The following is an 86,607-nucleotide window of genomic DNA, read 5'->3' as shown; positions in this document are numbered from 1 at the left end:
CAGTTGGTGATTTTGAACTTTTGCTTTGCCACGGAACGGTCTGCGCTGTCGGGAAGATGCGTGATCTGATCCTTCAACTCAGCAAAAGTTCGATTTATTCAACAAAGCCCCTAACCCGGTAATGACAAACGCTTTGCAAATAATAAAAGCGCTGATAATAAACCATACCATCGGGCTGCCAAATCCAGCGAATAGTGGACCGGGGTCGAGTACCAGAGAGGCGAATCCCAGAATAATCAGCATAATCACCGCGTCGGTAAACGGGCGTAAAACCAAGCCACAGAGCATGGCCAGATAAATGCCAACCATATGCCATGTCGGGGCGGCAACGCCTTCCGGATGCGGTATTATCCAAAATAAAACAGGGAAAAAGATAATCGGCAAGAGTTTTAAATAAAGCATTTTTGTTACCTTTGCTTTAAGGCCACGGCAGATAAACCACCGTGGCTTATATTATTTAATCGAATTAACGATACGTGTCGTCGATAAATTCGACGCCCGTTGCATCCAGCGATTTTTTAACCCATTGACGATTGGCGGTACCGTGTTTGGCGGCGTCCACTTTGCTGGCATCGAATTTGGCGTACTCTTTCGCTTTATCCAGCACCGTTTCTGCATCGCTCAGTGGGATGACAATGACGCCATCCGCATCGCCGACAATTAAATCGCCTGGGCAGACAGCGACGCCGCCCACGGCAATGGGGGTATTCACTTCCCCGGGTCCCATTTTGAAAGGGCCTGCCGGATTCGAGCCTGTGGCATAGAGCGGAAAATCAAGCACCGATAGGGCGTCGATATCGCGAATCGGCCCGTCCAGCACGATACCGGCAATTTTCTTCATGTGATGGGCATACGCCACCATGATTTCGCCCATCAATGCCCGCGAGCGATCCCCTTCGTTGGAGACCACGATGACGTCATTTTCTCCCGCCATATCCAGGGCGGCATGGAGCATCAAATTGTCGCCGGCGCGAGCTTTTACCGTAATGGCGAAGCCGGCCATAATCGGTTTTTGGGGTGAGGAAATACGCTTGATGCCGTTGCCTAATACCGCGATACGGTTCATGGTGTCAGCAATATTTGCCGCCGGCAGGTGCTCATATTCTTTCAGCAGGGCAATATTTCCCACCGGACGTTTTAAAAATATACGGTTACCAATAGTCATCTCTTGCTCCTTAAAAACCTGGGACCGGCCAGGACGGTTTTTTACCCGATAACACTTCGTCAATGCCGATGGCGGAATGAAGAGACGCCCTGTCGGTTGCTTCGATAGTGGCGGCACCGATATGGGGGCCGATGACGATATTGCTCAGCGCGAAAATAGGATCGTTGGCATCGAAGGGTTCTTTCTTCAAAACATCAACACCGGCGCCGGCGATAATTTGCTGGCTTAAGGCGTGATAAAGTGCGCGCTCATCGACGAGTTTGCCGCGGGCGGTATTAATGAAATAGGCGCTGGGCTTCATCATCGAGAACTGTTTTTCGCCGACGAAGTCGGTGGTTTCCGCTGTTGTTGGGCAGTGCAGCGAAACGAAATCACTCTCTTTGAAAATTCGGTCGAAATCGTCAGTCAGTTCGACACCCTCGGGGATCTGCTGCTGCGTTTTATAGGGATCATAGGCAATGACTTTCATATTAAAGCCGTGCAATGCTTTTAACGCGACGCGCGAGCCGATATTTCCTACGCCAATTAAACCCAGGGTTTTACCATCAAGTTCAACTTTCGGGGTGCGCAGTTTTGCCCAGTAATAATCTTCAAGCATTTTTTCTTCGACCAGCTTGAAATTACGTGAGCAGTGCAGCATATAAAATATGGTCAGTTCCGCAACTGACATGCTGTTGGCTATCGGGGCATTTAATACCACAACGCCATGACGTTTGGCGGACTCCAAATCTACGGTATCGTAACCTGCGCCATGGCGGGCCACCACTTTGAGCTTTTTAGCCGCTTCAAAAACGCGGTCGGACATTTTTGACAGGCGCACGATGATACCGTCGCAGTCGCCGATATCGCGGATGATATCTTCCTCTTCCATCCCGGAACCATTAATTAGCTGATAACCCCGGCTTTCCAGATACTCTCTCCCTTCGGCCATGATCTCTTGCGGGAGTAGAATTTTATACGTCATGTCAATTTCTCCAGTGTTGTTTACGTGGAGATAAATGCATGCCCTATGCCACAACTTATTTATAGTGTGATAATTTTTATAATATATTGAAATTAAAATGATTTTTATTTTGTTAATTAATGGTGAATTGTTTTTATGTTGATGAGTATCACAAATTTATATTAGGGGTTATCGTCGGTTTTTTTCATTATGAAATGGCTGGATTGCAAAATTAAATAACGGTGTTATGCATTTCACATTGTTGCTCGACAGGGCATTGGCAGCCAGTGAATGACATTTTGTTTGCGGTTAACTAAAACGATGGCGGAATGAATAAATAAAAAGGGGGTATTGACTATGAATAATGCCCAGATTGAAATGTTCAGTGTTATGGTACAAACGGGGAATATTCATCATACAGCACAACGTTTTGGTATCGATGCCGCGTCCATTACCACCAGTATTTGTGCGCTGGAAAACGAGATTGGTTTTAATCTCATCGTGCGAGGGAAAAATATCAGGAAGGTAATATTAACGGAAAAGGGAAAGGCTTTTTACAAACTCACGCCAGAGATCCTTTGTATCCTGAATGCTATCGCCACGATTCGTTGCGCCCAGAACCTGGTTGAATAAGCCCGGCGCTAATCGGCCGGGCTGTTACGTGATGTTAGTTCAACCCAAGAAAATACTGGGCGATTTTGAAATAGATAATCAGTCCGGTGCCATCAATCAGCGTGGCGATAAACGGCGCGGAAACCACCGCCGGGTCGATGCCGATCCGTTTAAGCACCATCGGAATGACCGACGAGACAACTGCGCTCCACAGGGTAATGCATACCAGTGTCAGGCTGACGATCAGCGTGATTTCCATGCCAATCCCCATCATCCAGGCGCGCAGGCAGCCCGCCAGCCCCAGCGTTAAGGCAATCAGAAACGAGGTCGACACCTCTTTGCGGATCACCCGCCCCATATCGCGCAGCCGTACTTCTCCCAGCGCCATCGAGCGCACCAGCGTCGAGGTGATCTGCGTTCCGCTGTTGCCGCCGGTGCCGATGAGTAACGGAATAAAGAAGGCCAGCGCAATGGCCGACTCCAGCGCCTCTTCGAAATGCTGCAGCACGCTGCTGGTATAGGCTTCGGCCACGAACAGCAGCAGCAGCCACACCGAGCGTTTCTTCCACAGCGTCCAGGGGCTGATCTCGAGGTACGGTTTTTCCAGCGGCAGCGTCGCCCCCTGCAGCTGAGCGTCCTCGGTGACGTCATCCTCCAGCAGATGGGCGATCTCCTTTTCCATCAGGCAGCCGACCAGCTCGCCTTTATCGACGACGGGAACCAGCTCGAGGCCGCGCTCGTTGAGCTCGGCAATGACCTGCGGGCGTTCATCGTCAGGTTTGACGCGGAACAGGCAGCTGTCCATCAGGTAGCGGATAGACTGCCCGACATCCCCTTCCTGCAGTAGCTTTTTGACCGACAGGCTGCCGCGCAGCTTTTTACCGGCGACAACAAACACCTGGCCGGGAATATCATCGCTGGTGAGCTGCGAGATAAAGTGCTCCCGCGCCTCATGGACGCTGAGATGTTCCTGTAGCGTAATAAAGTCGGTACGCATGTACTGGGCGATGGCATCGCCGTTGAAGCCAGAGGTCGCCTGATGGGCGGCGCAGAGTTGAATGGAAGACATGATTAAAATCCCTATAAAAAATCACTCATAGGGGCGAACAAGACAGGGTTAGCGCAGGCAGATCCCTACGTCCTGGTTTTAGCACTGCATAACGTATCTGAACGGTCATGACCGCCAGAAGTTACCTTGGCAACACCTTGATTCGATGGAAGCCTGTATTTCCCTGAGTGGTCTCTCTCGATACCAACAGGGCGGTAACTTGTATTTATGCAGGAGCCTCGCCATAACGAGATCGTTAAATGAAGCGCCATTATTGGCGAAGCGGGATAATTCACAAAGCGTATAATTTATGTGGTTTATCAACTGTTGATAAACCACATAAGAATTTTCAAATAGTTAATCATCCGCTAAACACTGCAAATGCCCATGGCGCACGCCGCGCTGGGTAATCACGTCGTCGGCAAAATGCTGTATCTCGACCATGTCTCCCTTCAGCACCGCAATCTCCAGGCAGTCGTCATGACTGATATGCACATGCAGCGTGGCGACGGAGAGATCGTGATGATGATGCTGGGTGGCCACCAGCCGGCTCGCCAGTTCGCGTTTTTCATGCTCGTAGACATATGACAGGACGGCATAACCGCGCCGCGGCTCCGACGGCGCGGGATCCTGGTTGAGGGCGTCTCGCAGAATATCGCGTACCGCCTCCGAACGATTGTGGTAGCCGCGGCGGGCGCTGAGCGCATCGAGAGCGGCCAGCAGGTCATCATCAAGGGTCAGGGTTACGCGCTGCATGGCATGGCCTCGTTAAGCAGAGTGGCAGGAAAAGGTGGCAGCACCGCCTGCTGGAGCGCCTGTCCGGCAGGGGAGCGCAGGCGCAGCGGTAGACTGACCGTTGCGGTTTCGACGATGCGTCCGTGCTCCATCACCAGCACCCGCTGGCAAAAGCGCTCCACCAGCCGCAGGTCGTGAGTGATGAACAGGCAGGCGGTGCCAAACTGGGCCTGCAGACGCTTCAGCAGGGCGATAATCTCCGCCTGCAGCAGCAGATCGAGATTCGAGACCGCTTCATCCAGAATCAACAGCTGCGGCCGTACCGCGAGGGCGCGAGCCAGGCAGACGCGCTGCAGCTGTCCGCCGCTGAGCTGCGCCGGGCGTTTATCGAGCAGCGTCGTGGAAAGGTCGACCGCCTGCAGCATCTCTTCCACCTGACGCGCGCGTTCCTCGCGCGACAAGCGCAACAGATGGCGCAGCGGCTCGCTGACGATCTCGCGCACCGTTTTGCGCGGATTCACCGCGCTGAAGGCGTCCTGAAACACCAGCTGAATATCGCGGCGGAAGGTGCCGACGGCCTCGCCCTTCAGGGCGGTCAGCGGTGTGCCGCGCCAGACAATATCGCCGTGCTGCGGCGTTTCCAGGCCCACCAGCATCCGCGCCAGGGTGCTCTTGCCGCAGCCGCTGCGCCCGAGCAGGGCCACCGTTTCGCCGGGGGCGATGGCGAGTTGGATCTCGTGCAGGACCCTGCCGTGGTGCGGGTAATTGTGGCTCACCCCGGTGACGCTGAGTAAATTCATGCTGTTTTCTCCAGTCCGTACAGCGCCAGATGCGCCGCCAACAGGCGTTGGCTCAGCGGGTGCTGTGGGGCGCTGAACAGCGTATTTACATCGCACTGTTCAACGAGGCGACCGTTCTCCATGACCGCTACGTAATCCGCCAGCCGCGCCACAACGCCCATGTCATGGGTCACCAGCAGCAGCCCCAGACCGCGGCTGGAGACGATATCCGCCAGGAGATCGAGGATCTGCGCCTGGGCGATGGCATCGAGGTCGGTGGTCGGTTCGTCGGCGATGATAAAGGGCGCGCGGCTGAGCAGGGCGAGGGCGACCATCATCCGTTGCAGCATGCCGCCGCTCATCTCAAAGGGGTAGCGTTTCAGCAGCGCCCGCGGATTATCCAGACCCACCTCTTCCATTGCCGCCAGCAGGGCGGCGTCACTTGCTTCGCGGCCCGCCGCCCGGCAGGTTTCCCGGGCGTGGGCGGCCATGGTATGCAGCGGATTAAAGGCGCTGCGTGGGTTCTGCATGATAGTGGCGATAGTCGCGCCGCGCAGCTGTTCGCCGTGCACCGGCATGCCGTCAAGCAACACCCGGCCGGCGGTCTGGTTGACGCCGGGCGGCAGCAGGCCCAGCGCGGCGGCGCAGGTGAGCGATTTCCCGCTGCCGCTGCTGCCGAGCAGCGCCAGTACCTGGCCGCGGCGCAGGGTAAGCGAGACGTCGCTGACCAGCGGGCGGTCGGCGGCAAGGGCGATCTGTTGCAGTTGGATCTTCTGCGGCATCAGTGGCTATGCTCCGCGATCAGGTGAGGATCGAGGCGATCGCGCAGCGCGTCGCCCAGCAGGTTAAAGGCCATCACGCTGATGAACAGCGCCAGCCCCGGCCAGACCATCTGCAGCGGCTGGGTCCAGATATACTGCCGGGCGTCGTTGATCATCACCCCCCATTCCGCCGTCGGCGCGCTGACGCCGAGGCCAAGGAACGACATGCCGGCCACGTGAAGCATCATATGGCCGATATCCAGTGAGGCGAGCACCAGCAGCGAGGGGATCACCGCCCCTGCCAGATGGTCGCTGAACAGCCGCCACTGGCTGGCGCCGCTCAGGCGGGCGGCGAGGATAAATTCGCGCTGGCGCAGGGAGACCACCAGATTACGCACCATTCTGGCGTACCAGGCCCAGTGCGACAGCGCAATGGCGAGGATCACGTTGGTCAGCCCGGTACCCAACACCCCCACCATAAAGAACGACAGGATCGAGGTCGGAAAGGTCATAAACAGTTCGGCGAGGCGCATCAGGCCGCGGTCGGCGCGGCCGCCCAGCAGCCCGGCGCTGCCGCCAACCGCCAGACCGATCAGCAGCACCAGCAGCAGGCAGGCCATTACCGCCCCCAGCGAGACGCGGGTGGCGGCCAGCAGGCGCGAGAAAATATCCCGTCCAAGATGATCGGTTCCCAGCCAGTGCGCCCCCCCTGGCGGCAGCAGCCGCTGCTGCAGGTTAATCGCCGCCGGATCCCAGGGCAGCCACCAGCCGCTGCCGAGGGCGATGACCGCCAGCAGCGCGATAACCAGCAGGGCCAGTTTCACCGGCCAGCGGAAGTTTCGCAGCCATCTCATACGCTCACCTCCTCATGGCGGCGCAGGCGCGGGTCGAGCGCCGCGTTAAGCACATCCACCGCCAGGTTAGCCAGTACGAACACCGTGACCATCATCAGGGTAAAGCACTGAATCACTGGATAATCGCGATTGAAGATCGCGGAAACCGCGTAGCGGCCAACCCCCGGCCAGGCAAAGATATTTTCGATAATCATCGTGCCGCCGATCAGCTCACCAATGTGCATGCCCATGGCGGTCACCACCGGCAGGGTGGCGTTGCGCAGGATATGCCGCCGCTCCACCTGGCGCGTGCTCAACCCGCGCAGCCGCGCCCATACCACGTGACGCTGGCCGGAGACCTCCAGCATGCTGGCGCGCAGCAGCCGGGCGTTAATCGCCAGCGACATAAAGGCGATGGAGACGGCGGGCAATATCAGGTGCTGCCAGTCGCCGTATCCCATCGCCGGGAGCCACTGCAGATGCACGGAAAAGAGCATCACCAGCAGAAAGGCTAGCCAGAAGTTCGGCATCGACACGCCGAGGAAGGCAATCAGCCGTACAGCAAAATCCGGCAGGCGATCGCGATGGCGCGCCGCCCAGATCCCCAGCGGCAGCGAGGTGACGAGGATCAGCGCCAGCGCCGCGCCGGTGAGCAGCAGGGTGGCTGGCATGAAGTGCAGCAGGTCGTCCAGCACCGGCCGCCGGGTGGCATAGGAGAGGCCGAAGTCCAGGTGCAGCGCCCGCCACAGCCAGTGCAGATACTGCATCGCCAGCGGCTGGTTGAGACCCAGCAGTTCGCGGGTCGAGGCGACCATCTCTTCCGTGGGCGGCAAGTTCGACAGGCGCAGATAATCCAGCGCCGGGTCGCCGGTGCCGAGCCGCAGCAGCAGAAAGATGATGGCGGAGGCGGCGAGCAACAGCGGGATCAGCAGCAGCAGGCGGCGTAAAATATAGCGTAGCATTATGGCGTTACCGGTTTAATCTGGTCGAACGGGATCTCGGTGGTCACCGGCGCGAACGGGATCTCGCCGACCTCCTGGCGCGCAACCGACATCAGCGAGACATAGCTGATGGGTAGGTACACCGCGTCCTGATGCAGACGGGTCAGCACATCGTGGTACAGCCGTTTCCGCTGCGCCTCGTCGCTGGTGGTCAGCACCTCGCTAATCTCTTTATCAATCAGCGCTTTGTCGGGCAGGCCGCGCTGGGCCTGATAATCGGCATGCGAGGGCACGCGCATCGAGCTTAAAAAGGCATGCGGATCGTAGGGGGCGCCCCAGGTGCGATTGAAGATCATGCCGAACCGGCCTTCGCGCTGGCGCGCATAGATGCTGCTCTCCTCCTCGCCCACCAGGGTGACGCGGACGCCGACCTCCCGCAGATTGGCCTGAATAATTTCGGCCATCGATTTAGCCAGCGCGTCGGTGCCGATAAACGCCAGCTCAATCGCCAGCGCTTGCCCGGCTTTTTGTCGCCAGGGCTGGCCTTCCGGCTGCTGCCAGCCGGCCTGCGCCAGCAGGGCGCGGGCTTTTGCCGGATCGTAACGGCGCGGCGTCAGATCCTGCGGGGCGTAGGGGACCGAGGGCGCAAACAGGGTATCGGCAACCTGCTGGGTGCCGTAGAGCACGCTATCGACGAGGGTCTGCTTGTCGACGGCGTAGTTGAGCGCCTCGCGAACCGCCTGCTCGCGGGTCGGGCCCTGGCTGGCGTTCAGCGCCAGCATCACCGTCTCCGTCGGGGCGGAGAGTCGAGCCACGTAGCCGGGGTGATGACGAAAGCGTTCGAAGGTATCCAGCGGTAGCAGCCCTTCGTCGCCGTAGAGCATGTCGATTTCCCCGGTTTCGAACGCCACCGCGCGGCTGGTGGCGTCAGGGATCACTTTGATGGTGATTTGCTGTAGCGCGGGTTTATTACCCCAGTACTGTTCGTTGCGTACCAGCACGTCGCGCTGATTGAGCTGCGAGCTCGCCAGTCGCCACGGCCCGGTGCCGATCGGGGCTTTGATGCCGTTGGCGGTGCCGCCATCGATAAACTGCGAGGGGGCGATAAAGCGGAACGGGCGGGGCAGGGCCAGCTCTTGTAGCAAGGGGGCGTAGGCGCTTTTCAGGGTGATCTGCAGCTCGCTGGCGCTGAGCGCCCGCACGTCGGTTATCTGATTGGCAAGCTCAAGCCAGGCGTGGCGTTGACGGTTGGCGAGCACCGCCTGGAAATTCGCCGCTGCGGCCTGGGCGTTAAAGGGTTCGCCGTTGGAGAAGGTCACATCCTCGCGCAGGGTGAACCACCAGGTTTTACCATCGGCGGAGTGACGCCAGCGGGTCGCCAGCCAGGGCTGCACGCTGCCGTCAGCCTGATACTTCACCAGCGGCTCATAGACCATGCTTTGGGCAAACATCTGGTTGGGGGTATAAAGATGCGGATTCAGCGGGCCGACGTTCACCGGCCAGGCGGTGGTGAGCGAGTGCTGCGCGGCCTGAGCCAGCAGAGGGACGCAGGCGATCAGCGCCAGCAGAGTGAGGCGGAAAATAGACAAGACGGCAATCTCAACGACAGGAAAGTATGACGATTTTAGTGATTCATCATACTTTCGGAGTAACCTGGATCAATATTGCGCCGAAAAGTATAAGTAATCCGTATGATTATGCGCAGGGGCAGGCGCCGCTTTACCCCTCAGGGCGCCCGGAACAACCCCAGCAGCGTGGCCACCTGTTCGTCGATCGGCGCCAGATCCCGCTTGACGATCAGATGCAGCGGCGTCGCGCGGCGCGCGCCATGGCTGAGGGGCAGCCGCTTCAGCACGCCCTGATCGAGATGGGAACGAATGCGCTCTTCCGGCAGCCAGCCGAAGCCGACCTGATACATCACCGCATCAATGGCGGCGTCAATGGTGGAGAAAGTCCAGGCGTCACGCGTCGCCTGGCCATCGCCGGTCTGGTCGGCAATGCGCACCAGCGGCCATGGCGCCAGCGCGCTATCCTCCAGCGGACCGTCGAGGGCGGCGAGAGGATGGTCGCGGTGGGCGACGGCGATAAAATCAATATTCATCAGCCACTCTCCGCGGCCGGTAATATCCTGGCGGCGGGTCAGAACCATGACATCGGCTTCCGTTCGCGCCGCACCCTCGTCATCCATATTTTCCAGCACTTCGGTGAGTCTGACCTGCGTCTGCGGATAACGCTGCTGAAACTGGCGCAAAATGGCGAACAACCGCTGGCGCGGGAAAATGCTGTCGACCACCAGATCCAGACGGGTGCGCGCCCCGTTGCGCAGAGTGGCGGCATGCGTCTCAACGTAGGCGAAGGCCTGTAGCAGCGGTTTGACCTGATTCAGCAGCAGTTCGCCGGCCGGGGTCAGCACCGCCCGCCGCCCGGACGGCGCCAGCAGCGCTACCCCTAAACGCTCCTGCAGCAGCGCGAGGTTATAGCTCACCGAAGACTGGCTGCGATTGGTCTCCTCCGCCGCTCTGGCAAAGCTCCCCAATTCCACTACCTTTTCGAGTAACGCCCACTGCTCCAGGGTTGTCTTGTGCATAATCAATCTAAAATTTGGATGTATTTAATCCAAACATAGCGTTATTCATTCAATTTTTAAAGACGTATGCTGTCCTCAACAACACAGAGGAGAATAAATGATGAGCACTTTCGACAAACATGACCTCAGCGGCTTTATCGGTAAACATCTGGTCTACACCTACGACAACGGCTGGAACTACGAAATTTACGTCAAAAACGGCCACACCCTCGACTACCGTATTCACAGCGGCATCGTCGGCAATCGCTGGGTGAAAGATCAGGAAGCGTACATCGTGCGGGTGGGGGAAAGTATCTACAAAATCTCATGGACCGAACCGACCGGTACCGACGTCAGCCTGATCGTCAACCTGGGCGATAAACTGTTCCACGGCACCATTTTCTTCCCGCGCTGGATCATGAATAACCCGGAAAAAACCGTCTGCTTCCAGAACGATCACATTCCTCTGATGAATTCGTACCGCGATGCCGGCCCGGCCTACCCGACGGAAGTGATTGACGAGTTTGCTACTATCACCTTCATTCGCGACTGTGGCGCGGATAATGACGAGGTTATTAATTGCCCGGCAAGTGAATTGCCAGCTGATTTTCCTGCAAATTTGTAATTAAGCAGAAATAACTTTGTGATCTGCGCTAACTTTTTGTCATCAAGCGTGACAAAGACAGCGTCATTAATTGTTATCTGGTTTAACCCCCGTTTACTTTCCGCGATAGCGTTCCTGTTTGCTTTTCCAGACAGGAACGCTTTTTTGTCAAAATTCTGCCATAAATAAAACCTATCATTCTGTTTCTTAATGATTTATTTGGCTATGCTGAGAAAAGATTAATTTCTTAATATTATCCTAAGCAAGGTCAACTACATTAATAGTGGTCGAAATACCCTGAAATGGAATGCCGCGCTGAACTCACTTCATTTTAATTTCGTTTAAGTCCGCAGGCGCAGGATATTTTATTCTAACGACCCAGGTTTGTGCGTGGGTCATCTACAGAACAGGATGATGATGAGCGATTTTTTGCCTTTTTCGCGCCCGTCGATGGGCGACGCAGAGCTGGCAGCCCTGCGTGAAGTTTTAACGTCGGGCTGGATCACCACCGGACCGAAGAATCAGGCACTTGAAGCGGCATTTTGCCAGCTGACCGGCAACCGCCACGCGATTGCCGTCAGTTCAGCGACCGGCGGGATGCATGTGACCCTGATGGCGCTGGGTATTGGCCCTGGCGATGAAGTCATTACGCCGTCCCAGACCTGGGTCTCCACTCTCAATATGATCTGCCTGCTGGGCGCCACGCCGGTGATGATCGATGTCGATAACGACAATCTGATGATCACCCCTGAGGCGGTGGCAGCGGCGATCACCTCGCGTACCAAAGCGATTATTCCTGTGCACTACGCGGGGGCGCCAGCCGATATCGACGCCATTCGCGCGGTGGGCGAGCGCCATGGCATTCCGGTGATCGAAGACGCCGCCCATGCGGCGGGGACCCACTATAAGGGCCGCCACGTAGGCTGGCAGGGGACCGCGATTTTCTCGTTCCACGCGATCAAAAACATGACCTGCGCTGAAGGCGGCCTGATTGTCACCGACGACGACGAGCTGGCCTCCCGCATCCGCAGCCTGAAATTCCATGGTCTTGGCGTGGACGCCTATGACCGCCAGACCCATGGCCGCGCGCCGCAGGCGGAGGTGATCGCTCCGGGCTTTAAATACAATCTTGCCGACATCAACGCCGCGCTGGCGCTGGTCCAGCTGGAAAAACTGCCTCATGCCAACCAGCGGCGGGCGGAAATTGCCCAGCGCTATCTGCGCGAGCTGGCGGACACGCCGTTTATGCCGCTGAGCGTCCCGGCCTGGGATCACCAGCACGCCTGGCATCTGTTTATCATCCGCGTCGATGAGGCTGCCTGCGGCATCAGCCGCGACGCGCTGATGGAAAAGCTAAAGGCGATGGGCATCGGCACTGGCCTGCACTTCCGTGCGGCCCATACGCAAAAATATTACCGCGAGCGCTTCCCGGAGGTATCCCTGCCGAATACCGAATGGAACAGCGCCCGCATCTGTTCTCTCCCGTTGTTCCCGGACATGACCGATGACGATGTTACTCGCGTCATTTCCGCACTGCGCCAGCTGTCAGGACGTTGATATGCTTACTTACCCTCCCGTGAAGAAGGTCTCGGTGGTTATTCCGGTTTATAACGAACAGGATAGCCTGCCGGAGCTGCTTCGTCGTACGGATACCGCCTGCGCCACGCTGGGGCGGCAATATGAAATTCTGCTGATTGACGATGGCAGCAGCGACGATTCCGCGCGCATGCTCACCGAAGCCGCCGAGGCGGAAGGCAGTCATGTCGTCGCCGTGCTGTTAAACCGTAACTACGGCCAGCACTCGGCGATCATGGCCGGTTTCAGCCATGTAACCGGCGATTTAATCATTACGCTCGACGCCGACCTGCAAAACCCGCCGGAAGAGATCCCGCGGCTGGTGGCGAAGGCGGATGAAGGCTACGACGTGGTGGGCACCGTCCGCCAGAACCGTCAGGACAGCATCTTCCGCAAAACCGCGTCGAAGATGATCAACCGCCTGATCCAGCGCACCACCGGCAAAGCGATGGGCGACTACGGCTGCATGCTGCGCGCTTACCGCCGCCATATCATCGACGCCATGCTCAACTGCCACGAACGCAGCACCTTTATCCCGATTCTGGCGAATACCTTCGCCCGTCGCGCGGTGGAGATCCCGGTGATGCATGCCGAACGTGAATTCGGCGACTCCAAATACAGCTTTATGCGCCTGATCAACCTGATGTATGACCTGGTGACCTGTCTGACCACCACGCCGCTGCGTCTGCTCAGTATTTTCGGCAGCGTGATTGCCCTGCTGGGCTTCGCCTTTGGCCTGATGCTGGTGGTGCTGCGTCTGGCCTTTGGCCCGCAGTGGGCGGCGGAAGGGGTATTTATGCTCTTTGCCGTGCTGTTTATGTTCATCGGCGCCCAGTTTGTCGGGATGGGCCTGCTCGGGGAGTATATCGGCCGCATCTATAACGACGTGCGCGCGCGTCCCCGCTACTTTATTCAACGTGTTGTTCGCCAGCCGGAAACGGCATCTAAAGAGGAAGATCGTTCATGAAAGCCGTAGTCTTCGCTTATCACGATATGGGTTGCACCGGTATCCAGGCTCTGCTGGACGCTGGATATGATATCGCTGCTATTTTCACCCACCCGGATAACCCTGGCGAAAACCATTTCTTTGGCTCCGTGGCGCGCCTTGCCGCCGAGCAGGGCATTCCAGTGTGGGCGCCGGAAGACGTGAACCATCCGCTGTGGATTGAGCGTATCCGCGAGATGAAGCCGGACGTGCTGTTCTCCTTCTACTACCGCAACCTGCTGGGCGATGAGATCCTCAGTCTTGCGCCGAGAGGGGCGTTTAATCTACACGGTTCGCTGCTGCCGAAATATCGCGGCCGCGCGCCGCTGAACTGGGTACTGGTCAATGGCGAAAGCGAAACCGGCGTGACGCTGCACCGGATGGTGAACCGCGCGGATGCCGGCGATATCGTCGCTCAGCAAACCGTGGCGATTGGCCCGGATGACGCCGCCCTGACGCTGCACCGCAAGCTGTGCGCTGCCGCCACTGAGCTGCTGAGCCAGGCGTTGCCGGCGATCCTCGCCGGAACCACCGATGAACGTCCGCAGGATCACAGCCAGGCGACCTATGTGGGACGGCGCACCCCGGAAGATGGCCGCCTCGACTGGGAGCAGCCGGCGCAGACGCTGCACAATCTGGTGCGCGCGGTCTCCGATCCGTGGCCGGGGGCCTTCGGCTACGCTGGCGCGAACAAATTTATTGTCTGGAAATCCCGTGTACGCAGTGATCTACCTGCAGCCAAACCGGGCACCGTTATCTCCGTTGCACCGCTGATCGTGGCGTGCCAGGAAGGGGCGCTGGAGATTGTCACCGGCCAGACCGAACGCGGCGTGTACATGCAGGGCGCCCAGCTGGCGCAGGCGCTGGGCCTGGTGTCCGGGGCGGTGATCAGCAGCAAACCGGTGGTGGCGGTTAAGCGTCGTACCCGGGTGCTGATCCTCGGCGTCAATGGCTTTATCGGTAACCATCTGACCGAACGCCTGCTGCAGGACGACAACTATGAGATTTACGGCCTGGATATCGGCTCCGACGCCATCAGCCGTTTCCTCGACTGCCCGCGTTTTCACTTCGTGGAAGGCGATATCAGCATTCACTCCGAGTGGATCGAATATCACATTAAGAAATGCGACGTGGTGCTGCCGCTGGTAGCTATCGCCACCCCTATCGAGTACACCCGCAACCCGCTGCGCGTGTTCGAGCTGGATTTCGAAGAGAACCTGAAGATCATCCGCGATTGCGTGAAATACAATAAGCGCATCATCTTCCCGTCGACCTCTGAAGTGTACGGCATGTGCACCGACAAAAACTTCGACGAAGATACTTCCAACCTGGTGGTCGGGCCGATCAACAAACAGCGCTGGATCTACTCGGTCTCCAAGCAGCTGCTGGACCGCGTGATCTGGGCCTACGGCGATAAGAATGGCCTGAAGTTCACCCTGTTCCGTCCGTTCAACTGGATGGGGCCGCGTCTGGATAACCTCAACGCCGCGCGTATCGGCAGCTCCCGCGCCATCACCCAGCTGATCCTCAACCTGGTGGAAGGCTCGCCGATCAAGCTCATCGAAGGCGGTAAGCAGAAGCGCTGCTTTACTGACATCAGCGACGGTATCGAAGCGCTGTTCCGCATCATCGAGAACAAAGACGGCCGCTGCGACGGGCAGATCATCAACATCGGTAACCCGGATAACGAAGCGAGCATCAAAGAGCTGGCGGAGATGCTGCTGGCCTGCTTCGAACGCCATCCGCTGCGCGATCGCTTCCCGCCGTTTGCCGGCTTCCGCGAAGTGGAAAGCAGCGACTACTACGGCAAGGGCTATCAGGACGTTGAGCATCGCAAACCGAGCATCCGCAACGCCAAACGCTGCCTGAACTGGGAGCCGAAGGTGGAGATGGAAGAGACCGTTGAGCATACGCTGGACTTCTTCCTGCGCACGGTAGAACTGGTGGACGCTAAACATCCATGAAACAGGTCGGCTTACGCATAGATGTCGATACTTTTCGCGGGACGCGGGACGGTGTTCCGCGGCTGCTGGACCTGCTAGGCCAGCACGGGATTCAGGCAAGCTTCTTCTTCAGCGTCGGGCCGGACAATATGGGGCGTCACCTGTGGCGCCTGGTAAAACCGAAGTTTCTGTGGAAGATGCTGCGTTCCAGAGCGGCTTCGCTGTACGGCTGGGATATTCTGCTGGCCGGCACCGCGTGGCCGGGACGCCGCATCGGCGCGGGGAACGAGGCGGTGATCCGTGCGACCGCCGAGTCTCATGAAGTGGGCCTGCACGCCTGGGACCACTACAGCTGGCAGGCGTGGAGCGGCGTCTGGCCGCAGGAACGGCTGACGCTGGAGGTCGAGCGTGGCCTGCTGGAGCTCGAGCGCATCATCGGCCGCCCGGTCACCTGTTCGGCCGTTGCCGGCTGGCGCGCCGATCAGCGGGTGGTGAAAGCCAAAGAATCCTTCGATTTTCTCTACAACAGCGACTGTCGCGGCACGCGGCCGTTTCTGCCCCAGCTCGGCAGCGGCGTCTCTGGTACGGTGCAGATCCCGGTCACGTTGCCGACCTGGGACGAGGCGGTGGGCACGGCGGTGGATATCGCCGGCTTTAACCGCTATCTCCTCGACTGCATCCATCGCGACCCTGGCGTGCCGGTCTATACCATTCACGCCGAAGTGGAAGGTATTGCCTATGCCGATCAGTTCGATGAACTGCTGACCATGGCGGCGGAAGAAGAAATTCAGTTTTGCCCACTGAGCCAGCTGCTGCCCGCTGACTTTAGCGAGCTGCCGTCCGGCAAAGTGGTTCGGGGTGAACTGGCTGGCCGGGAAGGCTGGCTCGGACGTGAACAATTACTGACTTCGGGTGTTTGATGAAAAGCATTCGCTATGGCGTCTCTCTGATTGCGCTGTTTGCGCTGTATTACCTGCTGCCGCTCAATTTCCGTTTGCTCTGGCAACCCGATGAAACACGCTATGCGGAGATCAGCCGTGAAATGCTGGCCACCGGCGACTGGGTGGTGCCGCATTTTCTCGGGCTGCGCTACTTCGAAAAGCCGATTGCCGGTTACTGGATCAACAGTGTCGGCCAGTGGCTGTTTGGCCATAATAACTTCGGCGTACGCTTCGGGTCGGTCTTCGCCATCACCATGACCGCCGTGCTGGTGGCCTGGCTGGCGTGGCGCATCTTTCGCGATAAGCGGGTAGCCGTCCTGTCGCCAGTGATTTTTCTCACCGCGATGCTGGTGTATGCGATTGGTACCTATGCGGTGCTGGACCCGATGATCACCCTGTGGCTGGCGTTGGCGATGTGCAGCTTCTGGGGCGCGACGCAGGCGCAGAGCCGCGGCGGCAAAATACTGGGTTACGTGCTGTTGGGCGTCGCCTGCGGTATGGGGGTGATGACCAAAGGTTTCCTTGCGCTGGCGGTGCCGGTGGTGGGCGTTCTGCCATGGGTGATCGCCCGTAAACGCTGGCGTGAAGTGCTGACCTACGGTTGGCTGGCGGTGGTCGTCTGTACGCTGGTGGTGCTGCCCTGGGGGCTGGCTATCGCCCAGCGCGAGCCGGACTTCTGGCGCTACTTCTTCTGGGTCGAGCATATTCAGCGTTTCGCCGAAAAAGACGCCCAGCACAAAGCGCCGTTCTGGTACTACATCCCGTTCCTGATTGCCGGCAGCCTGCCGTGGCTGGCCCTGCTGCCAGGGGCGCTGAAGCGCGGCTGGCGTGAGCGCGATGAGGCCCGCGGCGCGCTGTATCTGCTCGGTTGGGTGGTGATGCCGCTCCTGTTCTTCAGCATCGCCAAAGGCAAACTGCCGACCTATATCCTGCCGTGCTTTGCGCCGCTGTCGATCCTGATGGCGCGCTACGCGCTGGAGGCGGCGAAGACCGGCGCGAAAGCGTTACGGGTCAACGGGATGATCAACCTGGGCGTCGGCCTGCTGGGGCTGATCGCCGTGCTGGTGGTCTCGCCCTGGGGCGTGATGCATAAGCCGGTGTGGACCAAGATTGAGCTGTATAAATGTCTGCTGGCGGCCATCGCCTTCGCCGTCTGGGCGCTGATGGGCTGGCTGGCGATGAAAGACGCTGGCCGCCGTTGGAGCCTGGCGGCGCTTTGCCCGCTTGGCCTGGCGCTGCTGGTGGGCTTCGCCATTCCGGACCGGGTTATCGACAGCAAACAGCCGCAGTTCCTCGTGGATATCGTCAGCGAATCCCTGCAGCCCAGCCGTTACGTCCTGACGAACAACGTCGGGATCGCCGGCGGCCTGGCCTGGGAGCTGAAGCGAAGCGATATTATTATGTTCGACAAACAGGGTGAGCTGAAGTACGGTCTCGACTGGCCTGACGCTCAGGGAAGCTTTGTCAGCCAGGCCGGGTTTGCCGACTGGTTGGCCACGCACCGTCAGCAGGGGCCGGTCTCGCTGGTGCTGTTGATGGATAAAGGAGAGAGTATGGTCGACTTACCGTTACCGAAACCCGATAACGCCTACGAGCTGGGTCGGGTGGTCTTCCTTCAGTACCTGCCGCAATGAGCGTCTGGATCTGTCTGGTTTTCGCCAGCCTGCTGAGCTGCGCCGGACAGCTGTGCCAGAAACAGGCGACCCGCCCGTCCCGTCGCGGACGGCGGAGTCGCCATATACTCTTCTGGCTGGGGATGGCGCTGCTATGCCTCGGCTGCGGCATGCTGCTGTGGCTGAGCGTCCTGCAGTCTATTCCGGTGAGCATCGCCTATCCGATGCTGAGCCTGAACTTCGTCTGGGTCACCCTCGCGGGCTGGGGCATCTGGCATGAGCCGGTCGCTCGCCGCCACTGGTTTGGCGTCGGGTTGATCGTCGTGGGCATTGTCATTCTGGGGACCAGCGTTTGATGGGCTTTCTCTGGGCATTATTCAGCGTCGGCCTTGTCAGCGCCGCGCAGCTGCTGCTGCGCAGCGCCATGGTGGCCTTGCCGCCGCTGACCGATATTCTGGCCTTTCTCCAGCATCTGCTGCATTTCGAGCCTGGTACCTTCGGCCTGTTTTTCGGCCTGCTGGGCTACCTGTTGTCAATGGTCTGCTGGTACTTTGCCCTCCACCGTCTACCGTTATCAAAAGCGTATGCACTGTTGAGCCTGAGCTATATCCTGGTGTGGGCTGCCGCCATCTGGCTGCCCGGCTGGCATGAGCCGTTCTACTGGCAATCGCTGCTGGGCGTGGCGATTATCGTCGCCGGCGTATTGACCATCTTCTGGCCGGTGAAACGCCGCTAGCCGGGGAGCCGGCTTTTGGGACGCCCCGGGCCGAGCAGGATCGCCAGCTTGCTGCCCCCGACGGTGGTCTCCATCCAGATTTTACAGACGCTGGTTAACGGCACCGAGAGCAGCATTCCCACCGGCCCCAGCAGCCAGCCCCAGACCAGCAGCGACAGGAACACCACCAGGGTCGACATCCCCAGCCGGTGGCCCATCATGCGCGGCTCCACCATGTTGCCCAGCACCATATGCACCACCAGAAACAGCGCCCCGACCAGCAGGCACTCATAGATGCCGCTGAACAGCAGCGCCTGCAGCATGGGTGGGATGGCGGAGATGGCGGAGCCGATATTCGGCACATAGTTCAGCAGGAACGCCAGCACCCCCCACATCAGCGCGAACTGCACCCCCATTGCCAGCAGCCCCAGCCAGACAATCAGCCCGGTCCACAGGCTGATCAGCGTTTTCAGCGCCAGATAGTGGGTAACGCCTTTCAGCGCCCGGTGCAGCCCGGCGATATGCAGACGAGGGTTATTGAGGGCAAAACGCAGTTTGTAGGGCAGGTGGCGAACCTCAAACAGCATAAAGATCACCGTCATCACCAGCAGCACAATGCTGGCCATCGCCCCGGAAAGCTGGGTCATCAGCGTCGTGGCCCAGGTCATCAGCCGTTCTGAATCCATACGTCGCAGCATGCGCTCCGGATTGATATGCAGGTTGAGAAAGGGGAGATACTCCTGGAGCTGGACGATCTTACGCGTCAGGGCGCGGTTGAAATCGGGCAGCATGGCGACAAAGTCATTGAGCGACGCCGCCAGCACGCCAAGCAGCGCGGTCAGCATGACCAGCATTGCCGTCACCACCAGCGTAATGGCGAACGGGCGCCGCACCCCGCGGCGAATGCACCAGGTGACCAGCGGGTTGAGGACGATAGCGAAAAACAGCGCCAGCAGCAGCTGCACCAGAATATCGGCGGCGGCGTGGATCCCTGCGAGGATAATCACCAGCGCCGCCAGCTTAAGTAAAATATGGAGCCCGGCTTTATCAGCCTGCGGAGGGGACATAGGTATTCCTTTTGTGAGTCGCGCCTGATAAGTGTAGCGGTTCGCTGGCTGCCAATATTCCGAAAGGCGAGCGGCTTTTCCGCCGCCAGCGTGGTAATAGTGAAAGCTGGTTGTCGAAATCTGGTGGAACCTGATGCCCGAACCCGTCGCCGAACCGGCGCTCAACGGACTGCGCCTCAATCTGCGGATTGTCTCCGTCGTCATTTTTAACTTTGCCAGCTATCTCACCATCGGCTTGCCGCTGGCGGTGCTTCCCGGCTATGTGCATGATGTAATGGGCTTTAGCGCTTTCTGGGCCGGCCTGGTGATTAGTCTGCAATATTTCGCCACGCTGCTCAGCCGCCCGCACGCCGGGCGCTATGCTGACCTGCTGGGGCCCAAAAAGATCGTTGTCTTCGGCCTCTGCGGCTGCTTTTTAAGCGGCCTGAGCTACCTGCTTGCCGCCTGGAGCAGCGGCTGGCCGCTGGTTAGCCTGCTGCTGCTATGCCTGGGGCGGGTCATTCTCGGCATCGGCCAGAGCTTTGCCGGCACCGGCTCGACGCTGTGGGGCGTCGGCGTTGTTGGGTCGCTGCATATCGGGCGGGTGATCTCGTGGAACGGCATTGTGACCTACGGGGCGATGGCGATGGGCGCCCCGCTCGGCGTGCTGTGCTATTCGTACATTGGCCTCAGCGGCCTGGCCGGGGTCATTATGGCGGTTGCGCTGGCGGCTATCCTCTGCGCGCTGCCCCGCGCAGCGGTGAAGGCGGCGAAAGACAAAGCGATGTCGTTTCGCGCGGTGTTCGGGCGGGTGTGGCCCTACGGCATGGCGCTGGCCCTGGCCTCCGCCGGTTTCGGGGTTATCGCCACCTTTATCACGCTGTTTTATGAGGCCAAAGGCTGGGACGGGGCGGCCTTCGCCCTGACGCTGTTCAGCTGCGCGTTCGTTGGCGCGCGGCTGCTGTTTCCTAACGCCATTAACCGCTTCGGCGGGCTGAACGTGGCGATGCTCTGCTTTAGCGTGGAGATCATCGGCCTGCTGCTGGTCGGCTTTGCTGATACGCCGTTGCTGGCGAAAATCGGCACCTTGCTTACCGGGGCCGGGTTCTCGCTGGTCTTTCCGGCGCTGGGCGTGGTGGCGGTGAAAGCGGTGCCGCAGCACAACCAAGGGTCGGCGCTGGCCACCTATACCGTGTTTATGGATTTGTCGTTAGGCGTCACCGGGCCGCTGGCCGGCTTGCTGATGGCGTGGACCGGGATCCCGGTGATATATCTGGCGGCGGCAGGTCTGGTGATGGCGGCGCTGCTGCTGGGCTGGCGGTTAAAAAAACGGCCCCCGGTCAGCGAACCGGAGGCCGTCGCACCAGGCCAGTAATTACTGGATGGTGAGGGTGCTGATGATGCTTTCCGCTTCGGTCTGCGCCTGCTGCTGGTTGTCCGCCGGCAGGGTGACCTGCAGGGTCAGCAGTTTGTCATCCACTTTGCCGAGCAGTACGGAAGACCACGCGGTCTGCCCCTTGGCGGAGATGATGCTGTCCAGCTGCTGCAGGGTATGACCTTTGATCTCCAGCGACTTATTGCTCACCACCTGCAGCTGCGGGTCGCGGCTACGCTGCTGATCTTCCAGGCGTTTCGCCAGCACCGCCAGGTCTTCATTGGTGCTGTCGCCGACGATGACGATGACTGCTTTCTGGCCGGTGGCGTCAGAATAGACGTGCATGTTGTTCGCCTGAGTACCCAGTTTGCCGCTCTGGTCGGCCATGCCCGCAGGCAGGGTGAAGCTCAGTTTGCCATCCAGCAGGCTGATCGCCTGGCCGCTGGTGTTGCTCTCCGCTGCTGCCCCAACGGTTGGCGCTTTTGAATCGCTGTTATCGCAGGCGGCAAGCCCCATCACCAGCAGGCCAATACCGACATATTTAACCAAATTGCGCATTGACATCTTCCTTTCGATAAACGGCCACTAATGGCTCATCCGGCTATCTTAACACATCAGTCCGCGAGTACCTTTAACTCGGCTGCAATGCCGACAAATCAGATTTATCCGCCAGCCTTTTCAACAGCATATTTAACAGCACGCCGTACATCGGCAGGAAGAAAATGATGCTGATAAGCACTTTAAAGCTGTAGTCGACGAGGGCGATTTCCCCCCAGTGAGCGGCCATAAACGGATCCGGGCTGCGCCAGAAGGCGATGAAGAAGAACGCTACGGTATCGCTGATGTTGCCGAACAGCGTCGAGGCGGTGGGGGCCAGCCACCAGTGACGACTCTGCCGCAGGCGGTTGAAGACGTGGACGTCAAGGATCTGCCCCAGCGCATAGGCCATAAAGCTGGCGATGGCGATGCGCGCGACGAAGAGATTAAAGGTGCCCAGCGCGGCGAAGCCCTGCCACTCGCCCATGTAAAACAGGGCGGAGATGGCGTAGGAGATGACCAGCGCCGGGACCATCACCGCAAAAATAATGCGTCGCGCCAGCGGTGCGCTAAAAATTCGCACCGTCAGATCGGTGGCGAGGAAGATAAACGGAAAACTGAACGCGCCCCAGGTGGTATGGAAACCAAAGATGGAGATCGGCAGCTGAACCAGATAGTTGCTGGAGGTAATCACCAGCAGATGAAATAGCGAAAGCCAGACGAGCGCTTTTTTGCGCTGTACGGTAGTAAACGGATTCATATTGTGACCTTTTTATGCCCGTCATGCTTCAGGTAAATGAGCAATCGGCAGCGGAACGTTGGGGTGAGGGAACCCAATTAAAAACGGCTGCATGATACTGCGTTGCCGGCGTAATGCAATGGTTGTTTTTCGCGCAAACGTTAACCTGGCTTGCGTACTGGCGAGCAGGGGGTAAACTAGGGCCGTTTTGTTGACGTGAGACTAAAATGAGCGAACTTTTCTCCACTCCTGACCACACTCTGGATGCCCTGGGACTCCGCTGCCCGGAGCCGGTCATGATGGTGCGTAAAACCGTGCGGACGATGCCGGTGGGCGAGACGCTGCTGATTATTGCTGACGATCCGGCCACCACCCGCGATATCCCGGGATTCTGCCGCTTTATGGAGCATGAGCTGGTGGCCCAGGAAACCGAAGCCCTGCCGTACCGCTACCTGATCCGCAAAAGCCACTGAGCCTCTCCCGGATGGCGGCGGGTAGCGCCTTATCCGGGCTACCCGACGGTCCGGAACCGTAGCCCTGCTAAGCGTAGCGCGAGCAGGGAATACCCCGGATGGCGGCGCGTAGCGCCTTATCCGGGCTACCCGACGGTCTGGAACCGTAGCCCTGCTAAGCGTAGCGCGAGCAGGGAAACCGGTATCTATGCTACAACTTCTTACGCAATAACCGCAGCGCGTTAGCCGTTACCAGCACGGTGGCGCCGGTATCCGCCAGCACCGCCAGCCACAGACCGGTCAGGCCGAGCAGGGTGGTGACAAGGAAAATCCCCTTCAGCCCTAAGGCAATCGCGATGTTCTGGCGGATATTGGCGTGAGTCGCCCGCGCCAGGGAAATCATCTGCGCCAGGCCGGTCAGACGGTTGTGGGTCAGCGCGGCGTCGGCAGTCTCCAGCGCCACGTCGGTACCGCTGCCCATGGCGATGCCGATGGTCGCCGCTTTCATCGCCGGGGCGTCGTTGATACCGTCCCCGACCATCGCCAGCGGCGCATCGGCATTCAACGCCATCACCGCTTCGACTTTGTCCGCCGGCAGCAGGCCGGCGCGGAATTCCAGCCCCAGTTCGCTGGCGATGGCCGCCGCGGCGCGCGGGTTATCCCCGGTGAGGATCACCCCCTGCACCCCCAACTGGTGTAAGGCATCCACTGCCTGACGTGCGTCGTCGCGCAGGGTGTCGCGCAGCGCCAGGATGCCGAGAAGCGTCTCGCCGCGCATGACCAGCACCACCGTTTGCCCGGCGCTCTCCAGCTGCTGGATCTGCGCCTCATACTCTGCCGGGGCGGCTTTGCTGGCCGCGCAGATTAAAATCCGGCTGCCGTTGACCTCGGCTTCGATACCGGAACCTGCCAGCGCCCGCTGGCCGCTGGCCAGCGGAATGCTCAGCTGGCGCCGCTGCGCTTCTCGGACGATGGCCTGCGCCAACGGATGGCTGGAGCCTTGCTCCACCGCCGCCGCCAGCGCCAGCAGCGCGTTGTCGTCATTCTCAGCCGTGGCGATGACCGAGGTCACCTGCGGCTGCCCGACGGTCAGGGTGCCGGTTTTATCGAACGCCACCTGGCGCACCTGGCCCAGCTGTTCCAGCGCCGCGCCGCCTTTGATCAGCGCCCCGCGTCGGGCGGCGACCGCCAGGCCGGAGGTGATGGCCGCCGGGGTGGAGATGACCAGCGCGCACGGGCAGCCGATCAACAGCAGCGTTAAGCCTTTATAGATCCATGGCAGCCAGGCGCTGGCGAAGAACAGCGGCGGGACAATGGCCACCAACAGGGCCACCACCATAATGGCCGGAGTGTAGATCCGGCTGAAGCGGTCGATAAAACGCTCGATCGGCGCCCGACGTTCCTCCGCCTCTTCAATCAGCTTCAGGATGCGGTCGATGGCGCTGTCGCCCGGTTCGGAGATCACGGTCAGCTGCACCAGGCGGTCGACGCTGGTGGCGCCCGCCGCTACCCGTTCTCCGGCCTGGCGCTCCACCGGCACCGACTCGCCGGTCAGGGCGCTTTCATCAAAGCTGGCAAACGGCGACAGCAGTTGTCCATCCGCCGGCAGACGCCCGCCGGCAGCCACTTCAATCACATCTCCGGGACGCAGGTCACGCTGGGCGACGGTTTCCCGCACGCCGTTGCGCAGACGGATGGCGGTGTCGGGCTTCAGCGCCATCAGCGCGCTCACGCCCTGCCGCGCGCGGCTGGCGGCCCAGCCTTCGAGACGCTCGCCGATCAGGAACAGTAGCAGGACCATCGCCGCCTCTGCGGTGGCGCCGATAAACAGCGCTCCGATGGCGGCGACGCTCATCAGCGTTTCAATGGCGAACCAGCTCCCGCTTTTGATCAGGCGCATCGCCTGGCGGGCAACCGGCCACAGGCCGACCAGGGTGGTGGCAACAAAGGCTAACTGACCGGCAGGGTGGTTGGCCTGCTCCAGCCCCCAGCTCAGGGCCATCATAATGACCAGCGTCAGCAACGGTAAATTGTCGCGCAGCCGCGAGCCCTGCGTTTTCTCTGACGCGGGGGCATCGGCATCGCGCAGCGTATAGCCTGCCTGACGTACCGCCTGCTCAACCTGGGCGCGAACGTCGCCTTCAGCGTTAACCAATAATTTTTCCGTGGCGAACAGCACCTGAACCTGACTGACGCCGGGCACCTGACGAACCGCCGTTTCCACCTTGCGGGCGCAGGCGGCGCAGTCCATGCCGGCAACCTGCCAGCTGTAGCGGGCGTCGCTAAGCGCTTCGGCAGCTGGTGCGCTCTCTACGGCGCAGGCGTGGTCTGTGCAGCAGCTCTCCGCCGGGGCGGGCGCTGGCCGCATGGTGAATGACGAGAATTGTGGGACTTTTTTATCCTGCGCGTCTGGAGTCGACATGGCACCCTCCGGTAAATGATAATTTTCTCATTAGCCGTAGGATACACTCTGGAGTCGACTCCAGAGTCAAGGACTAAATTACAGGTACAGCGCGCGCACGATGAGGAAGTGGCCGGCAAAGTAAAACGCGGCGGCAATGGCGTTATCGGCGCGGAAACGGCGACGATAGTGACTTACCAGCCACACGGCATTGCTCAGCAGCAGCAGAGCGGCGCCGGCGAAACCGGACAGCGCGGTGTCGGTAGGGCGGGCAAACCATAGCTCACCGGCCAGCCAGACCATCACCAGCGTCATGCCGATAAAGGTCAGCACCGGCATTTTCATTTCTTCCAGGCGGCTCCAGATCACCGCCATCAGCAGGGCGCCGAATACCAGCAGCACCAGCGGCAGCGGCCAGAAGAACGACAGCGTCAGCTGGCTGGCAAACCAGATGGTATACAGCAGATGCGACAGGAAGAAGGCGCCCACCGCGTACATCACCCGCTGACGCGGCAGCAGGGTGAGGGCGTCGCCGAGCAGCGAGGCGCACAGGCCAGCCAGCACCAGGTAGCTGATGGCATTGAACATCGGCGCCTGCCAGGCCAGCAACAGCAACAGAATCAGGGTGACAGGTTTAAATACCCAGCGTCGCCAGGCCGGCCCGCGATAGGATGCATCGACATAAAGCCATGCGGAGAAACAGACAGCAATAAATGACCAAAGCATAGTAAGTCCCTGTATCTGTTATCATAAAGAAAGTTACGGATGCGTGAAGCTACCACTCAGTGTAGTGGTTTGGCGCAGCAGATGACAATGTTATTCCAGTCGCAGTATGCTGATTCCTGATATTTTTTATGGGTAACCTTAATGAGTAAAATGCCGCTCTTTTTTGTTCTGGTCGTCGCGGTGATTGTGGTGGCGGCTTCGTTTCGCTATGTGCAGCAGCGCCGCGAAAAACTGGCGAACGACGCCGCGCCGGTGTTGCAAAAGCGGGTGATCGTCAGCAATAAGCGGGAAAAAGTGATTAACGATCGGCGTTCGCGCCAGCAGACGGTGACGCCTGCGGGCAGCGAGATGCGCTATGAAGCGAGCTTTCGCCCTGAGAGCGGCGGGCTGGAGGTGGTGTTTCGCCTTGACGCGCCGCAGTATCATGCGCTGAGCGTCGGCGATCGCGGGATGTTGAGTTATAAGGGCACAGCGTTCGTGGCGTTTACGCCCGATCCCTGAGCCCTTGTCAGGACTATTTCTTCAGCGTCGCCTTCAGTTTTTTCTGCCAGGCGACGAGCTCAAACACGCCGAAGATAAAAATGCGGATTTGCTCAAAGCGGCCCAGCGGCGGGGCATCTTTCGGCTGCGTCGCCTTGAGCAGCGTCAGCTGCAGACCATGCATCAGGATCATAAAAATCAGCGCGACGTTGACGAAGATATTCAGCGGCTTCGGGAAGGGCTGAAACAGATTCAATAACAGAAAGGCCCAGACGCACAGCATCAGCAGGCGGCCTAAATTAATCAGCATGGTTCTCTCCTTGGGCCTCACGTTGGTAAAGACGGTACGCGACCTGTCCGGCCACTTTTTCACGATACAGATGCCAGTTTGCCGGTACCGGCGGTAAACCGTTTTCGACTTCGCTTTCGACGTACACCAGGGCCTCATCGGCCAGCCAGCCCTGCGTTTCCAGCAGGCGCAGCGTCTCCTCCAGCAGCCCCTGACGGAACGGTGGGTCGACGAATACGATCTCATGCGGCGTGCCCGGTTGGCTCAGGAAGCTGAGGGTGTTGGTCGCGATCACCTTGCCGCGATCCGCTTTCAGGGTGGCCAGGTTTTTTTGCAACTGCTGAGCGACGCCGCGCTCCATCTCCAGTAGCGTAGTGCTGGCCGCATAGCGGGACAGCGCCTCAAGCCCCAGCGCGCCGCTGCCGGCAAAGCAGTCGAGGCAGTGCGCGTCAACGATGGACGGCGCCAGCCAGTTAAAAAGGGTTTCGCGAACCCGGTCGGTGGTCGGCCGCAGGCCCGGGCTCTCCGGCACCGGTAATTTACGGCCGCGCCATTGCCCGCCGATGATGCGGATCTGACCGCTGCCCGCGTGGTTTGGTTTTTTCATCTCTCTGCTCAAGTCTCAACTTCCGGCCTGCTATTCTAGCGATCGACGGCGGTTGACGAAACCTTAATCCGGGGGCGGTGCTGCGAGTTAAGTTAAGTGATAGACTATCCAACTAATTTCATCATTTTTTCAGCTTCTGATGAAGCTGCGCCATGAATAAACAGCGAGGAGTGTGGTCGCAAATGGCAAAAGAGAAAAAACGTGGCTTCTTTTCCTGGCTGGGCTTTGGACAGAAAGAACAGGCACAGGAAACCGAGACTGAACAAAAAGTAGAAGAACAACAAGCGGTTGCCGATGAGACGCCGGCGGCGGAAACCCCTGCCGAGCCGAGCGCGCCGAAAGCGGACCCGGAGGCGTTTGCCGAAGAGGTCGTCGACGTCACCGAGACGGTGGTCGAAAACGAAAAGGCCCACCTTGCGGAGCCTGCCAGCGCGCAGGAAGAAGAGTGGGTGGAAGCGCCTGCTCTGACCGAAGAAGCGCCTGTTGTTGAACCGGATCCCGCAGTCAGCGAACCGCCTGAACAGCCTGCGGTGGTTGAGTCGCTGGCGGAAGAGGTTATCGCCGAACCGGTGGCGGCGGAGGTCGTGGCTGAGCAGCCTGTAGAGGATGCTGTTGCCCAGCCGCAGGAGACGGAAGCGCCGGAAGAGGACGCGCCGTTAAGCGATGAAGAGCTGGAAGCGCAGGCGCTGGCGGCCGAGGCGGCAGAAGAGGCGGCGGTGGTGGTGCCGGCGCCAGAAGACGAGGCGCCGGTGGAAGAACTGGCCCAGGAGCAGGAAAAACCGACGAAAGAAGGCTTTTTTGCCCGCCTAAAACGTAGTCTTCTGAAAACAAAAGAAAATCTCGGTTCCGGATTTATCAGCCTGTTCCGCGGTAAGAAGATCGACGACGATCTGTTTGAAGAGCTGGAAGAGCAGCTGCTGATCGCTGATGTCGGGGTGGAGACCACCCGCAAGATCATTACTAACCTCACTGAGGGTGCCAGCCGTAAGCAGCTGCGCGATGCGGAGGCGCTGTACGGCCTGCTGAAAGAAGAGATGGGTGAGATTCTCGCCAAAGTGGATGCGCCGCTGAACGTTGAAGGCAAAACGCCATTTGTTATTCTGATGGTCGGCGTGAACGGGGTGGGGAAAACCACCACCATCGGCAAGCTGGCGCGTCAGTTTGAGCAGCAGGGCAAATCGGTGATGCTGGCGGCGGGGGATACCTTCCGTGCGGCGGCGGTAGAACAGTTGCAGGTCTGGGGGCAGCGTAACAATATCCCGGTGATCGCCCAGCACACCGGCGCCGATTCCGCTTCGGTGATTTTCGACGCCATTCAGGCGGCGAAGGCGCGCCATGTTGATGTGCTGATTGCCGATACCGCCGGGCGTCTGCAGAATAAATCGCACCTGATGGAAGAGCTGAAGAAGATCGTCCGGGTGATGAAAAAGCTGGACGTCGACGCGCCGCATGAGGTGATGTTAACCATCGACGCCAGCACCGGGCAGAATGCCATTAGCCAGGCCAAACTGTTCCATGAGGCGGTAGGTTTGACCGGGATCACCCTAACCAAGCTGGATGGCACCGCCAAAGGCGGCGTGATCTTCTCGGTGGCCGACCAGTTCGGCATTCCGATTCGCTATATTGGCGTCGGCGAGCGTATTGAGGATCTGCGTCCGTTTAATGCGGGCGACTTTATTGAGGCACTTTTTGCCCGAGAGGATTAAGAATGATTCGCTTTGAACAAGTCAGCAAAGCCTATCTCGGTGGGAGACAAGCGCTGCAGGGGGTGAACTTCCACCTGCAGCCGGGCGAGATGGCGTTTCTGACCGGCCACTCCGGCGCAGGGAAAAGTACCCTGCTGAAGCTTATCTGTGGTATCGAACGGCCCAGCGCCGGCAAAATCTTCTTCAGCGGTCATGAAATCAGCCGCCTGAAGAGCCGTGAGGTGCCGTTCCTGCGCCGTCAGATCGGCATGATTTTCCAGGACCACCATTTGCTGATGGATCGCACCGTGTATGACAACGTGGCGATCCCGCTGATTATCGCCGGCGCCAGCGGCGATGACATTCGTCGCCGGGTCTCGGCGGCGCTGGATAAGGTCGGGCTGCTGGACAAAGCGAAGAACTTTCCGATTCAGCTCTCCGGCGGCGAGCAGCAGCGCGTGGGGATCGCTCGCGCGGTGGTCAACAAGCCGGCGGTGCTGCTGGCGGATGAACCGACCGGTAACCTCGACGAGGCGCTCTCGGAGGGGATTTTACGTCTGTTTGAAGAGTTTAACCGCGTCGGGGTGACGGTACTGATGGCCACGCACGATCTGGGGCTTATCTCCAGCCGTCCGTACCGCGTGCTGACGCTCAGCGACGGCCATCTGCATGGAGGCATTCGGGGTGAATAAGCGCGACGCAATGAACCAAATCCGCCAGTTCGGCAGCAAGTTCGATCGCCTGCGCAACGCGGCGGGCGGCGGCGGCGGCGGGCGCAATGCGCCAAAACGGCCGAAAGCGGCGCCTAACCCGGCCTCGCGTAAGAGCAACGTGTTCAACGAGCAGGTGCGCTACGCCTGGCACGGCGCGCTCCAGGATTTAAAAAGCACACCGCTGGCCACCTTCCTGACGGTGATGGTTATCGCCATCTCGTTGACCCTGCCAAGCGTCTGCTACATGGTCTACAAAAACGTCAGCAGCGCGGCGTCACAGTACTATCCCTCGCCGCAGATCACCGTGTATCTGGAAAAAACGCTGGATGACGACGCCGCGGCGCGGGTGGTAGGTCAGCTGCAGGCGGAGCAGGGCGTCGACAAGGTGAACTATTTGTCACGTGACGAGGCATTGGGTGAATTCCGTAACTGGTCCGGCTTTGGCGGCGCCCTGGATATGCTGGAAGAGAACCCGCTGCCGGCGGTCGCCATCGTGGTGCCGAAGCTGGATTTCCAGAGCACGGAAGCGCTGAACACCCTGCGCGATCGGGTATCGCGGATCCAGGGGGTCGATGAGGTGCGGATGGACGACAGCTGGTTTGCCCGCCTCTCCTCGCTCACCGGGCTGGTGGGCCGCGTGTCGGCGATGATTGGCGTGCTGATGGTGGCGGCGGTGTTCCTGGTGATCGGCAACAGCGTGCGCCTGAGCATCTTCGCCCGCCGCGATACCATTAACGTGCAGAAACTGATCGGCGCTACCGACGGCTTTATCCTGCGTCCGTTCCTCTACGGCGGGGCGATGCTGGGCTTCTCCGGCGCGTTTTTATCGCTGATCCTGTCGGAGATTCTGGTGATGCGTCTCTCGTCGGCAGTGACCGAAGTGGCGAAGGTGTTCGGCACCCAGTTTGAGCTAAGCGGCTTAGGCTTTGACGAGTGTCTGCTGATGCTGATCGTCTGCTCGATGATCGGCTGGGTAGCCGCCTGGCTGGCGACAGTGCAACATTTACGTCACTTTACTCCCGATTAAAAAAAGCGTGATATAATCTTTCCCTGCTGCAATGAGTTCCTGTTCGCAGGGAAAGATACCGCAAGCTTGTTCTCCTTTTCCTGCCCTCACTTTTTCATCGTGGTGTCACATTTTGTGCGTAATTTATTCACACCGTTGCATGGAACTTGTGGATAAAATCACTGTCTGATACTAATGTGAGTGATATTCTCGTTGCTCATGAATGCTGGCATGCTTGTTGCCTGATGGGGACAAGACCACGTCAGAAGATATCAATTGAGAGGATTTGAATGACCAAAGAAATGCAAACTTTAGCTTTAGCCCCCGTTGGTAACCTGGAATCGTATATCCGGGCCGCTAACACTTGGCCGATGCTGTCGGCTGATGAAGAGCGGGAGCTTGCTGAAAAGCTGCATTACCAGGGCGATCTGGAAGCAGCGAAAAAGCTGATTCTGTCTCACCTGCGCTTTGTTGTTCACATTGCTCGTAACTACTCGGGCTATGGCCTGCCGCAGGCGGATCTGATCCAGGAAGGCAATATCGGCCTGATGAAAGCCGTGCGTCGCTTCAACCCGGAAGTGGGTGTGCGCCTGGTCTCCTTCGCCGTGCACTGGATTAAAGCCGAAATTCACGAATACGTGCTGCGCAACTGGCGTATCGTGAAGGTCGCTACCACCAAAGCACAGCGTAAGCTGTTCTTTAACCTGCGTAAAACCAAACAGCGTTTGGGTTGGTTCAACCAGGATGAAGTGGAAATGGTGGCCCGTGAGCTGGGCGTGTCGAGCAAAGACGTCCGCGAGATGGAATCCCGTATGGCGGCCCAGGACATGACCTTCGACATGTCGTCCGACGATGAGTCCGACAGCCAGCCGATGGCGCCGGTCCTGTATCTGCAGGACAAAACGTCAAACTTTGCCGACGGCATCGAAGACGATAACTGGGAAGAGCAGGCGGCGAATAAGCTGACTGACGCGATGCAGGGCCTGGACGAGCGTAGCCAGGATATCATCCGCGCCCGCTGGCTGGACGAAGACAACAAGTCCACGCTGCAGGAGCTGGCTGACCGCTACGGCGTCTCCGCAGAGCGCGTGCGTCAGCTGGAAAAGAACGCCATGAAAAAACTGCGTGCGGCGATCGAAGCCTGATACGCCACCCCTGCCTGACGCCAGGCAACCCGATAACGCCCCGCCTCAGGTTGGGGCGTTTTGTTTTTCTGCGCCATCCATGGGCCGCAGCACCTCTGGACAGTGCGTCCGCAGGCAGCCGATCAGCACGCTAAATGCCGGCGCCATCTGCTCCTCGGGCTGGCTGGCAAATCCCATCAATAATCCTTTCTTACGCGCCGCCGTCAGGTAGTAGCGCGAGAGCGGCCGCACCAGAATGTGGCGTGCATTGGCCTCGCGGGCGATCGCCACATCGTCAGCCTCTTCCGGTAAATTGAGGATCAAATGCAGCCCGGCATTATCGCTGAAGTCCGACAGGGCGTCGGGCATACAGTGCCGCTGAATCAGCTCGGTTAAAAAGGCGCGGCGACGGCTGTAGAGCAGGCGCATGCGGCGGATATGGGCCGAGTAGTGACCAGCGGTAATAAACTCCGCCAGCGCCATCTGGATCAGCGAATGGCCGCCGCGGTAAAGCTCGGCGTGGGCGTGCTTCAGATCGCTGACCAGCGGACGGGGGATCACCACATAGCCCAGACGCAGGCCGGGATAGAGCGTTTTACTGAAGGTGCCGATATAGACCACCGGCGCGTCGGCCACCAGCCCCTGCAGGGCGGGGATGGGCTGGCCGGAAAAGCGAAACTCGCTGTCATAATCATCTTCGACGATCCAGCTCCCCTGCTGGCGGGCGAGCGCCAGCAGCCGCTGACGACGTTCAAGGCTCATCACTGCGCCCAGCGGATACTGGTGAGAGGGGGTGACAAAGATGAGCCGCGGCGCATCGTCAACCGTTTCCGGCGGACACAGGCCGTTGGCATCGACGGTCAGGGGCTCCGCCCGGACGTCGTTCATCGCCAGCAGGTGGCGAATGCCCCAGTAGGAAGGCTCCTCCACCCACGCCAGATCGCCGCTGTCGCACAGCATGCGGGTGACCAGATCGATAGCCTGGTGGATCCCCTCGGTGATAAGAATTTGATCTGCCTGACAGTGGACGCCGCGCGATACCCGCAGATAATCCACCAGCGCCTGCTGCAGCTCCGGGGTACCGCCGTTGCAGCTGTAGCTGAGCCGCTCGGGCTTTGGCCGACGGCTGATGCGCGCCTGGATCTTGCTGAACAGCGGATGGGGAAAGGCGTTAACGTCCGGTACGCCGGGAATAAACGCTCCCCACTGGCGTGGGCTGGCGCTGACCTGGCCGAGCAGGTGCTGGCCGCGGCGTGAAAGGTGCGCCGTCGAAGTCGCGATACTGCTGTTTTCCCGCTTCCCCTTAGCGGTCAATGAACTTTCAGGCGCGGTTTGGGCAACGAATGTTCCGCTTCCCCGACGGGAAACCACATATCCTTCCGCCAGTAATTGTTCATAAGTTGTTAATATGGTGTTTCTTGATACGCCGAGTTCTCCCGCCAGGTCCCGCGACGGCGGCAGGCGGCTTTGCGGCGCCAGCGAACCGTCAAGGATCGCGCGGCGAAGCGCGTTGTATAAGCGTTTGTGCAGAAGAGGGTCGCGCTCTTCCTGCAGACGGACCAGCACCAGGTCACCCACCAGCGAACGCAATTGGATCCCTCAGATATTCAAAATTGGTACTCGATTATAGGGCCAACTCCTGTGTAAATAAACGACATCGTTTCTAATTTGTTGCGATAACGTGACATACACGACAGGAGATTCGCAGGTGAAAAGCTCAGAACTGAATCAACGTCGCCAGCAGGCGACGCCGCGCGGCGTAGGCGTAATGTGTAACTACTTTGTCGAGAAGGCGGAGAACGCCACGCTGTGGGATATCGAAGGCAATGAGGTGATCGATTTCGCCGCCGGTATCGCCGTGTTAAATACTGGTCACCGTCATCCGAAGGTGGTTGCCGCGGTCGCTGACCAGCTGCAGGCGTTCACCCACACCGCCTATCAGATTGTGCCGTACGAAAGCTATGTCACGCTGGCGGAACGTATCAACGATCTGGCGCCGATTGACGGGCCGGCAAAAACGGCCTTCTTCACCACCGGCGCGGAAGCGGTCGAGAACGCGGTGAAAATTGCCCGCGCTTACACCGGCCGTCCGGGGCTGATTACTTTCGGCGGCGGCTTCCACGGCCGTACCTTTATGACCATGGCCCTCACCGGTAAGGTCGCACCCTACAAAATCGGCTTCGGGCCGTTCCCGGGCTCGGTGTATCACGGTGTCTACCCGAATGCGGCGCATGGCGTGACCACAGCGGATGCGCTGAAAAGCCTGGAGCGCATTTTCAAAGCGGATATTGCGCCGGATCAGGTCGCGGCCATCATCCTCGAGCCGATCCAGGGGGAAGGCGGCTTTAACGTCGCGCCGGCCGATTTCATGCAGGCGCTGCGCGACCTGTGCGATACCCATGGCATTCTGCTGATCGCCGATGAAGTGCAGACCGGTTTCGCTCGTACCGGCAAGCTGTTCGCCATGCAGCATTATGATGTGAAACCGGATCTGATGACGATGGCGAAAAGCCTCGCCGGCGGTTTCCCGCTGTCGGGCGTCGTTGGTCGCGCCGAGGTAATGGATGCCCCAGCGCCAGGCGGACTGGGCGGGACCTATGCCGGTAACCCGCTGGCGGTGGCCGCGGCGCACGCGGTGCTGGATGTGATTGCCGAAGAGCAGCTGTGCCAGCGCGCTGAGCAGCTGGGTAGCCATCTGCAGGAAGTGCTCAACCAGGCGCGCGCCACCTGTCCGGCGATTGTCGATGTCCGCGGCCGGGGGTCGATGGTGGCAGTGGAGTTTAACGATCCGCAAACTGGCGAGCCGTCGCCGGAGTTCACCCGCCAGGTGCAACAGAAAGCGCAGGAGAACGGCCTGCTGCTGCTGAGCTGTGGCGTCTACGGCAACGTGATCCGCTTCCTCTATCCGCTGACGATTCCGGATGCCCAGTTCTCGAAAGCGCTGGATATTCTGGCGCGCGTACTGAAGAGCTAACGTCTCCCCGGCGGGCTGCGGCGGCAGGGAAGCCGAACAGAAACAGGACGCCGCAGCCGGCTGTTTATGCTCAGCGTGAGTGGTTTATCACCCTGATATCACCTTTTTTCCGGCGGTGAAAACCGCCGGAGTAAAACGGAAAGTATTATGTCTGAAAACTCCACCTTTTCTCCCGTCCTCACCGGCCGGGAACGTACGGCTGTCCCTGCAAAATCTCTGAGCTTCGTCGAAGGGGTATCGATGATTGTCGGTACCAATATTGGCGCGGGTGTCCTCTCTATCGCCTATGCGTCAAGCAAAGCGGGCTTTTTACCACTGCTGTTCTGGCTGGTGCTGGTGGGTAGTCTGACCACGGTGACCATGCTCTATGTCGCGGAATCCACGCTCCGCACGCGTAAACATCTGCAGCTCAGCGGATTATCAAAGCGCTACGTCGGCGGCTTCGGCGCGCTAATGATGTTCCTCTCCGTCTGCGTCAACAGCGTCGGGGCATTGACGGCTTATATGACCGGCAGCGGCAAGCTGCTGCACTCGCTGTTTGGCATCTCGCCGGCGCTGGGCAGCGTGCTGTTTTTCGTCCCGGCGGCAGGGGTGCTCTATCTGGGGCTGAAGGCGATCGGCCGCGGCGAGAAATTTATCAGCATCGGCATGGTGGTGATGATCTCGGTGCTGGTGATTGCCACGCTGCTGAAAGAGACCACCCGCGTGGGCTATCTGCTCGACGGCAACTGGCTGTATATGGTTCCGGTCTTCAACGTCGTGGCGTTCTGCTTCTCGGCACAGTATATCGTCCCGGAAATGGCGCGGGGCTTCGCCGACAAACCGGAAAAATTGCCTAAAGCCATTATGGTCGGCATGGCGCTGACCTTTACCCTGCTGGCGCTGGTGCCGCTGTCGGTGATCTCGCTTAACGGCCTGGAGAATATTTCGGATGTGGCCACCATCTCCTGGGGCAGGGCGCTTGGCGAATGGGCCTTCTTCTCCGCCAACCTGTTTGCGCTGTGCGCGATGTTGACCTCCTACTGGGGACTGGGCGGCAGCTTCCTGACCAATATCTTCGATCAGTTCCGCCTGGGGAATGACGAACAGCCCGCCCGTCGCCTGATGGTGCTGCTGGTGGTGGCGATCCCGCCGTTCGCGCTGGCCTACAGCGGCATGGTCTCCTTCGTCAACGCGCTCTATTTTGCCGGGGTGTTCAGCGGCGTTATTTTATCGATTATGCCGATCCTGATGCTCAAGGGCGCCCGCCAGCGTGGCGACCTGACGCCGGGCTGGACCTGTCCGGCCTGGATGACCCATCCGCTTATCCAATGCTTCATTGTGTTGTTGTATCTTTGCAGCGCCGTCTACGCGATAGCGTCCGCGGTAGGCTACCTGCCCGCTGGCTGGTAATTAGGGCCTGTTTTGCACCGCGTCCGGTTCATGCTGGCGCGGTTTTTTTATTTGTCACTTATCTGTTATATAGCCCGCAATTTAGTCGTTTCAAATTCCTCAGAATGACGGTATGTTTAGCATAGTGTGCTGCAAAAGCGCGAGCAGCCCCCGGTAGATTAGCTATCATATGCTTTTCCTATCGATATAAACAAAATAATGCGCTAACAAACAACATCACAACAAATGCAAAAACCATAATAATGGGGAGCCTCAGGATGAATATGAAGGGTAAAGCGTTACTGGCAGGATGTATTGCCTTAGTTATGAGCAGCGCGGCGCTGGCGGAAGATATCAAAATCGCGGTAGTCGGGGCGATGTCCGGCCCGGTGGCCCAGTACGGCGATCAGGAATTTACCGGCGCCGAGCAGGCGGTAGCGGATATCAATGCTAAGGGCGGCATTAAGGGCAATAAGCTGCAGATCGTAAAATATGATGACGCTTGCGACCCGAAACAGGCGGTAGCGGTCGCCAACAAAGTGGTCAACGACGGGATCAAATACGTTATCGGCCACCTGTGTTCCTCTTCCACTCAGCCGGCGTCTGATATCTATGAAGACGAAGGCATTCTGATGATCACCCCGGCAGCGACCGCGCCGGAGCTGACCGCGCGCGGCTATAAGCTGATCCTGCGCACCACCGGACTGGACTCCGACCAGGGACCAACCGCGGCGAAATACATTCTCGACAAAGTGAAGCCGCAGCGTATCGCAGTGGTGCATGACAAACAGCAGTACGGCGAAGGTTTGGCCCGTGCGGTGCAGGATGGCCTGAAAAAAGGCGGGGCGAACGTGGTCTTCTTCGACGGGATCACCGCCGGTGAGAAAGACTTCTCCACGCTGGTGGCGCGCCTGAAGAAAGAGAATATCGACTTCGTCTACTATGGCGGCTATCACCCGGAAATGGGCCAGATCCTGCGTCAGGCCCGCGCTGCCGGTCTGAAAACCCAGTTTATGGGCCCGGAAGGCGTAGCGAACGTCTCCCTGTCTAACATTGCCGGCGAGTCGGCGGAAGGTTTGCTGGTGACCAAGCCGAAGAACTACGACCAGGTGCCGGCGAACAAACCGATTGTGGATGCGATCAAGGCGAAAAAACAGGATCCGAGCGGCGCCTTCGTCTGGACCACCTACGCGGCGCTGCAGTCGCTGCAGGCGGGCCTGAATCAGTCTGACGATCCGGCGGAAATCGCTAAATACCTGAAAGGCGCGACCGTGGACACCGTGATGGGCCCGCTGTCATGGGATCAGAAAGGCGACCTGAAAGGATTCGAGTTCGGTGTCTTTACCTGGCATGCGAATGGTACGGCGACCGACGCCAAATAATTTAACCGGCGCCTTTCATGCTGCAAATGCGTTGTCTGCGACCCTCAACCCCGGTCACTTACTGATGTAAGCTCCCGGGGATTTCGGGTGTTGACGCCTTTTTGCCACGCGAAATGCTGGGTTAAATGGGCGGGGGCGCCTTTCACGCTGCAAATGCATTGTCTGCGACCCTCAACCCTGGTCACTTACTGATGTAAGCTCCCGGGGATTTCGGGTCTTGACGCCTTTTTGCCACGCGAAATGCTGGGTTAAATGGGCGGGGCGCCTTTCACGCTGCAAATGCGTTGTCTGACCCCGGTTGCGCTGCGCTTACCGGGGCTACAGCTTAATGCTTTTCCCAACCGGTGTGCTGGGCGCTAAAGCCGAGCGCCTGCATAAAGGCCGCCATCACGCCGCGGTCTTCCACCCCACGGTCGGCGACGCGCCAGCTATTGATCGTCGGGTTATCCCGTAATGTCTCTTCCACTAAATATTGCCCGACGCCGCGGCGGCGGGTCACTTCACGCACGCACAGATCGCTGAGCTCACCTTCAACGCCGCGCAGGGTAACGCGCACGGCGCCCAGCAGGCGCTCGTTAAAGCGGGCGGCGTAGAGACGATGGTTTTCATCAAGGGTCAGCGTCGACAGATCCTGCGACGGCCAGATTTTTCCCAGATCAATGCGATCCTGATCGCTGAAGTGCTGTAAACGGATAATGGTCAGTTTCATGGGCGGCAAGTCCAGTGCAAAACAGAGGCGCCAGTGTACCCAAAATTGCTGTCTGGCGGAGCGCTGTTTTTTGCGCATACATCAGGGGATTCGTTTTCCTGGCGTTGTTGGGGTAGCGCAATCCGTCATGGATCGAAAAATAAGCAGAATTTTAACCTAATGTGCAGCGTTTTATTCCGCCTTATGTGTCGTTATTTTATGCTGCCGCATGGACTTTTTTTTGTTTATCTTCAGCAAAATACAGAATATTATCTTTGCTTAATCGACTGAAAAATAGAGATTTTAATCTGTTTTTTAGTGAAAAGCTGCGCTAAACCATTAAACTCAATGGTAAAAATGGCGTTGTTTAATAAAAGCACAGAATGCTTTTTAACCATAAAAATACAAAACATTTACACCACATCACGAACGGGGTTCTGCAGCATGAAAAGGAACGCGAAAACCATCGTCGCGGGCATTGTCGCATTAGCGATGTCGCACGCGGCGATGGCCAAGGATATTAAGGTCGCCGTGGTCGGCGCGATGTCGGGTCCGGTGGCCCAGTGGGGCGACATGGAGTTCAATGGCGCGCGTCAGGCGATTAAAGACATCAACGCCAGCGGCGGCATTAAGGGCGACAAGCTGGTGGCCGTCGAATACGACGACGCCTGCGATCCGAAGCAAGCGGTCGCGGTAGCCAACAAAATCGTCAACGACGGTATTCAGTACGTTATCGGCCACCTGTGCTCCTCTTCCACCCAGCCGGCTTCCGATATCTATGAGGATGAAGGCATCCTGATGATCTCCCCGGGAGCGACCAACCCGGAGCTGACCCAGCGCGGATACCAGTACATCATGCGTACCGCCGGCCTCGACTCCTCGCAGGGGCCGACCGCGGCGAAATATATCGTCGAGAAAGTGAAACCGCAGCGTATCGCTATCATTCATGACAAGCAGCAGTACGGCGAAGGGCTGGCGCGTTCGGTGCAGGACAACCTGAAGAAAGCCGGGGCCAACATCGTCTTCTTTGACGGCATCACCGCGGGTGAAAAAGATTTTTCCGCCCTGCTGGCGCGCCTGAAGAAAGAGAACATCGACTTCGTCTACTACGGCGGTTACTACCCGGAAATGGGGCAGATGCTGCGCCAGGCGCGCTCCGTCGGGCTGAAAACCGTGTTTATGGGGCCGGAAGGGGTCGGCAACGCCTCGCTGTCCAATATCGCGGGCGCCGCGGCGGAAGGGATGCTGGTGACAATGCCAAAACGCTACGATCAGGACCCTGCCAACAGCGCCATCGTCAACGCGCTGAAAGCGGAGAAGAAAGATCCGAGCGGGCCGTATGTCTGGATCACTTACGCCGCGGTTCAGTCGCTGGCGCAGGCGATGGACAGAACCGGCAGCCAGCAGCCGCTGGATTTAATCAAAGATTTGAAAGCGCACGGGGCGAAAACCGTGATTGGGCCGCTGACCTGGGATGAAAAAGGCGATCTGAAGGGATTTGAGTTTGGTGTCTTCCAGTGGCACGCCGACGGCTCTTCGAGCGCGGCGAAATAAGCGCTGAAGATGAGTTATCCCTCCGCCCGCGAACCGCGGGCGGTTTGAAAAAGGTTACCTTATGTCCGAGCAGTTTCTCTATTTTCTGCAGCAGATGTTTAACGGCGTCACGCTGGGCAGTACCTATGCGCTGATCGCCATCGGCTATACGATGGTGTACGGCATTATCGGCATGATCAACTTCGCCCACGGCGAGGTCTATATGATTGGCAGCTATGTCTCCTTCATGATCATCGCCGCGCTGATGATGATGGGCATCGACACCAGCTGGCTGCTGGTCGCCGCCGGCTTCGTGGGCGCCATTGTGATTGCCAGCGCCTACGGCTGGAGCATTGAGCGCGTAGCCTATCGGCCGGTGCGTAACTCCAAACGTCTTATTGCGCTGATCTCCGCTATCGGGATGTCTATCTTCCTGCAGAACTACGTCAGCCTGACCCAGGGCTCCCGCGACGTGGCGCTGCCGAGCTTGTTTAACGGCCAGTGGGTTGTCGGCCACAGCGACAGCTTCTCCGCGACGATCACCACCATGCAGCTGGTGATCTGGGTGGTGACTTTTATCGCCATGTTGACCCTGACGCTGTTCATTCGCTACTCGCGGATGGGACGCGCCTGCCGCGCCTGTGCCGAAGACCTGAAAATGGCCAGCCTGCTCGGGATTAATACCGACCGCGTTATCGCCCTGACCTTTGTCATAGGCGCAGCGATGGCGGCGGTGGCCGGCGTGCTGCTGGGGCAGTTCTACGGCGTGATTAACCCCTACATCGGCTTTATGGCCGGGATGAAGGCCTTCACCGCCGCCGTGCTCGGCGGTATCGGCAGTATTCCGGGCGCGATGATCGGCGGCCTGATCCTGGGTATTGCCGAAGCGCTCTCTTCTGCCTATCTCAGCACTGAATATAAGGACGTGGTTTCCTTCGCGCTGCTGATTCTGGTGCTGTTAGTAATGCCGACCGGCATTCTGGGCCGCCCGGAGGTTGAAAAAGTATGAAACCGATGCAAATTGCAATGGCGCTGCTCTCTGCTGCGATGTTCTTCATTCTGGCGGGCGTCTTTATGGGCGTGCAGCTGGAGCTGAACGGCACCAAACTGGTGGTGGATACCGCCGCCGATATTCGCTGGCAGTGGATCTTCATCGGCACCGCGGTGGTCTTTTTCTTCCAGCTGCTGCGGCCGCTGTTCCAGAAAGCGGTTAAGAACGTCTCCGGGCCGAAGTTTATTATGCCGGCGATTGACGGCTCAACGGTGAAGCAGAAGCTGTTCCTGATCGCCCTGCTGGTCATTGCCGTGGCCTGGCCGTTTATGGTGTCGCGCGGCACGGTGGATATCGCCACCCTGACGATGATCTATATCATCCTCGGTCTCGGGCTGAACGTGGTGGTCGGGCTTTCCGGCCTGCTGGTGCTGGGCTACGGCGGGTTCTACGCCATCGGCGCCTACACTTTCGCGCTGCTGAACCACTATTACGGTCTCGGTTTCTGGACCTGTCTGCCGCTGGCCGGCCTGGTCTCCGCGGCGGCTGGCTTCCTGCTCGGCTTCCCGGTACTGCGTCTGCGCGGCGACTACCTGGCGATTGTGACCTTAGGCTTTGGCGAGATCGTGCGTATTCTGCTGCTCAACAATACCGAAATCACCGGCGGGCCGAACGGCATCAGCCAGATCCCGAAACCGACCTTCTTTGGCCTCGAGTTTAGCCGTAGCGCCCGCGAAGGCGGCTGGGATACCTTCAGCAACTTCTTCGGCGTCAAATACGATCCCTCCGACCGGGTGATTTTCCTCTACCTGGTGGCGCTGCTGCTGGTGGTGCTGAGCCTGTTCGTTATCAACCGCCTGCTGCGGATGCCGCTGGGGCGGGCGTGGGAAGCGCTGCGTGAAGATGAAATCGCCTGTCGTTCGCTGGGCCTGAGCCCGACGCGCATTAAGCTGACCGCCTTTACCATCAGCGCCGCGTTTGCCGGATTTGCCGGGACGCTGTTCGCCGCGCGCCAGGGTTTCGTCAGTCCGGAATCCTTTACCTTCGCCGAGTCCGCCTTCGTACTGGCGATCGTCGTGCTGGGCGGGATGGGCTCGCAGTTCGCGGTGATCCTGGCGGCTATTCTGCTGGTGGTGTCGCGTGAGCTGATGCGTGACTTTAACGAATACAGCATGTTAATGCTCGGCGGCCTGATGGTGCTGATGATGATCTGGCGTCCGCAGGGGCTTCTGCCAATGACGCGCGTGCAGTTGAAGCTGAAAAACGGTCAGGCGAAAGGAGAGCAGGCATGAGTCAGCCATTATTATCCGTCAGCGGCCTGATGATGCGTTTCGGCGGTCTGCTGGCCGTCAACAATGTGTCGCTGGAGCTCAGAGAGCGCGAGATCGTCTCGCTGATCGGCCCCAACGGCGCCGGGAAGACCACGGTCTTTAACTGCCTGACCGGTTTCTACAAGCCTACCGGCGGCACCATTCTGCTGCGCGACCAGCATCTGGAAGGGCTGCCGGGCCAGCAGATTGCCCGGATGGGCGTGGTGCGGACCTTCCAGCACGTGCGTCTGTTCCGCGAAATGACGGTGATTGAAAACCTGCTGGTGGCGCAACATCAGCAGCTGAAAACCGGACTCTTCTCCGGTCTGCTGAAAACGCCGGCCTTCCGTCGGGCGCAGAGCGAAGCGCTGGACCGCGCGGCCACCTGGCTGGAGCGTATCGGCCTGCTGGAGCACGCTAACCGCCAGGCCAGCAACCTGGCCTATGGCGACCAGCGCCGGCTGGAGATTGCCCGCTGCATGGTGACCCAGCCGGAAATTCTGATGCTCGATGAACCCGCGGCGGGGCTGAACCCGAAAGAGACCAAAGAGCTGGACGAGCTTATCGCCGAGCTGCGTAACCATCACAACACCACCATCCTGCTTATCGAACACGATATGAAGCTGGTGATGGGCATTTCCGATCGCATCTACGTCGTGAACCAGGGGACACCGCTGGCCAACGGGACGCCGGAAGAGATTCGTAATAACCCGGACGTGATCCGCGCATACCTTGGTGAGGCATAAGATGGAAAACGCGATGTTAACTTTTGACAACGTCAGCGCCCACTACGGCAAGATTCAGGCGCTGCACAACGTCAGCCTGCATATCAAACAGGGCGAGATTGTGACGCTTATCGGCGCCAACGGCGCGGGGAAAACCACCCTGCTCGGCACGCTGTGCGGCGATCCGCGCGCCTCCAGCGGGCGCATTGTCTTTGACGGTAAGGATATTACCGACTGGCAGACGGCGAAGATCATGCGCGAGGCGGTGGCGATCGTCCCGGAAGGGCGGCGCGTCTTTTCGCGTATGACGGTGGAAGAGAACCTGGCGATGGGCGGTTTCTTTGCCGACCGCGATCAGTTCCAGACCCGCATCAAATGGGTGTATGAGCTGTTTCCGCGTCTGCACGAGCGCCGTATCCAGCGCGCCGGCACCATGTCCGGCGGCGAACAGCAGATGCTGGCGATCGGTCGCGCTCTGATGAGCCAGCCGCGTCTGCTGCTGCTGGATGAACCGTCATTAGGGCTGGCGCCGATCATTATTCAGCAGATCTTCGATACCATTGAGCAACTGCGCGAGCAGGGGATGACTATCTTCCTCGTCGAGCAGAACGCCAACCAGGCGCTGAAGCTGGCCGACCGCGGCTACGTGCTGGAGAACGGTCACGTGGTGCTGGAGGATACCGGCGACGCGCTGCTGGCCAACGAGGCGGTGCGCAGCGCCTATCTCGGCGGTTAATTCATCGCAACCCGGCGTCGTTCAGTTCGCCGGTTTGTAGCCCGGGCGAGGCGCTTGCGCCGACCCCGGGAGCCGATCGCACAACTATTATCCGTGTCTCAGCTCCCACTTTACTTCCCCCGTCCTTTCATCGGCTTGTCATCTCTCTGACCCGTTACTATCTTTTTTTTGTAATAAAAAAGTTATTTTTCTGTAATTCGAACATGTCATGTTACCCCGCGAGCATAAAACGCGTGAAATCGCGCATCCGGCACAACAAGAGAGATAACCGATGATATCGTTACGACATACAGCTTTAGGACTGGCGCTGAGCCTGGCTTTTGCCGGTCAGGCCCTGGCGGTTACCACCATCCCGTTCTGGCACTCAATGGAAGGCGAACTGGGTAAAGAAGTGGATTCTCTGGCGCAACGCTTTAACGCGGCCAATCCTGATTACAAAATCGTTCCGGTATACAAGGGCAACTATGAACAGAGCCTGAGCGCCGGTATCGCCGCCTTCCGTACCGGCAACGCGCCGGCGATCCTGCAGGTGTATGAAGTGGGCACCGCCACCATGATGGCGTCGAAAGCCATTAAGCCGGTCTACCAGGTGTTTAGCGAGGCGGGCATCAAGTTTGATGAATCGCAGTTTGTGCCGACGGTCGCCGGGTATTACACCGATTCGAAAACCGGCCATCTGCTCTCCCAGCCGTTTAACAGCTCCACCCCGGTGCTGTACTACAATAAAGACGCCTTCAAAAAAGCCGGTTTAGATCCAGAGCAGCCGCCGAAGACCTGGCAGGATCTGGCGGCCTACACCGCGAAGCTGAAAGCTGCCGGGATGAAGTGCGGCTATGCCAGCGGCTGGCAGGGCTGGATCCAGATCGAGAACTTCAGCGCCTGGCATGGTCTGCCGGTGGCGACGAAAAATAATGGCTTTGACGGCACCGACGCGGTTCTTGAGTTCAATAAGCCGGAGCAGGTGAAGCATATCGCGCTGCTCGAAGAGATGAACAAGAAGGGCGATTTCAGCTACTTCGGGCGTAAAGACGAGTCCACTGAAAAGTTCTATAACGGCGATTGTGCCATTACCACTGCCTCGTCCGGCTCGCTGGCCGATATCCGCCAGTACGCCAAATTTAACTACGGCGTCGGCATGATGCCTTACGATGCCGATGTGAAAGGCGCGCCGCAGAACGCTATCATTGGCGGGGCCAGCCTGTGGGTGATGCAGGGCAAAGACAAAGAGACCTACACCGGCGTGGCGAAGTTCCTCGACTTCCTGACCAAACCGGAAAACGCCGCCGAGTGGCACCAGAAAACCGGCTATCTGCCGATCACCACCGCGGCCTACGATCTGACCCGTCAGCAGGGCTTCTATGATAAGAACCCGGGCGCCGATATCGCCACCCGCCAGATGCTGAACAAGCCGCCGTTGCCGTTCACCAAAGGCCTGCGCCTGGGCAACATGCCGCAAATCCGCACCATCGTCGATGAAGAGCTGGAGAGCGTGTGGACCGGCAAGAAAACCCCGCAACAGGCGCTGGATTCCGCCGTTCAGCGTGGGAATCAGCTGCTGCGCCGCTTCGAACAAGCGACCAAATCGTAATCTGTAACTTGCCCGGTGGCGCTGCGCTTACCGGGCCTACGATGTGCCCTATGTAGGCCGGGTAAGGCGTAGCCGCCACCCGGCATTGTTCAGGAACCCAATCTCCATGTCATCATCCCGTCCGGTATTCCGCTCGCGCTGGCTGCCCTACGTGCTGGTCGCGCCGCAGCTGATTATCACGCTGATTTTCTTTATCTGGCCCGCGGGCGAAGCGCTGTGGTATTCGCTACAGAGCGTCGATCCCTTTGGCCTTTCCAGCCAGTTCGTCGGCCTGGATAACTTCGTTGCGCTGTTCCATGACCCGTACTATCTGGACTCATTTTGGACCACCATAAAATTCAGCGCCCTGGTGACCGTCAGCGGCCTGCTCATTTCGCTGTTTTTCGCCGCGCTGGTCGACTATGTGGTGCGCGGCAGCCGCTTTTATCAAACGCTGATGCTGCTGCCGTACGCCGTGGCCCCCGCCGTCGCGGCGGTGCTGTGGATCTTCCTCTTTAACCCCGGGCGCGGGCTGATCACTCACTTCCTTGGCGAGCTGGGCTACGACTGGAACCACGCGCAGAACAGCGGCCAGGCGATGTTCCTGGTGGTCTTTGCCTCGGTATGGAAGCAGATAAGTTACAACTTCCTGTTTTTCTTCGCCGCGCTGCAGTCGATCCCGCGTTCGCTGGTTGAGGCCGCTGCCATCGACGGCGCCGGACCAATCCGCCGCTTCTTCAAGCTGGCGCTGCCGCTGATTGCGCCGGTAAGTTTCTTCCTGCTGGTGGTCAACCTGGTTTACGCCTTCTTCGACACCTTCCCGGTGATCGATGCTGCCACCGCCGGCGGCCCGGTGCAGGCGACCACCACTTTGATTTACAAAATCTATCGCGAAGGTTTCGCCGGGCTCGATCTTTCCGCTTCCGCCGCGCAGTCGGTGGTGCTGATGTTCCTCGTCATTATCCTGACGGTGGTGCAGTTCCGTTACGTTGAAAGTAAGGTGCGTTACCAATGATTGAGAACCGTCGCGGGCTGACGATTTTCAGCCACACCATGCTGATTTTGGGCATCGCCGTCATTTTATTCCCGCTGTATGTCGCCTTCGTGGCGGCGACGCTGGATAACCAATCGGTGTTCGAAACGCCGATGACGCTGATCCCCGGCGGACATCTGCTGGAGAACATGAAGACCATCTGGGTGAACGGCGTCGGCGTCAACAGCGCGCCGTTCTGGCTGATGATGCTCAACAGCTTCATCATGGCGTTCGCCATTACGGTGGGCAAAATCGTGGTGTCGATGCTTTCGGCGTTCGCCATCGTCTGGTTCCGCTTTCCGCTGCGTAACCTGTTCTTCTGGCTGATCTTTATCACCCTCATGCTGCCGGTCGAGGTGCGTATTTTCCCGACGGTGGAAGTGATCGCCAATCTCAACATGCTCGACAGCTACGCCGGGCTTACGCTGCCGCTAATGGCCTCGGCCACCGCCACCTTCCTGTTCCGCCAGTTCTTTATGACCCTGCCGGACGAGCTGATTGAAGCGGCGCGTATCGATGGCGCTTCGCCGATGCGCTTTTTTCGCGACATCGTGCTGCCGCTGTCGAAAACCAATCTCGCGGCGCTGTTCGTCATCACCTTTATCTACGGCTGGAACCAGTATCTGTGGCCGTTGCTGATTATTCAGGATGTGAATCTTGGCACCGCCGTCGCCGGCATCAAAGGCATGATCGCCACCGGCGAAGGCACTACCCAGTGGAATCAGGTGATGGCGGCGATGCTGCTGACCCTGATCCCGCCGGTTGTCATCGTTTTAGCCATGCAGCGCGCGTTTGTGCGTGGCCTGGTCGATAGTGAGAAATAAAATGGCTGGTTTAAAACTACAGGCAGTAAGCAAAAGCTGGGATGGCAAAACCCAGGTAATTCAACCGCTGACGCTGGACGTGGCGGACGGGGAGTTTATCGTCATGGTCGGCCCGTCGGGCTGCGGGAAATCTACGCTGCTGCGGATGGTCGCCGGACTGGAGCGGGTGACCAGCGGCGATATCTGGATCGACCGCAAGCGGGTGACCGAGATGGAGCCGAAGGATCGCGGTATCGCCATGGTGTTCCAGAACTATGCCCTTTATCCGCATATGAGCGTGGAAGAGAACATGGCGTGGGGGCTGAAGATCCGCGGCATGGGTAAGGGATTGATCGCCGAACGGGTGCAGGAGGCGGCGCGTATTCTTGAGCTGGACGGCCTGCTCAAGCGCCGCCCGCGCGAGCTCTCCGGCGGCCAGCGCCAGCGCGTGGCGATGGGCCGCGCCATCGTGCGCGACCCGGCGGTATTCCTCTTCGACGAACCGTTGTCAAACCTCGACGCCAAGCTGCGCGTGCAGATGCGTCTTGAGCTGCAGCAGCTGCATCGCCGCCTGAAAACCACCTCGCTGTACGTTACCCATGACCAGGTGGAGGCGATGACCCTCGCCCAGCGGGTGATGGTGATGAACAAAGGCGTTGCCGAGCAGATCGGCACCCCGGTCGAAGTATATGAGAAACCGGCCAGCCGCTTTGTGGCGAGCTTTATCGGCAGCCCGGCCATGAACCTGCTGGAAGGGCGCATCAGCGATGACGGCGGTCGCTTTGAGCTGGCGGGCGGCATGCAGCTGCCGACGAATCATGAGCATCGGCGCCACGCCGGGCGTAAAATGACGCTCGGTATCCGCCCGGAGCATTTTATCTTAAGCTCGCAGGCGCAAGGCGGCATTCCGCTGCTGATGGACACCCTGGAAATTTTAGGTGCCGATAACCTCGCCCACGGGCGCTGGGGCGAACAGAAGCTGGTGGTCAGACTGCCGCACCAGCAGCGTCCGGCGGCAGGCAGCACGCTATGGCTGCATCTGCCTTTGGAACATCTGCACCTCTTTGATGGTGAAACAGGACAACGCGCATGAGTAACTGGCCTTATCCCCGTATCGTCGCCCATCGCGGCGGCGGTAAACTGGCGCCGGAGAACACCCTGGCGGCTATCGATGTTGGCGCCCGCTACGGGCATACGATGATTGAATTTGACGCCAAGCTGTCAAAGGACGGGCAGATCTTTCTGCTGCATGACGATAATCTCGAACGCACCAGCAACGGCTGGGGCGTGGCGGGGGAGCTGCCATGGGACGATCTGCTGAAGGTCGATGCTGGCAGCTGGTTCAGCCGTGAATTTAAGGGCGAGCCGCTGCCGCTGCTCTCCCAGGTGGCGGAGCGCTGCCGCCGTCACGGCATGATGGCGAATATCGAAATTAAACCGACCACTGGCCTTGGGCCGCAGACCGGCAACGTGGTGGCCCTGGCGGCACGGGAGCTGTGGGCGGGAATGACCGCGCCGCTGCTGTCGTCGTTTGAAATCGATGCCCTGGAGGCGGCGCAGGAAGCCGCTCCCGAGCTGCCGCGCGGGCTGCTGCTGGATGAGTGGCGCGATGACTGGCGGGAGTTGACCACCCGGCTGGGCTGCGTGTCCATTCACCTCAACCACAAGCTGCTGGACGCCGGGCGGGTGGCAAGCCTGAAACAGGCCGGCCTGCATATCCTGGTGTATACCGTTAACAAACCCCAGCGCGCCGCCGAGCTGCTGCGCTGGGGCGTAGACTGCATCTGCACCGATGCCATTGACGTCATCGGGCCGGATTTCCAGCCTTAATATCCACTGCGCGGCGGCTGGCCTTTACGGGTTGGTCTGCCGCAGCATCCCTCCATTATTGTTCGGCAGCACCTGCTGCGGCGGATTGATATTCCCGCCCTGTGCGGCACGCTGCTGATTGGTCTGCAGCTGGTTTTGCAGATGCTGCTGCTGGGAGCGAGTCTGATTGTTCAGATTCTGCTTCAGCATGCTCTGCTGCTGCTGTTGCTGCACCTTCATCTCATTTTGCATGCGCTGCTGGCTGGGGACCACGTAACCCGGCTGATTGGGGTTGTTATCAATATTGATTGGCTGGGCTAAAACGCCGAGCGGCATCAGCGCCGCCAGAAATAACATCGCTTTCATGGTTTTCTCCTCCCGTGCGTGGGATCACTTAAGTGTACCTCGAATCCGCCATAACAATGATTTTTTAGGAGTTATCAACCAGGCTTAAGCGGGGAATGAAACCTACCTATCAGGAGTAAGACAATGATAAAAACAACAATCTGGCGTCAGGTGGTCATCGCTGCGTTGCTGGCGGGCGGGAGTTTTACCGTAGCCGCCAGTCCGCCACCGCCGCCGCCGGTCTCTTATGGCGTAGAGGAGGATGTGTTCCACCCGGTTCGCGCCCGACAGGGGATGGTGGCCTCGGTGGATGTCCTGGCCACCCGCGTCGGTGTGGACATTCTGCGCCAGGGCGGCAACGCCGTCGATGCGGCGGTGGCGGTCGGCTACGCGCTGGCGGTCACCCATCCGCAGGCCGGGAATATCGGCGGCGGCGGTTTTATGCTGCTGCGTACGAAAGACGGCAAGACCACGGCCATCGATTTTCGCGAAATGGCGCCGGAGCAGGCCACCCGCGACATGTTCCTTGACGATCAGGGTAACCCGGACAGTAAAAAATCGCTCACCTCGCATCTCGCCTCCGGCACGCCAGGCAGCGTCGCCGGTTTCTCCCTCGCCCTGGAAAAATACGGCACCATGCCGCTGAACAAAGTGATCCGCCCGGCGATTAAGCTGGCGGAAGAGGGCTTTATCGTTAACGATGCGTTGGCGGACGATCTGAAGACCTACGGCAGCGAAGTGATCCCGCAGCACGAAAACAGCAAAGCGATCTTCTGGAAGAACGGCGAGCCGCTAAAGAAGGGCGACCGGCTGGTACAGAAGAACCTGGGGAAAAGCCTCGAGCTGATTGCCGAGCACGGCCCGGATGCCTTCTATAAAGGCGCCATCGCCGACCAGATCGCTGAGGAGATGAAAAAGCACGGCGGGCTTATCACCAAAGCCGACCTCGCTAACTATAAGGCGGTGGAGCGCACGCCGATTAGCGGCGAATATCGCGGGTATGAGGTTTATTCCATGCCGCCGCCGTCTTCCGGCGGGATCCACATCGTGCAGATCCTCAATATCCTCGAAAACTTCGATCTGCAGAAATATGGCTTTGGCAGCGCCGACACCATGCAGGTGATGGCGGAGGCGGAGAAACACGCCTATGCCGACCGCTCTGAATATCTCGGCGATCCTGACTTCGTCAAAGTGCCGTGGCAGGCGCTGACCAGCAAAGCCTACGCCAAAGCGATCGCCGCTGAGATCGACGTCAATAAGGCGAAGCCTTCCAGCCAGATCCGCCCGGGCAAACTGGCGCCCTATGAAAGCAACCAGACCACCCATTTCTCGGTGGTGGATAAAGAGGGCAATGCGGTGGCGGTGACCTATACGCTGAATACCACCTTCGGTACCGGCATTGTGGCCGGCGACTCCGGCATTCTGCTGAATAACCAGATGGATGATTTCTCGGCGAAGCCCGGCGTGCCTAACGTCTATGGCCTGGTGGGCGGCGACGCCAATGCGGTGGAGCCAAAAAAACGCCCGCTGTCGTCGATGTCGCCGACCATTGTGGTGAAAGACGGCAAAACCTGGCTGGTGACGGGCAGTCCCGGGGGCAGCCGGATCATCACCACCGTACTGCAGATGGTGGTCAATACCATCGATTTCGGGATGAACGTCGCAGAAGCCACCAACGCCCCGCGTTTTCACCATCAATGGCTGCCGGATGAGCTGCGGGTAGAGAAAGGCTTTAGCCCGGATACCCTGAAGCTGCTGGAGGCGAAGGGGCAGAAAGTGGCGCTGAAAGAGGCGATGGGCAGTACCCAGAGCATTATGGTGGGGCCGGACGGGATGCTGTATGGTGCCTCCGATCCGCGTTCGCCGGATGATTTAACGGCGGGGTATTGATATGTTGCCCGGTGGCGCTGTTGCGCTTACCGGGCCAACCACGGCACGAACGTAGGCCGGGTAAGGCGAAGCCGCCACCCGGCAATAAGCTACTTCATTCTCGCCATATAATACGCATCCACATACTCACCGTTGCGCAGCGCGTAACGCTTGCCGGTGCCTTCGATCTCAAATCCGTGTTTTTTGTACACCGCAATCGCTGGCTCGTTATCGGCGAACACCGTCAGCTCGATACGGTCAACGCGCAGCCAGTTATCGCACAGGTCGATCATCTCGCGCATCAGGGCGCTGCCGATACCGCGGCCCTGATGGCCTGCTGAAACCGCCATACCAAAGGTCGCAACGTGGCTGCGACGAGGGCGCGGCTCGACATGGAGCGACAGATGCCCGGTAACCCGATCGTCCAGCGTCGCTACCAGGTGGAAGGTATGGGGTTTGGGCTGTAGCTTCTCCTGCCAGGCTTCCATGGCGGGGTAAGGGATCTGTAGCGTGTCATGATAGACCTCCGGGTGCGCCATCAGCATACGTAAAGGTTCAGCATCGCGCGGTTCGGCATGGCGTATCACTATGTCACTCATTCCCCTATCCTCTTTTTGGTGGTTGATTCCCCTTCACCATCTCTGACGGCAGCCGGGGAGTCAATGTTGTTTTTTGCAAAAAAAGATAGACAAGTGCGAATGAGAATGATTATTATTGTCCTGCATTCAGGAAGACCCCTGCGGAAAGCCTGAAAGCACGACATTGCTCACATTGCTTCCAGTATTACTTTAGCCAGCCGGGTGCTGGCTTTTTTTTTGCTGCAATCTCAGGCGCTTTGCGGCCTGGCGGACGTCACGCCGTCTTCCGCAACCAGGCCGATGAGATGACTTTTGCTTTCCGCCGCGGCCAGCACCTCGGCGCTGCCGGTGAACAGGCCCCCCTTTTTAATCGCCAGTGAGCGATAGGTGAGGGTGCCATCCAAATTGCCATGCTCCTCAATGCTGATGCTGTCGCCGCGACACTGGCCCTGCACCTTGCCGTCAATAATCAGCTCCCGGCAGCTGATGTTGCCCTCCACCTGGCCTTCACGCATCACCTTAATCAGATGTTCTTTAGCCTCAATGTTGCCGGTAAGCTGGCCGTGAATATAGACATGGCCGCTGGCGACAATATTGCCAACGAAATGCACCCCGCTGGCGATGACCGTGGTCTCTTGTTTTTTACTGGCGACCGTTGGGGATTCTGGGTTATTTGCCGGAGGCGTGACCACTTCTGAAGTCTGGGGTTCCGTTTTATTTTTCTTAATAAACATTGCGTTAATCTTGTTCCGTTGGCTATGGAGGAGGAAGGCGACCAGCGCGCAGGCGGCCGCCAGGCGCGCCGGCACGATCGCATCGACAGACCAGGCGATCAGCGCGAGAAGCCAGAAAAAAAGGGCGCCGTTTAAGGCGAGATACTGTTTGTCCATTAGCAGCGGCTGGCTACTCCGTTAGTCATCAGCAACGTCCTGGTTTGCCCTCCACTTATCCGCAGTTTCGCCATTGAGATCAAGATGTTTAGCCGGAAAATGGTGATTTAATCACTTATTAATCAAGTGGTTATTAATAATTACGTATAAGTAGTGCACTACCTATTTTTTTGACGAATCTTCACGGAAAACGGACTGAGAGGATGAAGTCATGTCCCGGCTTGCGCTATGGTTGAAGGTAGCTCATTCACTAAGGACAGCGTTATGACTCTGCACTGCGCATTTATTGGCTTCGGCAAAAGCACCACCCGCTACCATCTTCCTTACGTATTACACCGCCAGGACCGCTGGCAGGTGGTGCACATCTACCGCCGTCGGGCGAAGCCCGAAGAGCAGGCGCCGCAGTATTCCCACATCCATTTCACCAGCGATCTCGATGAAGTATTAAACGACCCGCAGGTCAGGCTGGTGGTGGTCTGCACCCATGCCGACAGCCATTTTGAATATGCGAAAAAGGCGCTGGAGGCGGGGAAAAATGTGCTGGTGGAAAAGCCGTTCACCCCGACGCTGGAGGAAGCCAAAACCCTGTTTGCGCTGGCGAACAGCAAAGGCCTGACGGTGACGCCCTACCAGAACCGCCGCTTCGATTCCTGCTTCCTGACCACCAAGAAGGTGATTGAGAGCGGCAAGCTTGGCGAACTGGTGGAGATCGAAAGCCATTTTGACAACTACCGCCCGCTGGCGGAGACCAACCCTGGCGGTCCGCAAAACGGCGAGTTCTATGGCCTTGGCGTACATACCCTGGACCAGATTATTTCGCTGTTCGGCCGCCCGGACCATGTTGCTTACGATCTGCGCTCGCTGCGCAACAAAGCTAACCCGGACGATACCTTTGAGGCCCAGCTGTTCTACGGCGATCTGAAGGCTATCGTTAAGACCAGCCATCTGGTGCAGATCGACTACCCGAAATTCATCGTCCACGGCCATAAAGGCTCGTTTGTGAAATATGGTATCGACCAGCAGGAAACCAGCCTGAAAGCCAATATCATGCCGGGCGAGCCGGGCTTTGGCGCGGATGACAGCGTCGGCGAGCTGGTGTATGTCAACGACGCGGGGGAGACGGTGCGCGAAGCGGTCCCGCTGGAGAGCGGCGACTATGGCCGGGTATACGACGCGCTGTACGATACCCTCGTCAATGGCCAGCCAAATTACGTCAAGGAATCTGACGTTCTTACCAATATGGAGATCCTGCAGCGCGGCTTTGAGCAGCCATCACCGGCCACTATTACCCTGGTGAAATAAGCCCAATCGGCTCCTCTGCGCTTGTTCATATTTTTTGAACAGAGGAGTCAATTTTCACCCTCTATGATCGTTGGCGAAATGGGTCCACACTGACTCCATCGAAAACATATGGGGGTGCAACATGATCTACTTACGCAAAGCGAACGAACGTGGCCATGCTAACCATGGCTGGCTGGATTCCTGGCATACTTTCTCTTTCGCCAACTATTACGACCCGAACTTTATGGGCTTCTCCGCCCTGCGGGTGATTAACGATGATGTCATCGACGCCGGTCAGGGCTTCGGTACCCACCCGCACAAAGACATGGAGATCCTGACCTATGTGCTGGAAGGGGCGGTGGAGCACCAGGACAGCATGGGCAACAAAGAGCAGGTGCCGGCGGGCGAGTTTCAGATCATGAGCGCGGGTACCGGGGTGCGTCACTCTGAGTACAATCCGAGCAAAACCGATCGTCTGCGTCTGTACCAGATCTGGATTATTCCGGAAGAAACCGGCATTACCCCGCGCTACGAGCAGCGCCGCTTCGACGCCGCCCAGGGCAAACAGCTGGTGCTGTCGCCGGATGCGCGAGATGGCTCGCTGAAGGTGTACCAGGATATGGAACTGTATCGCTGGGCGCTGCTGAAAGATGAGCAGTCGGTTCACCAGATTGCTGCGGAACGCCGCGTCTGGATCCAGGTCGTCAAAGGCGAAGTGACCATCAACGGTACCAAAGCTACCACCAGCGATGGTCTGGCCATCTGGGATGAGCAGGCGATTTCGGTTCATGCCGACAGCGATAGCGAAATCCTGCTGTTCGATCTGCCGCCGGTTTGATAGTTATCTGAGGTAGTCTATACCCAAAATAATGCGAGTTGCAGGAAGGCGGCGACGCAGCGAATCCCCAGGAGCTTACATAAGTAAGTGACTGGGGTGAGCGAGGAAAGCCAACGCGCATGCAACTTGAACTATGATGGGTATAAATAAATTGCGCAACCTTCCCTAACATGAGGGAAGGTTGCGCTTTGTCCGTGATAAACTGAGAAAATGTTTCCCCGTTGATCACAGTCAGGACGATGAAAAAGAAAAGACCCGTACTTCAGGATGTAGCCGATCTTGTCGGCGTGACCAAAATGACGGTCAGTCGCTATTTACGCAACCCGGAGCAGGTCTCCGAAGCGCTGCGTGGCAAGATTGCCGTTGCCCTCGATGAACTGGGTTATATTCCCAATCGCGCCCCTGACATTCTCTCCAACGCCACCAGCCGCGCGATTGGCGTGCTGCTGCCATCGTTAACCAACCAGGTGTTCTCGGAAGTGCTGCGCGGTATTGAAAGCGTCACCGACGCCTTCGGCTATCAAACCATGCTGGCGCACTACGGCTACAAGCCGGAAATGGAAGAGAAACGCCTCGAATCAATGCTCTCCTGGAACATTGACGGCCTGATCCTCACCGAACGCACCCATACGCCCCGCACCCTGAAGATGATTGAAGTCGCCGGCATTCCGGTGGTGGAGCTGATGGACAGCCGGTCGCCATGCCTCGATATTGCGGTCGGGTTTGATAACTTTGAAGCTGCCCGGCAGATGACCGCGGCGATCATCGCCCGCGGCCACCGCCACGTCGCCTATCTGGGGGCGCGTCTTGATGAACGTACTATCATCAAACAGAAGGGGTACGAGCAGGCGATGCTCGACGCCGGCATGACGCCCTACAGCGTGATGGTGGAGCAGTCCTCGTCCTATTCATCCGGGATTGAGCTGATGCGCCAGGCGCGTCGCGAATACCCGCAGCTTGACGGCATCTTTTGCACCAACGATGACCTCGCGGTCGGCGCGGCCTTTGAGTGCCAGCGCCTGGGGCTGAAGATCCCCGATGATATGGCAATTGCCGGTTTCCACGGCCACGATATCGGCCAGGTGATGGAGCCGCGGCTGGCCAGCGTCCTGACTCCGCGTGAGCGGATGGGGCGCATCGGCGCCGAACGTCTGCTGGCGCGCATTCGTGGCGAAGCGATTACCCCTAAGATGTTAGATTTAGGTTTCACATTGTCACCGGGCGGATCAATTTAAACTGACAAGTTTGAAGTAGATCACACATATTCACATCTGGCACGAATGGATATTGCTTCTCCACAGGTCCGGCATGACAATGTTACCGATAACAGTTACCCGTAACAATTAACCGATATGCCGCCTTCGCGCTCAATGAGTCAGCCACGGCGCGGCGTACCTGTCCGGTGGGAGGATGCTTTGAGCACGACTAATCATGATCACCACGTCTACGTTCTGATGGGCGTTTCCGGCAGCGGAAAATCCGCTGTCGCCAGCGAAGTGGCGCATCAGCTGCATGCCGCGTTTCTCGACGGCGACTTTCTGCATCCGCGCAGCAATATCACCAAGATGGCTTCCGGTGAGCCGCTCAACGATGACGACCGTACCCCGTGGCTGCAGGCGTTAAATGACGCCGCGTTTGCCATGCAGCGTACCAATAAGGTGTCGCTGATCGTCTGCTCGGCGCTGAAGAAGAGCTATCGCGACATTCTGCGCAAGGGCAACCCGAACCTCTCCTTCATCTACCTGAAAGGCGACTTCGAGGTGATCGAAAACCGTCTGAAGGCGCGTAAAGGGCACTTCTTCAAAACCCAAATGTTGGTGACGCAGTTTGAAACGCTGCAGGAACCAGGCGCCGACGAGAGCGATGTGCTTATCGTCGATATCGACCAGCCGCTGGAAGGCGTGGTGGCCAGCACCATTGAGGTGATCAACAAAGGCAGTCACTAGTGAGTACTTTAACGCTTGTTTTAACAGCAGTCGGCTCGGTATTGCTGCTGCTGTTTTTAGTCATGAAGGCGCGGATGCACGCCTTCGTGGCTTTGATGGTGGTTTCTATTGGTGCAGGTCTCTTCTCCGGCATGCCGCTGGATAAAATCGCGGCGACGATGGAGAAGGGGATGGGCGGTACGCTGGGCTTCCTGGCGATCGTCGTCGCGCTGGGCGCGATGTTCGGCAAGATCCTACATGAAACGGGGGCGGTCGATCAGATTGCCGTCAAGATGCTCAAATCCTTCGGCCACAATCGCGCGCACTATGCGATTGGTCTCGCCGGCCTCATCTGCGCGCTGCCGCTGTTTTTCGAAGTGGCGATCGTACTACTGATCAGCGTCGCCTTCTCGATGGCGCGCCATACCGGCACTAACCTCGTGAAGCTGGTGATCCCGCTGTTTGCCGGGGTGGCCGCCGCCGCAGCGTTCCTGCTGCCGGGACCGGCGCCGATGCTGCTGGCGTCGCAAATGCACGCCGACTTTGGCTGGATGATCCTGATTGGCCTGTGCGCGGCAATTCCGGGGATGATTATCGCCGGGCCGCTGTGGGGCAACTTCATCAGCCGCTACGTTGAGCTGCATATTCCTGACGACGTGACCGAGCCGCATCTCGGCGAAGGCAAAATGCCCTCCTTCGGCTTCAGCCTGTCGCTGATCCTGCTACCGCTGGTGCTGGTAGGCCTGAAAACCATCGCCGCGCGCTTTGTACCGGTGGGGTCTACCGCTTACGAATGGTTCGAATTTATCGGTCACCCGTTCACTGCGATCCTGGTGGCCTGCCTGGTGGCGATCTACGGCCTGGCGGTACGTCAGGGGATGGCGAAAGACCGGGTAATGGAGATCTGCGGCCATGCGCTGCAGCCGGCGGGAATTATCCTGCTGGTGATCGGGGCTGGCGGCGTCTTCAAGCAGGTGCTGGTTGACTCCGGCGTCGGCCCGGCGCTTGGTGAAGCGCTGACCGGCATGGGGCTGCCGATCGCCATTACCTGCTTCGTGCTGGCGGCGGCGGTGCGTATCATCCAGGGATCTGCCACCGTGGCGTGCCTGACGGCTGTCGGCCTGGTGATGCCGGTGATTGAGCAGCTGAACTACAGCGGCGCGCAGATGGCGGCATTATCTATCTGTATCGCCGGCGGCTCGATTGTGGTGAGCCACGTGAACGACGCCGGCTTCTGGTTGTTCGGTAAATTTACCGGCGCCACCGAAGCCCAGACGCTGAAAACCTGGACGATGATGGAAACCATCCTCGGCACCACCGGGGCGATTGTCGGCATGATTGCCTTCCAGCTGCTGAGCTAAGTCTGTTCGTCACCCGCTCGCGGGAGGCCAAAAGCCAGGGTAACGCCGTTTACCCTGGCTTCCCGGCAATAAGCCGCGCTTTTTCCCTCTTTTCTCTTCCGGCTCCTCGCCCTTATTAGCGCTACGACGATGCTCGTATCCTTCAGCAAGCCTTGCTGCACCTGGGTTTGTTGCTTCTTTTTGGCAAGGGGAAAATCAGCCGATTTCGTGCTTAATCCATAATCAGGATCAATAAAATCGCAACGGAAAATGTTCCATTCCCTGGGTGATTTCCCCGATAATCATTGCGCTTTTGACGACTACCAGCGACGGTGGACAATGCGCAGGATAAGTTGCTTTTCTGATTGTTCAGCAATCATTGATTAATTTCACTTGCGACTTTAGCTGCATTTTGTAAGGTGAGGGATAATCCAGTTGGAAACTGGTCAGGCACAAACAGCACACACCTCGCAGGAATACGTTATGAAAAATGTTGGTTTTATCGGCTGGCGCGGAATGGTCGGCTCTGTTCTCATGCAACGCATGGTTGAAGAGCGCGATTTCGACGCCATTCGCCCGGTGTTCTTCTCTACCTCCCAGCTGGGACAGCCAGCGCCGTCATTCGGCGGTAGCACCGGTGGCACGCTTCAGGATGCGTTCGATCTGGACGCGCTGAAGGCACTGGACATTATTGTCACGTGCCAGGGCGGCGATTACACCAACGAGATTTACCCGAAGCTGCGCGAAAGCGGCTGGCAGGGTTACTGGATTGACGCGGCCTCTTCGCTGCGCATGAAGGACGATGCGATCATTATCCTCGACCCGGTTAACCAGGACGTGATCACCGCCGGCCTGAACAACGGCGTAAAAACCTTTGTCGGCGGCAACTGTACCGTCAGCCTGATGCTGATGTCCCTCGGCGGCCTGTTTGCCCAGGATCTGGTGGAGTGGGTCAGCGTGGCGACATACCAGGCGGCTTCCGGCGGCGGCGCGCGTCATATGCGCGAACTGCTGAGCCAGATGGGCCAGCTGCACAACCACGTCGCGACAGAGCTGGCGGACCCGGCTTCCGCCATTCTGGAAATCGAGCGCAAAGTGACGTCGCTGACCCGCAGCGGCGAGCTGCCGGTGGATAACTTCGGCGTTCCGCTGGCGGGCAGCCTGATCCCGTGGATCGACAAACAACTGGATAACGGCCAGAGCCGCGAAGAGTGGAAAGGCCAGGCGGAGACCAACAAGATCCTCGCCACCTCGTCCGTTATCCCTGTAGACGGCCTGTGCGTCCGCGTTGGCGCGCTGCGCTGCCACAGCCAGGCGTTCACCATCAAGCTGAAAAAAGATGTCTCTATCCCGACCGTTGAGGAGCTACTGGCCGCGCACAACCCGTGGGCCAAAGTGGTACCGAACGATCGCGACATTACCATGCGCGAGCTGACCCCAGCCGCGGTGACTGGCACCCTGACCACCCCGGTCGGACGCCTGCGTAAACTGAATATGGGACCGGAATACCTGTCGGCCTTTACCGTTGGCGACCAGCTGCTGTGGGGCGCCGCCGAGCCGCTGCGCCGGATGCTTCGCCAGCTGGCGTAAGCACAGGATGAACAGAAAGGGGGTCTTCGAGCCCCCTTTTTTTTTGCGTAATACAAGGAGTAAACGCGGATGTTAGATTTTTCCCCACGGAGGTAACTCAGCCTTGGCTATGCTTTAAGTAAGGAATTCCTTACCTGAAGGTGGGACGGAGCAGAAGGATGCAAAAAGCGCTGCGCCGTTCAGGTCAAAAAAGTCGCCAGTTACAGGAATGAGCGACACTTACAACAGGATGAAAGCATGTCTAATCATATTGATAGAGACGTGATTAATGCGCTAATCGCCGGTCATTTCGCGGACCCTTTTTCCGTGCTCGGCATGCACCGTACCGACGCCGGGCTGGAAGTGCGCGCATTATTACCCGATGCCACCGATGTGTGGGTTATTGAACCAAAAACCGGACGCAAAGTCGGCAAGCTCGAATGCCTCGACTCGCGTGGTTTTTTCAGCGGCGTTCTGCCGCGGCGTAAAAACGCCTTTCGCTATCAGCTGGCCGTCACCTGGCACGGACAGCAGAATCTGATTGATGACCCTTATCGCTTTGGTCCGCTGCTGCAGGATCTTGACGTCTGGCTGCTGTCGGAAGGGACCCACCTGCGCCCTTACGAAACGCTGGGCGCGCATGCCGCCACCATGGACGGCGTTACCGGCACCCGTTTCTCGGTGTGGGCGCCGAACGCCCGCCGTGTCTCGGTGGTGGGGCAGTTTAACTACTGGGACGGTCGACGCCACCCGATGCGATTCCGCAAAGAGTCCGGGATCTGGGAGCTGTTCGTTCCCGGCGCGCACAATGGCCAGCTGTATAAATTCGAACTGATTGACGCCCATGGCCACCTGCGGGTCAAAGCCGACCCTTACGCCTTTGAGTCGCAAATGCGTCCGGAAAGCGCCTCGCTTATCTGCGACCTGCCGCCCAAAGTGGAACAGCCGGCGGACCGCAGAGCGGCGAACCAGTTTGATGCCCCGATCTCTATCTATGAAGTGCATCTCGGCTCCTGGCGCCGCCATACCGACAATAATTTCTGGCTGAGCTACCGCGAGCTGGCCGACCAGCTGGTCCCCTACGCGAAATGGATGGGCTTCACCCATCTCGAGCTGCTGCCGGTTAACGAACACCCGTTCGACGGCAGCTGGGGCTATCAACCTACCGGCCTCTATGCGCCGACCCGCCGTTTCGGCACTCGTGACGATTTCCGTTACTTTATCAACGCCGCGCACGCCGCCGGGCTGAACGTCATTCTTGACTGGGTGCCCGGCCACTTTCCGGCGGATGATTTTGCCCTTGCCTCGTTTGACGGCACTTCGCTGTATGAGCACAGCGATCCGCGCGAGGGATATCACCAGGACTGGAATACCCTGATCTACAACTACGGACGTCGGGAAGTCAGCAACTACCTGGTGGGTAACGCGCTGTACTGGATCGAACGCTTCGGCATCGATGCGCTGCGCGTCGACGCGGTGGCCTCGATGATCTATCGCGACTACAGCCGCAAGGCGGGGGAGTGGATCCCTAACGAATACGGCGGCCGGGAAAATCTGGAAGCCATTGAGTTTCTGCGCAACACCAACCGCATCCTTGGCGAACAGACGCCGGGCGCGGTCACCATGGCGGAAGAGTCCACCGATTTTGCCGGGGTAACCCGTCCGCCAGCCGGCGGCGGCCTCGGTTTCTGGTTCAAATGGAACCTCGGCTGGATGCATGACACCCTGGATTACATGAAGCTCGATCCGGTGCATCGCCGCTACCATCACGACAAAATGACCTTCGGCATGCTCTACAACTACACCGAGAACTTTGTGCTGCCGCTCTCCCACGATGAAGTGGTGCACGGCAAAAAATCGATTCTCGACCGCATGCCGGGGGACGCCTGGCAGAAGTTCGCTAACCTGCGCGCCTACTACGGCTGGCTGTTCGCCTTCCCGGGGAAAAAGCTGCTGTTTATGGGCAATGAGTTTGCTCAGGGCCGCGAGTGGAACCATGACACCAGCCTCGACTGGCACTTGCTGGAGGGCGGTGACAACTGGCACCACGGCGTCCAGCGGCTGGTGCGCGACCTGAACCATACCTATCGCCACCATAAGGCGCTGCACGAGCTGGATTTCGACCCGTACGGCTTCGAATGGCTGGTGGTCGACGACCATGAGCGCTCGGTGTTTGTCTTTGTGCGCCGCGACCGGGCCGGGAACGAGATTATCGTCGCCAGCAACTTCACGCCGGTACCGCGCCACGACTACCGCTTCGGCATCAACCAGCCGGGCCGCTGGCGCGAGGCGTTGAATACCGACTCAATGCACTATCACGGCAGCAACCAGGGCAACGGCGGCGTGGTGGAAAGCGATGCTATCCCCAGCCACGGTCGCGAACATTCGCTGTCCCTGACCCTGCCGCCGCTGGCGACGATCTGGCTGGTCCGGGAGGCGCAATGACCACCCTCGCGGCAGGCAAACCTGCGCCGTTGGGCGCCAGCTATGACGGCAAAGGGGTGAACTTCGCCCTCTTCTCCGCCCACGCGGAGCGGGTGGAGCTGTGCGTGTTCGACGAGCAGGGCAACGAGCAACGCTTCGATCTCCCGGCGCGCAGCGGCGACATCTGGCACGGCTGGCTGGCTGCCGTCGGGCCGGGCCTGCGCTACGGCTACCGGGTGCATGGTCCCTGGGATCCGGCGCAGGGACACCGCTTTAACCCGGCCAAGCTGCTGCTCGATCCCTGCGCGCACCGGGTGGAAGGCGAGCTGCCGGACGACGAACGCCTGCACGGCGGAATGTGGCAGCCGGATCATCGCGACAGCGCCGCGATAGCGCCAAAATCGCAGGTCGTGGATCTGCATTACGACTGGCTGGGCGATCAACCGCCGCGTACCCCGTGGGGGGAAACGGTGATTTATGAGGCGCACGTGAAAGGGCTCACCCTGCTTAATCCGCAGCTGCCGGAAGCTATTCGCGGAACTTATAAGGCGCTGGGCCACCCGGTAATGATCGCTTACTTCAAATCGCTGGGCATTAGCGCCCTTGAGCTGTTGCCGGTGGCGCAGTTCGCCAGCGAGCCGCGACTGCAGCGGATGGGGTTGAGCAACTACTGGGGCTACAACCCGCTGGCATGGTTCGCGCTGGATCCGCGCTATGCCAGCGACCCGACGCGCGCCCTGGATGAGTTTCGCGATGCGGTTAAGGCGCTGCACGCCGCCGGTATCGAAGTGATTCTGGATATCGTGCTCAACCATAGCGCGGAAATCGATCTTGAAGGTCCCACCGTCTCCCTACGCGGAATCGACAACCGTAGCTATTATTGGGTAAGGGAAGATGGCGATTATCACAACTGGACCGGGTGCGGGAATACGCTCAATCTCAGCCACCCGGGGGTAGTGGAACTGGCGCGCCAGTGTTTGCGCTTCTGGGTGGATGAGTGCCATGTCGACGGTTTTCGCTTCGATCTCGCCTCAGTGATGGGGCGGACACCGGAATTCCGCCAGGATGCGCCACTGTTCGAGGCTATCCGCCACGACAGCGTGCTGTCGCAGGTGAAACTGATCGCCGAACCCTGGGATATCGGCCCGGGGGGCTACCAGGTGGGCAATTTTCCCCCGCTGTTCGCCGAGTGGAACGACCATTTTCGCGATAGCGCCCGCCGCTTCTGGCTGCAGCAAAACGTCTCCCTGGGGGATTTCGCGCAACGCTTCGCGGCCTCCAGCGATCTCTTTGCCCGTGATGGCAAGCCGCCATCGGCGACGGTCAACCTGGTGACGGCTCACGATGGCTTCACGCTGCGCGACTGCGTTTGTTTCAATCAGAAACACAATGAGGCAAACGGGGAGGAGAATCGCGATGGGACTAACAATAACTACAGCAACAATCATGGTATAGAAGGATTAGAAGCTAATTTTGCGGTGATTGAACGGCGACGCGCCAGCGTGCATGCGCTGCTGACGACGCTGCTGCTGGCTCAGGGGACGCCGATGCTGCTGGCGGGCGATGAGCAAGGCCACAGCCAGCACGGCAACAATAATGCTTACTGCCAGGACAATGCCCTGACGTGGCTGGACTGGCGCCAGGCGAACCCGGGATTAACCGCCTTTACCGCGGCGCTGATCCACCTGCGCCGGCGCATTCCGGCGCTCACCCGCAACCGCTGGTGGCAGGAGGGGGATGGCAGCGTCCGTTGGCTTAATCGCAATGCCCAGCCGCTGACTGCCGGGGAGTGGCAGCAGGGGGCAGCGTGTATGCAAATCCAGTTGTCGGATCGCTGGCTGCTCACGCTGAACGCCACCGCAGAGGTGGTCGATATGGTTTTACCCGAGGGGGAATGGCGCGCCGTTCCTCCATTCGCCGGAGAGGATAATCCGGTCATCATGGCTGTCTGGCATGGGCCCGCGCACGGAGTGTGCGTATTTCAAAGGTCGTAAGCCCTGAAGCTTCCGGTAAACCCGTGGCGGCGGCGCGGCGGGATGAGCAGGAAAGCGGGGGTGTAAAAAGGAGTTAATCATGGTTAGGCTTGAAAAAAACGATCCGCTGATGCTGGCGCGTCAATTACCCATCAAATCCGTGGCGTTGATCCTCGCGGGCGGCCGTGGCACCCGGCTTAAGGATCTCACCATTAAGCGTGCGAAACCTGCCGTTCACTTCGGCGGCAAGTTCCGTATTATCGATTTCGCATTATCTAACTGCATTAACTCAGGGATCCGCCGCATCGGCGTTATTACCCAGTATCAGTCGCATACGCTGGTGCAGCACATCCAGCGCGGCTGGTCTTTCTTCAGCGAAGAGATGAACGAGTTTGTCGATCTGCTGCCGGCTCAACAGCGCGTACACGGCGAAAACTGGTATCGCGGCACGGCGGATGCGGTGACGCAGAACCTGGATATCATCAGCCGCTACAAGGCCGAGTACGTGGTGATCCTCGCGGGCGACCATATTTATAAGCAGGACTACTCGCGCATGCTGATCGACCATGTCGAAAAAGGGGCGCGTTGCACCGTGGCCTGCATGCCGGTGCCCATTGAAGAGGCATCCGCCTTCGGCGTCATGGCGGTCGACGAAAACGAAAAGATCATTGAGTTTGTCGAGAAACCCGCCAACCCGCCGGCGATGCCGACCGACCCGACCAAATCGCTGGCCAGCATGGGCATTTATGTCTTTGACGCCGCCTATCTTTATGAGCTGCTGGAAGAAGACGATCGCAACGAGAACTCCAGCCATGATTTCGGCAAAGACATCATTCCGAAGATCACTGAAGCTGGCATGGCTTATGCACATCCTTTCCCGCTCTCCTGCGTTCAGTCCGACCCGAACGCCGAGCCGTACTGGCGCGACGTGGGGACGCTGGAAGCCTACTGGAAGGCCAACCTCGATCTGGCGTCAGTCACGCCGGAGCTGGATATGTACGACCAGAACTGGCCGATCCGTACCCATATGGAATCGCTGCCGCCGGCGAAGTTCGTGCAGGACCGCTCCGGTAGCCACGGCATGACCCTGAACTCGCTGGTTTCCGGGGGGTGCATTATCTCCGGGTCGGTGGTGGTGCAGTCGGTGCTGTTCCCGCGCGTGCGGGTGAACTCATTCTGTAACATTGATTCGGCAGTCTTGTTGCCAGATGTCTGGGTGGGGCGCTCATGCCGCCTGCGTCGCTGCGTGATTGACCGCGCCTGCGTCATCCCGGAAGGTATGGTGATTGGTGAGAACGCGGAAGAGGATGCACGCCGCTTCTATCGCTCAGAGGAAGGTATCGTGCTGGTGACCCGCGACATGCTGCGGAAATTGGGGCACAAACAGGAGCGCTAATGCAGGTCTTACATGTATGTTCTGAGATGTTCCCGCTGTTAAAGACGGGCGGTCTGGCGGACGTCATCGGCGCGCTGCCGGCGGCGCAAATCGCGGAGGGTATCGATACGCGCGTGCTGTTGCCGGCGTTTCCTGATATCCGCCGCGGCGTGGTGGATGCCCAGGTGGTGACCCGCCGGGATACGTTCGCCGGGCGGATCACGCTGCTGTACGGCCACTTTAACGGCGTGGGGATCTATCTGATAGACGCCCCGCATCTCTATGACCGGCCGGGGAGCCCTTACCACGATACCAACCAGCACGCTTATACCGACAACGTTCTGCGCTTTGCGCTACTGGGCTGGGTGGGAAGCGAAATGGCCAGCGGACTGGATCCATTCTGGCGTCCGGATGTGGTCCATGCCCACGACTGGCACGCCGGCCTGACGCCGGCCTACCTGGCGGCGCGCGGCCGCCCGGCTAAATCGGTCTTTACCGTGCATAACCTGGCGTACCAGGGGATGTTTTACTCCTGGCATATGAATGATATCGAACTGCCGTGGTCGTTTTACAACATGCATGGCCTCGAGTTTAACGGCCAGATCTCGTTTCTGAAGGCCGGTCTTTACTACGCCGATCATATTACGGCGGTGAGCCCGACCTACGCGCGCGAGATCACCGAGCCGCAGTACGCCTACGGCATGGAGGGGCTGCTGCGTCAGCGCCATCATGAAGGGCGGCTGTCGGGAATTCTCAACGGCGTTGACGACGGTATCTGGAGCCCGCAAAACGACCTCCTGCTGCCGATGCGCTACGATCGCGACACGCTGGAGGAGAAGGCGGAGAACAAGCGTCAGCTGCAGATCGCCATGGGCCTGAAGGTCGATGATAAAGCGCCGCTGTTTGCTGTCGTCAGCCGTCTCACCAGCCAGAAAGGGCTGGATCTGGTGCTCGAAGCGCTGCCGGGCCTGCTTGAGCAGGGCGGCCAGCTGGCGCTGCTGGGCGCTGGCGATCCGGTGCTGCAGGAAGGGTTCCTCGCCGCCGCCGCCGAACATCCAGGCAAAGTGGGCGTGCAGATTGGCTACCATGAGGCCTTCTCCCACCGCATTATGGGGGGCGCCGACGTCATTCTGGTCCCGAGCCGCTTTGAACCCTGCGGCCTGACCCAGCTGTACGGTCTGAAGTACGGTACGCTGCCGCTGGTGCGCCGCACCGGCGGTCTGGCGGACACGGTCTCAGACAGTTCGCTGGAGAACCTTGCCGATGGTCTGGCGACAGGTTTTGTCTTTGAGGACAGCAATGCGCTGTCATTGCTGCGCGCTATTCGTCGCGCCTTTGTCCTCTGGTCGCGCCCATCGCTCTGGCGCTATGTGCAGCGTCAGGCGATGAATATGGATTTTAGCTGGCAGGTTGCCGCGAACTCCTATCGCGAACTTTATCAACGCTTGATGTAACCACTGGAGTCATTGTTATGAATGTACCCTTTAGCTATGCATCACCGACGCTGAGCGTTGAGGCGTTAAAGCATTCTATTGCCTATAAGCTGATGTTTATCATCGGTAAAGATCCGGCCATCGCCAACAAGCATGAATGGCTTAACGCCACGCTGTTTGCCGTTCGCGATCGCATGGTGGAGCGCTGGCTGCGCTCCAACCGCGCGCAGCTCTCGCAGGAAGTGCGCCAGGTATACTATCTGTCGATGGAGTTCCTGATCGGCCGTACCCTCTCGAATGCCCTGCTGTCGCTCGGCATCTATGACGATGTGAGCAGCGCGCTGGCGGAGATGGGGCTCGATCTCGAAGAGCTGATCGATGAAGAGAACGACCCCGGGCTTGGCAACGGCGGTCTGGGCCGCCTGGCGGCCTGCTTCCTTGACTCCCTGGCGGCGCTAGGCCTGCCGGGACGCGGCTATGGGATCCGCTACGACTACGGGATGTTTAAACAGAATATCGTCGATGGCCGGCAAAAAGAGTCCCCTGACTATTGGCTGGAGTACGGTAACCCGTGGGAGTTTGAGCGCCACAATACCCGCTATAAAGTGCGCTTCGGCGGCCGCATTCAGCAGGAGGGGAAGAAAACCCGTTGGATTGAGACGGAAGAGATCATCGCCGAAGCCTACGACCAGATTATCCCCGGCTTTGACACTGACGCCACCAACACGCTGCGTCTGTGGAGCGCACAGGCCAGTAGCGAAATAAACCTCGGTAAGTTCAACCAGGGTGACTATTTCGCCGCGGTCGAGGATAAGAACCACTCCGAAAACGTATCCCGCGTGCTCTATCCGGACGACTCAACCTACTCCGGCCGCGAGCTGCGCCTGCGCCAGGAGTATTTCCTCGTCTCGGCCACGGTGCAGGATATCCTGAGCCGCCATTACATGTTGCATAAGACCTATGACAACCTGGCGGACAAGATTGCCATTCATCTGAATGATACCCACCCGGTGCTATCGATACCGGAGCTGATGCGCCTGCTTATCGATGAGCATAAATTCAGCTGGGACGAGGCGTTCGAAGTGACCTGCCAGGTCTTCTCCTATACCAACCATACCCTGATGAGCGAAGCGCTCGAGACCTGGCCGGTGGATATGCTGGGTAAAATTCTCCCGCGCCATCTGCAGATTATCTTTGAGATTAACGACTACTTTCTCAAGACTCTGCAGGAGCAGTATCCCAACGATACCGCGCTGCTCAGCCGTACCTCGATCATTGACGAGTCCAACGGCCGTCGCGTGCGGATGGCCTGGCTGGCGGTGGTGGTCAGCCACAAAGTCAACGGGGTGTCGGAGCTCCATTCCCGGTTGATGGTGGAGTCGCTGTTTGCCGAATTCGCTAAAATTTTCCCGATGCGCTTTACCAACGTGACCAACGGCGTCACGCCGCGCCGCTGGCTGGCGCTGGCCAACCCGCCGCTGTCGAAAGTGCTGGATGAGCATATCGGCCGCACCTGGCGGACCGATCTGAGCCAGCTTGACGAGCTGAAGCAGCATATCGACTATCCGACGGTCAACCAGGCTGTGCGTCAGGCTAAACTGGAAAACAAACAGCGGCTGGCCAGCTATATTGCGCAGCAGCTCAATGTGGTGGTGAATCCGAAGGCGCTGTTTGATGTGCAGATCAAACGCATTCACGAGTACAAACGCCAGCTGATGAATGTGCTGCACGTTATTACCCGCTATAACCGGATCAAAGCCGATCCGCAGGCCGAGTGGGTGCCGCGGGTGAATATTTTCGCCGGTAAGGCGGCTTCAGCCTACTACATGGCCAAGCATATTATTCACCTGATCAACGATGTGGCAGCGGTGATCAATAACGATCCGCAGATTGGCGACAAGCTGAAGGTGGTCTTTATCCCCAACTACAGCGTCAGCCTGGCGCAGCTGATCATTCCGGCAGCAGACCTGTCGGAACAGATCTCCCTCGCAGGCACGGAAGCTTCCGGCACCAGTAATATGAAGTTTGCCCTTAACGGCGCGCTGACTATCGGCACCCTCGACGGGGCGAACGTGGAGATGCAGGAGCACGTGGGCGAAGAGAATATCTTTATCTTCGGTAACACCGCGGAAGAGGTGGAGGAGCTGCGTCGCAGCGGCTATAAACCGCGCGAATACTACGAGCAGGATGAAGAGCTTCACCAGGCGCTGACGCAGATCGGTACCGGCGTTTTCAGCCCGTCGGAACCGGGGCGCTACCGCGACCTGCTGGATTCGCTGATTAACTTTGGCGACCACTACCAGGTGCTGGCGGACTATCGCAGCTATGTGGACTGCCAGGATCGCGTCGACGAGCTGTATCAACATCCGGAAGAGTGGGCCTATAAGGCGATGCTGAATATTGCCAACATGGGCTACTTCTCTTCCGACCGGACGATCCAGGAGTACGCGAAATATATCTGGCATATCGACCCGGTAAGGCTGTAAGCCAGTCAACGCAACACAACGGGGCCATTTGGCCCCGTTGTTTCATTATTGCGGTTGAACCTGGCCTCAGGCGTTTCCGCCGGGCAGCGTTACGACGCTAACGACAGCTCAGACTTTCCCGCATGCTGCGCCAGCCATTCGCTGATGCGCGCCTGCTGCTCGCCATTCAGCCACATGCCCTGTTTGGTACGGCGCCAGATGGCGTCATCCAGGCTGCGCACCCATTCATGCTCAACCAGATACTTCAGCTCGGCTTCATAAAACTCATGGCCAAAATCTTCTCCCAGATCGCTCAGGGCGCTGGCTTCTTTCAGGATCCACTCGCTGTTGCTCCCGTAGGTGCGGGCATAATGGCGGGCCAGTGATTCGCTGATGAACGGGAAGCGACGGCGCAGTTTTGCCGCGTAGTCGTCGCGGTCGCCGCCGATATCGCCGCCGGGGAGCACCGCGGTTTTGGTCCATGCCGGGCCGATCCCTTTGTAATAAGGGGTCAGTTTTTCCAGCGCGTGCTCGGCCAGTTTGCGATAGGTGGTCAGCTTCCCGCCGAAGACGGAGAGCAGCGGCGCCTGGCCGTTCTCATCGTGAATATCCAGCGTGTAGTCGCGGGTGATCGCCTGCGGCGAATCCGACTCGTCGTCGCACAGCGGACGGACGCCGGAGTAGGTCCAGACGATATCGTCCCGGCTGAGGGTCTTTTTAAAGTGCGCGTTATAGACGTTCAGCAGGTAATTAATCTCTTTATCATCAATGGCCACCGCTTTCGGATCGCCCTTATACTCGACGTCCGTCGTGCCGATGATCGAGAACTCATCCATCCACGGGATAACAAACACAATACGTTTATCTTCGTTTTGCAGAATGTAGGCCTGCTTCTGGGTATGTACCCGCGGCACCACGATGTGGCTGCCCTTAATCAGGCGGATACCGTAAGGCGAGCGCAGATGCATCCCTTCGTCGAAGAACTGTTTGACCCATGGACCGGTGGCATTGACCAGACCGCGCGCCTTCCAGGTAAACTTCTCGCCGCTATCAATATCTTCCGCTTCCACCACCCACAGGCCATTCTCTCGTTTTGCCGAGATGGCGCGAGTGCGGGTGCGTACTTCGCCGCCTTTGCGGACGACCATCTGCGCGTTGGCCAGCACCAGGCGGGCATCGTCGACCCAGCAGTCGGAATATTCGAAACCGCGCACAATTTCCGGCTTAAGTACCGATTCTGCGCCAAAACGCAAACCGGTGGATCCCGGCAGGCTGGTGCGTTTGCCCAGATGATCGTACATAAACAAGCCGATACGGATCATCCATGCCGGACGCAGATGCGGGCGATGTGGGAGACGAAAGCGCATCGGGAAGGCGATGTGCGGGGCCATTTTTAACAGCACTTCGCGTTCGGCCAGCGCTTCGCTGACCAGGCGGAACTCATAGTGTTCGAGGTAGCGTAGCCCGCCGTGGATCAGTTTGGAACTGGCGCTGGAGGTGGCGCAGGCGAGATCGCGCGCTTCCAGCATCAGTACGGATAAACCACGCCCGGCGGCATCTGCCGCGATACCGGCACCGTTGATGCCTCCGCCTATCACAATCAGATCTTTGGTTTCCACGTTCTTACCCTCTCACACTTTCGTTTAAGCTCACAAATGCTCGATATCGCTCACTATAGCAAACAAACGCGCTTTTGGTAACATCAAAAAAACATTTTGGAGTGATGGGTGTAACATATTGGCGTTTCTTTACCGCCTGACGGTACACTACAGGGTAAAATTGGGCCGGCCATCGCCCGTCATGACGAGAAAGAGAAGAGAACCATGGAACAGTTTGAATGTATCAACGTTGAAGAAGCGCACCAGAAACTGCATCAGCAGACGGCGGTTTTGGTCGATATCCGCGATCCGCAAAGCTATGCGATGGGCCATACGCCGGGCGCGTTTCATCTGACCAACGATACGCTGGGCGCGTTTATGCGTGACCACGACTTTGACACGGCGGTGATGGTGATGTGCTATCACGGCAACAGCAGCAAGGGCGCCGCGCAGTATCTGCTGCAGCAGGGGTTTGATAAGGTCTACAGCGTTGACGGCGGGTTCGACGCCTGGCATCGCCATTTCCCGGCGGAAGTGGCGCACGGGACGTTTTAACGGCTGGCAGGTATACTATCTCCCTTTGTGTGGAATAAGCGATTCGCTGCATGTTAATGATTACCTCTTTTGCCAACCCGCGCGTGGCCCAGGCGTTTGTCGATTATATGGCGACGCAGGGGATTATCCTGACTATCCAGCAGCACACCCAGAGCGACGTCTGGTTGGCTGATGAGAGCCAGGCCGGGCGCGTCAGGGCTGAGCTGGCGCGTTTTCTCGAAAACCCGGCGGACCCGCGCTATCTGGCGGCGAGCTGGCAGTCCGGGCAGACCAATAGCGGGTTGCGCTATCAGCGCTTTCCTTTCTTTGCCACGCTGCGGCATAACGCCGGCCCGTTCACCTGGGCGATTCTGCTAATCTGCATCGCGGTGTTCATCCTGCAAAATCTGCTGGGCGATCAGCCGGTGATGATTTGGCTGGCCTGGCCCTACGATCCTTCGCTGCAGTTCGAAGCCTGGCGCTATTTCAGCCACGCTTTCATGCATTTCTCGCTGATGCATATTCTCTTCAACCTGCTATGGTGGTGGTATCTCGGCGGCGCGGTGGAAAAGCGCATCGGCAGCGGCAAGCTGGTGGTGATCACCGTCATCAGCGCCCTGCTGAGCGGCTTTGTGCAGCACCAGTTTAGCGGCCCGTGGTTTGGCGGCCTGTCGGGCGTGGTCTACGCGCTGATGGGCTATGTCTGGCTGCGGGGCGAGCGCGATCCGCAGAGCGGTATTTATCTGCAGCGCGGGTTAATACTCTTCTCTTTAGTGTGGTTAATTGCTGGCTGGTTTGATGTTTTCGGCATGGCGATCGCCAACGGCGCGCACGTGGCTGGTCTGGCGACCGGTCTGGCGATGGCGTTTGTCGATACCTTGCATGGGCGAAAACGCGCATAAAGACTTACCGACAGGGGTCGGGTAGGCGACATTTTTCCAGGGATATTTCATGAAACAAACACAACGTCATGACGCCATTATCGAGCTGGTAAAAAAACAGGGTTACGTCAGCACGGAAGAGCTGGTTGAGCAGTTTGCGGTCAGCCCGCAGACCATCCGCCGCGACCTGAACGATTTAGCCGAACAGAAAATGATCCTCCGCCACCACGGCGGCGCGGCGCTGCCCTCCAGCTCGGTGAACACCTCCTGGCACGATCGCAAAGCGACCCAGACGGCGGAGAAAGAGCGTATCGCCCGGCGGGTGGCCAGCGAGATCCCGGACGGGGCGACGCTGTTTATCGATATCGGCACCACGCCGGAAGCGGTGGCGCACGCCCTGCTCGATCACAACGATCTGCGGATTGTGACCAATAACCTTAACGTCGCCAACACGCTGATGGTGAAAGAGGACTTCCGCATTATTCTCGCCGGCGGCGAACTGCGCAGCCGCGACGGCGGGATCATCGGAGAAGCCACCCTCGACTTTATCTCGCAGTTCCGTCTCGACTTCGGCATTCTCGGCATCAGCGGCGTCGACAGCGATGGCTCGCTGCTGGAGTTTGATTATCATGAAGTGCGCACCAAGCGCGCGATCATTGAGAATTCACGCCACGTGATGCTGGTGGTGGACCATACTAAGTTTGGCCGTAACGCGATGGTCAACATGGGCAGCATCAGCATGGTCGATGCGGTCTATACCGACGTGCTGCCCCCGGCGGGCGTGCTGAAGGTCATTACCGATAACAACCTCCAGCTCGAGCTGTGCTAAACGGCAACGGCGTCGTCAGACGCCGTATCCCATCATCTTAAGCAACTGCTGGGCATGCTGCACCGCGTCCTGACGGTGGGCGACGCCCAGTTTCTGATACAGATTGCGAATGTGGGTCTTGATGGTGGTGGCCGCCACGTCAAGCTCGCCGGCAATCTGCTCGTTGCTGTAGCCGGAATAGATTAAGCCAAGCACCTGCCATTCGCGCTGGGTCAGCGGGCTGGTGCGGATAAGCTCTGGCACCTCCGGGTGATTCAGCAGCCGCTCGACGAACCCTTCGTCAAAGTGGGCGAATTTGTGGCGATGATGTTGGTTGATGTCGCGCAGAATACGCTGGGCGCGATGCTGCTCCAGCTCCGGCAGGGTGTTCAGCTGGATCAGCTGGCGCAGCTGCTGGGCCATCGCCTCGCCCTCAATCACAAAGTGGTTGATAAAGCCGGTGCGGTTGGCGAGCGTCAGGGCTTCCAGCAGGGCTTTCTGCGCTTCGCTCTTGCGTCCTGCCTGCCAGTACAGCTGGTTGAGCAGCAGCAGGTTGCGGTTGAGATCGCTCATCAAACGCAGCGAACGCGCATTTTCGTTCAGCTCTTCCAGCACCATTTCCGCGGGTTCGAAATCGCCCAGCAGGATCTGCGCGCGGGCAATATTGCGCCATTGGCTCTGCAGGAAGTGGTTATTGGCGAATTCCGGCTTCGGCGTCTGGCGCAGCCAGTTGGCCGCCGCGGTTTTATCGCCGGTCATCTGCCAGTAGATCACCCGCACCTTGTCGGCGTTGGAGACCCAGTCGCTGTGATAGCGACCATTACCGAGCAGGTTTTCCAGTCGGTTCAGGTGGCTGCGGGCATTATCCAGATCGCCGCGCGCCAGCGAGCATTGCACCATGAGCGCCAGGCACTGCAGCTGCTGCTGTGGTTGATAAGTTGAGAGGACCTCCATCCCCTGACGGGCGCAGGCTTCAGCTTCGTCGAGGCGCGCCCATGCCCACAGCAGCTGAGAGCGGATGCGCAACAGGAACTCATGCATCGGCAACTGCTCAAGATGCTGTTCGCGTACCAGCTGAAAGGCTTTCTCCTGGCTCTCCCAGGCGGCCTGCAGGAAGCCCTGGGCGAACAGAATTTCGCTTTGCTGAATGATGCTCCACAGGGCGTAATGCCACACGTCGTGACGGCGGGCCATCTGTTCGGTCTGCTGCATCACGGCGAGAGATTTGGTCAGTTTACCCTTACAGTGGAGGACTTCGCCATGTACCGAGGTGGCGACGATGCGGCTGTAATAGTTGGCCAGCGGCAGTTCTTCCAGAGCCACCATCGACAGACGTTCCGCTTCGTCCTGGTCGCCGTCGTTAATCGCCACCTGCGCGCGCAGGGCGTTGAAATCGCCATGCATCGCGGTATCCATTTCGACGCTCATCTCCTGCTCGGCGCGCGCCAGCAGGGTGTTGACTTCGCTGTAGCGATGCTGGCTCTGCATCAGCCAGGCCTGCAGCAGGATCAGGCGTGGATTTTCCAGCAGATTTGACCAGGGCAGCGCCGACAGCGACTGCTCCAGCAGACCCAGTTCGCTATGGTTAAACATGCCCCAGGCGTGATTGAGCAAGATATCGCGCAGCATTTTGGCATCGCCGGCCGCCAGCGCATGGTGGATAGCCTCGCTGGGGAAGCCTTGCGCCATCCAGCTCTCCGCCGCGGCGCGGTGGATCTCCGGCAGTTCAACCGCCAGCTCCCACTGACAGCGCTGGCGCAGGAAACTGCCAAACAGCGGGTGATAGCGGAACCATTCGCCGGAATCATCCATCCGCTGCAGGAACAGCCCCTGACGTTCGATCTCCTCCAGCTGCATCTGGCCATTCTCTTCGCCGGTGACGCGAACGATTAACGCGTCGTTCATTGAGCGCAGCAGCGAACTCTTCAGCAAAAAGTTGCGCGTGCGGGCGTCGACGTTATCCAGCACTTCATCCACCAGATAATCCGACAGATGGCTGGCGTTAATCCCGGCGAGTCGGCGGGCGGAGTGTTGGGCGGAGGAGTTATTCTGGCGGGCGGAGAGGGCGATGAGCTGCAGCGCGGTGGCCCACCCGGCGACGTCGTCGCACAGCCGGCTGCTGTCGTCGGCTTCGATAGGCGACGTCAGACGGCAGTCGAAAAATTGTTTCGCTTCCTGGTGGGTAAAGGCCAGCTGCTGGCTGCCAATCTCCAGCAGCTGATCGCGGACGCGCAGGTTGGCAATCCCCAGCTGCGGCAGGTTCCGCGACAGGACCACGAGGGTCATATTCTCCGGCTGATGGCGGAGGAAAAAGCGCATCGCGTCATGGATCACCGGATTATTGATCAGATGGTAATCATCAATGACGAGGTACAGCGGGCGCTGCCAGTCGGCGAGTTCAATAAACAGCTGCGCAAAAAGAGAGGAGAGGCTGGCGTACTGGCGCTTTTGCACCATCGCTTCACTGGCCGCGCAGTGGTTGCCGGTGGCCTGCTGGATCGCCGCGATCAGATAACTGGCAAAACGCTCCTGCTGGTTGTCGCCTTCGTCCAGCGAAAACCACCCAAGATCGTTTTTACCTGCGGCCCACTGAGAAATGAGCGTTGTTTTACCGTACCCGGCAGGACTGGTGATCAGCACGAGACGATAATTGTTCGCGCCGGAAAGTTTCGCCAGTAAACGCTCACGAACCACGGTGTGTTCAAGGCGGACCGGACGACTTAATTTGGACGGAATCAACATAGTTCTACATTTCGCTGTGCAAGAGAGAGGTTGCGATTTTTTTTGCGCTTCGTAATTAATATCTAATAAGGTCGGTGATTATGAAATTTATTGCAAGTTATGTCCGAAGTTTATGCTCTTGAATTTGCTCTATGTCACAAATTTCGACATTGGTTGCGAATGGGGAAAAATCGCAGGCAGGACTCGTCATCAGCGGTTTTTAGCCGGTGGTGAGCGGAGCGGGGAGAGATTAATTTTATGTCTGAAGTAGTTGTTTGTTTTTATTAAATTATTGTCAGTGATTTCTTAGAAGTAATCTTTTTTGCGGGTTAATGTGATGAAATGTGCTTATTTTCCCGGAGGTCTCTATTTATTTTTTTAATAACCCTGCGAAGGGCGGGAAAATTTTTGCCGCGTATTGGCCTGTAACAAATTTTTGGTCGGCAGAAATGGCATCTCGACTGTCATACTGCGGTGATTTTTACAGCATATTTTGGCCTTCTCACCCACACTATAGTGGTCAGGATCACACTTTTCGCTCATCCCCGGCACTCCTCCCTGTCTAATCCCCGTCGGGATGAGGACGATGAATCGGGAGGTCGGCACACTAGCGCCATCGTTTTAGTAAAGGACCCGGATCTCATTATGTCACAGACTTCATTTAACAAAGCTCAGTTTCAGGCTGCACTGACGCGTCAGTGGCAGCGTTTTGGTTTACAGTCCGCTTCCGAGATGACGCAGCGTCAATGGTGGCGCGCCGTCAGCGGAGCGCTGGCGGAACTTCTGTCGGCGCAGCCGGTGGCAAAACCAGCGCAAGGACAGCGTCACGTTAACTACATCTCGATGGAGTTTCTGATTGGCCGCCTGACCGGCAACAACCTGCTCAACCTGGGCTGGTACGAGGGCGTGAGCGACGCGCTGAAAGGCTATGACGTCAACCTCACCGATCTGCTGGAAGAAGAGACCGACCCGGCGCTGGGTAACGGCGGCCTGGGCCGTCTGGCAGCCTGCTTCCTCGACTCCATGGCGACCGTGGGGCAGTCGGCGACCGGTTACGGCCTCAATTACCAGTATGGTCTGTTCCGCCAGTCCTTTGACGACGGCCAGCAGAAGGAAGCTCCGGACGACTGGGGGCGCAGCAGCTACCCGTGGTTCCGCCATAACGACGCGCTGGATGTCCAGGTCGGTATCGGCGGCAAAGTCAGTAAAAACGGCGAGTGGCAGCCGGCGTTCGTCATTACCGGCGAAGCTTGGGACCTGCCGGTGCTAGGCTATCGCAACAACGTCGCCCAGCCACTGCGTCTGTGGCAGGCCAAACACGCTCATCCGTTTAACCTGACCAAATTCAACGACGGCGATTTCCTGCGCGCCGAGCAGCAGGGCATCGACGCGGAAAAACTGACCAAGGTGCTGTACCCGAACGACAACCATCAGGCCGGTAAAAAACTGCGCCTGATGCAGCAGTACTTCCAGTGCGCTTGCTCAGTGGCCGATATCCTGCGTCGTCATCATCTGGCAGGCCGCAAGCTGGCCGAGCTGGCGGATTACGAAGTGATCCAGCTGAACGATACGCACCCGACCATCGCCATCCCGGAGCTGCTGCGCGTGCTGATCGACGAGCACCAGTTGAGCTGGGATGACGCCTGGGCGATCACCAGCAAAACCTTTGCTTACACCAACCATACCCTGATGCCGGAAGCGCTGGAGTGCTGGGATGAGAAGCTGGTGAAAGCGCTGCTGCCGCGCCATATGCAGATCATTAAAGAGATTAACGACCGCTTTAAACTGCTGGTGGACAAAACCTGGCCGGGCGATAAGCAGGTCTGGGCGAAACTGGCGGTGGTGCATAACAAGCAGGTGCGGATGGCCAATATGTGCGTGGTGGGCGGTTTTGCCGTCAACGGCGTAGCGGCGCTGCACTCGGACCTGGTGGTGAAAGATCTGTTCCCGGAATATAGCCAGCTGTGGCCGAACAAATTCCATAACGTGACCAACGGCATCACGCCGCGCCGCTGGATCAAGCAGTGCAACCCGGCGCTGGCCACGCTGCTGGATGAGACGCTGAAAAAAGAGTGGGCCAATGACCTTGACCAGCTGATCAATCTGGAAAAATACGCTGACGATGCGGCATTCCGTCAGACCTATCGCGATATTAAGCAGGCCAACAAAGTTCATCTGGCCGAGTTTGTGAAGCAGCGTACCGGGATTGAGATCAACCCGCAGGCGATTTTCGACATTCAGATCAAACGTCTGCACGAGTACAAGCGTCAGCACCTCAACCTGCTGCATATCCTTGCGCTGTACAAAGAGATCCGCGAAAACCCGCAGGCCGATCGCGTACCGCGCGTCTTCCTGTTCGGCGCGAAAGCGGCGCCGGGCTACTATCTGGCGAAGAACATTATTTTCGCCATCAACAAGGTAGCGGAAGCGATCAACAACGACCCGAAAGTCGGCGATAAGCTGAAAGTGGTCTTCCTGCCGGACTACTGTGTTTCGGCTGCGGAAAAACTGATCCCGGCGGCAGATATCTCCGAGCAGATCTCCACCGCGGGCAAAGAAGCCTCTGGCACCGGCAACATGAAACTGGCGCTGAATGGCGCGCTGACCGTCGGGACGCTGGATGGCGCCAACGTGGAAATCGCCGAGCAGGTCGGTGAAGAGAACATCTTTATCTTCGGCCACACGGTAGAAGAAGTGAAAGCTCTGAAAGCGAAAGGCTACGATCCGCTGAAATGGCGTAAAAAAGACAAACTGCTTGATGCGGTGCTTAAGGAGCTGGAGAACGGCACCTATAGCAACGGCGACAAGCATGCCTTCGACCAGATGCTGCACAGCCTGCTGCAGGGCGGCGACCCGTATCTGGTGCTGGCCGATTTCGAAGCCTACGTGGCGGCGCAAAAACGGGTAGATGAGCTGTATCGCGACCAGGAGGCCTGGACCCGCGCGACAATTCTCAACACCGCGCGCTGCGGCATGTTCAGCTCCGACCGCTCGATCCGCGATTATCAGCAACGTATCTGGCAGGCGAAACGCTAAAGGAAGGCCTATGGAGAGTAAACGCCTCGATAATGCCGCGCTGGCGGCGGGCATCAGCCCCAGCTATATCAACGCGCACGGCAAGCCGCAGTCTATCGCGGCTGTCACCAAACAGCGTCTACTGGATGCGATGCATCGCTCAACCGCCGCCACGAAAGTGGCGGTAAACCCGCTGCCGAACGTGAAGATCTTCACCCACGGCAAAAAAATGTCGCTGCCGGTGGCAGGACGCGGTGAGTATCAGTGGATCCTGACCACTGAGGACGGTAAGCAGTATCAGGGTAAAACCCGCGGCGGCGAGACGCTGCCGCTGCCGGCCAAACTGCCGGAGGGGTATCACTCCCTGACGCTCACCCAGGAGGGGGAGCGCTGGCACTGCCGGACCATCGTCGCCCCGGCCCGCTGCTATGAGCCGCAGCCGCTGAAAGAGGGGAAAAAGCTGTGGGGCACCTGCGTGCAGCTGTATACCCTGCGTTCGGAGAAAAACTGGGGGATCGGCGATTTTGGCGATCTGCGCGCTATGCTGCCGGAAATCGCCCGCCGCGGCGGGTCGTTTATTGGTCTCAACCCGATCCATGCCCTCTATCCGGCGAACCCGGAGAGCGCCAGCCCCTATAGCCCGTCTTCACGTCGCTGGCTGAACGTTATCTACATCGACGTCAATGCGGTTGACGATTTCCAGCATAGCGAAGAGGCGCAGGCGTGGTGGCAGTCCGCAGCGACGCAGCAGGCCTTGCAGGCGGCGCGGCAAACGGATGATGTGGACTATACCGCGGTCACCACGCTGAAAATGACCGCGCTGCGTATGGCGTGGCAACGATTCTCTCGTCGTGAAGATGAGCAGATGACGGCGTTCCGCGAGTTTGTTCTGCGTGAAGGGGAAAGCCTTTACTGGCAGGCCGCTTTCGATGCGCTGCACGCCTGGCAGGTTCAACAGGACCCGCTGCGTTGGGGCTGGCCGGCCTGGCCGAAGGCCTTTCAGGATATCGACAGCCCGGAGGTGAAAGCCTTCTGCGTCGAGCATGAGGACGACGTCAGTTTCTATCTCTGGCTGCAGTGGCTGGCCTGGAGCCAGTTTGCCGCCTGCTGGGAAACCAGCCAGCGCGATGGGATGCCGATCGGCCTCTACCGCGATCTGGCGGTGGGCGTCGCCGAAGGCGGCTCGGAGACCTGGTGCGACCGTGAGCTGTACTGCCTGAAAGCCTCCGTGGGCGCGCCGCCGGATATTCTGGGTCCGCTGGGCCAGAACTGGGGCCTGCCGCCGATGGATCCGCATATTATTGCCGCTCGCGCCTATGAGCCGTTTATCGACCTGCTGCGCGCCAATATGCAGAACTGCGGCGCGTTGCGCATCGATCACGTGATGTCGGTGCTGCGTCTGTGGTGGATCCCCTATGGTGAAACCGCCGACCATGGCGCTTACGTTCAGTATCCCGTCGACGATCTGCTGTCGCTTCTGGCGCTGGAAAGCCAGCGTCATCGCTGCATGGTGATCGGCGAAGATCTGGGCACGGTACCGGTGGAGATCGTCAGCAAGTTACGCAACAGCGGCGTCTATTCTTATAAGGTGCTCTATTTTGAGAGCGATGCAGAGAAAACGTTCCGCGCGCCGGCGCTGTACCCGGAGCAATCAATGGCTGTGGCGACGACGCACGACCTGCCCACCCTCCGCGGCTACTGGGAAAGCGGCGATCTGACGTTAGGTAAAGCGCTGGGTCTCTATCCTGATGAGGTGGTGCTGCGCGGGCTGTACCAGGACCGTGAGCTGGCGAAACAAGGGCTGCTGGATGCGCTGCATAAGTACGGCTGTCTGCCCAAGCGTGCCGGTCATAAGGCCTCCCTGATGAGCATGACGGGGATCCTCAACCGGGGGATGCAACGTTATATTGCCGACAGCAACAGCGCCCTGCTGGGCCTGCAGCCGGAAGACTGGCTGGAGATGGCGTCGCCGGTCAATATTCCGGGCACCAGCACCGAGTACCCGAACTGGCGCCGGAAGCTTTCCGTCACCCTTGAGCAGATGTTTGCCGATGAACAGGTCAATAAGCTGATTAAGGATCTGGATAAACGGCGCAAGGCGGCGAGCAAAAAAGCCGCCTCCTGATGACTCCCCGCCGCGCGCTCCTCTGCGCGGCGAAGAGGATGTCCGATAAAAAAGGCCGGTCCGCATCATGCGGACCGGCCTTTTTCTGTGGCGGGAGTAACCTTAGACCACCATCCCCAGCAGCAGACAGCCTACCAGGCCGCAGACCGAGATAATGGTTTCCAGCACCGACCAGGACCTGATGGTCTCGCCGATGGTCAGGTTAAAGTACTCTTTGAACAGCCAGAAGCCCGGATCGTTCACGTGGGAGAAGATAACGCTGCCGGAGCCGACCGCGATAACCATCAGCTCCGGGCTGACACCGGTGGTGGCGATCAGCGGCGCGGCGATCCCGCCCGCGGTGATGGCGGCAACGGTCGCCGAACCCAGCGCGATACGCAGTACCGCGGCGATGGACCATGCCATAAACAGCGGAGACATATTCGATTCGTGCATGATAGAAGCGATGTATTTATCCATGCCGCTATCCACCAGCACCTGTTTGAAGGCGCCGCCGCCGCCGATGATCAACAGCATCATGGCGATGATTTTAATAGAAGAGGTCAGGGTATCGTTGATCTGCTCCATGGAGCGGCCGCGGTTCAAACCGAAGGTGAACAGGGCGATCAGTACCGCAATCAGGGTGGCCATGACCGGGTCGCCGAAGAATTCGGCAATCGGCAGGAAGGCGTGGCCCTTCGGCAGGATCATCTCGGCCACGGCGCGCATCGCCATCAGGATCACCGGAACCAGCGAGGTCCAGACGCTGACGCCAAAGCCAGGCATCTCTTCTTCAGTGAACACTTTCGGGTTATGCAGGCCTTCCGGGATCGGCTTATCAATGCCTTTCAGGAAACGGGCGAAAACCGGGCCGGCGAGAATAACCGTCGGGATAGCCAGAATGGTGCCATAGAGCAGCGTCTTACCCATATCGGCGTGGAAGATGGTGGCGATCGCGGTCGGACCCGGGTGCGGCGGCAGGAAGCCATGGGTGACGGAGAGCGCGGCGGCCATCGGTACGCCGACGTACAGCAGCGGAATACGGGCCGAGGCGGCGATGGTAAACACCAGCGGCAGCATCAGTACGAAGCCCACTTCATAGAACAGGGCGAAACCGACGGTGAAGCCGGTCAGGACCACCGCCCATTGAATATGCTTCTTACCGAACTTATTGATAAGCGTGGTGGCGATACGCTGAGCGCCGCCGCAGTCTGCCAGCAGCTTACCGAGCATAGCGCCGAAGCCCATGATCAGCGCGAGGCTGCCAAGGGTGCCGCCAACGCCGTTTTTGATGGAAACGATCACTTTATCCAGTGGCATACCCTGCATTAATCCGACGGCGAGCGCCACCAGAACCAGCGCAATGAAGCCGTTCATTTTGAAACGGATCATTAACAGCAATAACAGGGCAACCCCGATAGCAACGATGACTAATGGCATGATTTACCTGGCCTTAATTTGTTATGGGTAACGTCAAAGTTTGAACCTGTAGAGCATCCGCTCCGTCAGGGAGCAAAATAGTCTGGCACCGTAAACGCTTGCATTATCCTTACCCAGAGAAAGGATAGCTGGCTATTTTTTTGCCGGTGGTGCCTGAAATGGATGATACGGGTAACATGTGAGGGTTGAGAATCACCTGACCGGGGAAAATGTTAAATATGAGACTTAAGTCATACTCTTTCCCCGGTTTTTGCCGGTCGTTTAGTGGGAGATGTTGCGCGGTAACACAGAAAGGAGCAACGAGAGCCGGCGACAGGGTGCCGCCGGAGGAAAGGCTTAGTAGTAGGAGTGCTCGCCGCGCTGGTGCTCGGTCAGATCGCGAACCCCTTTCAGCTCTGGAAACTCGTTCAGCAGCTGTTTTTCAATACCTTCTTTCAGGGTTACGTCGACCATCGAGCAGCCATTGCATCCGCCGCCGAACTGCAGGATAGCCAGACCGTCGTCGGTGATCTCCATCAGCGACACGCGACCGCCGTGGCCGGCCAGCTGCGGGTTAATCTGCGACTGCAGCAGGTACTCGACGCGCTCCATCAGCGGGGCATCGTCAGCGACTTTGCGCATTTTGGCGTTCGGCGCTTTCAGGGTCAGCTGCGAGCCAAGCTGGTCGGTGACGAAATCAATTTCAGCGTCTTCCAGATAGGGCGCGCTGAGCTCATCGACATAGGCGGTCAGCTGTTCAAATTTCAGCGCCGTGTCGGTGTCTTCCACCGCATCCGGTGGGCAGTAGGATACGCCGCACTCAGCGTTTGGGGTGCCGGGATTAATCACAAATACGCGAATTTGCGTCCCTTCTTCCTGATTTGCCAGCAGTTTGGCAAAGTGCGCTTGTGCAGCATCGGAAATACGGATCATAGCGTTGGCCTAATAGTTGACTATTTTACTGGGTTATAATACGCCCATCAGCGGGGGTCTACAAGGTACGGCATATACACCATACCTGAACCGTCGCGGCGCCGTTTCGCAAAAGCAGGCGGGATATCTCGGCGACGGTGCTGCCGGTCGTGACGACATCATCCACCAGAGCGATATGGAGTCCCTGGACGGCAAATTCAAGCTGAAAGGCATTTTTCAGGTTCTGCCTGCGCAGGCGGGCATTGAGCGAATGCTGCACGGCGCCCGCTCGCTGGCGCGTCAGGCCGTCGCGACGCCAGACGCACCCACGCCAGCGGGCCAACGGTCGGCACAGCTCATCGCACTGATTATAACCCCGGCGCCAGCGGCGGCGATGCCACAGCGGCACGCCGACCAGCGCGTCTACCGGCGGCAAATCGTCGCGCTGTTTAAGGCGCAGCAGCAGCAGGCGCGCCAGGGCGGGGCCCAGTTCCGGACGATGGTGAAACTTCAGCTGCCTCACCAGGTCGCTCAGCGGCGAACGATAGTCATTGACCGCCACCATTCGATGCCAGGGCGGCTGCTTTTGCAGGCAGCGGCCGCAGGGATGCCGGGACATTGCCGCCGGCAGGCCGCACTGCGGGCAGAGCGGGGGGCAGGCGAGCAGGGCGCGGCTGCAGCGAGAGCAGATCCCCCAGCGGGCGACCGCCAGCGGCATTTGGCATAGCCAGCATAAGCTGTGTGCTGTTAGCATATTTGGCCTTCTGTCCAGTAAAAAAGAGAACGGTAACGGATGAACGACATCTGGTGGCAAACAATCGGCGAAGGTGATTGTCATCTTGTGCTGCTGCACGGTTGGGGACTGAACGCTCAGGTCTGGGATTGCATCACGCCGCAGCTGGCTTCGCATTTTACCCTTCACCTGGTGGACCTGCCTGGCTATGGCCGTAGCGGCGGGTTTGGGGCGATGTCGCTGGAGGCGATGGCGCAGCGGGTGCTGGAGCAGGCTCCGCCTCAGGCGGTGTGGCTGGGCTGGAGCCTGGGCGGGCTGGTGGCCAGCCAGGTCGCGATTATGCGTCCGCAACGGGTGCAGGCGCTGGTAACGGTTGCCTCTTCCCCCTGTTTCGCGGCTCATGAGGACTGGCCCGGCATCAAGCCGGAGGTGCTGGCCGGATTTCAGCAGCAGCTGAGCGAGGATTTCCAGCGCACCGTCGAGCGGTTCCTCGCACTGCAAACCATGGGAACGGAGAGCGCCCGTCAGGATGCGCGGGCGTTAAAGCAGGCGGTGCTCTCGCTGCCGATGCCTTCCGCTGAGGCGCTGAACGGCGGTCTGGAGATCCTCAGAACCGTCGATCTGCGCCAGGCGCTGGTCGGGCTGCCGATGCCGTTTCTGCGGCTGTATGGTCGACTGGACGGGTTGGTGCCGCGCAAGATTGTCCCGCTGCTGGATAAGCTATGGCCGGAAAGCGAGTCAATTCTCTTTGACAAGGCAGCGCATGCGCCATTTGTTTCCCATCCCGCGGCCTTTTGCGAGCCGCTGATGGCGCTGAAAAAACGGCTGGGGTAATTTTTTTTGCCGCGCCATGGTAAAAGGGCCATTCACAGCAATACTTAGGTTGTTACGGTGGTTGATTATTTCATTCCGCCACCGTGACCTACAATAACAACCTAATGGAGAGTAGAGGCTATGAAACTTGTTACAGGAATGGTTGCATCTCTGGTGATTGGCTGTCTGTCTTTTGGCGCATTCGCAGCGAAAGAGATCCAAAAAGAGGACGTGGCGAAGATGAATCTGACCAAGGTCGGCAGCATCACGACCTCAAGGACGACCTCGCCGATGGACGCCCGACGCGATCTGTCGAAAAAAGCTGATGAGCTGGGTGGAAAATATTTTGTGGTGATTGCCGGGCAGAAAAACGAAAAAACCGTTCACGCTAACGCTGACGTGTATAAATAATCCAGTCATAAAAAACGGGCCTGTTGGCCCGTTTTTCTCTGCTGTCACACTCGTTTTACCCCATGGCGCTGGCTGGCCTTACTCCCTTCATCGCAGCGCCCACCACTCCTGCTGGCACGCCGCTTTCCCTTCAGGACAGCTTTTACAGCTGCCGGAGAGGCAGCCTTCGCTCGTTTCGCTGATCCGTACCACCTTGCCCATGGCTTCCATGCGTTCGAGCATGGCGTCAATCAGCGGCTGAGGCGTCCGCAGGCGGGCGCTGAGCTGTTTCGCCTCCATGCGGCCCTGCAGGGCCAGCATATCGCGGACTTCCATTAACGACGCCACCGCTCCTCCTTAGTGGCAATCGCCAGCCGGGCTGGAACAGCAGGAGGTCGGCGTTTTCCGGGTGGCCAGCAGCGAGACGTCAACCCGGCTGCGCGCCCGACGCAGCAGACCGAAGAGCACTACGTTGAACAATACCACCGCCAGGATACACGCCAGGCTGTAGCGCGGATGGTCGCTAAAGCTGACGGTCTGGTAGTAGAGCGTCGAGAGCGAATAGGCGATATTCAGCCCCCACAGAATGGAGAAGGTCATCCAGCCGCGGCTCGATTCGCGGGCGATGGCGCCCATCACCGAGATGCAGGGGATGTAGAGCAGAACGAAGATCAGATAGCTGTAAGCCGCCGCGGCGCTGCCAAATTTACTGCCCATCACGCCCATCGCGCCGGTGGCCATTTCGCCATCGCCTTTGCTGGCTTCGATGGGGTTGGCCAGGACGCTGAGGCTGAAGGTGTCTTTCAGTCCCTGCCATGTCTCGTCGACGGCCGCCAGCAGTTCTTCGCCGAGGCTGAAGGTCCGCGGATTGAACTCCTCGTTCTGGATATCTTCGGCGGTATAGAGGGTGTTCAGCGTACCGACCACCACCTCCTTCGCCATCGCGCCGGTAAACAGGCCCACGGTGGCCTGCCAGTTATCTTCATGCACGCCGATCGGCTTAAACACCGGAGTAATGACCCGGCTCACCGAGGCCAGCGCGGAGTCGTTGATGTTGTCGACGACCTTGCCGCTCAGCGAGAAGCTGTTCAGCGCGCTGAGGAAGATGCTGACAATGACGATCACCTTCCCGGCGCGCAGCACAAAGCCTTTCAGGCGCTGCCAGGTCTGGATAATCAGGCTCTTGATATGCGGGACGTGGTACACCGGCAGCTCCATCACGAACGGCGAGGCTTCGCCGCGCATAATGGTGTGCTTCAGCATCAGGCCGGTGAGAATGGCCATCACAATGCCCAGCACATAGAGCGAGAAGACCGCCAGCGCGCCGTTCTGACCAAAGAACGCGGCCGCGAAGACGGCGAAGATCGCCAGCCGCGCGCCGCAGGACATAAACGGCGCCATCATAATGGTCATCAGACGTTCGCGCGGGGCGTCGAGGGTGCGGGCGCCCATCACCGACGGCACGTTACAGCCGAAACCGACAATCAACGGGACAAAGGATTTTCCCGGCAGG

General features: G+C 58.8%; 78 protein-coding genes, 2 pseudogenes and 1 riboswitch (1 of these 81 running past the window's edge). Of the genes and pseudogenes, 48 read left to right on the top strand and 32 right to left on the bottom strand.

Annotated elements, in window-relative coordinates; genetic code table 11:
* The 4 genes and pseudogenes from ACLH1I_RS20450 to ACLH1I_RS20435 form a co-directional block, all read right to left on the bottom strand.
* On the bottom strand, window positions 1-77 hold a 77-nt coding region (locus ACLH1I_RS20450; protein ID WP_411302888.1), incomplete at its 3' end, for a hypothetical protein.
* A 31-nt stretch (window positions 78-108) separates the two neighbouring features.
* A pseudogene (locus tag ACLH1I_RS20445) lies at window positions 109-402 on the bottom strand (anion permease); the annotation flags it as partial.
* Window positions 403-466: 64 nt separating this feature from the next.
* The gene (locus ACLH1I_RS20440) at window positions 467-1,165 is read right to left on the bottom strand and encodes an RraA family protein (RefSeq protein ID WP_151629232.1); all 699 of its coding nucleotides are present in this window, start codon (window positions 1,163-1,165) and stop codon (window positions 467-469) included.
* Window positions 1,166-1,175: 10 nt separating this feature from the next.
* Entirely contained in the window at window positions 1,176-2,129 is a 954-nt protein-coding gene (locus ACLH1I_RS20435; protein WP_004204934.1) for a hydroxyacid dehydrogenase, read from the bottom strand.
* Window positions 2,130-2,465: 336 nt separating this feature from the next.
* Here ACLH1I_RS20435 and ACLH1I_RS20430 point away from each other — a divergent pair, with 336 nt between their 5' ends.
* Window positions 2,466-2,741: a LysR family transcriptional regulator gene (locus ACLH1I_RS20430; protein ID WP_004204933.1), complete on the top strand. Its 276-nt coding sequence runs from the start codon at window positions 2,466-2,468 to the stop codon at window positions 2,739-2,741.
* Window positions 2,742-2,775: 34 nt separating this feature from the next.
* On the opposite strand, the gene ACLH1I_RS20425 is transcribed toward ACLH1I_RS20430, so the two are convergent.
* The 8 genes from ACLH1I_RS20425 to ACLH1I_RS20390 form a co-directional block, all read right to left on the bottom strand.
* Window positions 2,776-3,789, bottom strand: a complete 1,014-nt coding sequence (locus ACLH1I_RS20425) for a magnesium transporter (protein WP_017899992.1) — start codon at window positions 3,787-3,789, stop codon at window positions 2,776-2,778.
* 56 nt (window positions 3,790-3,845) lie between these two features.
* Window positions 3,846-4,027, bottom strand: a riboswitch (M-box (ykoK) riboswitch).
* Between the two features lie 98 nt (window positions 4,028-4,125).
* The gene (gene nikR, locus ACLH1I_RS20420; protein ID WP_151629234.1) at window positions 4,126-4,524 is read right to left on the bottom strand and encodes a nickel-responsive transcriptional regulator NikR; all 399 of its coding nucleotides are present in this window, start codon (window positions 4,522-4,524) and stop codon (window positions 4,126-4,128) included.
* Window positions 4,512-5,303 carry a nickel import ATP-binding protein NikE gene (gene nikE, locus ACLH1I_RS20415; protein ID WP_198080016.1) on the bottom strand — a complete coding sequence of 264 codons (792 nt, stop codon included), beginning with the start codon at window positions 5,301-5,303 and terminating at the stop codon, window positions 4,512-4,514. Before nikE ends, nikR begins: the two co-directional genes overlap by 13 nt.
* Entirely contained in the window at window positions 5,300-6,064 is a 765-nt protein-coding gene (gene nikD, locus ACLH1I_RS20410) for a nickel import ATP-binding protein NikD (protein WP_198080017.1), read from the bottom strand. The genes nikE and nikD overlap by 4 nt, the downstream gene beginning before the upstream one ends.
* A complete protein-coding gene (nikC, locus tag ACLH1I_RS20405) occupies window positions 6,064-6,897 on the bottom strand; it encodes a nickel ABC transporter permease subunit NikC (RefSeq protein ID WP_004202068.1) in 834 nt (277 codons plus the stop codon). Before nikC ends, nikD begins: the two co-directional genes overlap by 1 nt.
* A complete protein-coding gene (nikB, locus tag ACLH1I_RS20400; protein ID WP_065802733.1) occupies window positions 6,894-7,838 on the bottom strand; it encodes a nickel ABC transporter permease subunit NikB in 945 nt (314 codons plus the stop codon). The genes nikC and nikB overlap by 4 nt, the downstream gene beginning before the upstream one ends.
* Window positions 7,838-9,406 carry a nickel ABC transporter substrate-binding protein gene (gene nikA / locus ACLH1I_RS20395; RefSeq protein WP_048295688.1) on the bottom strand — a complete coding sequence of 523 codons (1,569 nt, stop codon included), beginning with the start codon at window positions 9,404-9,406 and terminating at the stop codon, window positions 7,838-7,840. Before nikA ends, nikB begins: the two co-directional genes overlap by 1 nt.
* 137 nt (window positions 9,407-9,543) lie before the next feature.
* Entirely contained in the window at window positions 9,544-10,404 is an 861-nt protein-coding gene (locus ACLH1I_RS20390) for a LysR family transcriptional regulator (RefSeq protein WP_017899988.1), read from the bottom strand.
* Between the two features lie 97 nt (window positions 10,405-10,501).
* Between ACLH1I_RS20390 and ACLH1I_RS20385 the strand changes: the two genes are divergently transcribed.
* From ACLH1I_RS20385 to arnF, 8 genes are all read left to right on the top strand, one after another.
* Entirely contained in the window at window positions 10,502-11,008 is a 507-nt protein-coding gene (locus tag ACLH1I_RS20385) for a phenolic acid decarboxylase (protein WP_012540376.1), read from the top strand.
* Window positions 11,009-11,404: 396 nt separating this feature from the next.
* Window positions 11,405-12,544, top strand: coding sequence for a UDP-4-amino-4-deoxy-L-arabinose aminotransferase (gene arnB, locus ACLH1I_RS20380; protein WP_049004432.1), 1,140 nt, complete (start codon window positions 11,405-11,407; stop codon window positions 12,542-12,544).
* A 1-nt stretch (window position 12,545) separates the two neighbouring features.
* Complete coding sequence (gene arnC / locus ACLH1I_RS20375; RefSeq protein WP_049004433.1) at window positions 12,546-13,529, top strand: undecaprenyl-phosphate 4-deoxy-4-formamido-L-arabinose transferase; 984 nt, start codon at window positions 12,546-12,548, stop codon at window positions 13,527-13,529.
* On the top strand, window positions 13,526-15,511 hold the full coding sequence (gene arnA, locus ACLH1I_RS20370) for a bifunctional UDP-4-amino-4-deoxy-L-arabinose formyltransferase/UDP-glucuronic acid oxidase ArnA (RefSeq protein ID WP_049004434.1): 1,986 nt from the start codon (window positions 13,526-13,528) through the stop codon (window positions 15,509-15,511). Before arnC ends, arnA begins: the two co-directional genes overlap by 4 nt.
* Window positions 15,508-16,410: a 4-deoxy-4-formamido-L-arabinose-phosphoundecaprenol deformylase gene (gene arnD, locus ACLH1I_RS20365; RefSeq protein WP_004202080.1), complete on the top strand. Its 903-nt coding sequence runs from the start codon at window positions 15,508-15,510 to the stop codon at window positions 16,408-16,410. The genes arnA and arnD overlap by 4 nt, the downstream gene beginning before the upstream one ends.
* Window positions 16,410-18,065, top strand: coding sequence for a lipid IV(A) 4-amino-4-deoxy-L-arabinosyltransferase (arnT, locus tag ACLH1I_RS20360; RefSeq protein ID WP_151629240.1), 1,656 nt, complete (start codon window positions 16,410-16,412; stop codon window positions 18,063-18,065). The genes arnD and arnT overlap by 1 nt, the downstream gene beginning before the upstream one ends.
* Window positions 18,062-18,400 carry a 4-amino-4-deoxy-L-arabinose-phosphoundecaprenol flippase subunit ArnE gene (gene arnE, locus ACLH1I_RS20355; protein ID WP_004202083.1) on the top strand — a complete coding sequence of 113 codons (339 nt, stop codon included), beginning with the start codon at window positions 18,062-18,064 and terminating at the stop codon, window positions 18,398-18,400. The genes arnT and arnE overlap by 4 nt, the downstream gene beginning before the upstream one ends.
* Window positions 18,400-18,780 carry a 4-amino-4-deoxy-L-arabinose-phosphoundecaprenol flippase subunit ArnF gene (arnF, locus tag ACLH1I_RS20350; RefSeq protein WP_023319275.1) on the top strand — a complete coding sequence of 127 codons (381 nt, stop codon included), beginning with the start codon at window positions 18,400-18,402 and terminating at the stop codon, window positions 18,778-18,780. Before arnE ends, arnF begins: the two co-directional genes overlap by 1 nt.
* Here the strand turns inward: arnF and ACLH1I_RS20345 are convergent.
* Window positions 18,777-19,826, bottom strand: coding sequence for an AI-2E family transporter (locus ACLH1I_RS20345; protein ID WP_017899986.1), 1,050 nt, complete (start codon window positions 19,824-19,826; stop codon window positions 18,777-18,779). The two genes, arnF and ACLH1I_RS20345, sit on opposite strands and share 4 nt — an antisense overlap.
* Before the next feature lie 133 nt (window positions 19,827-19,959).
* On the opposite strand from ACLH1I_RS20345, the gene ACLH1I_RS20340 reads away from it, so the two are divergent.
* Window positions 19,960-21,180, top strand: a complete 1,221-nt coding sequence (locus tag ACLH1I_RS20340; RefSeq protein ID WP_151629242.1) for an MFS transporter — start codon at window positions 19,960-19,962, stop codon at window positions 21,178-21,180.
* Here ACLH1I_RS20340 and ACLH1I_RS20335 read toward each other — a convergent pair whose 3' ends face one another.
* Window positions 21,181-21,738, bottom strand: a complete 558-nt coding sequence (locus ACLH1I_RS20335; RefSeq protein ID WP_023291237.1) for a DcrB family lipoprotein — start codon at window positions 21,736-21,738, stop codon at window positions 21,181-21,183.
* Window positions 21,739-21,811: 73 nt separating this feature from the next.
* On the bottom strand, window positions 21,812-22,477 hold the full coding sequence (locus ACLH1I_RS20330) for a 7-cyano-7-deazaguanine/7-aminomethyl-7-deazaguanine transporter (RefSeq protein ID WP_151629244.1): 666 nt from the start codon (window positions 22,475-22,477) through the stop codon (window positions 21,812-21,814).
* 206 nt (window positions 22,478-22,683) lie between these two features.
* Between ACLH1I_RS20330 and tusA the strand changes: the two genes are divergently transcribed.
* Window positions 22,684-22,929 (top strand): sulfurtransferase TusA, encoded by a 246-nt coding sequence (gene tusA, locus ACLH1I_RS20325; protein ID WP_002920858.1) that lies wholly within the window; start codon window positions 22,684-22,686, stop codon window positions 22,927-22,929.
* Between the two features lie 190 nt (window positions 22,930-23,119).
* On the opposite strand, the gene zntA is transcribed toward tusA, so the two are convergent.
* Together zntA and ACLH1I_RS20315 are read right to left on the bottom strand one after the other, a co-directional pair.
* A complete protein-coding gene (zntA, locus tag ACLH1I_RS20320; protein WP_049116348.1) occupies window positions 23,120-25,330 on the bottom strand; it encodes a Zn(II)/Cd(II)/Pb(II) translocating P-type ATPase ZntA in 2,211 nt (736 codons plus the stop codon).
* A gap of 78 nt (window positions 25,331-25,408) precedes the next feature.
* Window positions 25,409-26,035 (bottom strand): lysoplasmalogenase, encoded by a 627-nt coding sequence (locus ACLH1I_RS20315; protein ID WP_004202090.1) that lies wholly within the window; start codon window positions 26,033-26,035, stop codon window positions 25,409-25,411.
* 150 nt (window positions 26,036-26,185) lie between these two features.
* Between ACLH1I_RS20315 and ACLH1I_RS20310 the strand changes: the two genes are divergently transcribed.
* A complete protein-coding gene (locus tag ACLH1I_RS20310) occupies window positions 26,186-26,536 on the top strand; it encodes a DUF2500 domain-containing protein (RefSeq protein WP_025999214.1) in 351 nt (116 codons plus the stop codon).
* A gap of 13 nt (window positions 26,537-26,549) precedes the next feature.
* Here ACLH1I_RS20310 and ACLH1I_RS20305 read toward each other — a convergent pair whose 3' ends face one another.
* Both ACLH1I_RS20305 and rsmD read right to left on the bottom strand, forming a co-directional pair.
* Window positions 26,550-26,825, bottom strand: coding sequence for a DUF1145 family protein (locus ACLH1I_RS20305; protein ID WP_004202092.1), 276 nt, complete (start codon window positions 26,823-26,825; stop codon window positions 26,550-26,552).
* Window positions 26,815-27,411 carry a 16S rRNA (guanine(966)-N(2))-methyltransferase gene (gene rsmD, locus ACLH1I_RS20300; RefSeq protein WP_004202093.1) on the bottom strand — a complete coding sequence of 199 codons (597 nt, stop codon included), beginning with the start codon at window positions 27,409-27,411 and terminating at the stop codon, window positions 26,815-26,817. Before rsmD ends, ACLH1I_RS20305 begins: the two co-directional genes overlap by 11 nt.
* Before the next feature lie 182 nt (window positions 27,412-27,593).
* Here rsmD and ftsY point away from each other — a divergent pair, with 182 nt between their 5' ends.
* From ftsY to rpoH, 4 genes are all read left to right on the top strand, one after another.
* Window positions 27,594-29,117 (top strand): signal recognition particle-docking protein FtsY, encoded by a 1,524-nt coding sequence (ftsY, locus tag ACLH1I_RS20295; protein WP_049002846.1) that lies wholly within the window; start codon window positions 27,594-27,596, stop codon window positions 29,115-29,117.
* Between the two features lie 2 nt (window positions 29,118-29,119).
* Window positions 29,120-29,788, top strand: coding sequence for a cell division ATP-binding protein FtsE (gene ftsE / locus ACLH1I_RS20290; protein WP_004202097.1), 669 nt, complete (start codon window positions 29,120-29,122; stop codon window positions 29,786-29,788).
* Window positions 29,781-30,836, top strand: a complete 1,056-nt coding sequence (ftsX, locus tag ACLH1I_RS20285; protein WP_002920816.1) for a permease-like cell division protein FtsX — start codon at window positions 29,781-29,783, stop codon at window positions 30,834-30,836. Before ftsE ends, ftsX begins: the two co-directional genes overlap by 8 nt.
* A gap of 269 nt (window positions 30,837-31,105) precedes the next feature.
* On the top strand, window positions 31,106-31,960 hold the full coding sequence (gene rpoH / locus ACLH1I_RS20280; protein WP_002920815.1) for an RNA polymerase sigma factor RpoH: 855 nt from the start codon (window positions 31,106-31,108) through the stop codon (window positions 31,958-31,960).
* A 45-nt stretch (window positions 31,961-32,005) separates the two neighbouring features.
* Here the strand turns inward: rpoH and ACLH1I_RS20275 are convergent, their stop codons facing one another.
* Window positions 32,006-33,529 carry a PLP-dependent aminotransferase family protein gene (locus ACLH1I_RS20275; protein ID WP_065878840.1) on the bottom strand — a complete coding sequence of 508 codons (1,524 nt, stop codon included), beginning with the start codon at window positions 33,527-33,529 and terminating at the stop codon, window positions 32,006-32,008.
* Window positions 33,530-33,647: 118 nt separating this feature from the next.
* On the opposite strand from ACLH1I_RS20275, the gene ACLH1I_RS20270 reads away from it, so the two are divergent.
* From ACLH1I_RS20270 to livJ, 3 genes are all read left to right on the top strand, one after another.
* Complete coding sequence (locus ACLH1I_RS20270; protein WP_004202103.1) at window positions 33,648-34,913, top strand: 4-aminobutyrate--2-oxoglutarate transaminase; 1,266 nt, start codon at window positions 33,648-33,650, stop codon at window positions 34,911-34,913.
* A gap of 147 nt (window positions 34,914-35,060) precedes the next feature.
* Window positions 35,061-36,305, top strand: a complete 1,245-nt coding sequence (locus ACLH1I_RS20265; protein ID WP_017899980.1) for an aromatic amino acid transport family protein — start codon at window positions 35,061-35,063, stop codon at window positions 36,303-36,305.
* A gap of 257 nt (window positions 36,306-36,562) precedes the next feature.
* Window positions 36,563-37,666 carry a branched chain amino acid ABC transporter substrate-binding protein LivJ gene (gene livJ, locus ACLH1I_RS20260; RefSeq protein WP_002920812.1) on the top strand — a complete coding sequence of 368 codons (1,104 nt, stop codon included), beginning with the start codon at window positions 36,563-36,565 and terminating at the stop codon, window positions 37,664-37,666.
* Between the two features lie 325 nt (window positions 37,667-37,991).
* Here livJ and panM read toward each other — a convergent pair whose 3' ends face one another.
* A complete protein-coding gene (gene panM, locus ACLH1I_RS20255) occupies window positions 37,992-38,375 on the bottom strand; it encodes an aspartate 1-decarboxylase autocleavage activator PanM (protein ID WP_004202106.1) in 384 nt (127 codons plus the stop codon).
* 423 nt (window positions 38,376-38,798) lie between these two features.
* On the opposite strand from panM, the gene livK reads away from it, so the two are divergent.
* From livK to ugpQ, 10 genes are all read left to right on the top strand, one after another.
* Window positions 38,799-39,908, top strand: coding sequence for a high-affinity branched-chain amino acid ABC transporter substrate-binding protein LivK (gene livK / locus ACLH1I_RS20250; RefSeq protein WP_002920808.1), 1,110 nt, complete (start codon window positions 38,799-38,801; stop codon window positions 39,906-39,908).
* A gap of 61 nt (window positions 39,909-39,969) precedes the next feature.
* Window positions 39,970-40,896, top strand: a complete 927-nt coding sequence (gene livH, locus ACLH1I_RS20245) for a high-affinity branched-chain amino acid ABC transporter permease LivH (protein ID WP_151629246.1) — start codon at window positions 39,970-39,972, stop codon at window positions 40,894-40,896.
* Complete coding sequence (livM, locus tag ACLH1I_RS20240) at window positions 40,893-42,170, top strand: branched chain amino acid ABC transporter permease LivM (protein ID WP_004202111.1); 1,278 nt, start codon at window positions 40,893-40,895, stop codon at window positions 42,168-42,170. Before livH ends, livM begins: the two co-directional genes overlap by 4 nt.
* Window positions 42,167-42,934 carry a high-affinity branched-chain amino acid ABC transporter ATP-binding protein LivG gene (livG, locus tag ACLH1I_RS20235; protein ID WP_002920803.1) on the top strand — a complete coding sequence of 256 codons (768 nt, stop codon included), beginning with the start codon at window positions 42,167-42,169 and terminating at the stop codon, window positions 42,932-42,934. Before livM ends, livG begins: the two co-directional genes overlap by 4 nt.
* 1 nt (window position 42,935) lies before the next feature.
* Window positions 42,936-43,649, top strand: coding sequence for a high-affinity branched-chain amino acid ABC transporter ATP-binding protein LivF (gene livF, locus ACLH1I_RS20230; RefSeq protein WP_004145133.1), 714 nt, complete (start codon window positions 42,936-42,938; stop codon window positions 43,647-43,649).
* A gap of 271 nt (window positions 43,650-43,920) precedes the next feature.
* Entirely contained in the window at window positions 43,921-45,237 is a 1,317-nt protein-coding gene (gene ugpB / locus ACLH1I_RS20225; protein ID WP_004174008.1) for a sn-glycerol-3-phosphate ABC transporter substrate-binding protein UgpB, read from the top strand.
* A gap of 106 nt (window positions 45,238-45,343) precedes the next feature.
* On the top strand, window positions 45,344-46,231 hold the full coding sequence (gene ugpA / locus ACLH1I_RS20220; protein WP_002920792.1) for a sn-glycerol-3-phosphate ABC transporter permease UgpA: 888 nt from the start codon (window positions 45,344-45,346) through the stop codon (window positions 46,229-46,231).
* On the top strand, window positions 46,228-47,073 hold the full coding sequence (gene ugpE / locus ACLH1I_RS20215) for a sn-glycerol-3-phosphate ABC transporter permease UgpE (protein WP_004202115.1): 846 nt from the start codon (window positions 46,228-46,230) through the stop codon (window positions 47,071-47,073). Before ugpA ends, ugpE begins: the two co-directional genes overlap by 4 nt.
* 1 nt (window position 47,074) lies before the next feature.
* Window positions 47,075-48,145 (top strand): sn-glycerol-3-phosphate import ATP-binding protein UgpC, encoded by a 1,071-nt coding sequence (locus tag ACLH1I_RS20210; RefSeq protein WP_004150074.1) that lies wholly within the window; start codon window positions 47,075-47,077, stop codon window positions 48,143-48,145.
* Complete coding sequence (gene ugpQ, locus ACLH1I_RS20205) at window positions 48,142-48,882, top strand: glycerophosphodiester phosphodiesterase (RefSeq protein ID WP_004202117.1); 741 nt, start codon at window positions 48,142-48,144, stop codon at window positions 48,880-48,882. The genes ACLH1I_RS20210 and ugpQ overlap by 4 nt, the downstream gene beginning before the upstream one ends.
* Window positions 48,883-48,906: 24 nt before the next feature.
* Here ugpQ and ACLH1I_RS20200 read toward each other — a convergent pair whose 3' ends face one another.
* Window positions 48,907-49,227, bottom strand: a complete 321-nt coding sequence (locus ACLH1I_RS20200) for a DUF2756 family protein (protein WP_004202118.1) — start codon at window positions 49,225-49,227, stop codon at window positions 48,907-48,909.
* 123 nt (window positions 49,228-49,350) lie between these two features.
* Here ACLH1I_RS20200 and ggt point away from each other — a divergent pair, with 123 nt between their 5' ends.
* Window positions 49,351-51,096: a gamma-glutamyltransferase gene (gene ggt / locus ACLH1I_RS20195; protein WP_117263981.1), complete on the top strand. Its 1,746-nt coding sequence runs from the start codon at window positions 49,351-49,353 to the stop codon at window positions 51,094-51,096.
* Between the two features lie 89 nt (window positions 51,097-51,185).
* Here the strand turns inward: ggt and yhhY are convergent, their stop codons facing one another.
* The gene (yhhY, locus tag ACLH1I_RS20190; RefSeq protein WP_072140523.1) at window positions 51,186-51,662 is read right to left on the bottom strand and encodes an N-acetyltransferase; all 477 of its coding nucleotides are present in this window, start codon (window positions 51,660-51,662) and stop codon (window positions 51,186-51,188) included.
* A gap of 239 nt (window positions 51,663-51,901) precedes the next feature.
* The gene (locus ACLH1I_RS20185; RefSeq protein ID WP_130946492.1) at window positions 51,902-52,543 is read right to left on the bottom strand and encodes a polymer-forming cytoskeletal protein; all 642 of its coding nucleotides are present in this window, start codon (window positions 52,541-52,543) and stop codon (window positions 51,902-51,904) included.
* Between the two features lie 264 nt (window positions 52,544-52,807).
* On the opposite strand from ACLH1I_RS20185, the gene ACLH1I_RS20180 reads away from it, so the two are divergent.
* The 5 genes from ACLH1I_RS20180 to gntU all read left to right on the top strand — a co-directional run bounded on the left by ACLH1I_RS20180 (window position 52,808) and on the right by gntU (window position 57,948).
* Window positions 52,808-53,845 (top strand): oxidoreductase, encoded by a 1,038-nt coding sequence (locus tag ACLH1I_RS20180; RefSeq protein WP_117263980.1) that lies wholly within the window; start codon window positions 52,808-52,810, stop codon window positions 53,843-53,845.
* A gap of 121 nt (window positions 53,846-53,966) precedes the next feature.
* On the top strand, window positions 53,967-54,662 hold the full coding sequence (locus ACLH1I_RS20175) for a pirin family protein (RefSeq protein ID WP_002920779.1): 696 nt from the start codon (window positions 53,967-53,969) through the stop codon (window positions 54,660-54,662).
* A gap of 239 nt (window positions 54,663-54,901) precedes the next feature.
* Window positions 54,902-55,897 (top strand): gluconate operon transcriptional repressor GntR, encoded by a 996-nt coding sequence (gene gntR, locus ACLH1I_RS20170; RefSeq protein ID WP_002920777.1) that lies wholly within the window; start codon window positions 54,902-54,904, stop codon window positions 55,895-55,897.
* Between the two features lie 180 nt (window positions 55,898-56,077).
* A complete protein-coding gene (gene gntK / locus ACLH1I_RS20165) occupies window positions 56,078-56,608 on the top strand; it encodes a gluconokinase (RefSeq protein WP_004202126.1) in 531 nt (176 codons plus the stop codon).
* Window positions 56,608-57,948, top strand: coding sequence for a gluconate transporter (gene gntU / locus ACLH1I_RS20160; protein WP_004202127.1), 1,341 nt, complete (start codon window positions 56,608-56,610; stop codon window positions 57,946-57,948). Before gntK ends, gntU begins: the two co-directional genes overlap by 1 nt.
* On the opposite strand, the pseudogene ACLH1I_RS20155 reads toward gntU, so the two are convergent.
* Window positions 57,945-58,307 (bottom strand): annotated as a pseudogene (locus tag ACLH1I_RS20155) (hypothetical protein). The gene gntU and the pseudogene ACLH1I_RS20155 sit on opposite strands and share 4 nt — an antisense overlap.
* A 103-nt stretch (window positions 58,308-58,410) precedes the next feature.
* Here ACLH1I_RS20155 and asd point away from each other — a divergent pair.
* From asd to glgP, 6 genes are all read left to right on the top strand, one after another.
* Window positions 58,411-59,517, top strand: a complete 1,107-nt coding sequence (asd, locus tag ACLH1I_RS20150; protein WP_017899971.1) for an aspartate-semialdehyde dehydrogenase — start codon at window positions 58,411-58,413, stop codon at window positions 59,515-59,517.
* 237 nt (window positions 59,518-59,754) lie between these two features.
* On the top strand, window positions 59,755-61,941 hold the full coding sequence (gene glgB / locus ACLH1I_RS20145; RefSeq protein WP_004202131.1) for a 1,4-alpha-glucan branching enzyme: 2,187 nt from the start codon (window positions 59,755-59,757) through the stop codon (window positions 61,939-61,941).
* Window positions 61,938-63,914: a glycogen debranching protein GlgX gene (gene glgX / locus ACLH1I_RS20140; RefSeq protein WP_004202132.1), complete on the top strand. Its 1,977-nt coding sequence runs from the start codon at window positions 61,938-61,940 to the stop codon at window positions 63,912-63,914. The genes glgB and glgX overlap by 4 nt, the downstream gene beginning before the upstream one ends.
* A gap of 79 nt (window positions 63,915-63,993) precedes the next feature.
* Window positions 63,994-65,289 (top strand): glucose-1-phosphate adenylyltransferase, encoded by a 1,296-nt coding sequence (gene glgC, locus ACLH1I_RS20135; RefSeq protein WP_002920566.1) that lies wholly within the window; start codon window positions 63,994-63,996, stop codon window positions 65,287-65,289.
* Complete coding sequence (glgA, locus tag ACLH1I_RS20130; RefSeq protein ID WP_004202133.1) at window positions 65,289-66,722, top strand: glycogen synthase GlgA; 1,434 nt, start codon at window positions 65,289-65,291, stop codon at window positions 66,720-66,722. Before glgC ends, glgA begins: the two co-directional genes overlap by 1 nt.
* A gap of 17 nt (window positions 66,723-66,739) precedes the next feature.
* Complete coding sequence (gene glgP, locus ACLH1I_RS20125) at window positions 66,740-69,187, top strand: glycogen phosphorylase (RefSeq protein WP_004202135.1); 2,448 nt, start codon at window positions 66,740-66,742, stop codon at window positions 69,185-69,187.
* Window positions 69,188-69,276: 89 nt separating this feature from the next.
* Here glgP and glpD read toward each other — a convergent pair whose 3' ends face one another.
* Window positions 69,277-70,785, bottom strand: coding sequence for a glycerol-3-phosphate dehydrogenase (gene glpD / locus ACLH1I_RS20120; RefSeq protein WP_004202136.1), 1,509 nt, complete (start codon window positions 70,783-70,785; stop codon window positions 69,277-69,279).
* Between the two features lie 204 nt (window positions 70,786-70,989).
* Between glpD and glpE the strand changes: the two genes are divergently transcribed.
* From glpE to ACLH1I_RS20105, 3 genes are read left to right on the top strand one after another with little or no spacing between them, the layout of a single operon-like run.
* Window positions 70,990-71,319 (top strand): thiosulfate sulfurtransferase GlpE, encoded by a 330-nt coding sequence (gene glpE, locus ACLH1I_RS20115; protein ID WP_004202138.1) that lies wholly within the window; start codon window positions 70,990-70,992, stop codon window positions 71,317-71,319.
* Between the two features lie 50 nt (window positions 71,320-71,369).
* A complete protein-coding gene (gene glpG, locus ACLH1I_RS20110) occupies window positions 71,370-72,200 on the top strand; it encodes a rhomboid family intramembrane serine protease GlpG (protein WP_004151408.1) in 831 nt (276 codons plus the stop codon).
* A 49-nt stretch (window positions 72,201-72,249) separates the two neighbouring features.
* On the top strand, window positions 72,250-73,008 hold the full coding sequence (locus tag ACLH1I_RS20105) for a DeoR/GlpR family transcriptional regulator (RefSeq protein ID WP_002920548.1): 759 nt from the start codon (window positions 72,250-72,252) through the stop codon (window positions 73,006-73,008).
* 15 nt (window positions 73,009-73,023) lie between these two features.
* Here ACLH1I_RS20105 and malT read toward each other — a convergent pair whose 3' ends face one another.
* Entirely contained in the window at window positions 73,024-75,729 is a 2,706-nt protein-coding gene (gene malT / locus ACLH1I_RS20100; RefSeq protein ID WP_151629249.1) for an HTH-type transcriptional regulator MalT, read from the bottom strand.
* 624 nt (window positions 75,730-76,353) lie between these two features.
* On the opposite strand from malT, the gene malP reads away from it, so the two are divergent.
* Together malP and malQ are read left to right on the top strand one after the other, a co-directional pair.
* Window positions 76,354-78,744, top strand: coding sequence for a maltodextrin phosphorylase (gene malP, locus ACLH1I_RS20095; protein ID WP_032456685.1), 2,391 nt, complete (start codon window positions 76,354-76,356; stop codon window positions 78,742-78,744).
* A 10-nt stretch (window positions 78,745-78,754) separates the two neighbouring features.
* Entirely contained in the window at window positions 78,755-80,848 is a 2,094-nt protein-coding gene (gene malQ, locus ACLH1I_RS20090; protein ID WP_004202141.1) for a 4-alpha-glucanotransferase, read from the top strand.
* Window positions 80,849-80,950: 102 nt separating this feature from the next.
* Here malQ and gntT read toward each other — a convergent pair whose 3' ends face one another.
* The 3 genes from gntT to gntX form a co-directional block, all read right to left on the bottom strand.
* Window positions 80,951-82,267, bottom strand: coding sequence for a gluconate transporter (gene gntT / locus ACLH1I_RS20085; protein WP_004202142.1), 1,317 nt, complete (start codon window positions 82,265-82,267; stop codon window positions 80,951-80,953).
* A 336-nt stretch (window positions 82,268-82,603) separates the two neighbouring features.
* Entirely contained in the window at window positions 82,604-83,179 is a 576-nt protein-coding gene (nfuA, locus tag ACLH1I_RS20080; RefSeq protein ID WP_004202143.1) for a Fe-S biogenesis protein NfuA, read from the bottom strand.
* A 58-nt stretch (window positions 83,180-83,237) separates the two neighbouring features.
* Complete coding sequence (gene gntX, locus ACLH1I_RS20075) at window positions 83,238-83,912, bottom strand: DNA utilization protein GntX (RefSeq protein ID WP_114466001.1); 675 nt, start codon at window positions 83,910-83,912, stop codon at window positions 83,238-83,240.
* Between the two features lie 39 nt (window positions 83,913-83,951).
* Between gntX and bioH the strand changes: the two genes are divergently transcribed.
* Together bioH and ACLH1I_RS20065 are read left to right on the top strand one after the other, a co-directional pair.
* Window positions 83,952-84,725: a pimeloyl-ACP methyl ester esterase BioH gene (bioH, locus tag ACLH1I_RS20070; protein WP_004202147.1), complete on the top strand. Its 774-nt coding sequence runs from the start codon at window positions 83,952-83,954 to the stop codon at window positions 84,723-84,725.
* Window positions 84,726-84,845: 120 nt separating this feature from the next.
* Window positions 84,846-85,115 (top strand): YdgH/BhsA/McbA-like domain containing protein, encoded by a 270-nt coding sequence (locus ACLH1I_RS20065; RefSeq protein ID WP_004202149.1) that lies wholly within the window; start codon window positions 84,846-84,848, stop codon window positions 85,113-85,115.
* 87 nt (window positions 85,116-85,202) lie between these two features.
* On the opposite strand, the gene feoC is transcribed toward ACLH1I_RS20065, so the two are convergent.
* Together feoC and feoB are read right to left on the bottom strand one after the other, a co-directional pair.
* Window positions 85,203-85,442, bottom strand: coding sequence for a [Fe-S]-dependent transcriptional repressor FeoC (gene feoC / locus ACLH1I_RS20060; RefSeq protein ID WP_004202151.1), 240 nt, complete (start codon window positions 85,440-85,442; stop codon window positions 85,203-85,205).
* A 9-nt stretch (window positions 85,443-85,451) separates the two neighbouring features.
* Window positions 85,452-86,607: the final stretch of a Fe(2+) transporter permease subunit FeoB gene (feoB, locus tag ACLH1I_RS20055; protein ID WP_064178583.1), read on the bottom strand. It continues 1,163 nt past the right edge of the window; only the last 1,156 of its 2,319 coding nucleotides appear in the window; its start codon lies beyond the right edge, outside the window; its stop codon occupies window positions 85,452-85,454.

Origin of the sequence: Klebsiella sp. 1SOBk10mer, from assembly GCF_046602535.1 — a bacterium.
Classification (GTDB): Bacteria; Pseudomonadota; Gammaproteobacteria; order Enterobacterales; family Enterobacteriaceae; genus Klebsiella; species Klebsiella quasipneumoniae.
The sequence above is the reverse complement of the archived record's forward strand: the minus strand, read 5'-3'. Positions and strand labels throughout refer to the sequence as shown.

What these genes read in the sequence shown, in the direction of transcription:
- ftsY (WP_049002846.1), top strand. Translation starts at nt 27,594, where the DNA reads ATGGCAAAAGAGAAAAAACGTGGCTTCTTTTCCTGGCTGGGCTTTGGA.
- zntA (WP_049116348.1), bottom strand. Translation starts at nt 25,330, where the DNA reads ATGTCGACTCCAGACGCGCAGGATAAAAAAGTCCCACAATTCTCGTCA.
- ACLH1I_RS20315 (WP_004202090.1), bottom strand. Translation starts at nt 26,035, where the DNA reads ATGCTTTGGTCATTTATTGCTGTCTGTTTCTCCGCATGGCTTTATGTC.
- arnD (WP_004202080.1), top strand. Translation starts at nt 15,508, where the DNA reads ATGAAACAGGTCGGCTTACGCATAGATGTCGATACTTTTCGCGGGACG.
- livK (WP_002920808.1), top strand. Translation starts at nt 38,799, where the DNA reads ATGAAAAGGAACGCGAAAACCATCGTCGCGGGCATTGTCGCATTAGCG.
- livG (WP_002920803.1), top strand. Translation starts at nt 42,167, where the DNA reads ATGAGTCAGCCATTATTATCCGTCAGCGGCCTGATGATGCGTTTCGGC.
- arnF (WP_023319275.1), top strand. Translation starts at nt 18,400, where the DNA reads ATGGGCTTTCTCTGGGCATTATTCAGCGTCGGCCTTGTCAGCGCCGCG.
- malQ (WP_004202141.1), top strand. Translation starts at nt 78,755, where the DNA reads ATGGAGAGTAAACGCCTCGATAATGCCGCGCTGGCGGCGGGCATCAGC.
- nfuA (WP_004202143.1), bottom strand. Translation starts at nt 83,179, where the DNA reads ATGATCCGTATTTCCGATGCTGCACAAGCGCACTTTGCCAAACTGCTG.
- ACLH1I_RS20185 (WP_130946492.1), bottom strand. Translation starts at nt 52,543, where the DNA reads ATGGACAAACAGTATCTCGCCTTAAACGGCGCCCTTTTTTTCTGGCTT.
- glpE (WP_004202138.1), top strand. Translation starts at nt 70,990, where the DNA reads ATGGAACAGTTTGAATGTATCAACGTTGAAGAAGCGCACCAGAAACTG.
- arnA (WP_049004434.1), top strand. Translation starts at nt 13,526, where the DNA reads ATGAAAGCCGTAGTCTTCGCTTATCACGATATGGGTTGCACCGGTATC.
- arnC (WP_049004433.1), top strand. Translation starts at nt 12,546, where the DNA reads ATGCTTACTTACCCTCCCGTGAAGAAGGTCTCGGTGGTTATTCCGGTT.
- gntT (WP_004202142.1), bottom strand. Translation starts at nt 82,267, where the DNA reads ATGCCATTAGTCATCGTTGCTATCGGGGTTGCCCTGTTATTGCTGTTA.
- malP (WP_032456685.1), top strand. Translation starts at nt 76,354, where the DNA reads ATGTCACAGACTTCATTTAACAAAGCTCAGTTTCAGGCTGCACTGACG.
- ACLH1I_RS20310 (WP_025999214.1), top strand. Translation starts at nt 26,186, where the DNA reads ATGCCGCTCTTTTTTGTTCTGGTCGTCGCGGTGATTGTGGTGGCGGCT.
- tusA (WP_002920858.1), top strand. Translation starts at nt 22,684, where the DNA reads ATGAGCGAACTTTTCTCCACTCCTGACCACACTCTGGATGCCCTGGGA.
- ACLH1I_RS20385 (WP_012540376.1), top strand. Translation starts at nt 10,502, where the DNA reads ATGATGAGCACTTTCGACAAACATGACCTCAGCGGCTTTATCGGTAAA.
- asd (WP_017899971.1), top strand. Translation starts at nt 58,411, where the DNA reads ATGAAAAATGTTGGTTTTATCGGCTGGCGCGGAATGGTCGGCTCTGTT.
- livF (WP_004145133.1), top strand. Translation starts at nt 42,936, where the DNA reads ATGGAAAACGCGATGTTAACTTTTGACAACGTCAGCGCCCACTACGGC.
- ACLH1I_RS20440 (WP_151629232.1), bottom strand. Translation starts at nt 1,165, where the DNA reads ATGACTATTGGTAACCGTATATTTTTAAAACGTCCGGTGGGAAATATT.
- nikD (WP_198080017.1), bottom strand. Translation starts at nt 6,064, where the DNA reads ATGCCGCAGAAGATCCAACTGCAACAGATCGCCCTTGCCGCCGACCGC.
- bioH (WP_004202147.1), top strand. Translation starts at nt 83,952, where the DNA reads ATGAACGACATCTGGTGGCAAACAATCGGCGAAGGTGATTGTCATCTT.
- glgX (WP_004202132.1), top strand. Translation starts at nt 61,938, where the DNA reads ATGACCACCCTCGCGGCAGGCAAACCTGCGCCGTTGGGCGCCAGCTAT.
- malT (WP_151629249.1), bottom strand. Translation starts at nt 75,729, where the DNA reads ATGTTGATTCCGTCCAAATTAAGTCGTCCGGTCCGCCTTGAACACACC.
- ACLH1I_RS20105 (WP_002920548.1), top strand. Translation starts at nt 72,250, where the DNA reads ATGAAACAAACACAACGTCATGACGCCATTATCGAGCTGGTAAAAAAA.
- nikE (WP_198080016.1), bottom strand. Translation starts at nt 5,303, where the DNA reads ATGAATTTACTCAGCGTCACCGGGGTGAGCCACAATTACCCGCACCAC.
- rpoH (WP_002920815.1), top strand. Translation starts at nt 31,106, where the DNA reads ATGACCAAAGAAATGCAAACTTTAGCTTTAGCCCCCGTTGGTAACCTG.
- nikB (WP_065802733.1), bottom strand. Translation starts at nt 7,838, where the DNA reads ATGCTACGCTATATTTTACGCCGCCTGCTGCTGCTGATCCCGCTGTTG.
- ftsE (WP_004202097.1), top strand. Translation starts at nt 29,120, where the DNA reads ATGATTCGCTTTGAACAAGTCAGCAAAGCCTATCTCGGTGGGAGACAA.
- ACLH1I_RS20340 (WP_151629242.1), top strand. Translation starts at nt 19,960, where the DNA reads ATGCCCGAACCCGTCGCCGAACCGGCGCTCAACGGACTGCGCCTCAAT.
- ACLH1I_RS20330 (WP_151629244.1), bottom strand. Translation starts at nt 22,477, where the DNA reads ATGAATCCGTTTACTACCGTACAGCGCAAAAAAGCGCTCGTCTGGCTT.
- ACLH1I_RS20335 (WP_023291237.1), bottom strand. Translation starts at nt 21,738, where the DNA reads ATGCGCAATTTGGTTAAATATGTCGGTATTGGCCTGCTGGTGATGGGG.
- ACLH1I_RS20430 (WP_004204933.1), top strand. Translation starts at nt 2,466, where the DNA reads ATGAATAATGCCCAGATTGAAATGTTCAGTGTTATGGTACAAACGGGG.
- arnT (WP_151629240.1), top strand. Translation starts at nt 16,410, where the DNA reads ATGAAAAGCATTCGCTATGGCGTCTCTCTGATTGCGCTGTTTGCGCTG.
- glgC (WP_002920566.1), top strand. Translation starts at nt 63,994, where the DNA reads ATGGTTAGGCTTGAAAAAAACGATCCGCTGATGCTGGCGCGTCAATTA.
- ACLH1I_RS20305 (WP_004202092.1), bottom strand. Translation starts at nt 26,825, where the DNA reads ATGCTGATTAATTTAGGCCGCCTGCTGATGCTGTGCGTCTGGGCCTTT.
- ACLH1I_RS20200 (WP_004202118.1), bottom strand. Translation starts at nt 49,227, where the DNA reads ATGAAAGCGATGTTATTTCTGGCGGCGCTGATGCCGCTCGGCGTTTTA.
- arnB (WP_049004432.1), top strand. Translation starts at nt 11,405, where the DNA reads ATGAGCGATTTTTTGCCTTTTTCGCGCCCGTCGATGGGCGACGCAGAG.
- livH (WP_151629246.1), top strand. Translation starts at nt 39,970, where the DNA reads ATGTCCGAGCAGTTTCTCTATTTTCTGCAGCAGATGTTTAACGGCGTC.
- ACLH1I_RS20065 (WP_004202149.1), top strand. Translation starts at nt 84,846, where the DNA reads ATGAAACTTGTTACAGGAATGGTTGCATCTCTGGTGATTGGCTGTCTG.
- ACLH1I_RS20435 (WP_004204934.1), bottom strand. Translation starts at nt 2,129, where the DNA reads ATGACGTATAAAATTCTACTCCCGCAAGAGATCATGGCCGAAGGGAGA.
- ggt (WP_117263981.1), top strand. Translation starts at nt 49,351, where the DNA reads ATGATAAAAACAACAATCTGGCGTCAGGTGGTCATCGCTGCGTTGCTG.
- nikR (WP_151629234.1), bottom strand. Translation starts at nt 4,524, where the DNA reads ATGCAGCGCGTAACCCTGACCCTTGATGATGACCTGCTGGCCGCTCTC.
- ACLH1I_RS20210 (WP_004150074.1), top strand. Translation starts at nt 47,075, where the DNA reads ATGGCTGGTTTAAAACTACAGGCAGTAAGCAAAAGCTGGGATGGCAAA.
- ACLH1I_RS20390 (WP_017899988.1), bottom strand. Translation starts at nt 10,404, where the DNA reads ATGCACAAGACAACCCTGGAGCAGTGGGCGTTACTCGAAAAGGTAGTG.
- gntX (WP_114466001.1), bottom strand. Translation starts at nt 83,912, where the DNA reads ATGCTAACAGCACACAGCTTATGCTGGCTATGCCAAATGCCGCTGGCG.
- ACLH1I_RS20425 (WP_017899992.1), bottom strand. Translation starts at nt 3,789, where the DNA reads ATGTCTTCCATTCAACTCTGCGCCGCCCATCAGGCGACCTCTGGCTTC.
- glpG (WP_004151408.1), top strand. Translation starts at nt 71,370, where the DNA reads ATGTTAATGATTACCTCTTTTGCCAACCCGCGCGTGGCCCAGGCGTTT.
- ACLH1I_RS20265 (WP_017899980.1), top strand. Translation starts at nt 35,061, where the DNA reads ATGTCTGAAAACTCCACCTTTTCTCCCGTCCTCACCGGCCGGGAACGT.
- ugpA (WP_002920792.1), top strand. Translation starts at nt 45,344, where the DNA reads ATGTCATCATCCCGTCCGGTATTCCGCTCGCGCTGGCTGCCCTACGTG.
- panM (WP_004202106.1), bottom strand. Translation starts at nt 38,375, where the DNA reads ATGAAACTGACCATTATCCGTTTACAGCACTTCAGCGATCAGGATCGC.
- ACLH1I_RS20345 (WP_017899986.1), bottom strand. Translation starts at nt 19,826, where the DNA reads ATGTCCCCTCCGCAGGCTGATAAAGCCGGGCTCCATATTTTACTTAAG.
- nikC (WP_004202068.1), bottom strand. Translation starts at nt 6,897, where the DNA reads ATGAGATGGCTGCGAAACTTCCGCTGGCCGGTGAAACTGGCCCTGCTG.
- livM (WP_004202111.1), top strand. Translation starts at nt 40,893, where the DNA reads ATGAAACCGATGCAAATTGCAATGGCGCTGCTCTCTGCTGCGATGTTC.
- gntR (WP_002920777.1), top strand. Translation starts at nt 54,902, where the DNA reads ATGAAAAAGAAAAGACCCGTACTTCAGGATGTAGCCGATCTTGTCGGC.
- livJ (WP_002920812.1), top strand. Translation starts at nt 36,563, where the DNA reads ATGAATATGAAGGGTAAAGCGTTACTGGCAGGATGTATTGCCTTAGTT.
- glgA (WP_004202133.1), top strand. Translation starts at nt 65,289, where the DNA reads ATGCAGGTCTTACATGTATGTTCTGAGATGTTCCCGCTGTTAAAGACG.
- ugpE (WP_004202115.1), top strand. Translation starts at nt 46,228, where the DNA reads ATGATTGAGAACCGTCGCGGGCTGACGATTTTCAGCCACACCATGCTG.
- ugpQ (WP_004202117.1), top strand. Translation starts at nt 48,142, where the DNA reads ATGAGTAACTGGCCTTATCCCCGTATCGTCGCCCATCGCGGCGGCGGT.
- glgB (WP_004202131.1), top strand. Translation starts at nt 59,755, where the DNA reads ATGTCTAATCATATTGATAGAGACGTGATTAATGCGCTAATCGCCGGT.
- glgP (WP_004202135.1), top strand. Translation starts at nt 66,740, where the DNA reads ATGAATGTACCCTTTAGCTATGCATCACCGACGCTGAGCGTTGAGGCG.
- rsmD (WP_004202093.1), bottom strand. Translation starts at nt 27,411, where the DNA reads ATGAAAAAACCAAACCACGCGGGCAGCGGTCAGATCCGCATCATCGGC.
- ACLH1I_RS20175 (WP_002920779.1), top strand. Translation starts at nt 53,967, where the DNA reads ATGATCTACTTACGCAAAGCGAACGAACGTGGCCATGCTAACCATGGC.
- ACLH1I_RS20180 (WP_117263980.1), top strand. Translation starts at nt 52,808, where the DNA reads ATGACTCTGCACTGCGCATTTATTGGCTTCGGCAAAAGCACCACCCGC.
- arnE (WP_004202083.1), top strand. Translation starts at nt 18,062, where the DNA reads ATGAGCGTCTGGATCTGTCTGGTTTTCGCCAGCCTGCTGAGCTGCGCC.
- ugpB (WP_004174008.1), top strand. Translation starts at nt 43,921, where the DNA reads ATGATATCGTTACGACATACAGCTTTAGGACTGGCGCTGAGCCTGGCT.